Source organism: Halomonas sp. MES3-P3E (assembly GCF_002836035.1).
GTDB lineage: Bacteria > Pseudomonadota > Gammaproteobacteria > Pseudomonadales > Halomonadaceae > Vreelandella > Vreelandella arctica.
Genome location: NZ_PJBT01000020.1, coordinates 171,726 through 287,068, shown reverse-complemented (window position 1 = coordinate 287,068; position 115,343 = coordinate 171,726). Strand labels below are relative to the sequence as shown.

Here is a 115,343-nt window from a genome sequence, read left to right as displayed (position 1 = left end):
AGAGTGACTCGCCACAATAGAGCTGATGGGTTAACGCAATGCGACCTTTCCCACGCTCCTCAAGCTTCTGGGCTAGTTGAGAGGAGCCTTCAGGTTCAGCAGGTGTGCATACTAAACGGTAGTTATCGGTGACCGGTGCTAGAAAGCGTTGGGTGGCCTCAGCAACCACTACATCGCGGGCGATGCCCTGTTCGCGCAGCCATAAGGTGACCCAGCACCAGCCTTGCAGCGTGGTTTGCGCCGAGAGCGCGCCGCCAAAGCCTGTGCCTTTATCGTTTAGGTTGGGCTCAAGTGCCAACTGCCACGTGAGCGAATCGCGGTGGCGCGTCATCTCGCTAATACCTAACGCGCTCACCATGGGAATGGCGTCACTCAGCCACTGCTGGAAAGCGACCAAGTCGTCTGGCTGGCCTTCTGGCAACGGCAAACGTGGGTGAGGGATACCTGGTTGACGGGATACGCTCATGGTTAGTCCCAACGCTCTACAAAGTCAGCAACGTTATGCTGCGCCACGGGCTTATGCCGTCCGCCCAAGGTGCCCAAGTAGATAAAGGCGACGACTTCATCATCTTCATCCAGGCTTAATCCTTTGCGTACCACCGGGTCAAACGCGTACTTGCCACTGCGCCACATGGCGCCAAGACCCAGCGCATGGGCGGCAAGCAGAATACCGTGGGCGGCGCAGCCAGCGGAAATTACTTGCTCCATTTTGGGCACTTTTTCGAGTCCAGGCGTGACCTTGGCAATCACGGCGATAATCATCGGCGCCCGCAGCGGCTTTTTGCGCGCCGAGTTGAGCGTATCGTCGTCGGCGCTAGGATTTTCCTGGAACTCCGCCTCGGCAAATAGTTCGCCCAGGCGCTCACGCCCTTCCCCACTGAACTCTATGAAGCGCCAGGGGCGCAGCTCTTTATGGTCAGGCGCCCGCAAAGCGGCTTGATAGATGTCGCTTAGCTGTTCGCTGCTAGGCGCTGGCTCAATCAGCTTGCCCATCGAGCTGCGTTCGTGAAGTAGCGTGAGTGCGTCCATTAATAACTCCAAATCCAATTGGTGGGCTACTTAGATTCTGTCTGAAAACTGGCTTCGCTCGACCATACGGCGTTAAAAATCGGCTCAAAGTACTCATTTACACCACGTAAACTCCGTCTTTTCGCCGATTTTTGCCTTGTCTGGCCTTCGCTCGCCGACTTTTCAGACAAAACCTAGTACCGCCATTGATGGCATCATCATTTATAACACTGCCGCTTACTGCCTTGCTAGGCGCAGCGGCGTGGGCGGCGCTAGACCAGGCGTTGCGCGCCAGGGGCTTATGTCCAATCCACCGCGACGCACGTAACGCGCTAGCACCAGCAGTTGCGTTGGTTTCGCATGGGTCATTAGGTCGGTGAAGATGTGTTCAACGCAGTGTTCGTGAAAATCCTGATGCTGACGAAACCCAATCAGGTAACGCAGTAACCCTTCGCGATCGATTTTGGGCCCTTGATAGCGAATCAACACACTTCCCCAATCTGGCTGGCCGGTAACGGGGCAGTTAGATTTCAGCAGGTGCGAGTAGAGTGTCTCCTCGACGACCGCTTCCCCTACCGTTAGATGGTCACTGCTGGGTGTGTAATCGCTTACTGCAATATCTAAATCGTCCAAGCATTCGCCCGGTAAGGAGCGTGCTGAAAGCTCAGGCGCATCCACATCAAATAACTCGACACTCACCGCAGCACCTGCCGCAACCGCGAGGTCATTGGCAAGCGTTTCCATCACGTCCTGACGACTATAGAAACGGGTTTGATTGAAGCTATTGAGGTATAGCTTCCAGGATTTAGACTCAATCAGATGGGGCGAGCTTGCGGGTAATCGAAAGCGTGCCACGGCGACAATGGGCTTGCCGCGGCTATTCAGCCAGGAGACTTCAAAGGCGTGCCACTCGTCCTCGCCTTCAAATGGCAGCGCGCCTTCTTCAATCCCCAGTGGCGCCCGGTTGGCTGCGCGAGGGATCGGATATAACAGCCCCGCGTCATACTGCTCAGGGTAAGCAGAATCGCGCCCTAACGGCGCGTGCTCTAACGTGTCTGGGCGATCTGACATGTAATAAAAGCTCTCTTCTCAATCGGATTAATGCGTCTAGCTGCGAATACCTTTGCCGCGCTCCAGCATCGCAAGCGCAATGCTAAACAGCACAATGATAAAGGCAAAAATAGCAGCGAGCGCCCAGCCAACGGGAATATCCGACACGCCTAAGAAGCCGTAACGGAAAACGTTAACCATGTACAAAATCGGATTGAGCATGGAAACGCCCTGCCAGAAATCGGGCAACATCGAGATAGAGTAAAACACCCCACCCAGATAGGTCAGCGGCGTGAGAATAAACGTCGGCACGATAGAAATATCGTCGAATTTATTGGCCAGTAGCGCGTTAATAAAGCCGCCAATAGAGAATAGCGCTGAGGTAAGCACGACAACAAGCACGGTGAGCAGAGGATGCTCCATGGTTAAGCGGGTAAAGAACAGCGAAACGACCGTCACAATCAACCCAACGCCAAGGCCACGCGCCATGCCGCCTAAGATAAAGCCAGCCAGTATCACCCAGTTGGGCATGGGCGATACCATCATCTCTTCAATCGAACGCTGAAACTTGTTCGAGAAGAAACTCGACGCCACGTTGGAGTAACTGTTGGTAATCACCGACATCATGATCAGCCCCGGGACGATGAAATCCATGTAGCTGAAGCCGCCCATGTCACCAATCCGCGAACCGATGAGATTACCGAAGATGATGAAGTACATCGCCATGGTGATCGAAGGTGGCAGCAGCGTTTGCGGCCAAATGCGGGTGAAGCGTTTGATCTCTTTGAGCACCAGCGTCCATAGAGCGATCAATGTTTGCGTAGCGTTCATACGCGCTCCTCCGTCTTCTCGACGCGCGGGCCTATCGCCCCTTGACCACTGCCTTCTACCATCGACACAAACATCTCCTCTAGGCGGTTGGCCCGGTTGCGCATGGATACCACTTCGATGCCCTGCTCACTCAACGCTTTGAACACATCGTTCAAACGCTGACCACGATGGACTAACAGCGAAAGCTGGGTGGGCTCTAGCTGGTGCAACTCAAAACCTTCGATGTTGGGCACTTCTGCGACTGGCTCAGCCAAGTCGATCAGGAAAGTCTCGGTATCAAGCTCGGCCAGTAGCTCCCGCACGCTGGTATTGCGCACAATGTCACCATTATTGATGATCGCGACATTGCGACAGAGGCTCTCGGCCTCTTCCAAGTAGTGCGTCGTCAGAATGATGGTGGTGCCTTCATCCTGGTTAATCCGCCGCATGTACTCCCACATGCTACGCCGCAGCTCGATATCCACGCCTGCGGTTGGTTCATCAAGAATCAGCAGTTTGGGGCGATGCATCAACGCCCGAGCGATCATCAGGCGGCGCTTCATACCACCGGAGAGCATGCGCGCGTTGCCGTTGCGCTTTTCCCATAGGCCAAGGTCGGTCAGCAGCTGTTTAGCGCGAGGCAAGGCTTCGCGACTGGTCATGCCGTAATAGCCCGCTTGGGCCAGCACGATATCGAGCACTTTTTCGAACTGGTTGAAGTTGAACTCTTGCGGCACGACACCCAGCTGGTACTTAGCTTTGGCGAAATCTTTATCGACATCAATGCCAAATATGGTGACCTTTCCCGCCGTCTTTTGCACCAGCGAGCAGACCACACCTAACGTGGTGGATTTACCGGCGCCATTGGGGCCCAACAAAGCAAAAAAATCGCCCTGTTGGACGTCGAGATCAATACCTTTGAGTGCCTGAAAGCCGTTGCCATACACTTTGGTAAGGCCACGGATCGACAATGCCGGTTCGGCCATAAACATGTCCTGTCAGCAAAATAAGAAGCACAAGTAAGTGCGTTAGAGGGAGAGATATCGGGGCAATCATATGTTTTTCAAGCCATCCCACTGCTCCACGTAGCCTGCTATTTGCTAGCGCGCTCTAGATTCAGGGGAATATGTACATTAAATGACACTTTGCCACGCTTTTGATGCAGAAGCACTAATATTAATACTTTAGTATTAGCGTCGTGCTATGTAGGGATGACTTCCGCTTGGCATACAAGGGAACCAAACACATAAGAGAGTTAAACACATAATGAGCGCCACCGTTTCTCACCACTCAAAGGCTTTAATCAGTTTTCCATCGACTGCTTCGCCTAAAGCCATGAAGGGCCTAGCCGCTCTACCCCTGCGACGTCAGCGCCTTATTGGAGTCATCGTACTCTGGTTAATTCTTGCCATCATGATTGTTGTTAATGCATGGCAAAGTCGTGCCTTGCTATATACCGAACGCGAGCAACGCATGGTCACTGCCGTGGATATAGCGGTTTCGACCATGGAACATTTTGACGTACTGGCCCAGCAGGGCGACATTACGCTAGACAAAGCTAAAACCCTCGCTTTTGAAACCATTCGCGACGTGCGATTCGGGGAAGAAGATAACTATCTATTCGCGTTTAGTGACGATCTGAAAATGCTTGCCCACCCTAAACGGGCTCGGGGAGAAGACCTAGCCCAGGTTACCGATCCTGAAGGCACGCGTATTTTCCAAGCCATTCTAGATAACACACGAGGCACGGGAGGCGGCTTTACTGAGTACTACTCTAATTTCGCAAGAGGAAGCGATGCACAACCGCTGGTACGCACCTACGCTGAAGTTTATGCGCCCTGGGATGTCTATATTGCCAGCGGTGTCTTCATGGGAGATGTGAACAGCGCAATCATGAGTCAACTTATCGAAAGTGTAGTAGTAGGTATACTTGCTGGCGTACTGGTCACCCTTGCGTTCTGGAGCATGATTTCATTCATTCTACGCCGCCTTGGCGGTGAGCCTAGTTACGCAGCGAGCGTCGTCGGCCGCATTGCTCAAGGCGACTTATCCGCGACCGTGGCACTCAAACAGAATGACTCCAGCAGCTTATTGCACGATATCCAAGAAATGCGTAATAAGCTGCACGATACAATGCAGGAGATACAAGCCACCAGCAGAGCCGTTGATCATAATGCAGGCGAGATTGCTTCGGGCAACCAAGAGCTCTCATCACGCACCGAGCAACAGGCCGCCGCGCTACAACAGACCTCTTCTAGCATGGAAGAAGTCACCGCCACGGTGCGCCAAAATGCCGACAGCGTAGAACAAGCCAAAGAGTTAGTACGCAGTGCAGGCGAAACATCTCAAGCAGGCCAACAAGCCATTGGCGAAGCTGCGACTTCGATGCAAGCCATTAACGCAGAAGCTGCCAAAATTACCGAGATCGTCACATTGATCGACGGCATTGCATTTCAAACTAATATTCTGGCGCTAAATGCTTCCGTGGAAGCCGCGCGGGCGGGTGAACATGGTAGAGGCTTTGCCGTAGTCGCCGGAGAAGTGCGCCAGCTGGCTAACCGTTCAGCAAGCGCAGCTCAGGAGATTAAAACGCTGATCGACACCTCGAACACACAGGTAAGCCAAGGTGCTTCGCTGGTGGGCACGGCGAAAGAGCGGATGCAAAAAATTGACCAGCAGATCCAACAGGTTAATGATTTATTTACCGATATTACTGCGGCTACCCATGAACAGACCCGAGGCATTGAACAAATTAACGTAGCGATCGCTCAATTAGATCAGGCAACCCAGGATAATGCTTCCATGGTTCAGCAAACGGCATCCTCAGCCAACGATCTTACCAAGCGCTCACAGACATTAAACGATGTCGTAAGCCACTTCACACTCGCCAACTAACTACTTAGGAACATTCTTCTGCGCCCAGCCCAATGTTGAACTTGGGCGTAGATCATTACCGATTTAAGAGCACAAAAAAGCTCGCCCAGGATAGGCGATCAACACTAACGCTTAACGCTAGAATGCATACAGAAGGAATAAAGGCGGGCAAAGAAGAAATATAAGAGTTTACATGGAGCGGGAAAGGAGATTCGAACTCCCGACCCTCGCCTTGGCAAGGCGATGCTCTACCACTGAGCTATTCCCGCAACGCAAACAAAACGACGTATAACGCTTGATGGCGTCCCATAGGGGGTTCGAACCCCTGTTACCGCCGTGAAAGGGCGGTGTCCTAGGCCACTAGACGAATGGGACTTATTGGAGCAGGAAAACAACTTAATCCGGCACCTAAAACTGGAGCGGGAAAGAAGATTCGACCGGGCTGGCGCTCCAGCTCCCGACCTCGCCTGACTAACCACACGCCTAAACTGGAGCGGGAAAGGAGATTCGAACTCCCGACCCTCGCCTTGGCAAGGCGATGCTCTACCACTGAGCTATTCCCGCTTATAGAACACTTGCTTAGCTTTTTACCTAACCTATCGGAAGTGGCGTCCCATAGGGGGTTCGAACCCCTGTTACCGCCGTGAAAGGGCGGTGTCCTAGACCACTAGACGAATGGGACACTATAATTACTTCAACTACTTTGGAGCGGGAAAGTAGATTCGACCGGGCTGGCGTTCCAGCTCCCGACCTCGCCTGACTTACCACACACCTAATTGGAGCGGGAAAGGAGATTCGAACTCCCGACCCTCGCCTTGGCAAGGCGATGCTCTACCACTGAGCTATTCCCGCATTCCGATAACCCTGACGACCGCTTACCCTAAAAACCAAATCTTTAAAAATAAGTGGCGTCCCATAGGGGGTTCGAACCCCTGTTACCGCCGTGAAAGGGCGGTGTCCTAGACCACTAGACGAATGGGACGTTGCTTGCCTCGTCGAGGTGGCGCGTATGTTACTCAGACCTTATTGAGCTGTCAAGCTCTCTACCCTTCACCAACCTAATTGGCCAGCTTTCAATTACCTACAAGCAAAGCATGGGGGTTACATCACAGCCATGCACGTTGAAAGTGCTCAGCGTGATAATTCGGCGTCGGCGCTGCTACGCCGAGGCTACTCTAAAACACTTGCGACCGGGATGATCTGCGCATCCGGCACCTTAGGTCAGATTATTCCGCCTAGCTTGGTGCTAATCCTATTGGCAGAAATTTTGAGTGAATCGGTCGGCACGATGTTCGCCGACGCCATGGTGCCGGGGCTAACGCTAGCGGCGATGTATATTTGGGCCCGCCGGCAGGCTTGGTGTTTGCGGTACTGGGCTCGATTATCGGCGGTATTGCCGCGCCTACCGAGGCTGCCGCGATGGGCGCTGGGGGCGCTGGTATTTGTCGCCTGCTTGGGGCAGTTAACCTTCACCCTACTCAAGGAGGTCGCCAAGGCCACGCTGGTGATTTCGGCGATGGTGTTCTTTATCTTGATCAGTGCGCAGGTATTTGGGCTAGCGTTTCGTGGCCTGGGTGGCGAGCACCTTGTCGCCCGGATGTTTGACTGGGTGCCAGGCGGTGAATTCGGCGCGCTGCTGTTTATGCTATTGCTGATGTTCGTGCTGGGCTTCTTCCTCGAGTGGATTGAGATCAGCTATATTGCCCTGCCACTATTTTTACCGTTCTTCGTTCAGATGGGCGTCGATATGGTATGGCTGGGCATTCTAGTGGGGTTGGTGCTGCAAACCTCGTTTCTTACCCCGCCCTTTGGCTGGTCACTGTTTTTCCTCAAGGGCGTGGCCCCCAAAGAGGTCACCACGCTGGATATCTACAAAGGCGCCCTGCCGTTTATCGGGCTGCAGTTTTTAGCCGTTGCGCTGGTGTTTATTTTTCCCAGCATCGCCACTTGGCTGCCGAACGCCATTGGCTGGTAACCATGATCAATAACAAAGGAATTTAAGATGCTTCACACCCAACGTAGTTACGGCGGCAGCTGCGTCGCCCCACATCACCTGGCGGCTAGCGCCGGGCGAGATGTGTTGAAACAGGGCGGCAACGCGGTGGAAGCCATGGTGGCAGCCGCCGCGGCCATTGCGGTGGTTTATCCGCATATGAATGCCCTGGGTGGCGACGGTTTTTGGTTAATTCATGAGCCCGGCAAAGCCCCCGTTGCCATAGACGCCTGCGGCCCGGCAGCGGGCCTCGCCAATGCGGATTTCTACGCCGGTGAGACGCAGATTCCCGAGCGTGGCCCTAAAGCTGCTCTGACCATGGCGGGCACGATTGGCGGCTGGCATGAAGCGCTGAACGTAGCGTCGAGCTGGGGAAAGCAGCTGCCTCTGACCACGCTGTTGGCCGACGCCATTCATCATGCCGAAGCGGGTATTTCGGTCACCCAAAGCCAGGAAGCCCTCACTGCCAAACACGTTGAACGCCTGTCTCAAAGCCCTGGCTTTAGTGACTCCCTGCTGCTTAACGGCCAGGTGCCCCAGGAGGGTGAGCGCCTGCGCCAGCCACGCTTAGCGGCCACCCTCAAGCGATTAGCGGAAGCCGGATTAGATGATTTCTATCGCGGCGAACTGGCTGCTAGCATGGCGAAAGATTTGGAAGCAGTGGGCAGCCCCCTGCGCTTGGCTGACTTTCACGCCTACCGCGCCCAGCGCGTCACGCCGCTGGAAGTCACCCTCCAGGATGCCATGCTGTACAACCTGCCAGCGCCGACCCAAGGCATGGCGTCGTTAATGATTTTGGCCATTTACGAGCGCTTGAAAGCCGCCGAGCCCAACGGTTTTGATCACCTGCACGGGCTGATTGAAGCGACCAAGCGCGCCTTTATCCTACGTGACCAAAATGTGACTGACCCGGGCCGTGTCCCCACACCACTGCAGGCGTTACTCAGCGAGGCGAATATTGGTCGGGAAGCGGCTCAAATTGACCCACAACGCGCCCTGCCCTGGCCACACGAGCCAGCCCCTGGCGACACCATTTGGATGGGCACCGTCGATAGCGAAGGCCGTGCAGTAAGCTTTATCCAGAGTATCTATTGGGAGTTCGGCAGTGGCGTGGTGCTGCCGGAAAGCGGCGTGTTGTGGCAGAACCGCGGCATCAGCTTTTCGCTTAATCCCGACGACCTGCGCGGCTTAGCCCCTGGCCGCAAACCTTTCCATACGCTCAACCCGGCAATGGCCAAGTTTAACGATGGTCGTACCATGGTCTACGGCACCATGGGCGGTGAAGGCCAGCCGCAAACCCAGGCGGCGGTATTTTCCCGCTATGCGCTGCACGGCATGCCGCTTCAGCAGGCGATAACCGCGCCCCGCTGGCTGCTGGGTCGTACTTGGGGTGAAACCAGCACTAACTTAAAACTCGAAGCGCGTTTTGACGATGCCCTTGTAACCGCCCTAGCGACAGCCGGCCACGATGTGGAAGTGTTGCCTGAAGCCTTCAGCGACACCATGGGTCATGCGGGCGGTATCGTGCACCACCCGCATGGATTGATAGAGAGCGCTCACGATCCGCGCAGTAACGGCGGCGCGGCCAGCGTATAAACACATCTTGGGGAGTTTCATCCATGCTGAACTTGAGCAGGCGACTCACTGTCACTCATGAGAGTGTTAAGCTAGCCTGCTTAATAAGCCTCTGAAGAGTGGCCAACCAGAGGGAGAGGAGAACCCCATGGCGAAAATAGAAAAATCCCCCGACGAGTGGCAAAAGCAGTTAACGCCAGAGCAGTACCGCGTGGCACGCGAGAAAGGCACTGAACGCCCTTTCACCGGGGATTATCAGGTGCGCGATGCTCAGGGTATTTACCACTGTGTGTGCTGTAATGCGCCACTGTTTGAGAACGAGCACAAGTTTGATGCTGGCTGCGGCTGGCCCAGCTTTGACCGGCCGCTGGGTAGCCGCTGCGTTGAAGAGCATACAGATACCACTCACGGCATGCAGCGCACCGAGGTCGTCTGTTCTCACTGTGATGCACACCTGGGCCACGTTTTCCCCGACGGGCCACCCGAGACCACCGGCTTGCGCTACTGCATCAACTCGGTGTCGTTAGAGTTTCACCCCGACGAGTAATCCTTGCTAAAAGGAAGCACAGCAAGGCGGGCGCCATCTGTTAGAATGGTCGCCCGCTTTTTTGTGCCTCTATTTTTTGTACTTTCAGGAGAGACCCATGCTCGGCTGGTTCCCCGGACATATGAACAAGGCCCGCCGCCAGATTAAGGAGGTGCTGCCTGAAATTGACGTAGTGATCGAGGTCCTCGACGCGCGTCTGCCCTACTCCAGCGCCAACCCGATGCTGGCCGAGCTAACCCGCCATAAGCCGGTGCTGAAAATTCTCTCCCGCGCCGATCTCGCCGACCCAGAGCGGACGGCCGAGTGGGTCGAATTTTTCGATGCCCAAGAGAACATGCGTGCCTTAGCCGTTACCACGACCAATACCCGTGAGCTGAAGAAAATCCCCAAGCTGTGTCATGAACTGGCCGGTGCCGTGCGCGCTGACCGCGATGTGCGCGTGATGGTGATGGGTATACCGAATGTCGGGAAATCCACGCTGATTAATGGCTTGGCTGGGCGCAAAATCGCCAAGACCGGTAACGAGCCTGCGGTCACCAAGCGTCAACAGAAGGTGCGTATCGATGGGCGTGTAGCCCTTACCGACACCCCAGGCGTGCTGTGGCCCAAAATCGAAGACCAGGCCAGTGCTTATCGTCTCGCTGCTACCGGCGCCATTCGCGATACCGCCATTGAGTACACCGATGTGGCGATTGTCACCAGCGCGGAGCTTGCCAAGCGCTACCCCGAAGCGCTCACCGAGCGCTATAAGCTCAAAGAGCTGCCGCCTTACACCGCGCCGGACCTCCCCCACGATATTGATGCGGACGGTCCGAAAAAGCCTGATTTTCTCGCTATTGCTGGCTTCGACGGTAACGCCATCTTAAAAGATATCGCTGCCCGCCGTGGCGGCCTGCGCCCCGGCGGCGCGGTTGATCTGCACCGCGGCGCCGAAGTACTGCTTCACGAACTTCGCGACGGCAAGCTGGGCAGGCTAACGCTTGAAACCCCGGCAGATATTCCGCCACCTCCGGTGCAAAACGACGAAGACAATCAAGGCCTTTCCGACGCATAATGAGCCGAGCACTGCTAAGTCACCCTTTGACCTAGTAAACACATAATGACGTTGGATACTTTTGGGCTTCTAGCTACTTTTGGACAAACACCTCATGGATACCCCGCAGTCGCACGAATCACAACCGCTAAAGAAATCTCATAAGCTGCACAATGTCTGCTATGACATTCGCGGCCCGGTACTCGACCACGCCAAGCGCTTGGAAGAGGAAGGCCAACGAATTCTCAAGCTGAATATCGGCAACCCCGCGCCCTTCGGCTTCGAGGCGCCGGAAGAGATTCTCCAGGATGTGATGCGTAACCTGCCCACTGCCCAGGGCTACTGCGACTCCAAGGGGCTCTACTCTGCGCGCAAAGCGATTATGCAGGAGTGCCAGCGCAAGCAGATTCCCGGCGTGGGGATTGAGGATATCTTCATCGGTAACGGCGTCTCTGAGCTGATCGTGATGGCCATGCAGGCGCTGCTCAATGACGGCGACGAAGTGCTGATTCCCGCACCAGACTACCCACTATGGACCGCGGCCGCTCACCTTTCCGGTGGCCATGCGGTGCACTACCTGTGCGACGAGCAGGCCGACTGGACGCCCGACATGGCGGATATTCGCGCCAAAATCACCAGCCACACGCGCGCCATTGTGCTGATCAACCCCAATAACCCGACCGGTGCAGTCTATCCGCCCGCAGTGGTCAAAGAGGTACTGGCGATAGCCAAACAGCACAATCTGGTGGTGTTCTCTGACGAGATCTACGACAAGATTCTGTACGACGGCGTCGAGCACACCGCCACGGGCGCGTTAGCGGACGATGACCAATTAGTCATCACCATGAACGGGCTCTCCAAAAGCTATCGCTGTGCGGGCTTTCGCTCGGGCTGGATGATTATCTCCGGCACCTTGGCCAAATTGAACGCTCAGGACTATATCCAGGGGCTGAATATGCTGGCTTCCATGCGTCTGTGCGCCAACGTGCCCGCCCAGCACGCGATTCAAACCGCGCTGGGGGGCTATCAGTCGATTAACGATTTAATCCTGCCTGGCGGGCGGCTGTTGGCCCAGCGTGACATCACGGTAGAAAAGCTGAACGCGATCCCCGGCGTCTCCTGCGTGAAGCCAAAAGGCGCGCTCTATGCGTTTCCGCGTCTGGACCCAAAAGTTTTCAACATCAAAGACGATCAGCAGATGGTGCTTGATTTGCTGCTGCAGGAAAAAATATTGCTGGTACAAGGGACCGCCTTTAACTGGCCAGAGCCGGATCATGTGCGCATTGTGACCCTGCCCTGGGCAGACCAACTCGGTGATGCATTGGACCGTTTTGCCAACTTCCTATCCCGCTACCGGCAGTGAGCCTAGCTAGGTGAATATGCCGATTAAAACAGCTATTTGACGCAGCGTGACTTGAAACTGCCACGAACAGTACGTATTTAAGCAACTATTCTGTGACCATTTCACTGGCTGTGTATGAACCGGTTTCTAAACGTTGAGGGAGAACCTGCACCATGATGCGAATTCTGCTGTTTTTAGCGACCAATATAGCGGTCTTGCTGGTCGCCAGTATCACCTTGCGCTTGCTCGGTGTAGAGGGCTACCTGCGCGGCCAGGGCATCAACTTCACCAGCCTGCTGATCTTCTGCTTTGTGTTCGGCATGGCGGGTTCCATCATCTCGCTCTTCATTTCCAAATGGATGGCCAAGCGCAGCACCGGCACGGTGATCATCGAAACGCCCTCCAACTCGACCGAACGGTGGTTGCTGGACACGGTCGCGGAGCTCTCCCGTGAAGCGGGTATTAAAACCCCGGAAGTGGGCATCTTTCCGGCACAGCAATCCAACGCCTTTGCTACGGGCTGGAACAAGGACGATGCACTGGTGGCCGTCTCGGCAGGCTTGATGAATCGCATGCGACCGGAAGAAGTGCGGGCGGTACTGGCTCACGAAATTGGCCACGTTGCCAATGGCGACATGGTGACACTGGCGCTGATTCAAGGCGTGGTGAACACCTTCGTGATGTTCTTTGCCCGGGTAGTGGCACACTTGGTCGATAACTTCCTGCGCAGCCGTAGCGATGGTGAAGGCGGGCTCGGTTTTATGGGTTACTTCGCAGTAGTCATGGTCGCTGAGATTGTGTTCGGCATTTTGGCCTCGGCCATCGTCGCTTGGTTCTCGCGCTATCGCGAATACCGCGCCGATGAAGCGGGCGCGCGCTTGGCAGGCACTAACGCTATGGTCAGCGCGCTGGCACGCTTGAAAACCGAAACGGAAATGCCCGATCAAATGCCTGACACGCTGCGCGCCATGGCCATCACCAAAGGCCAAACGCGCTCGCTGGTGGAAAAGCTATTTGCCAGCCACCCGCCGCTGGATGAGCGCATCCGTGCGCTGAAAGAAGCCGCTTATCGTCAGTAAGTCGCTTGGGGCCACCGCAGACCGGTGGCTCTTTCACGTCGTTGCGAACTCCGCTAAGTAGTCTGGAGTCGCTTTTTCTGTCATTGCGAGCGTAGCGAAGCAATCTCGGGGTCGCCTTTTCTGTCATTGCGAGCGCAGCGAAGCAATCTGGGGATGTGCCTCCGCGGGTACAGATTGCCGCGTCGCTTCGCTCCTCGCAATGACAATGCTGGAGCAACTCGTTATGACAAGAGACAAGCGTCTCCAATGACAATAGTCAGAAATCCTCACTATGACTGCAGGGAAACCCCGCCCCACGCAATAAGCCTTCCAGCGCTACCGCCTCCCCTGACAGCTGCACACTGAGCGTGGCGAATTCGCGCCGCAGCGGGTAGTTGGCGCGGCAGTCGTCAAAGCCTTTGTGCATGCAGTGATGCAGCGTTTGGCGCTGGAGAGCATCGTGGTCGCGGCGCACGTCGTACACCGCTCTCATGCAGAGCCTTAGCGCATCTTCTGGCGGTAGCGCGTGCTGCAAATGCAGCGATGCCAGTGCGGGCGGCGGGCAAATATCGGCGAACGTAAATTCACTGGGCTGGCCGCAGTGACGCGCTAGCGCCTGTTGAATCATCCACGTGCCGCGTAGCTTGCCATCCAAACTGTGCCCCGCTATATGCGGTGTTGCTATAGAAACCAGATCACGCAAGCCAGCATCAATATCCGGCTCCGCTTCCCACACATCCAACACCGCCTTAATGTCCCCTTTACCCGACAATCGGCTGCGCAGCGCCAAGCCATCCACACAGTCGCCCCGCCCAGCATTAAGCAGCACACTGCCCGGCGCTAACTCACCGATACGTTGAGCATTGAGTAGTTGATACGTCGCGTGTGGGCCTTCGCGGGTTAGTGGGGTATGCAGGCAGAGCACATCACAGCGCTCGATCAGGGCATCTAACGAGTGAAAGCCTGTCTGGCCCTCCTCGTCGGCTCTGGGCGGATCACAGGCCAGCGTTGCGACGCCCATGGCGGTTAGTCGCGCCTGCAGTCTGCTGCCGACATTGCCCACCCCCACAATCCCCACGGCTCGCTCGCCAAGAGCCCAGCCATCGCGCTCCGCCAGGGTCAGCAAGCTGCTCAATACATAATCAACCACCGCTTCGGCGTTGCAGCCTGGTGCACTGGCGAAGTCGATATTGCGCTGCGCCAGCGCCGCCTGGTCGATATGGTCGGTGCCAATGGTGCACGTACCCACAAAACGTACGGGGCTATCGGCAAGCAGCTTATCGTTGACCTGGGTAATGGAGCGCACGATGAGCGCGTCGGCATCCCGAAGGTGGGCGGCGTTTATCTCCCGCCCTGGCACGCGGGTGAGCGTACCGAAATGGCCGAAGCAGTGCTCGGCAGCGGGGATATTGGCGTCGATGACAAGTTTCATAGGCGTTTGGGTATCCGGGCTTTACAATACCGCCCGCGACGGCTTGATGGGCAGGCGAGTTTAAAGGCTATCTTTTAAAGGCTATCTTTTAAAAGCTAAGTAAGGAGAGTGTTGTGATCGTACGCTGGGAAACCAACCATGACTATGTGTTGGTTCATATTCACCAGGATATGTTTGGTGACTGGATTTTCAGCCGCGCCTGGGGGCAAATCGGCACTCAGTTTGGCGGTCTAAAGCATCAGCTAGCCGACACGCTGGAGCTGGCCCAGATGTGGCTTGAGGACGAAACCACCATCCAGTCCTCGCGGGGTTTTCGCAAGGTACTGGACGTGGCCGATCATACTCCCGAGGGCCAGGAGGCCATGCGCCAACTATCGCTACTGGATACACTTTAGGGCCGCTAGGGGTTAGCCCAGAAAGCGCCGCCCGTCACGCTCATGCGCCCCTTTGGGGGCGGAGGTATCGGGTGGTGCGGTAAACGCTTCCAGGGCCGCTTCATCCAGCCAGCCGCGTTCACGCAACCAATCGCTTAAGCGTTCTAGCTCAAAGCCACGATCCAACTCATTTCCATCGCTATCCACCAGCACCGGTATCCGCACGCCGTAGCGCTCGACAAGCGCATCGTCATCACTGATTTCGATATGGTGCAGCCACACCTTCTGATTGGCGAGTGTCGCCACCAGCCCTTCCAATTGAGTGCATAGGTGGCAACCCAGCGTGGTGTAAAGCGATAGATGAATCATGCAAAGACTCTTTTCATACGATGGCTCTCTTACGCCGCTTTGTGGCGCAGTATAAACACATGGTGAAGATTCGTACGCCGCTGGAAATCGGGGTCGAAGCTACGCCCGGTGATGTCCTCGACCGCATACTGCTGGTAAAGCGCTTCATCGAGTTTAAAACGCCGTTGATTATTCGAAAACACTAACGTGCCACCCGGTGCCAAGCGCGCCATGGCGAGTTCCACCAGTCGCGGATGGTCACGCTGCACATCAAGGGTATCGCGCATTTTCTTGGAGTTGGAAAAGGTCGGCGGATCCATAAAGATCAGGTCGAACTCGGCGTTGGCCGTTTCCAGCCAGCGGAAACAGTCGTCGCGAATCACACGATGCAGCCGTGTATCGAGTTTGTTCAGCGCAAAGTTGTCCTTGGCCCACTCCAGGTAGGTGTTGGACATATCCACGCTCACACTGTCACTGGCTCCACCCAAGGCCGCCTGTACGGTCGCGGTGGCGGTATAACAGAACAGATTTAAAAAGCGCTTACCGCTGGCCATTTCGCCCAGCATGCGCCGAACCGGCCGATGGTCAAGGAACAGCCCGGTATCCAGATAGTCACGCAGGTTGACCCATAGCCGTGCTGCGCCCTCCTGCACCTCAAAGCGTTCACCGCTGGCGGCCCGCTTCTGGTACTGGGCGCTGCCGGTTTGGCGTTCGCGGCGTTTGATATAGATTTTGCTGGCATCAACGTTAAGCGCCTCGGGCATGACTTCCAAGGCATCGTACAAGCGCTTTTGCGCCTGGGCTGGGTTGATCGAGCTAGGTGCCGCGTACTCTTGTACATGTACCCGATCACCGTAACGATCCACCGCCAGGGCGTATTCCGGCATATCGGCATCATAAACGCGATAGCTGGTTTCACCGCTCTGCTTCAGCCATTTCTTCAAGCGCTTCTGATTTTTAATCAGTCGATTGGCGAACATCTGCGCATTGTCTTGATTTTTGTGGGCGGCTTGCTCTTCGCTCACCTTATCACTAGGCGTCGCCACTGCACTACTCTCGCTCTGAACAGGCTTTGTATCGCTCGCGGCAGGCGCATGCTCAGTGCCACCAATCTCCATAAGCAGTAGCTTGGCATCTAGCGCGCCGTTTTTAAGCGCGTACTGCTTGTGCGCACGCATGCCCAGCCGGTGGCCTAGATCCGGGTTACCGGTAAATACCGCCAGGGTCCAGCCGGGGAATAGCGCTTTGGCTTTCTCACCAAGCTGGGCGTATAGACGCACCAGTTCTGGTAATTCACCCAACCGCTCGCCGTAAGGGGGATTGGTGATCAGCAGGCCGCTCTCAGCCGTCAGTGTTTCGGGTCGCGTCAACTGGACAAGGCTTTGACCATGCAGGCTTATCAAGGCTGGAATACCCGCGCGCATGGCATTGGATTTCGCTGCCGTCAGTGCTGCGGGGCTCTGATCAAAGCCGAGTAGCTGGGCTTTACAGCGCTTGCGACCAATCGACGCGCGCGCATCGGCTTCGCGCTTCTGTTCCTGCCAAGCGAGATCATCGTGGCCTGCCCAGCCGTGAAAACCGAACCGCTCACGATTCAGGTTAGGCGCTTGGTCAGCGGCCATCATGGCGGCTTCGATCAGCAGCGTGCCTGCACCGCACAGCGGATCAATCAACGGCTCTCCCGCTTTTAAGCGCTCGGGCCAGCCTGCGCGCACCAGCAGTGCCGCCGCCAGATTCTCTTTTAGCGGTGCATGGCCTACGTCACGGCGATAACCACGGCGGTGGAGACTCTCACCTGAGAGATCCAGCCCAATGGTTAAATTCATCCGGTGCAGGTGGGCATAGACGCGCAAATGTGGGGTTTTGGTATCCACATTGGGGCGTTCCTGCCCGGCCAGTTGAAGCGCATCGACAATGCCGTCTTTAACGGTTTGCGCGCCAAAGCGGGTGTGGCGAATGTGTTCGCTGCGGCCATGGAAATCGACGGCCAGCGTTTTGCCCGGTGCCAGGTGCTGTGGCCAGGCAATGCGGGCGACCACATCGCGCACTTGCTCGGCGGTATCGATCATCGATTCGCGTACCAGGGTCAAAATGACCCGGTTGGCTAACCGAGACCACAGGCAAACACGATAAGCGATCGCTTGGCTGGCAGTGAAATAGACGCCTGCCACGGTGGTTTTACCCGGCGTGGCGCCCAGTGCTATGAGTTCGTCGTGGAGCAGGCCTTCGATGCCTTTGGGGCAAGTGGCGAGCAAGTTCAGGGCAGCGGTTTGGTTCGACTCGGTCATGATAATAGCGGCGCGTAAAGGCGCGATATCCCTGTATATAGCAAATGAGTTTACGTTTTATGACAATTTGATAGTCGACAGATGACCCCATCATGGTCTAACAATAAGAGAGTAGCTACTGAAAAACGCATGCGTTGCTTGTCAGGGTCAGTCTAAGACTTGGCCTATGGCTTGTAAGTGTTCTTTGCTAGAGATGGCCGCTCGGCTCGTTCAGCCCGTGAGCGCCTGACGTCTAGGTTGAAGCGGCATCTCGCTCTTGAAGCAAGTTCTCGGAATAGCGGCTGTTATTGATAAATTTTGTTAATAACATCCTATTTCTTATCAAAGGCTTTCGTGAAAAGAGGTTAGCCAATGAAACGGCAAAAACGTGATCGCTTCCAGCGGGCTTATGTCCACGGCTACAAAGCGGGTGTATCGGGTCGTTCTCGTGACGACTGCCCGAGTCAAGATATTAATTTACGCGAATACTGGATGAGCGGTTGGCGTGAAGGTCGCGGCGACCAGTGGGACGGGATGACCGGCATTTCCGGTATCCATAAAAACCCCATGGTCATGACGTAACGTCTTATACCTTCTGATGTTTACTTATACCTTCTGATGACACAATGAAGGGTAATGTTTAAACGACAGATTTTAACTGAGCCCACTTTCACAGTGGGCTTTTTAGCGCCAAGCGACCCTGCTTAGCGCCAAGTACCCCTGCGGCTAACGTACCGTTTTCTGCCCTTGCAATGCACGAGCGCATTCGCCGACCAACCGCGGTCCTTGATAAATCAATCCCGAATAGAGCTGCACCAAGTCCGCCCCGGCGGCGATTTTTGCCTGGGCGGCCGCCGCGCTATCGATCCCGCCGACACCAATAATGGGCAGTTGGGGAAGATGCTCACGCAATTGACGAATCACCCGGTTGGATGCCTCGAAGACCGGCTTGCCCGAAAGCCCACCTGCCTCTTCCGCTTGCGGTTCGCCTTCCATCCCTGCGCGTGAAACGGTGGTATTGGTCGCAATCACGCCATCAAGGGCATTGCGAGCAATACTTTCCGCCATCAGCGCGACCTCTTCTTCGCTCATGTCTGGGGCAATTTTAATCAGCAACGGGACACTGCGCCCCGACTGGTGATTCAATTCACTGGCCCGCGTTCGAATAGGCCCCAACAGCGCGTCGAGTTGCTCGCCAAATTGTAGGGTACGTAGCCCAGGCGTATTCGGCGAGGAGACATTAACCGCAACGTAATCGGCGTATGGATGCACAGCGTCCAAGCACACCAGATAATCATCCAGCGCCTGCTCTACCGGCGTCGTCAGGTTCTTACCAATATTGATGCCCACAATGCCGTCGTAGTGGCGCTGCTTGACCTGAGCAATCAGATGTTCAACGCCTTTGTTATTAAAACCAAAGCGGTTGATGATCGCCTCATGCTGCGCTAAGCGGAACAGCCTAGGCTTTGGGTTACCGGGTTGAGCTTTGGGCGTCACGGTGCCCACTTCCACAAAGCCAAACCCCAGCGCGCCCAAGGCGTCTAGATGATCGGCATTTTTGTCCAGCCCGGCCGCCAACCCCACTCGATTGGCAAATCGCAGCCCCATCAATTCAATCGGATCATCCACCCGACGGCCAAACAGCCGCGCAACGCCCCCTACCCGATGTAGTACCTCCAACGCACCCAACGCCATACCGTGAGAGGTTTCTGGGTCAACGCGAAAGAACAGCGAGCGGGCGAGGTTGTACATAGTGGGTCTCTTGAAGCGGGGGCTGAAAACGGGCCCTAGTATAACGCAATAAAGCGCGCTCTGGTGGAGAACCAGAGCGCGCTTTAACTAAGCGTTCACGCTTGAGTTTAGTGGACCAGAGCCCTCTAAGCTTCGCTATCGCTTTCCGCCAGATCCACCAGTTCGCGTACTGCTACGGCGAAGAGGGCGAAGCCGCCTTCACTGCCACCGCGCACCTCTTCAATCAAACGGCACCAGCGGCGATGCAGATCGGCGTGCTGATCCAACCATTGTGCCACCCGCTCTTGGGTATCGCGGCTTCCCGCATCGAGCTTCAGCACGCTGGTGGTCAACGCCAACTGCTGGCGTTCGATGTCGTCGCGAAAGGTTTCCCGCGCTTGAGCCTGCCAAGCATCACGCACTTCCAGTTGGGTTACCTGTTGGATCATCCAGGGTAGTTCCAGACGGCTGCCAATTTCGTAGAGCACTTCCGCCACCCGCTGCGGTTTCTCATTGGTCAGGCGCGCGGCCTGGATAATACCCAGCCCCGCATAGAGGCTCGATGACGCCGCCACGGTAGAGGCGAGAGCATCCGGCACACCGGCCTCCAATAGCTCATCACGGCGAGTGTTCCAGGCGCTCAGTTCTTCGCCACTGAGCAGCTCACCAATGCCTTCCTGCAGCTGGGCCAGGCGGGGAGCAAAATACTCAATGGTATCCTGCGTAGAGAGCCCTAAATGCTGACGCACGAACCAGCGCGTGGCACGGCGGATCAAGCGCATCAGATCGAGCATCATCGAATACTGAATGCGGTTGGGCACTTGGTTATCGAGGGCTTCGATTTGCGCCCACAGCCCAGGCAGATTAAAGCTGTCACGGGCCACGATATAGGCGCGGGCGATATCGGCGCGCCCCGCGCCGGTGGAGTCCATCAGGCGGCGTACAAAGACGATACCCATATGATCGACCAGATCGTTAGCCACCTGGGTCGCGACGATTTCACGCTTCAGACGGTGTTCGTACATTTCATCTTTAAAGCGTTCCACCAGCACCGAGGGGAACAGGCGTTCCAGGTGGCGGTGAATATACTGATCGTCAGGTACGTCCGAGGTAATCAAGTCGCCTTTCAAGGTACTTTTGGCGTAGGAGATCAGAACCGACAGCTCAGGCAAGCGCATCCCTTGGTCATTACTGGCGCGCTCTTTTAGCACCTCATCGGTGGGCAGGAACTCCAGCTCACGATCAATCTGCCCGGTGGCTTCCAACTCGCTGATAAAGCGACGGTAGGGACCCATCGATTGGTCGGAGAGGATCGCCGATAGATCCAGCGCCTGGCTTTGGCGGTAATTATCCAGAATCACCAGCTCTGACACTTCATCGGTCATTTCCGCCAGCAGCTGATTACGCTGTTTATCGGTCATGTCACCGCGTTTGACGACTTCATCGATCAATATCTTGATATTGACCTCGTGGTCAGAGCAGTTCACCCCGCCCGCGTTGTCAATGAAGTCCGTATAGACGCGCACGCCTTTGGCGGCGGCTTCCATACGGCCACGCTGGGTCAAACCGAGGTTACCGCCCTCACCCACTACGCGGCAGTTCAGATCGTTGCCATTGATACGCAGGGTGTCATTGGCTTTGTCACCGACATCCGCATCGGTTTCATCGGAGCCTTTCACATAGGTACCGATACCGCCGTTCCAGATCAAATCCACTTTGGATTTGAGCATCGCGCGGATCAATTCGTTAGGCGACAGGCGTGACTCCTGAATGCCAAACACCTGCTGCATTTCCGGGGTGATGGTGATTGACTTAGCACTGCGACTAAAGATGCCGCCGCCTGCAGAGATCAATTCCTGGCTGTAGTCTTCCCAGCTGGAGCGTGGCAGTGCGAACAACCGATTGCGCTCGGCAAACGATGCTTCTGCATCCGGATTAGGATCAACAAAGATGTGCAGGTGGTTGAAGGCGCCGACTAGTTGGATCTTGTCGGAGAGCAGCATGCCGTTACCGAACACATCGCCGGCCATGTCACCAATCCCGACCACGCTGAACAGATCGCGCTGGGTATCCACATCCAGATTCTTGAAGTGGCGCTTAACCGATTCCCAAGCACCGCGGGCGGTGATGCCCATTTTCTTGTGGTCATAGCCGTTGGCACCGCCGGAGGCAAAAGCATCACCCAGCCAGTGGCCATACTCTAGGGAAATCTCGTTGGCGATGTCCGAGAAGGTCGCCGTGCCTTTGTCGGCAGCCACTACCAAATAGGCGTCATCTTCATCGTGGCGAACAACGTTTTCCGGCGGCACCACATCGCTACCCACCAAGTTGTCGGTAACATCCAGCAGCGCGCGGATAAAGATTTGGTAACAGGCGATACCCTCTTTCTGAACGACATCGCGGCTGGCGTTTTCCGGCATGCGCTTGCACACGAAACCGCCTTTTGCCCCCACCGGCACAATAACGGCATTTTTTACTTGTTGCGCTTTTACCAGGCCCAACACTTCGGTGCGGTAATCTTCAAAGCGATCCGACCAGCGCAGACCACCGCGAGCGACTTTGCCGCCACGCAGGTGAACACCTTCCACCCGCGGCGAGCAGACGAAAATCTCGAACATCGGGCGCGGCTTGGGCATGCCGGTCACTTTGGAGGGCTCGAGTTTGTAAGCGATATAGTCTTTAAAGCGCCCGCCCTCGACGAGCTGGTAATAGTTGGTACGCAGCGTAGCGAGAATCAGCTCCATAAAGCGGCGCAGCAGCTGGTCATCGTTAAGACTGGCCACGCCTTCAAGGCGCTCATTCAAGCTGGCGACACATTCATCAGTGGCATGATCCTGCTGCTCAGGATCAAATTGAAGACGGAATAGTTCGACCAGCTCGCGCGTGATGGCCGGGTAGTTGGCCAGCGTCGCGGCAATATAGTCCTGGGACATGCCAAAGCGTATCTGCTTCAAATAGCGCGCATAGCCACGCAGCATGGCGACTTCACGCCAGTCCAGCCCGGCGCCGATAATCAAGCGGTTGAAGGCATCGTTGTCGGCTTCGCCGGACCAGATACGCTTGAACGCCTCTGTAAACACGTCACGCATATCGCCCAGGCTGACATCCGCACCGCTGTGCTCTAGTTCAAAATCGTGAATCCAGTAGCGCTGTTCAGGGGCGTTGATATCGTAAGGGCGCTCGCCAATCACGCGCAGGCCGAGGTTTTCCATCATCGGCAGCACATCAGAGAGCGGAATTTGCGATTCGCGATGGAACAGCTTTAGGTTAACACCCCCGCCCTGCTCTTCCAGCGGGCGATAGAGCGACAGCGATAAATCGTCGCCGTTGTTCAGGGTCAAGAGATGCTGCACATCGAACACGGCGGTGCGTGCCGAGAAGTCTTCACGGTAGCTGGCTGAGAATGCTTCGCGGAAGTGATCCATGAGGCTGTTGGCACGCTCTTCGCCGAACCCTTCCACCATGGCGTTGTGTAGCTCGTCGCGCCAGCTACGCGCCAGCCGCGCCACTTTGCTCTCCAGGCGCTTGAGATCGTATTCACTGGGCGCATCGCCGTTGAAACGCAGAATCAACTGAATGCGCGCCAGTACCGACTCGGATAAGTAGGTATTGAAGTCGCCAAAGTGGGCATCCAGTTCATCGCATAATACGTTCTGAATTCGCTGACGCAGATCCGTCGAGAATACGTCACGCGGTACAAACACCAAGCAGGAGTAGAACTTGCCGCTGATATCGGCGCGGATAAACAGACGCACCTGGCGGCGCTCACGGATATTGAGAATGCCCAGGGAAGTACTGGCCAACGATTCGGTGTCGATTTGGAACAAGTCATCGCGGGGGTAGACTTCCAACACCTGGAGCAGCTGCTTGCCGTTATGGCCCTGGGGGTTGAACCCGGCAATATCCATCACCGCTTTTAGCTTACGGCGCAGCAGCGGAATATTACGCGGAGATTCGTTATACACCGTTGAGGTGAACAGACCAAAGAAGCGTCGTTCGCCGATCACATTGCCGTCGTCATCGTAGCGATCAACGGTGATGTAGTCTGGGTACGTAGGACGATGCACCCGTGAGTGGTGAGCACTCTTGGCAAACGAGAGCAGTTGCGGCACCAGCACATAGTCGTTGTGCTCGTCGACGCCCTCTTCGGTACGGATACGTTCGCAGTAGCGCGGTTGTTCCAGGCGGAAAACGCCCAGAACGCTATCTGCATCGCGCTTCAATTCGCCGCTTTCGAGCAAATACTCGTCGTAACCCAAGAAGGTGAAATTATCTTTCAGCAACCACTCTAGAAAGGCAATTGCCTCTTCGTGGTCATCGGGATCGATCTGCGGCGGGCAGCTCTTTTCCAGTTCTTGAATGGAGGCAGTGATTTGCGAACACATGGCGTCGTAATCACCCACGGCGGTGCGCACATCGCGCAGCACGTCGTTGAGGTTGCTTTCGATTTTTGCAAGCAACGCCTCATCGGTATGTCGGTCGACTTCAATAACAATCAAGGACTCACGTGCGTCAGGCGCGTTCTCATCGCGAGGTGAGGTTTGGGTCTGTAACTGATGGCGGTCATCTCGGGCGACGGCCAGTACCGCGTTTTGAATCGCGTGTACCGTCAAGCCGCGGCGGTTGAGCTCGATACGCACCGAGTCGACCAAAAACGGCATATCTTCATGCAACACGGCGACAAAGGTATGCGTTGACTGCCAGCCATGCTCTTCAAAATCCGGGTTAAAGACGCGCACTTTGGGGCTTTTAGGATCATGGTGCTGCAAAAACTGCCAAATCGAAAGCGTAGCCCCATACAGATCGTCCAGGCGACGATCGACAAGATCTTCCACCGGCACGGTGGCGTAAAAGTGTCGAGCAAAGGCGTCAATGGTCGCAGCTCGAGCAGGCTCCAAGCGCGCATATAATCGCTCTTGCAACTGCTTCAAAAGATCCTGACGACTCTCTTCAATCGCAACGTAGTGCATCCATCACCTCGACTGCCTGGGCCATTGATCGGCCAAAAAACGAAGGACAATAGGCCTTTAGGCCAACATAGCGTCTAGCTTACGCTACCTATCGTCGCGTCCCTAATCACATGACATGTTGTTCATGGCGCATACCGTTTACGCATTAGGGCGTTAGCACATTCAACCTAATTAACTATCTCGCCGCGTTAACAATACCCCGCACTCACAGTGATCGGTAAACGGGAACTGGTCAAATAGCGCAAAGCGCTCAATGCGATGGGTAGTGGTCAGTATGGTCAAGTTTTCAGCCAATGTGGCCGGGTTGCATGAAATATAGACGATCTGAGCGTACTCGCTGAGCTGTTCACAGCTCTGCTCATCTAGCCCAGCGCGGGGCGGGTCGACCAGTACGGTGGAAAAATCGTACTCCTCCAACCCCATTTCTGCCACGCGACGCCCGGCCTTTTCGCCCTTCAGCGCTTGTGAAAACTCTTCTGCTGACATGCGACCAATTTGCGCGTTGGTAACACCATTGGCTTCCAGATTGACGTTGGCACTGGCGACCGATGTGCGGGAAATTTCGGTGGCGAGGACGCGACGGAAATTCTCGGCGAGCGCAATGGTAAAATTGCCGTTTCCGCAATAAAGCTCGACCAAATCTTTCTTTGCATCGTCCTCTGGCTGGCCAACGGTGACTTCACGCGCCCAGCTGAGCATTTTTTGGCAGATATGCGCATTGGGCTGGGTGAAGCTGTTTTCGACCTGCTGATAGTGCAACGCGCGACCATCCACCTCTAGGCGCTCCCAGACGTGATCACGGGTCAGCACGATGCGCTGTTTGCGGGAGCGGCCAATGATCATGATGCCGAGTTCAGCTTCCAGCGCTCGTGCTTCGCGCTCCCATTCATCGCCTAAGGGCCGATGATAAATCAGCGTGACCAGCGCCTCGCCGGAGAGCGTGGTTAAAAACTCCACCTGAAACAGCTTGCGACGCAGCTCGTCAGACGCCAGACAGGCCTCACGCAGCTGTGGCATGAGCTGATTGATTCGCTCACTGGCGACAGCGTACTGATCTAAGCGAATGACGCGCTTATTTTTTGGATTCTCAGGATCGACTTCAAACATGGCATAGAAGAGATCGTTCTCTTCATGCCAAATGCGAAATTCACAGCGCTGGCGATAGTAGCCCGGCGGTGATTCAAACACTTCTAGTGCCGGTGGCTGGAAAGGCGCAAAGGTCGTCTCAAGATAGTCGCGCTTGGCGGCTAGCTGCTCGGCATAACGTTCAGGTTCTACGACGGGGATAGCCAAGGCTGCTCCTCTTGAATAAATTCAGAAATAGGGATTCAAAAATACGGTTTCAATAATTCGGTTTTGAAAATAGGGTTTTGAAAATTGCGCTTTGAAAATAGAGCTTCGAAAACAGTAGCGGGTAAACAGGATGCATTAACTCACGGACAATAGCTGCGGGGCGTTAAATCCATAGCGCGCTAAACCAGCGGTTAAGTTTACCGCGGGTGCCGTGGTCCAACAGCGGCCATCTTGGTGTTCACTGGCGAGCGCATCCACCACCTGAGCCACCCGCCGTGCGATCGCGTCACCAGAATCAATCCAATGCAAAGGCGCTGGAGCAAGCTCGCTTAACCACGGTTTAAGCAACGGAAAATGGGTACAGCCGAGAACCACGGTGTCCAACTTGGGAGACACGGTTGGCGCGGTGACGGCTTGCCATAACGGCGCCAATGCCGACTGCATACGCTCTACGTTGGGCGTGATGCCAGCCAAATAGGCCTCTGCCTCTACCACCAAGGCATCGGCCGCCACGCGGGTAATGACGCAGTCACTGGCAAAGCTATCAATCAAGCGCTGGGTATAGGGCCGCCCCACGGTGGCCTTGGTGGCCAATAAGCCGATGTGACGCGTTTGGCTCAGTGCGGCAGCAGGCTTGATAGCAGGCACGGTGCCTACCACGGGAATCATTAACTGCTGGCGTAGTTGCTCCAACGCCAGCGTACTGGCGGTGTTACAGGCAACCACCAGCACGCTAGGCTGGCAAGCAGCTACCGCGGCTTTACAGACCGACACGATGCGCTCGGTTAGGGCGGAATCTTCGCGCAGCCCATACGGCAGCCAGGCATTATCACAGGCGTAGCACATGGCTACATCGGGGTAGTGTTGGCGCAGCGAATGCGCTACCGACAGACCGCCGACACCGGAATCAAAAATTAATACGGGGCCCTTCATGATTCTCTTCGCATCACTATCCTGCTTCATTCCTCAGCGCCGAGCTGGTCGATGGTTGAACGGTTGCTCACTAAAAACGGGGCTGCCAGTTTAGCATGCCCCGCCTGTTAATTTGTTGCTCGTCGACCCAGGTTAATGCCGTATTGGTGGCTATACCGCAGGTACATCCGCCCCGCGCAGTTCTGCATAGAGTTCAGGGTAGGCTTGTTGCAGGCGTTCTAGCTCCTGTTCGGCGCCAGCAGGAAGCGCTGAACGCAACTCGTCCATATCTTCCTGGCTAAAGTGTTCGTCGATCAGGGGGAACAGGCCCTCGCGTTCGTGACGCAGGTAGGCCCTGTGCGCCTCTAGATAGTCTTTAAGGTCTTCGGCAAAACGATCCATTGGCATGACGTTGTCCATCAGGATCATGTCGATATCGCTGGATAGACGCTGCAAGCGGGGTTTTAACTCACGATACTCACTGGCCATCTTCTCGGTCAGTGCACCGTTGTCGGGCGCTTTAGCCTGTAGTCGCTCAACGCACACCCTTTCCAGCGGGGTAGCAAAACCATCCATGTAGGACAGGATGTAATCGACCACTTCACGCATTAGCTTGAAATTGGGCCGTTCTCCCTGGGCAAGCGTTTTTTGCTTCAGCTGCAGCACATGAAGCATACGGGCCATATTGGCATGATCTAGACGCAGTTGGTTTAGCATGGAGCCGTCTCCTTTATCGTGTCATGCCTGCCGTCACGCTAAGAGCTAACGGCACGCAATCATAGGGGCATAGCAACTAACTAACAGGGGTTATCATTAACAATGCCTCTATGGCGCTATCCTAGCAAGTGCATCTTTCTGTTAGGTTACGCCAAAGGTAGTTCGACAAGCCGCGCTTTACCACAGACACTTGTTGCTAATAAGTAGTTCTACGTGACGAATGACAACGGAAGTTTCCATGGATCTTTTTGATAGCGCCCACGCAGCACCTTCTGAAGACGCCCCACTCGCCTTTCGCATGCGCCCACGCCAGCTGGACGATTACGTAGGCCAGCAGGCGTTAGTGGGGCCAGACAAGCCGCTGCGCCGGATGGCGGAATCAGGCCTCGTGCGTTCGATGATTTTGTGGGGGCCGCCGGGCGTGGGTAAAACCACGCTAGCGGAGCTCTTGGCGCGGGCTTCCGACGCCCATTTAGAGCGCCTTAGCGCGGTGATGGCCGGGGTAAAAGAGATTCGCGCCGTGGTGGAGCGAGCCCAACAAATGTCATCGACGGTGATCCTTTTCCTGGATGAGATTCACCGCCTCAACAAGAGCCAGCAGGATGCCCTGCTTCCCCACGTGGAGTCGGGCCTGCTGACGCTAATTGGCGCCACCACCGAAAACCCCTCGTTCGAGGTCAATTCGGCGCTGCTCTCCCGCGCGCGAGTTTATGTGTTGAAATCACTGACCCAAGAAGAGCTCATCACGGTAATGCGCCAAGCGCTTAACGACGTGGAGCGCGGCCTCGGCAAACGCGATATTGTCGTCGATGATGAAGTGTTGAGCGCGCTAGCCCACGCCAGCGCCGGTGATGCCCGTCGGGCGCTGGGGCTTTTAGAAACGGCATGTGATTTCGCCACCCAGGAAGCGGGCCGCGAAGTGCTCCATAAGGACGTACTGGCGGATGTGATTGGCCACCAGGCCAGTGCCTTCGATAAGCAGGGCGACGCCTACTACGACCTGCTCTCGGCGATTCACAAATCCATTCGTTCATCACGCCCTAATGCCGCGCTGCTGTATATGGCGCGCTTCATGCAGGGTGGCGGCGACCCGCTGGACGTGGTGCGCAGACTGACGGCCATTGCCTCAGAGGATGTCGGCAATGCCGACCCGCGCGCCCTGCCGCTAGTTATTGCCGCCTGGGACGCCTACCTGCGCCTGGGAGATTACGAAGGCCAGCGGGCGATAGCCCATGCAGCCATTCACTTGGCGGTGGCGCCTAAAAGCAACCGCATTGATCGTGCCTGGAGTGAGGCCAAGCAGTATGTAAGCCAGCAACCTCAAGTGGAAGTGCCGACCTATCTGCGCAATGCACCCACCAAGCTGATGGAGCAACTGGGCCATGGTGAAGGATACCGCTATGCCCACAATGAACCCGATGGTTACCCGGCGGGTAGCGCCCACGATTGCTGGCCTGACGAGCTGCCTAAAGCCATTTTCTTTAAGCCGAGCCCTTTCGGTCAAGAGAAACGCTTTAGCGAAATCATGGCATGGCGGGAAAATCGTGACCAAGAAGCAGATCAGGCGCCCTAAGGCGCCTGACGGTTTACTCTCTGGCTTGTGCAGACAACGCTAGCTTGAAGCGCTTTCTTAAAGCTCCTTCTTTCTTAGAGCTCTTCTTAGAGCTCTTCTTAGAGCTCTTCGCGGATCACATCCGTGCCTTCGGGAATTTCGAAGTCAAACATATCCGAGGCGATCTCGCCATTGAGAGTGATATTGCTAAAGGTAATCGCGGTGCGCTGGCCGGTGCTGTCCATCATCCACAGCTCAGTTAGCGTGTCGGCATCGAATACCATACTTAACTCTTCGAACAGCGTATCGGCAGAGATAGGTACCAGGGTAAACACATCTTCCCCCCCGTCCTGCTCGTAAAAGACCTCATAGCTTTCGGTTAAATCGTCCACGCTTCCCGAGAGCAGCAGCGCGGGGGTATGGGTGACGCGATCATCCATTTCCTGAACGGTGACTTGTTCAAGATCAGGGTCATACATGTAGACATCGTCGCCATCGGAAACCACGGTTTGCGAGTACGGCGCTTCGACTTCCCAACGCAGCATACCCGGGCGTGACAACCACATTTCGCCGCGTGCGCTCTGTAGTCGCTCGCCGCTGCCATCGAGAATCTGCTGGTCAAAAGACGCCTGATAACGCTCGAGTGGATCCAGCCGCTCGGTCAAACGCTCGGCTGCATCATCCGCCCATGCGGGGGCACCGAAGGTTAGACCCAAGGCGCTTGCTGCCAATGCCAGGGGTGAAGCACCCAGCGATGAAGTTCGTTTTGATTGCGTATCGCGCATGTGATCTCCCTAGGCAACCGTTGCTAACGAATGATTGCTCAAAACGGTTGCTCAATAATCAAGCAGTGAGGTCGGCGTAACCGTCCATGTGTTGTAAGACGTGAAAAGCGCCGCAGGGTTTCACCAGCGGCGCTATTTTCACGCTTATTGCATAATTGTGGCTTTTTGACCTAGTGGCCCACCGGGGGCGGCGCCAGCACTTCGCGTGCGCCATTAGAGCCCATGGATGTCACCACACCGGCGCCTTCCATGGCTTCTACTAAGCGCGCCGCCCGGTTATAGCCAATTTTAAAGCGCCGCTGAACGGCAGAAATCGACGCTTTACGCGTTTCAGTGACAAACTGGACGGCCTCATCGTAAAGCGCGTCCTGCTCGGCATCGTCGCCATCGCCCCCTTCCGCTTCAAGACCGGTCAAGGCATCCGCGGAGACGCCCCCAGAAAGGATCTCCTCGATATATTCCGGGGCGCCACGGCGCTTCCAGTCATCGACCACCCGGTGTACTTCGTCATCATCCACAAAGGCACCGTGGATGCGGTTAGGCGGCCCGGAACCGGCGGGCAGATAGAGCATATCACCGTGCCCAAGCAGGCTTTCCGCGCCGCCCTGGTCAAGAATGGTGCGCGAATCGATGCGCGATGACACCTGGAAGGCCATTCGCGAAGGAATATTGGCCTTGATCAGACCCGTCACCACATCCACCGAGGGGCGCTGCGTCGCTAGAATCAGATGGATACCGGCGGCACGTGCTTTTTGCGCCAAACGGGCAATCAGCTCTTCGACCTTCTTACCGACGATCATGAACATGTCGGCAAATTCGTCGATCACCACAACGATGTAGGGCAGTTTTTTCAACACGGGGTGCGGTTGATGTACTTCCCAGGGTTGCGGCTCCCAAAGCGGGTCTGCCACTTGCGCACCGGCGCGTTCGGCTTCATCCAAACGGCCATTAAAACCTGCAATATTACGCACCCCCATGGCCGCCATTAGCTTATAGCGGCGCTCCATTTCAGCCACACACCAGCGCAGGCTGTTGGCCGCCTCTTTCATATCGGTGACCACCGGTGCCAGCAAATGGGGAATGCCGTCGTAGACCGACAGCTCCAGCATTTTAGGGTCGACCATGATCAGCTTCAGCTCGCTGGGCTTCGCCTTGAGCAGCATCGAGATCAGCATGGCGTTAACACCCACCGACTTACCCGAACCTGTCGTACCCGCGACCAATAGGTGCGGCATCTTGCCCAGGTTGGCCACCACCGGGCTACCGCCAATATCTTGCCCCAGCGCCATGGTCAGCGGCGAGGTTTCCTGCTGGTAACGGTCAGAGTCGATGACTTCGCGTAGCCGGATCATGGCGCGGTTGGGGTTAGGTATTTCAATGCCTACTGTTGGCCGGCCCGGAATCACCTCGACCACCCGCACGCTCTTGACCATCAAGGAGCGCGCCAAATCTTTGGCAAGGTTGCTGATTTTGGAGACCTTCACGCCCGCCGCGGGCTTGATCTCAAAGCGTGTAATTACCGGCCCAGGCCAGGTATCGACGACTTCCGCCTTAACGCCGTACTCGCGCAGCCGTACTTCGAGCAGCTCCGCCATATCGGCCAGTTGCTCTTCGGTATAGTTCGGCTGATGCGGCTCTGCCGGTGTCAGCAGTTGCAGGCTCGGCACCTCGCCTTCTGGCTCGTCCATGGTTTCAAAGGCAGGCCGTTGACTCTGTAAATGTTCCACGGTCCAAAGCGCTGGGCCTTCATCCGCTTCTGGCGCACTCTCATCGGGGGCGAAGGTAGGCTCACGACGCGCAGTTGGCGTAGGCGTCGTAGGTGATGACTGTCTAGATGATGAATAAGCAGCCCCTGGTACGGTTTCGGCTTGCGGCTCTGCCGGGTACAGCGCTTCGTCGTCCATCTCTTCGTCGTCCCAAACGGGCTCTGGCACGACCTCTGCCACACGCTCAGGTTTACGGGCAGGCTCGGGCTCAAAAACGTGCACGGGGGTCTGCTCCGTAACATCACTACGATGAGTGCTCGTTTCTGCTTTTGCTATTTCATCTGTGTGTGATGGTTCAGCAGAATGCGATGGCTCAGGAGTGTACGCTGGCTCAGCGGTGAGTGATGGCTCACTATGCTGTTTAACAGCGGTTTCATCGTTGACGAAATAGTGCTGGCTGGCGGGCTCGGTCGTCTCTTCCTGGCGCGACGCACGCAATGGGAAAGCACTGGCTTTTTCCTGGGGCGCATCATCAGGCTCAGACGCTACCGCCGACGTGCTTGGTTGTACGAACGCATTTTCCCGCGGCGCAGGCGGCGCTGCGCTTTCAGCCTTTTGTTCCGCTTGATGGGCTGGCGTCACTGGTGATTTGGTCGGCGCTTCTATCGAAGGCTCACCGTCAGGCGCGGGGCTTTTAGCAGGCACATGCTTATTGCTGGAAAACGCGGCCGCTTCCCAAGGAATGGAGGTGTCTGTCGTGTCACGGCTAGGTGCAGAAGCGGCGGCAGCGTCAGTGTCGCCGCTATCCAGCGGCATGGAGAAACCTGGCTCACGCCGTTCACGGCCAGCGGCACTTTTACCGACCGGCTCAGCCGTGGGCTTAACCTCAGCAGGCTGTTTATCTTTCAGTGTTGCGTTTGACTCGGCTGCCTGGTTGGGCTCTGCTTTAGACTTAGGCGTCGGTGCGGGTTTAGCCGCCGCGCGCTGCGCCGCACGCATACGGCGAGCTTGCCGTCGAGCTGATAGCCAACCACCCAAGCGGCAGATCCGCTTACCGAGTTCATCCGCCACCTGTAGCCACGACATACCGCTGAACAGCGGAAAGCCGCTTAAAATGAGCGCAGCCGCTATCAAACCAACCCCGCCACTGCCAACGAGCGGCCTCAATGCGCCGACCAAGCCCTCGCCCAAGATACCGCCAGAGGCGTAGGGCAGCATGCTATCTGGGTGGTAAAAATGCAGCGCCCCGAGCATGGTGGTGCCGAAAATCAGCAACACCAATCCACCTGCGTGTACGGCAATCGCCACCGGATCGAGTTCAAAACGCACCTGGCGAGAGCGAATCAACCACCAGGCGGCAAAACCAAACATGCCCGGCCACCATAAGGCACTGGCACCAAGCAATGAATAAAGAACATCGGCTAACCATGCCCCCACCTGCCCCATCCAGTTGCGCACATCCGTTTCGGCCCCCTGATAAGACCAGCCTGGGTCGGCGGGGTGGTAACTAAACAGTGCTAATAATAAAAATACACACAATGCGAGCAGTATCACCACGACACCTTCGCGCACAGAGCCTTGTAAGCGCAGGCCAAAACGGCGAGCCTTATCTTTTGCAGCGTTAACACGCGCAGAAGAAGCCGATGCTGGTGTTTGACGCGCGCTACGCTGCGTTCGCTTGTTAACTGCTTTATTCACTTTCAAGCGACTCTCCCTTTACACCTAAATGGCGTCTTTAATCCACTTGCGAGTTTGCATGATACCGAGCATCCTTCCGCCGTCACAGAGCCTCTTGCTAAGCATTCAGCAGAAGAACGTTGTAAAGAACACATGTCGTACAAGAATCTATGCCGTACACGAACGTTCGTCGTTCACGACCCTAGCAATAGGAGCACTTAATGCTGCCTTGGCTTTCCTCGCCATACCCTAATTTTCCCGCCATATCGACGGCCCTCGATTCACCCAACGGGCTGCTGGCGGCCGGTGGGCAGCTTTCACCCATTTGGCTAGTAGACGCTTACCGGCAGGGAATATTTCCATGGTTTAGCGATGACGACCCCATTTTGTGGTGGAGCCCAGACCCGCGCATGATACTCCTACCCGAGCAATTTAAGCAGCGCCGGAGCCTCACCAAACGGTTGCGCCATGGTGGCTTCCATATCACCCTGGATCAACACTTCGATCAGGTTATTCACGCCTGTGCCGCTCCGCGAGACGAATTAGGCGGCACCTGGATCACCAACGAGATGCGTGCCGCCTACGGTCAGCTACATGCCCTCGGCATTGCCCATAGTATTGAAGTCCACCAAGGCGGCCAGTTAGTGGGCGGCCTGTACGGCATTGCCATGGGGCCAATGTTTTTTGGCGAATCCATGTTTTCCCGCACACCTGATGCTTCTAAAGTCGCCCTCGCCCATCTAGCGAGAGCCATGCGCGAGCATGACGGTAAGCTGATCGACTGCCAAATGCACACGCCTCACTTGGCCAGCCTGGGCGCTATTACAGTCGCTCGCGAAGCATTCATCAACTATCTTAATAACTGGTTACCCAGTAAGGCGTTTACGTTACCCTCATCACCCGATGAGACGCCGATCGTTCCTCCATCGCCGTGGCTAAAAGCAATTGCCACCGAGGCTAACGTATAAGAGATGAACCCATTATGCTTCACCCAGGAGGCAAGCCGTGAGTAGTAACACTCCGCGTCGCCCGGTGCGGGATTTACGCTTCTTCCTTACCGTTCCTCATGCCTGCAGCTATCTGCCAGGCAAAGAAGCGACAACGCTATTTCTCGACCCGCAGGAGTCACCCGTGCCTGGGGTCTATGACTCACTGGCACTGCTTGGGTTTCGACGTAGCGGGCGCCATCTTTACCGCCCCCACTGCGAAGGCTGCAACGCCTGTCGGTCGGTACGCATTCCGGTTGAAACATTCGAGCCTAATCGCACACAGCGAAAAATTTGGCGGCGTAATGCAGATCTTACCATTCGCGTCATGCCCGCTTACTATGCTTCAAGCCACTATGACTTGTATGCGGATTATATTCGTCAACGTCACGCTGACGGCGATATGTTTCCACCCAGCCGGGAGCAGTACCGTACCTTCCTCACCCTTGATGAGCCCTACGCCCATCTCATGGAGATATATCTCCATGACGAGCTGATCGGTGTCACCGCCTTTGATCAACTGGAGCATGGCCTCTCGGCCATTTACACCTTTTTTGCCGTGAGCGAAGCGCTGGATAAGCGCTCATTAGGCACTTTTGCTATTCTTCAGCTGATTGAGCTCAGCCGAGAAAAAGCGCTCCCACACCTATATTTAGGGTATTGGATCGAAGAGTGCCGTAAGATGCGCTACAAACAGGCTTTTGCACCGCTGGAAATACTCGATGGGCGCCACTGGCGGCAGTTAATCCGCTAAACGAGTAAGCTTTTTTGCCTTGACGGCAGGCTTACGGCACAATATAGCGCTGTTTCTTGAGCGCCTGCCTAACGGCACTCAAATGCTGACTGATTGTAACACTACTAACTCATAAGTGAGGAAATGCCTATATGGCACGCGAAGATCATATTGAAATGGAAGGCGTTATCGTCGATACCCTTCCGAATACCATGTTTCGTGTTGAGCTGGAGAACGGCCACGTTGTAACCGCTCACATCTCTGGCAAGATGCGCAAAAACTACATCCGCATTCTGACCGGCGACAAGGTAAAAGTAGAGCTAACACCTTACGATCTTTCTAAAGGCCGTATCGTTTACCGTTCGCGCTAAGTCGTTACAGCGTTAACGCGTTCGGCTAGCCCCCTCCCGCCAGGCCGTTCAGTGTCAATGGCTGTTCATTAAAAACGACAACGCCCCGTCAATGACAGGGCGCTGCGTTTTAGGCATGACTAGTGCTTGAATGTCAAGCTGTAGCGCTGCTTAGCGCCCTTTTCAGGGCGCATCAGCCATTTCAGTCTCGGTGGAAAGGTGTAATTCGCCCTCCTCCAGGCTTACATGCACAATGCCACCCTGATCCGCCAGCTCGCCAAACAGAATCATCTCGGCTAATGGCTTCTTAAGCTTCTCTTGGATGAGACGCGCCATGGGGCGTGCGCCCATATCCGGATCATAGCCTTTGTCGGCCAGCCAATCCCTCGCCATGTCGTCTACATCCAGCTGCACACGCTTCTCATCCAACTGCGCCTGCAGTTCGATCAAGAACTTGTCGACCACGTTGCGGACAACGGAAACCGGCAGCGCGTGGAACTGTATAATGCCATCCAGGCGGTTGCGGAACTCAGGCGAGAATGTACGCCGGATGACTTCCATCGCATCGGTCGAGTGATCTTGGTGCTGGAAACCAATCGAACGGCGCGACGCCTGCTCAGCCCCGGCGTTGGACGTCATGATGACGATCACATGGCGGAAGTCGGCTTCGCGACCGTTGTTATCCGTCAAGCGGCCGTGATCCATCACCTGCAACAGCAGGTTAAAGACTTCCGGGTGCGCTTTCTCGATCTCATCCAGCAGCAACACGCAGTGAGGCTGTTTGGTAACCGCTTCGGTTAACAAGCCGCCCTGGTCATAGCCGACATAACCGGGAGGCGCACCGATAAGACGCGATACGGTGTGACGCTCCATGTACTCGGACATATCGAAGCGCACCAGCTCGATACCCATGATATGGGCGAGCTGCTTGGCTACTTCGGTTTTACCCACCCCAGTAGGACCAGCAAATAGGAAGCTACCCACCGGTTTGTCAGGCGATTTAAGCCCCGCACGGGACAGTTTGATGGCCGCAGAGAGGCTATCGATCGCTTCATCCTGCCCAAAGACCAGCATTTTCAGGTCACGATCAAGCTTTTCAAGCAGCTTGCGGTCGGAGCTTGAAACGCTCTTCGGCGGGATCCGTGCAATGGAGGCGACGACGGCTTCCACTTGCTCCACGTCGATGGTTTTAGCTCGAACTTCCGGTGGCAGTAGCCGCTGATGCGCCCCCGCCTCGTCAATGACATCAATCGCCTTGTCAGGCAGGAAGCGATCATTGATGTAGCGATCCGCCAGCCGCGCGGCACTTTCTAAGGCACCGTCGGTGTACTTGAGCTCATGGTGCTCTTCAAAGCGTGAACGCAGCCCCTTGAGGATCTTGATGGTGTCATCAACAGAGGGCGCCAGCACGTCGACTTTCTGGAAACGACGCGCCAAGGCACGATCTTTCTCAAAGATGCCCCGGAACTCTTGAAAAGTAGTGGAACCAATGCAGCGCAGCTCACCCGAAGAGAGCAGCGGCTTGAGCAGGTTTGATGCATCCATCACACCACCGGAGGCGGCGCCCGCACCGATGACGGTATGAATTTCATCAATGAAAAGCACGGCGTTAGGCTGTTTACGAAGCTCACCCAGCAAGCCCTTGAGGCGCTTTTCAAAATCCCCGCGGTATTTCGTACCGGCAAGCAGTGCACCCATATCCAGCGAGTAAACCACCGCATCGGCAATCACGTCGGGTACATCTTCTTCCACAATGCGCTTGGCCAAGCCTTCGGCAATCGCGGTTTTACCCACACCCGCCTCACCGACCAAGAGCGGATTGTTTTTGCGACGACGCGCCAGGATTTGTACGACGCGCTCCAACTCGTGATCACGACCGATCAACGGATCGATTTTGCCGAGCCGCGCCTGCTCATTCAGATTGGTGGCGTAGCCAGTAAGCGGGTGTGCAGCGCCTTCGCTACTGCCTTCTTCCGCATCTTCACTTTCTGATGAAGAGGGTGACGGGGACGGCCCGTGGCCAGCTACTTTAGAGATACCATGCGCAATATAATTCACCGCATCAACGCGGGCCACGCTTTGCTGCTTAAGGAAGTAAACCGCTTGGCTCTCCTGCTCGGAGAAAATAGCCACCAGCACGTTCGCGCCGGAAACTTCACTTTTACCAGATGACTGAACGTGGAAAACCGCACGCTGTAAAACGCGTTGAAAACCGAGCGTGGGCTGTGTTTCGCGATCACCCTGACCCTCTGGGATCAGCGGGGTGGTCGAGTTGATAAAATCCTGCAGATCGGACCGCAGCTTATCGAGGTTAGCCCCGCACGCCTTCAGTACGTCTACCGCTGAGGCATTATCCAGCAACGCTAGCAGCAGGTGCTCAACGGTCATGAACTCGTGGCGCTTGGAACGCGCGACGGTAAAGGCCGTGTTCAGGGTCATTTCAAGTTCTTTGCTCAGCATGGCAGTCCCCTTTTCGCTACTACCTAGGGCGTATCGCCACCTAGGGCTTGCGTCGGATCAGTTTAATCGACCGGCTCTCTCAACATCGGGTACAAATGGCACGGTTGCAAGCCTCTCCGCCAATTATTTCTCAACGCTTTTAATTGGCGGCCTCAATATCGCTTATCAACGGATGCTCGCACTCACGGGCGTACTCGTTTACCTGATAGCTTTTGGTTTCCGCTATATCACGGGTAAACACGCCGCAAGTGGCCTTACCCTGGGTATGAACCGCGAGCATCACCTGAACGGCGGTCTCGCTATCCATGTTGAAAAAGCCTTGCAGTACTTCAATGACGAATTCCATCGGCGTGTAGTCGTCGTTATGAAGCACCACCTTATAAAGTGGCGGTTGCGCCAGCGCTGGCTCTGCTGGCTGCACCGCTATATCGCCATCTTCATCGGGCATATTTGGGCGCGTCATTCCCGCATACACGGGAAGATCGACCAAGTATGAGCTCTCTAGGTTGGACATAAGCAGCACGATTATTTGTCTCAAGACTGACCGATAGAAGCATCGCTACGTTTTACTATAGCTAATTCACAGCAATGGCGAATTCACTAGTACATAAGACGCTAACGATCAGCAAGGGTTCATGGAAAAATTAAAATATCACAGGATGCATTAGCGAAGGCAATGCAAAACCCCCGCACGCCAAGCGGACGGGGGTTAGGCTTAATCGAAGACGGAGCGATTAGCCCTTGGCGACGATGGTCAACGTCTCATTGAGGGTTTGGCTGGGACGCATTACTTTGTCTGTCAGCGCGTGGTCAGGATGGTAGTAGCCACCAATATCGGTAGGCTGACCCTGCACACTATTGAGCTCATCGACAATCGTCGCTTCTTTGGCCGTCAGTGCTTCGGTTAAGCGACCGAACAGCTCTTTCATCTCGGTATCGTCATTCTGTTCAGCCAACGCTTCTGCCCAGTATAGCGCTAAATAGAAGTGACTACCGCGATTGTCGAGCTCACCCACTTTGCGCGAAGGCGATTTGTTGCTGTCCAGGAACTTACCGTTAGCCTGGTCGAGCGCTTTGGCTAACATTTTCGCACGTGCGTTATCGAAGGTACTGCCCAGGTGCTCAAGCGAGGCGGCCAAGGCCAGGAATTCACCCAGCGAATCCCAACGCAGGTGGTTCTCTTCCAACAGCTGTTGAACGTGCTTGGGTGCAGAGCCACCCGCGCCGGTCTCGAACAGGCCACCGCCGTTCATTAACGGTACGATCGACAGCATCTTGGCGCTGGTGCCCAGCTCCATGATCGGGAACAGGTCGGTCAGGTAATCGCGCAGTACGTTACCGGTGACGGAGATGGTGTCTTCACCTTTGCGAATCCGCTCAAGCGAGAAGCGCATCGCCTCTTCTGGCGCCATAATACGAATATCCAGGCCAGTGGTATCGTGCTCTTTCAGGTAGCTTTCTACTTTCTTGATCAACTGGGCATCGTGGGCGCGCTGGGCGTCCAGCCAGAAGATAGCGGGAGTGCTGCTTTCGCGGGCACGGTTCACCGCCAGCTTCACCCAGTCGCGAATCGGGGCATCTTTGGTCTGGCACATACGCCAGATGTCGCCCTGCTCAACGCGGTGCTCAAGCACTACTTTGCCGTCGGTGTCGGTGACGCGCACGGTGCCGTCGCTAGGAATCTGGAAGGTCTTGTCGTGAGAGCCGTACTCTTCGGCTTTCTGTGCCATTAAGCCAACGTTGGGTACGCTGCCCATGGTGGTCGGATCAAAAGCGCCGTGCTGCTTGCAGTCTTCGATCACGGTTTGGTAGATGCCGGCGTAGCAACGATCCGGAATCACCGCTTTGACGTCGTGCAGTTGGTCATCGGCGCCCCACATCTTGCCTGAGTCACGAATCATGGCCGGCATGGAAGCATCAATGATCACGTCGCTGGGCACGTGCAGGTTGGTGATACCTTTATGCGAGTTCACCATCGCCAGACGCGGGCGTTCGGCATACAGCGCCTGGATTTCACTTTCAATCTCGCTTTGACGCTGTTCAGGCAGCGACTTAATCGCCGAGTAGAGATCGCCAATACCGTTATTGGGATCAAAACCCGCCTGCTTGAGCTCATCCGCGTGCTTGCTCAGCACGTCCTGATAAAATTCGCTGACCACCATGCCGAACATAATCGGGTCAGAGACCTTCATCATGGTCGCTTTAAGATGTAGCGAGAACAGTACGTCTTTGGCTTTGGCGTCGGCCACTTCTTCCGCCACGAAACGACGTAGCGCATTACGGCTCATCACCGCACCATCAACGACTTCGTTTTCGAGGACTGACGTTTTCTGCTTGAGTACGTTAGTGCTTCCGTCGTTAGCGACCAGTTCAATTTTGAGGTCTGTGGCTTTTTCAATCAGCGCCGACTTCTCACTGTCGTAAAAATCGCCTTCACTCATGTGAGCCACGTGGGACTTGGAGTCACTGCTCCACTCGCCCATGCGGTGCGGGTATTTACGCGCGTAATTTTTGACTGACAGCGGTGCGCGGCGGTCAGAGTTACCTTCACGCAATACCGGGTTAACGGCACTGCCTTTGGTTTTGTCGTAGCGCGCTTGGATGTCTTTCTCTTCGTCAGACTGGGGGGCTTCCGGGTAATCAGGGAGCTTGTAGCCCTGCTGCTGCAGCTCTTTAATCACCGCCTTCAACTGCGGTAGCGAAGCACTGATATTGGGCAACTTGATGATATTAGCTTCTGGGGTCTTGGTCAGTTCGCCAAGCTCGGCCAGGTGATCGCCGATCTGTTGCTCTTCGCTCAGGTAATCAGGAAACTGAGAGATAATCCGAGCGGCCAGCGAAATATCGCGCGTCTCTACCTGAATACCTGCAGAATCGGTAAAGGCATCGATAATCGGCAACAGGGAGTACGTCGCGAGCGCGGGGGCTTCGTCGGTGAGCGTATAGATGATCTTCGGCGTTTTGGTCATTTTTGCGTTAACCTCTCTTGTCACTACGATTGCAAGAAATCTTAGGCGGAGCGCGAATTCACTAATGGCCGGGTCTCTAGCCTGTTTGTCACGATGACGCCCCCAGCGCGCCCCAGCAGCTAGGCCGGAGTATACCAGCGCTGCCCGCCGCGCGCATTGTCGACATGTTCCGTCCCGAGTGTGCAAAGGAAGTAAAAAGAGTAACGAGATGTCATGAGCCACCTCTATTTATTGCATAAGCCGTTTCAAGTATTAAGCCAGTTCAGCGACCGCGAAGGACGCCAAACACTGGCTCAATATATTGATGTCAAAGACATTTACCCCGCTGGGCGGCTTGACTACGACTCTGAAGGCCTGCTGCTGCTCAGCGACGACGGCGAGTTGATTCATCGCATCTCTCATCCACGCCACAAACAGCCCAAAACCTACTGGGCGCAGGTCGAAGGGCAAATAGATGACACGGCCCTCAAGGCGCTGCGTCAGGGCATTACCCTTAAAGATGGGCCGACCCAGCCAGCCAAAGCTCGCCGGATGGAACCTCCCACCACCGCCTTGCGCCAATCACCTATCGACCCCAAGCGCCACCCATCGACTAGCTGGCTGGAGCTAACCATTAGCGAAGGGCGTAATCGCCAAGTCCGCCGCATGACTGCTCACGTAGGCTTTCCCACGCTGCGCTTGATTCGCACCTCCATTGGGCCCTGGACATTGGAAGGATTAGCGCCAGGCGAGTGGCGTAAAGAGACCCTACACGCGCCCCGACCGGCGAAAACAGCTGCAAACAAGCGAACAGCCCAGAAACAAGACCAGCGAGCGCGACCCGCCGCTAAACGCAGGAAGCCATCATGAGCCTTATTCACAGCACGGCGGCCTGTGTTATACAGCGAGGCGAGCATTTCTTAATGGTGGAAGAGCAGCGCGGCGGGCCGCATAGCGTATTCAACCAGCCCGCCGGACATATCGAGCCCGGTGAGGGGCCCATCACAGCCATTCTGCGCGAGGTACAGGAAGAGACCGCCTGGCGCGTGTCGCTTACCGGTTATCTTGGGCTATATATTTTTCATACCGATGACGGGCGAACGTTTCATAGCCACGGTTTTATTGCCGCGCCTCTGCATCAGCTCGACCTCGCCCTGGACCCTGACATTACCGCCACCCATTGGCTAACGCTGGAACAAATACGCGCCTTGGAACAGCAGTCACGCCTTCGCAGCCCACTGGTACTCAAACGTATTGAAGATGCACTCAGCGGGCCGTGTTACCCGCTGGCGGTGATTCGCGAGTGAAGCACTCGAAGCAGTCACTCCCCATCGTGTATAATCCTCGCCCAATTGCGCATTGCATATTTGCACCCTACTTCAACTGAGGATGCCCATGTCATCCACTGACCCAACTACACCAAGCTCATCCACTACTGTGTCATCCGCCACAGCCGTTAATGGAAAAGTGATTGTCGGTATGTCCGGCGGCGTTGACTCGTCCGTTTCTGCCCTTCTTCTCATGCAGCAAGGCTATGAGGTAGAAGGCCTGTTTATGAAGAACTGGGATGAAGACGACGGCACTGAATACTGCACGGCCAAAGAGGATCTCGCCGACGCCGAGGCTGTCTGCGAAAAGCTGGGTATTAAGCTGCATACCGCTAATTTTGCCGCCGAGTACTGGGATAACGTATTTGAGCACTTTTTAGCCGAATACAAAGCGGGCCGCACGCCCAACCCGGATATTCTGTGTAACCGGGAAATCAAGTTTAAGGTGTTTCTTGAGTACGCCGAAATGCTCGGGGCCGACAAAATCGCTACCGGCCACTATGTTCGCCAAGGCGTTCGTGAAGGCAGACCGCGCCTATTGAAAGGGCTCGACGGTAATAAAGACCAAAGCTATTTCCTGCATGCGGTGCCGGAAGCCGCCATTGCCCGCACCCTGTTCCCCGTGGGCGAACTGGAAAAGCCCGCCGTGCGTGCGCTGGCAGAAGAGCATGGACTGATTACCGCCAAGAAAAAAGATTCTACCGGTATCTGCTTTATCGGCGAGCGGCGCTTTCGCGACTTCCTTCAGCAGTATCTACCCGCCCAGCCTGGCACCATTGAAACGCCGGATGGCGATGTCATCGGCAAACATATGGGGCTGATGTACTACACCCTTGGCCAGCGCCAGGGGCTAGGCATTGGTGGGCTTGCCAACTACTCAGAAGAGCCCTGGTACGTGGCGGCGAAAGACTTGGATCGCAACGTACTGATCGCGGTGCAGGGTAAGCACGATCAACTGCTTTACTCCGACACCTTGGCCACCGAGTCGATGGACTGGGTGGCAGGCGAGCCGCCGGTTCAGCAGGGCCGCTTTACCGCCAAAACGCGTTACCGGCAAAGTGACTGCGGCTGTGAAATACGCGTACTGCCCGACGGCGGCGTAGAGGTCACCTTCGATGATCCGCAGTGGGCGGTCACGCCTGGCCAGTCGCTGGTGCTTTACGATGGCGACATTTGCTTGGGCGGCGGCGTTATTCGTGCCACCTGGAAGAAAGCCGCGGAGGCTGCTGCATGAACCCCACTACGCCGATTCATCGCGCGCCTGATTCCCCCGCAGCTCGCCAAGCGCTGGCGCTGGCCGGTGTGTTTCAAGCCGCCAGTCTGGTGGACGAACTCGCCCGCACCGGTCAGGTAGACCCGCGCGCCTGGGAAACGTTGATTGAAGCCACCGTGGATACCAATCCGGCAAGCTTCGAAGCCATCTATGGCGGCCACCCCAACAACTTGCGCCGCGGCCTGGACACGCTGGAAGCTCTGGTAGGTCGCAAGCAGGCGAACCCGGTGGTACTGCGTTACGGTTTTTCACTGCTCATGCTGATGAATAAGCTGCGCACCAATACCGGCATGATGGACTCCCTGGGCCAAAAGCTTACCCGTATCCAGGGTCAGGCCGAGCACTTCGGTCCCACCCATGAAAACGTGGTCGCCAGCCTAGGGGAGGCGTACCAAGAGACGATCTCCACCTTTAAAACCCGCATTGTGGTGCAAGGCGACCCATCCCTGCTGCAAAGCCGCATGATGCCTGAACGCGTTCGCGCCTGCTTAATGGCCGGCATTCGCTTTGGACTACTGTGGCACCAGCAAGGCGGTCGGCGCTGGAAGCTCGTGTTTCAGCGCAAAGCGCTACGCCGTGCACTGGACAGCCTCAACTAGTCCGCCGATCTATTTGACCGACTTGTTCTCGATTAATCTGCTCTCGACTAATTTTTTTTCGAACTTCCTGGAAACCATGCCATGCAACTCTCAGCTTTGACCGCCCTCTCCCCCGTTGACGGCCGCTACGCCTCTAAAGCCGCCGCCCTGCGCGAACACTTCAGCGAATTCGGCCTGATCCGCGCCCGTGTGATTGTGGAAGTTCGCTGGTTGCAGCGCTTGGCCGAGCACACGAAAATCGTTGAAGTGCCGCCCCTCTCCGCTGAAGCGACGGCGTTTCTTGAGCAGTTGATTCGTGAGTTTTCGATTGCCGATGCCGAGCGGATCAAAGAGATTGAGCGCACCACCAATCACGACGTCAAAGCGGTTGAGTACTTCCTGAAAGAGAAGATCGCCGGTCAGGCCGAGCTCCACGCAGTCACCGAGTTCATTCACTTTGCCTGCACCAGCGAAGATATCAACAACCTCTCTTACGGTGTGATGCTCAGCGACGGCTTAAAAGCCATGCTGCCCACCATGCACGAAGTGGCTGACGAAATCGCCAAGCTGGCAATTGCCCATGCCGCCCAGCCAATGCTGTCGCGTACTCATGGTCAAACCGCCACCCCGACCACGTTAGGCAAAGAGATGGCCAACGTCGCCTACCGCCTTAAGCGCCAGCTTAAGCAAATTGAAGCGGTGGAAGTGCTTGGCAAAATCAATGGCGCCGTGGGCAACTACAATGCCCACCTGACGACTTACCCAGAGATCGACTGGGAAGCCAATGCGCGCACCTTCGTGGAAGGTTTGGGGCTAACGTTCAACCCCTACACCACTCAGATTGAGCCCCACGACTATATCGCCGAACTGTTTGATGCCATTTGCCGCTTCAATACGATCCTGATCGACTTCGATCGCGACGTATGGGGTTACATCTCACTGGGCTACTTTAAGCAGCGCACGGTCGAGGGCGAAATTGGCTCATCCACCATGCCGCATAAAGTTAACCCGATCGATTTTGAGAACTCCGAGGGCAACCTGGGCCTAGCCAATGCGGTGCTTAGCCACCTAGCGCAAAAGCTGCCGATCTCCCGCTGGCAGCGCGACCTGACTGACTCCACCGTGTTACGTAACCTTGGCGTAGGCTTGGCGTATGGGCTGATTGCTTACCACGCCAGCCTAAAAGGCATCAGCAAGCTTGAAGCCAACCCTGAGCGTTTAGACGCTGATCTGGATAACAGTTGGGAAGTGCTTGCCGAGCCCATCCAAACGGTAATGCGCCGCTACGGCATTGAGAAGCCCTACGAAAAACTCAAGCAGCTGACCCGTGGCAAACGTATTGACCAAGCAGGCTTTGCGGCGTTTATTGATACCCTTGAACTACCCAGCGACGTCAAAACCGAATTGAAGGCGCTTTCACCGGCCAACTATATTGGTAATGCCCAGGCACAAGCCGAAGCACTGACACATCAGCTAAACTCGCTGTAACCCATTTGCTGTAACCCATTTGTTGTGACCAACTTGCTGTGACCAACGTTGCTGCGACCACTACACCAGGACACGCCATGAACCATCACGATAAGCCGCTAACACTGCTGGGCGATCTTACCGCCGCAGACTTTCTGGCCAATTATTGGCAGCAAAAGCCGCTGCTGATTCGTGGCGCAATGCCCGATTTCATTAGCCCGATTGAAGCCGATGAGCTGGCGGGACTCGCCTGCGAGCCTGGCGTAGAGGCACGCCTGGTAGAAGAAGAAGGCCCCGATGGGCCTTGGCAGGTCTCCCACGGCCCCTTTGACGAAGCCACCTTTGAACGGCTGCCAGAGAACAACTGGAGCCTTCTCGTGCAGGCCGTTGACCATTACGTGCCTGCGGTCGCCGCGCTAATGGACGAGTTTGACTTCCTGCCACGCTGGCGGCTCGATGACGTGATGATCAGCTACGCGCCTCCTGGCGGCAATGTGGGCGCGCATATCGATCAATACGATGTCTTTTTACTCCAAGCCAGCGGCCACCGCCGCTGGCAGCTGGGCGGCAAGCTCACGGAAGATGCGCCGATCATCCAAGGCATTGATCTTCGCATTTTGAAAGAATTCACCGTAGAACCAGATTCGGATTGGGTGCTTGACCCCGGCGACATGCTCTATCTACCCCCTGGCTGGGCACATCACGGTGTGAGCCAAAGCGATGATTGCATGACGATCTCGATTGGCTTCCGCGCGCCCTCCGCCGATGAGGCAATTACCTCCTATGCGGATTATTTGGGCGAGCAGCTTCCTGCCTCACAGCGTTATAGTGATGCGGGCATGGCGCCTGCCGAGCAGGTCGGTGAGCTGGACGACGCCGCCGTTGAACGTATGCGCCAGTTGATCATGTCAACGCTCGACAACCCCACTCAGATTGCCCAGTGGTTTGGCCGGGTAATGACCCAGCCCAAGTATGTGGATCAAGTAGTGCCGCTTGAAACGCCGCTAACCGAAGCGGCGCTTGTTGCTCAACTACAAGAGGGCGAGCCGCTCTACCATATGCCCGGCTCACGCTTTGCCTGGCGCCGCGATGCCAGCGGTACCACGCTATTTGTGGATGGTGACGGCCACGCCTGTTCAACTGAATTAGCCAAACGCCTAGCCGATACCACCCCACTCTACGCCGAAGACCTTGAGCTTGACGGTGCCGCAGCGCTTATTACCCAGTTGGTCAACACCGGCAGCTTGGGCTTTATGAGCGATGAGGGTGAGGACGACGAGGCGTATTAATGGCCATTACCCACATTAGTACTGGTGACTGGGAGACACTTGGCCCGGCAGCTAGCGAGATCCGCCGCAAGGTGTTTATCGATGAGCAGAACGTGCCTCAGGAAGAGGAGTGGGATGGACTGGACCCCGCGTGCCAGCACTTTCTCGCTATGCTTGACGGCCAGCCAGTGGGCACCGCACGCTTGCTACCCGATGCGCACATTGGCCGTGTCGCGGTACTCGCTAATGCCCGCGGCACCGGCATTGGCGTACTGCTGATGCAGGCTGCGATTGAGGCGGCACGTCATGCGGGCCACCTCCAGGTGGTCCTCAGCGCTCAGGTCCATGCTCTAGCGTTTTATGAGCGGCTGGGCTTCGTCGCTCATGGCGATGAATTTCTGGATGCGGGCATTCCCCATCGAGAAATGACACTTTCGCTTGATTAATAAGCTCTCTTGATTGATCTCTAGCACTGCCTCGGCAGTGCTTTTTTGTGCGCTCTTGCCGCCATCTTGACGAAAAACGACTACACAAACCCTCCCTTCCTCTACCCCGTTGTCGTCGGGCTACAACCCCCTGTGCCCCGAAGTGTCAATTGTTGAGTGAGCCATCCTCGTGGATAGTTATTGCATTGCAGCGTTAAGCCGATTTGATCAAGCCATCAAGCCCGCGCTCAACGCTGTAGCTGAAGTCTCTAGCGCTGCTGCTTCTAGCTTTCAAGACGTTTGCATGAGAGACGATTGGCTGAGAGACGATTGACCTAGAGACACAATCACGAAATTCAATAATGCTAAATACAACTTCGCAGGTGCAGCATAAGCAAAAGCTGATTTGCGAAACACTATCCAGCCCGAAGAGGATAAGCTCATGACAGGACTGCTCGACGATATCAAAGCAATGGCCCAGTTACGCGAAGCGCAAGGCGGCAAATGGGACGCCATCAAACCGGAATACGCCGCCCGTATGCGTGCACAAAACCGCTTCCACACAGGCCTGGACATCGCTCGATACACCGCCAAAATCATGCGCGAGGATATGGCTGCCTATGACGCTGATACCTCAAAGTACACCCAGTCGTTGGGTTGCTGGCACGGCTTTATTGGTCAGCAGAAGCTGATCTCGATCAAAAAGCACTTTGGCACCACCAAGCGTAGCTACCTCTACCTTTCCGGCTGGATGGTTGCCGCGCTGCGCTCTGAGTTTGGCCCGCTTCCCGACCAGTCAATGCACGAAAAGACCTCTGTCGCGAATCTCATCGAAGAGCTCTACACCTTCCTGAAACAAGCCGATGCGTGGGAGCTTAACCACCTGTTCCGCGCCCTGGATGAAGCCAAAGAGGCTGGTGACAGCGGCAAAGAACAGGAACTAATCAGCAAAATCGATAACTACGAAACCCATATCGTTCCGATCATTGCGGATATCGACGCGGGCTTTGGTAATGCAGAAGCCACCTACCTGCTCGCCAAGAAGTTTATTCAAGCGGGCGCCTGCTGCATTCAGCTGGAAAACCAGGTTTCCGATGAGAAGCAGTGCGGTCACCAGGACGGTAAAGTCACCGTGCCCCACGAAGACTTCCTGGCTAAAATTAACGCCGTGCGTTACGCCTTCCTCGAACTCGGTATTGAAGATGGCGTGATCGTGGCACGTACCGACTCACTCGGCGCAGGCTTGACGCAAAAAATTGCCGTCACCAATGAGCCAGGCGATCTCGGCGATCAGTACAACAGCTTCCTCGACGGGGATGTGATCGAAAACGCCGCCGACATCAATAACGGCGACGTTGTCATCAAGCAAAACGGTAAGCTGGTTAAGCCCAAGCGCCTCGCCTCTGGCCTTTACCAGTTCAAGGCAGGCACTGGCGAAGACCGCGTCATTCTGGACTGCATCACCAGCCTGCAAAACGGCGCCGACCTGCTTTGGATCGAAACCGAAAAGCCCCACGTGGGCCAGATCGCCAGCATGGTAAACCGGATTCGCGATGTCGTGCCGGATGCCAAACTGGTCTACAACAACTCGCCGTCGTTCAACTGGACGCTCAACTTCCGTCAGCAAGTGTTCGATGCGTGGCAGGAAGAAGGTAAGGATGTTTCTGCCTACCAGCGTGACAAGTTAATGAGCGCCGAGTACGACGACACCGAACTGGGTCAGCTGGCCGATGAGTGGACACGTAATTTCCAGCGTGACTCGTCTCGCGAAGCAGGCATCTTCCACCACTTAATTACGCTGCCGACTTACCACACGGCCGCCCTCTCCACCGACAACCTGGCGAAAGGCTACTTTGGCGATGAAGGTATGCTGGCTTACGTGAAAGGCGTACAGCGCCAGGAAATTCGTCAGGGCATCGCCACGGTTCGCCACCAGGATATGGCAGGCTCCAATATCGGTGATGATCATAAAGAATTCTTCCACGGTGATGCCGCGCTCAAAGCCGGTGGCAAAGACAACACCATGAATCAATTTGGGTAATAATCACCACGTTACTTTTTGATCCCTGCACAGGAGGCCTAACGGCCTCCTGTTTTGGTTCATTCTGGGTATTTGCACACTGTTTTCTTAATACGCTGTTACACTTTCCGCTATGATCGCCGTTATGATGTTTCGTGACTACTGTGCTGTCAGCTTTGACCTTTTCCATCGATTGCTGGTCAAAACGGTTTACATCAGCTACCTTTAACGAACACCGTTTTATAACTACGATTGCTCTTCACTTTGCCGTTTAAAGATGGCGGTGTAGGCGACAGTTAATTCAATTGACACTCTGGAGGTTTTAATGAAACGTCTTCTTCTACCGGCTGTAGCTTTAAGTATTCTCACGTTGGCTGGATGTGCCAACACCTCGGGATACTCGGGTGATGTTTATCGCGGCAACCAAGCAAAAACCGGCCAAAGCGTTACCTACGGCACTATCGTGGCGGTTCGCCCTGTACAGATTCAAGCCGACAGCCGCGCTGGAGGCCTTTTAGGCAGCGGTGGTGGCGCCATTATCGGCGGCCTTCTGGGCAACCAAGTGGGCGGTGGTTCAGGCCGTCAATTGGCAACCGTGGCAGGCGCACTCGGCGGTGCCGTCGCGGGTACGGCAGCTGAAGACGCGACTAACCGCGTTGACGCCCTTGAAATGGAAATTCGTCGTGACGACGGTACCGATATTGTTGTCGTTCAGCGTGCAGACCGCCAGTTCCAAGCTGGTCAGCGTGTACGCTTAATCGGTAGCGGCGCTAGCATGAGCGTTGCGCCTTATTAATTGACTGCTGTTGATCAATAGTAGTTGGTTATCAAAAAAGCCCGGCCACCTAATAAGATGGCCGGGCTTTTTTATGGCAACGTTATGGCAACTGCCTTTTTCTGGCAGCTAACTTAATGATGGGTCTTGTTACTTGCCCAGTTAGCCAGTGCCATAATGGCCCAGCCAATCAAGGCTAGCAGAATGACCACTAACAGCATATCTACTGGTTGGATCAGCGTAGTGGCACCCAGCACTGCCAGCGAAATCACCCATAAATAGCGATTGTTACCATGGCTCTTCAACACACGGGGCAACATCTTATCCAGCCCTTGGCTAACGCCCTTGTTCCAGCGGTCATTGACAAAATAAGCAATCAGGCAAAAGGCGACAAGCCAAATAATCAAGATCGTCATTGCATGCTCCAAAAGTGATAGGGCAAAGAAAAAAGCGATGGCCGTAGGGTATCCCTGGTCACCCTGACGCGCAATACCGCCGAAAGTGGTGGGCAGGAAAAAGCGCTCTACCCCCTGACAAGTCAGCCTACACGCGTTACCATATTGGAACATGCACTCACCGAAAGGTTATTCCATGCAAATTGCGCAAAACTCGGTTGTCGCGTTCCACTACACCCTGACTAACGATGCAGGTGAAGTGCTAGACAGTTCTGAAGGCCGTGAGCCGCTTACCTACCTCCATGGCGCCGGTAACATTATTCCGGGCCTTGAGAAAGAGCTGGAAGGTCGTGCTGCTGGCGAAAAGCTGAACGTTAGCGTTTCTCCTGAAGAAGGTTACGGCGAGCTGCAAGAGCAGCTAATGCAGGAAGTACCGCGCGATGCGTTTCAGGGCGTTGAAAGCATTGAGCCGGGCATGCAGTTCCAAGCCCAGACTCAAGGTGGCCCGTTGATGGTTACTGTTAAGAAAGTTGAAGGTGATACGGTCGTTGTTGATGGCAACCACCCGCTGGCCGGCCAGCAGCTCAACTTTGACGTTGAGATTGCTGAAGTACGCGAAGCCAGCGCTGAAGAAGTCGAGCACGGCCACGTGCACGGCGAAGGCGGCGTTGAGCACTAAGACGCTCCCGCTACCGATAAGAAAAGGTGACCTCCGGGTCACCTTTTTTTTGGCTACCGGGAAGCGGGCTTATTCATCGGGTATCAGCACTAGCTGGCCGTGGCGCACGCTTCGCGACGAGGTAACTTCAGCGGCGAACTGCTTAAGCGCACGCCCCTGACCTTTGAGCAGAGCTACTTCCAGGCAACTGTCATGATTGATATGCACGTGCAGGGTCGAAAGCGTGAGTTCATGATGGTCATGGGAATGACGGGTCAAGCGCTTAGATAGCTCGCGAGCGGCATGGTCGTAAACATACACCAGCGCGCCCATGCAGGGCGAATCCGGTGCAGCCTCTTCTCTCACTTGTTTTAAGCCACTGCGGGTTAAATCACGAATCGCTTCTGAGCGGTTTTGGTAGCCGCGCTCGTGCATCAACGCATCTACTTCTGCCACCAGTTCCTCATCAAGCGTTACCGTTACACGCTGCATTCACGCCTCCTCTTATAAGGCCTGCTTTCCATGTGCTGCCGCCACCGTTAGTATGATGTTATTGTAAAAACATCATACCAAATAGCGTAAAGGATAAAGCGATGGCTCCACCAACTCGGCCTATCTTACTGGGTATTGCGCTAAGTTGTTTAGCTGCCATCAGCACCGCCGAGGCAAAAGAGCAGTTAATTCTGGCCATTGGTGGCGAACCCGAACAGGGCTTCGATCCACTTTTGGGCTGGGGGCAGTACGGTACTCCACTGTTTCAGTCGACGCTGCTTTCACGAGGCAGAGACCTTTCACCCCAGCCAGAATTAGCCACCGAGTGGTCGCTCTCTGAAGATCGCCTCACCTGGACGCTAACGCTACGTGAAGACGCCCGCTTTGCCGACGGCACCTCGTTGACCGCCGAAGACGTGGCCTACACCTTTAATACCGCGGCAGAGGCAGGTGGGCGGGCAGACTTAAGCGCGCTCGAAGAGGCCAATGCCGTCGATGATCAGACCGTTACCCTTCGCCTTCACACACCTCGAATTACCTTTATAGACCAACTGATGACGCTGGGCATTGTGCCCCACGCCAAGCGGGATAATGGCTATAGCGAGCAATACGGCCGACATCCCTTGGGCTCTGGCCCCTATCAACTGGTGGAGTGGCAGGAAGGCGAACAGCTGATAGTTGAACGCAATCCCTATTTTTACGGCCCTGCCCCCGCCTTTGATCGCCTGATATTTCTGTTTACCAATGAAGATGCCACGCTCAGTGCGGCCCATGCAGGCCAGGTCGATATCGCATCAATTCCACCGGCATTGGCAGCCAATGTGCCTGGGCATATGCAACGGGTCACCATGGAGAGCGTCGATAATCGCGGCATTCTGTTCCCCATGCAGCCAGCCACCGGCGAGCATGCCGCTTCCGGCGCACCGATTGGCAACGACGTGACCGCGGATCTTGCGATTCGTCAGGCGATTAACCTCGCCGCGGACAGACCGACATTGGTAGAGGTAGCGTTGCATGGCTACGGCCGCCCCGCCTACGGCCCAGCCGATGGGCTCCCTTGGAGCAGTGAAGAAGAGCGAATTGAAGCACCAGATATTACCCGCGCTGAGGAGCTTCTCGACGCAGCAGGCTGGCAGCTAGGCGACGATGGCCTGCGCTATAAAGATGGCCTACCCGCTCGCTTTCGGCTTACCTACTCTGCTGGCGATACCACCCGACAACTGCTTGCAGAAGTGAGTGCCGAGATGGTTCGCCCATTGGGCATCGAGATGCAGCCAACAGGCCGCCACTGGGATGAAATCCAGCGTGAAGCAATTCATCAGGATGCCATCCTATTCGGTTTTGGCAGTCACAGCCCCCAGGAGGTCTACTACCTTTTTCACAGTCAGCATGCCGGTAACGGGTTTTATAACAGCGGCTTCTACGCCAACGCTGAAGTGGATACACACTTAGATGCCGCCCAGGCCTCGGATAGTGTCGAAACAGCTAACCAGTACTGGCGCGCTGCCCAATGGGACGGCACCACTGGCTATGGCGTACGCGGCGATAGCAGCTGGGCGTGGCTGGTTAACCTTGAACACGTGTACTTCGCCAACACCTGTTTAGACGTTGGCGAGCTTGGCGTTGCTCCCCATGGTCACGGCTGGCCCATCACCGCTAATCTGCTTGAGTGGCGCTGGACATGCAATTAATCCCGCGTATCGCAAGGCGTCTTGGCCGCCTGACGCTAGTGCTGCTGTGCGTAGCCCTGGTGTCATTTGGTCTGATGATGGTCTCGCCCGTCGACCCCGTGGATGCCTACCTTGGGCCACAGATGGCCCAAGTCAGCCCGGAACAGCGTGCCCTGATTGCCGAACGCTGGGGATTCGATGCGCCACCCGCCGTTCCATTTGGGCATTGGTTGCGCCAGTTGGTAAGCGGTGATTTAGGCTGGAGTCATGTTTATAACCAGCCAGTCAGCGAGGTTATCGGCCAGCGATTTCAACGCTCAATCATGCTGCTGGGCAGCGCATGGCTACTCGCAGCGCTGCTGGGGTTTAGTCTCGGCGTTGCGGCAGGCGCTAAAGAGGGCTCCACGCTGGATAACCTCATTAGTAGCTACGCCTATATTACCGCCTCCACGCCTGCTTTTTGGCTGGCAATAGTCGCCGTGCTGCTATTTTCGGTGACCCTGGGTTGGACACCCCCCTGCTGCGCAGGCCCCACTGGAGTTTTGAATCAAGATGTCACCCTTGCCTCCCGATTGCATCATCTGCTGCTGCCGGCCATCACGCTGGCACTGCTGGGCATCGCCAATATTACCCTGCATACCCGCACACGCATGCTGGAGTTAATGCGCTCTGAGGTAGCGACCCACGCCTTCGCCCAGGGCGCTAGCCGGTTTGATATCGCTTGGCGGCACGGCGTCCGTCACGCCAGCTTACCGGCGATTACGCTTGCATTTGCTTCGCTGGGGGAGCTCTTTGGAGGCTCGATTCTAATCGAGCAAGTCTTTGCTTACCCCGGTTTAGGGCAAGCCACCGTAGCAGCGGGCTTGCGTAGCGACGTTCCCCTACTGCTGGGTATTGCGCTCTTTACCGCGCTATTTGTTAGTGTCGGTAATATGATCGCCGATAGCCTGTATAGCGCTATCGACCCGCGCATGACGTCAGGTGGCCTATGAACTCAGGCCAACCACCCAGCTATCCACCACCCAATCTCTATTCACAGCCACGACTTCGTGCCGCACTCAGCCTGGTCGTTACCACCCTGCTGGTGTTGGGGTTAATCGCTAGCCAGTGGCTGCTGGGCGATTCGCCGCAGCAGATGCAGTTTGATGCTCGACTAGCGCCGCCCAGCGTTGATCACTGGCTCGGCACTGACGCGTTGGGCCGGGAGCTCTGGGCGCGCACGCTGGCGGGGCTGGCACTTAGCTTTTGGGTGGGCTGCCTGGCCGCTCTACTGAGTACGCTGATTGCGCTGAGCTTGGCCGCCCTAGCCACGCTTTCGTCTCGGCTGGATACACTGGTAAGTTTGCTGATTGATACGCTGCTTAGCGTACCGCATCTCATTTTATTAATACTAATTGCCTTTGCGCTGGGCGGCGGCACCCAGGCGGTGATTATTGCCGTGGCGGTGACCCACTGGCCAAGCCTTGCCCGAGTGCTGCGCGCGGAGCTTTGGCAATTGCGCCAGGCCCCCTATGTGCGAATCTCCCGGGCGCTAGGTAAATCACGCTGGTTTGTGCTCCACGGCCACCTGTTACCCCACCTGATTCCCCACTGTTTGGTCGGCGCCCTGCTGCTGTTCCCTCATGCCATTCTCCACGAAGCGGCATTGACCTTTTTGGGCTTTGGCTTGAGCCCCAGCCAGCCCGCTATTGGCGTACTGCTGGCCGATGCCATGCGCTATTTAAGCGGCGGTTACTGGTGGCTGGGGGTATTTCCGGGCCTGGGGCTGCTGTTGATGGTGCTGGGATTCGAGCGTCTTTCCACTCATCTACGCCACTCCCTTTAGCGCTTTTAAGGAGATTTCTGATGGAGACTTACCGTGTTAACGATTGATCGGCTGTCGCTACAGCTACCGTTATATGTCTCCTGGTGGAAGCGTGAATGGGCCACCTGCCTGAATGAATTTTCGCTAACGTTTTCCCCTGGCGAGGTACATGCCGTGGTGGGCGCCTCCGGCGCCGGAAAAAGTCTGTTGGCCTATGCGATTATGGGCCTACTACCCTCATCTGCGCGCTTGAATGGGCAGCTTGCCTACCAAGGAACACCACTTGATGAAGCTCGCCAACGCCAGCTTCGCGGTCGGGAGCTGGCGCTTATTCCTCAGTCGCTTAATGCACTAGACCCACTGGCGCGCACCAAACGCCAAGTGGCCTGGGCGGCCCAGCGCGCCGGACAATCTTCACGTCATGCCCTGCAATCCGCCCAACGAGCCCTAGACCACTACCAGCTAGATGCTCGCGCCCAGCAGGCCTACGCCCACGAGCTTTCCGGCGGCATGGCCCGCCGCGTGTTGACGGCCATGGCCCATGTCAGCCATGCCCGACTGGTGATTGCCGATGAGCCCACCGTGGGCCTTGACCCTCTTCAGCGCCAGCGTGTTTTGGATGCGCTGCGCGGACTGGCCGACCAAGGAAAAACGGTGATATTAATTACCCACGACCTGCGACACGCCCTGCCGATTGCTGATCGCGTTACCATTATGCGTAACGGCCAGCAGGTCGAAACAGCCTCCGCCTGCGCCTTTCAAGGCAGCGGCGCTTCGCTTGCCAGTGCTTATGCCCGGGCATTGTGGTTAGCACTGCCCGACAATGGCTTTTTGAGCCACGCGGTTAGCCAAGCTCAACCGACGGAACAGGAGATCACCGTTGCTTGAAGCGCGCCAGCTCAGCTTTCATTTCTCACCCGATGCGCCTTTGTTTGATTCCATCTCACTCACGCTGAACGCGGGCCAGTGGGTAGGATTGAGCGGTGACTCGGGGGCAGGCAAATCGACGTTGGGCAAACTACTGGCAGGCTACTTAGCTCCGTTTGAAGGAGAGGTAAGCTTAGATGGTAAGGCTCTGCCGAAAAGCGGTATACAGCCCGTTCAATGGCTGCCGCAATCGCCGGAGCTGGCGGTAAACCCCCGATGGCGAGTCGGCAAGATTTTACGCGAAGCGTGGACGCCTACTGAAACCCAGTGCCAGGCGTTTGGCGTGCAGCCAAGCTGGCTATCTCGCTTTCCACAATCGTTATCAGGGGGAGAGCTACAGCGGGTATGTGTATTGCGCGCCCTTGCACCAGAGGTACGCTTTCTAATCGCCGATGAAATCTCAACGATGCTCGACCCCATCACTCAACTTGAACTGTGGCAGGCGCTAAAACAGGAAGCGGAACAACGCCAGCTTGGCGTGCTGGTGATTAGCCACGACAGCGCACTACTGGAACGGCTTTGCCCACAGCGCTTGCACCTAAGCGGTGGTCAATTGAACCCATGGTAGTTGATGACAGTTAGCTAACCGCTTGGCGACGTTCAAAGCGCCAGAGGCCGAAAGCGATCATTAGCGTAATGCTTAGCAGTAGCCACGAACCAATACTCACCCCAGCCCAGCCGGCCCAGCGCCAGAACGGCTCCAGCCAGAAGCCACCCAAACTGGCCCCCACGTAGTAGAACACCAGATAGAGCGCCGAGGCGCTGCCCCGAGCGCCCTGGGCATAACGCCCTACCCAACTGGAAGCCAATGAGTGCGTTAGGAAAAAGCCGAAGGCATTGACGGTTAAGCCGACAATAATCAACACTAGCGACTCTGATAAGGTGATGGCCGTGCCCAGCATTAAAATCAGCACCCCCATCATCATGCATGCCGCTGGCGACAAACGCCCTGCTAACCGCCCGGAAATCATCGAGCCAAAAGTACCGCCTAGATAGGTTAAGAAAATCAGCCCCAAACCGCTGGCCGCCAGTTGATAGGGGGCCGCCGCTAACCGGAAAGTGATGTAACTGTATTGGTTGATAAAGATCAGGAAATTAATGCCACCCAAGCAGTACGCGGCAAGCAGCACCGGGTTGCGCAGATGACTGACTAAATCGCTTGCCGCTTTACGCAGCTCAAAGCGCTGGGGAGTAAAGGCGCGACTATTGGGCAACAATCGCCAAAAGACGATGCAGCCGATTAGCGTCATGATACCTACCGCTAAAAATGCCGCGGTGGGGCCTCCTATTTCGGCAGCGGCCCCACCGACAATACGCCCACTGATCCCGCCGAGCGAATTCGCGCCAATATAGAGCCCTACTGCACTTAATAGCGCTGGCTTCTCAAACTCATCGCCCATCCAGGCGATCGCCACTGCTGGCAACCCACCCAACACGAAGCCCTGCACCAGTCGAAGCAGTAACAAGCTTTCAAAGGTGGGCGCGAAGGCCAAAGCAATGGAGCAGCCCCCTGCCAGCAGCAAGGTTATACGCATGATACCTTCGCGACCGATGGCATCCGAAAGGGGACCGAATACCAGCAGTGCCAAGGCGAGAGAGAGGGTCGATACGGACATGAGCAGGCTGACGCCCAGGGTCGAGACATCGTACGTCTCCTTTAACCCTGGCAGCAGCGGCTGCGGTGCATACAGATTGATAAAAACAAGAAAAGAGCCGAGGCAAAGCGCCAAGGTGGCGCGCCACCAGGCGCGCGTTTTGGCTTCAATCATGCCGTTCCTAACTAAAAAATGAGAGGCCTGACGGCTAGAAAACACTTCCGCTTAGCTGGGCCAAATGCGTTGGCTCCAGGGCACGACGCGCCTGCCAGTAGTAACGTCGCCAGTAACTATTATCCAAGCTGGAAATAATCACCCCTTTCGAGGTCGAGGCATGCAGAAAATAGCCATTACCTACATAAATGCCGACGTGGTTATATCGACCTGGGGGGCTGAAGAACACCAGATCGCCCGCCTGCAGCTCTTGGCGGTCGATCGGGCGTCCCTCGTGTATTTGCCCCCCAGTGGAGCGTGGTAACTCTAAATTAAAGGTGTCACGGTAAACATTGCGAACCAGGGCCGAGCAGTCAATCCCTCTTTCTGTCGTGCCGCCAATCCGGTAAGGCGTTCCTGCCCAGCGCTGATGCTGGGCCAGCAGCGCCTCGCGCACCACTGTTGGCGGCGGGACTTGCATACTGCGCAATTGCGCATCAATGGGATCAACCGGTGACATTTGCGGGTTAGCGCCCATTCCCGGCAGCGTCATCGAAAAGTAGTTCTCTGGGGCCTGCATATTGCTCTGTCGTGTCGAGCCTGCGCAGCCAGCCACCAATGTCACTATAAAACAAACACTTACAACACGTACTGCGGTCACAGCGGGGCGTGGCAACGCAACCATGCGATTAACCTCGACACATAGAATAAAGGGATGGTATGACAAAACTCATTTTTTCCTCGCACGACTATAAGCTAGTTATCCTATGCTTGGCGAGCCTCAATGTAAGGTGCGCTGATCACCAGGCAATGTATCTATGTGCAGCGGCGCAAAATGGCGCGGTTTATTGCCGGGAAAATCCAGGCTCACCCATGGCCCAGCTAGCACCGGCGCACCGCATACCCAGGCCACCAACGCCTGACGAAAACCGGCTAAAAAGCTCTCTCGCTCTGGGGTTTCGCCCATAAAGAACGAGAAGCCAGCGTACATGCCCATGGCATACTCTTGCCACCCGGCATAGTGATCCGCCGCCAGCTCATAAGCGCGATCCAATACGCTGGCAAACGCAGTGCTATCAAGCCAGCCAAGCTGCCGTGCAGCAATCGCCAGATCGACCAGTTGGGCAATATCCCAGGCCGCCATATCGACTTCATTACAGCCATCTTCGTTATCACGTACCCGACGTAAACGAAGCAGATGGTGGCGCTCATCTTCAGCACAGTCGCCAGATTCAAGAATGGCGATTTCAGCGCTTAAACGTTCGGTATTGAGGGTGTAAGGAGCGTAGTTAATCTGATACTCCTGGCGATCCCCCGCCTCGAGCATATAGGTCAAAAACTCCTGCATATCCCCCGCGCTGCTCAAGTGGTAATGGCTCTCTACCCACTCGCGGATTTCAGCGCACTCGCGGGCGCTTTCGAGCTGCGGTTCACTCCATACGGCACTGTTTAAAGGCCCGACCAGGGACATGGCGGTGAAGTGATTCAAGGTGGGACGGCTGCCCGGCTCACACCAGGCGTCGTGGCGCCAATCGAGCCAGTGGAACAGGCTACCGGGGTCTTCGATATGCCAAATAATTTCGTTAATTAGCGATGCATGCTCGGGCTCAGGCAGGCAACTCTCCCACGCAAACCAGGCGTCTAACAAGCGCTTGGCATTGGGATAAAATCGGCATAGGCAGCTGCGCAGCGCGCTGGCGTACTCCATTAATGGCCCGCGATCCAATAAGCCGCTATCAAGGGACATATGCAGATAGAAGGCGAACTTCTCGGCCATATGGATAGTGGCCGCGTGACGGCTCACACCCTTGACGGCATTACGCTGCTTAAGCTCTTCCGGGGTCGGCTGGCCGAACCAACTTTGCGAGGGTGGAAAAACGCCATGCACCGCGTCGGCTGCCAGTTGATTAAGATGATGCGCCTGAGCGGGTAGCCAGTAGCGCGCCAGTGCGTGAGCACCTTCATCGGCGTGCAGGCCCAACGACTCCTGCAAATAGAGCGCCGCATCGGCACGCTGCTCTTCTGGAAGCGCAGCTGACGGGTCTATTTGACGCAGCATTACATCCGGTTCACGCACGCTGGCCAGCGCCAGCAGCCAGTGGTGGGGTGTATTACGCCATTGACGAATGCGCGCTTGAGAGGCCTTCCGCGTGGGCTCATCCAATAGCTCCCCCGGTGAACGTTTCCAGGGGCTATAAGCGCTGTGCAGCAGTAGCTGATGCCGCTCGCTGGGTGTTTTCCCGCGCCGATCAATGCCATCAAACAGGCTTTGCCCCCGCCCGTAGGCGTTAAGGACAGCGTACCAGTCATGGTAGCGGCGGCTGATCAAATCAGCAGCGTGCCCTGCCAAGTCATCGGCTTCCTCTTGGCTAAGCCAGCCACAGCAGGCTCCTGCCCAGGCGAGCTCGACAAGCCGTAGCCAATCCCAGGCAGCCCACTCCAGCGGCTCACCCTGGCTAACAAATTTATTCAACACAGGCGCATAGGGCGACTCCTCCACCACGCTGCGCTGCCACTCCATACGCTGAGCGCCGTCCATACTCAATAGTTCGCGGGCTTCTATATCCCAGCGCTGGCGCTCGCCTTGGGCGCCTAGCCACAACATTACCCCCAGCAGCGCATCGCGGTCATGGACATCCCACACGTGGGCCAGCCACTCAGCGGCGTCGGGCCAGTCGGTTTGGCTTGCAGGATAGACGATGATCGGCCGAAACAGCGCGCATAGTCGCCAGCTCTGAGCCGCTGGCTGTTGCGGCCATAGAGAAGCAGGGGCAGGCAGTTTCGTCAGGGCATGTTCAAGTGTTTCCCAAGTAACACCTTCGCCATCGGTTTCGAGATTGGCCAGCGCCTGGCAGGCATCGATAAAGCGGTCATCAGCGCCACCTTCCCAACCTCTTACGCCCAGGGCGCGACGCAGATCGGCGAGCCATGCGCGCAGATCGCTGTAATCGCGGGTAATACGCCGCGTTAAATGGTGCGCCCAGGCGCGTGACTGATCTGCTTCTAACCAGCCCGCCGCGCCAGCAAGCGCAGCCCACTCGAGCGCGCCCAATAGCCGATCGGCACGACCTGCAGGGGCACCCAGGCCGTGGAACAGTTGCTCGGCCAGCTCCCCCCGATCGGTAATTCCCAGTTGCAGCAAACGCTGCTCAGCAGCACCTGCATCGACCGCCAGCGGATGAGGAGTAAACGCCCAATCACACAGCACAAGCTGTTGGGCCCACCAGGCATTTAACGCGTCGATCAAGAGGCACCTCGAAAAAGCATAGTATCACCACCAACTAACACAGGGTCGCTACCAGCAAAGCGCCGGAATAAAGCCGCCTAGTGTAACGGAAAGTGGCCCGAACACCGATAGCATCTGTATAAACGACACCGCCCGGCACAAGGCCGGGCGGTCGTCAAACGGGTCACAGCTAAACAGCTACGCTTTTTTGACCTTACTAATCACCCACAAGAGCACCACGGCCCCTACCGTTGCAGTGACCAGCGAACCGATAAAACCACCGGAAGAGAGGCCTAAAAGGCTGAACAAGAAACCACCCACAAGCGCACCAACGATGCCCACACCAATATTACCCAGGATGCCGAAACCGCCACCGCGCATGATGTTGCCAGCAATCCAACCAGCCAGGCCACCAATGATTAACCATGCAATAAAGCCCATATAGTCTCCTTACTATTTCATTTACGGGATTTCATTTACGGGTTTTAGCTACGTACATTAGTTACGTATGTTAGTACGCGTTTTACCTATCAGTCGTGCTTGTTCTACCATAGCACACAGCGTTACTGTTCGGCGTCTATCGGTGTAGATGCTTGGCAACTCTTAAAGGAAAATTCATGATCCCCGACTCGCTCAAACAACTGCTTAAAAGCACAGATGGTCAGCAAACGGCCAACTGGGAAGGCCGCGACGTAGTGCTTTTCAACATGCCTTGGGGAGAGTTAGCGATTAGCCTACAGGGTGCTCAGGTGCTGCATTTCTGCCCACAGGGCGACACCGATTGGCTATGGCTGACACCGACCCCACAAGCGCTGCCAGGGGCTATCCGCGGCGGTATTCCGCTCTGCTGGCCGTGGTTTGCTGACGAGCGCTATGCCGATGAGAGCCCCAATCGCGACGGCCCGTTTCATGGCCTCGCCCGTCACGCGGCCTGGCGTCTGGATGCTGTCGATGAGCATGCCGAAGGCATTGAAGTCCATCTCTCTCCCGAGCAGCGCCTGCATACTCAGCTCACGGCACGTTTGGTGGTGCAAGCCAATGCACAGCGGCTTAACGTTGAGTTGATCAGCGAAAACATCGGCGAGACGCCCGTTAAAACCAGCGGCGCACTGCACACCTACCTCGCCGTTGCCGATATTCATCAGTGCCGCCTGGAAGGTCTTTCCGGCGCCCGCTATCTCGACAAACTGCGCGACTTTGCCGAAAGTGAACAGCAAGGTACGCTGGCCGTTCAAGGTGCCATTGACCGCATTTACCATACCAATGAAGCCGTGCTGCTCAACGATGGCGAGCGCAGCCTGCGCATCGGCAAGCAGTCCAGCGACTCCACCGTGGTGTGGCACCCCAACAACGACCTTCCTGGCGATACACCCGCTGACGCGGCACGCCATTTTATCTGCGTTGAAGCTGCCAATACGCGCCTAGACCCGGTTTGGTTGGTACCCGGTGCGCAACACTTATTAGGTACTACCCTAAGCCGCGGTTAACCTTCGGTTCATCAATATTTTGCTATCATGCGCTCACTTTCATTTGAGCTAGGGAGATCCGATGGATCCGCAGCAATGGCTTGAGGCCGCTACGCTAGCCTTTAATTTAATCGGCATGGTGGTGTGTTTAGTGGGTCTTACCTTGGCGCAAAAAATGACTCGCCGCTGGCCGGGCTACACGCTGGCGGGGGTCGGCTTTTTGATTGCCACCCTACCGATGCTTTCACAGCTACTATTAATGTTTCGCCAGTAATGGTCATGCAGTCCGGCTTGTTTTAAAGAGAGCCGGGATAGCGTTAAGTTGGCAAGAGCCATAAAGGGATCGAAAGGATGCGTCAGCCGTTAAGTCGCGAACTGAGCAATTTGTTAGAGCGAGGCCGGGATCGCCAGTTGCGCTTAGCGGTAACGGGCCTCTCGCAAGCAGGCAAAACCGCTTTTTTGACCTCGCTGGTCAATCAACTGCGCCATGCCGGCGTAGAAGCGCGTCTCGATTTACTGCCCGCTGCCCGTGAAGGCCGCCTGCTGGGTGCCCAGCGGCTCAACCAGCCCGATTTGGGCGTCCCACGCTTTCCTTACGACCCGGGCATGGCTGCCCTACGCGATACACCGCCCCGCTGGCCGGAGCCCACACGCGGGATCAGTGAACTGCGCTTGCAACTGCGTTACCGCCCTGCCCGCAGCGGCTGGCTAACCCCTGAAATTGCCCACCTTACCCTGGATCTATTCGACTACCCCGGCGAGTGGTTGCTCGATTTACCGCTGTTGCAGCATGACTTTTACAGCTGGAGCCAGGCTCAGGCGCTATACGCAGGCGAACAGCGCCGAGGCCTTTTCAGTGAGTGGCTGGCAGCGGTCGAACAGCTCGACCCGGCAAGCGAGGCGGATGAGGCTCAGCTTGCCGCTCTGGCCGAAGAGTACGCCCAGGGCCTGCGCCGTGCCAAAAAGGCCGGTTTCTCCGACCTGCAGCCAGGGCGTTTTTTGCTGCCGGGTGAGCTGCAAGGGGCGCCTGTACTGCAGTTTTTCCCGCTACCGCAGCTTAATTCAACTCAACTCAATACCTCCAGAGAAGCGCTGGAAGCACTGCCCGCCAACAGCCTTTACGCTACCCTGGCGGCGCGCTTTCGCTACTACCAGCAGCAGGTGGTGAAACCCTTTTATCGCGATCACTTCCGCCGCTTTGACCGCCAGATCGTACTGGTGGATGTGCTTGGCGCGCTCAATGCCGGGCCTGAACGGTTTGAAGATCTTTCCCGCGCCCTGCGCCAGTTAATGCACAGCTTCGACTACGGCAAGCGCAGCCTGCTCACGCGCCTGTTCGCGCCTAAAATTGACCGGCTGGCGATTGCGGCCACCAAGGCCGACCATGTCACTCCCGACCAACACGGCCATGTGGTACAGCTGCTAGAGGCCTTGCTGGCGGAACCATTGAAAGACCTGCGCTTTGCCAATGTCCCGGTCAAAGCGTTTTCTCTGGCCTCCATTCGCGCCACCGAGGCCCGCGAAGTCACCCACGAAGGTAAGCGCTCACCAGCTCTACGCGGCACGACCCTGGAGGGGGAGGACGTACTGGTTTACCCCGGCGATGTGCCCGCCCGGCTTCCCACTGCCGATTTTTGGCAGCAGCAGGGCTTCGACTTTCCCGGCTTTCGCCCGATGCAAAACACCTCGGAAGCGCTGGATCATATTCGCATGGACGCCGCCATTGACTGGCTGATTGGAGACAAACTGACATGACCACCCCACAGCCACGGCGTCACTTTACGCTGGATGACATGCCAGAAGAGGCTGCCGAAGCGGCTTCGAGTTTGCGCCAGCGTGAAGCCTTTGCTGGCACCAGCGAGCACCATCCCTTGGCGCCCCTTCCAGAAGATAAAGCCTTACCTGCAGCCAGTTTAGGTGCGCCGCGCAAACGCCGCTGGGGACTGCTATTCGCTCTAGTGGGTGGTGCCGGGCTAGGTACTGCAGAGCTGGTTACCGGTATCCCCGACGCCCTGGCTCAATCCCAGTGGCTCGCCATCGCTTGGCAACTGTTCGGCATCAGCTTGATTGGATTAGGCGCGATGTCTCTGCTCAAAGAGCTGGGCCGTTTACGGCGCCTTAAGCGCCACGACAAACTGCGCGTTGATTTAGCCGAGCTGCCGCTGCGCTCACCCAAACAGGCGCGGGCCATGGCCGAGCAGTTGAGACGTCAGCTTAAACTTGCCGATGACGATCCGCATTGGCTGGCGTTTCAACGCGCCAGTCAGCCGCACCATAGCGGGGAAGAGATCCAAACGCTGCTGCGCTACCACCTGCTGGCACCACGCGACCGTGAAGCCCAGCGCCTGATTACCCGAATGTCCGGGGAAACCGCGATTATGGTGGCCATCAGCCCGCTAACGCTGGTGGATATGGCGCTGGTGGCCTGGCGGAGTTTGGCGATGGTAGACAGGCTCTGCCGCCTGTATGGCCTTGAGCTGGGCTACGCCAGCCGCCTGCGGCTATTTCGTAACGTGCTGCACAACATGGCCTTTGCTGGGGCTAGCGAACTGGCCACCGACGCCAGCATGGATATGCTCTCGCTGGATTTAGCCAGCCGCCTTTCCGCTCGCGCCGGTCAGGGCCTGGCCACCGGGCTTCTAAGCGCAAGGCTGGGATTGCGTGCCCAGCGCCTCTGCCGCCCTGTGCCTTTCACCCCCGATGAGCAACCCAAGATCGCCGACCTTCGCCAAGACCTTTGGCGGCAGATCAAACGGCTGGATAAAGAAACGGTTCCGCAGAGCAGCCAATGAAGTAACCACAACACCCATGTTTTTGGCCACAAAATGGGAATCAACGCTATTTATCCTCATGATGGATGTTTAACATAGCATCCTCCAATGAGGAGACGTAGTTCATGAACAATCCCAACAATCCTGAGTCGCCTTCAGAAGCGAGCGACATGCAAACCGACTATGTCGTCGGGCAGGATAATATAAAGGGGCAGCTTGGCCCCATCGGTTTCGACATCCACAACCGCGTGTTTGTGGTATCCGCGATTGCTTCGGCCATTTTCATCGTCCTCACCCTGCTGTTTCCAGAGCGTGCGGAAAGCGTCTTCCAGTCCATTGTCGCCTTCTCTACGGGAACGCTGGACTGGTATTTCATGATCCTGGTCGATTTCTTCATTCTGTTCTGCTTAGCACTGGTTGTTCTGCCTTATGGCTCCGTCAGGCTGGGCGGGGCCGATGCCCGACCAGATCACAGCTACCTCTCCTGGTTCGCCATGCTGTTCACCGCAGGCATCGGCATCGGCCTGCTGTTCTTCGGCGTACTCGAGCCGGTTTACCACGCCAATGTCTCGCTGCCCTTGGGCGTCGAGTCCCCGTTTGGTGCTGATGGTGAGCTAAACCCAGCGGCGATTGCTGACGCCAGTGCCTTAGGGCTTGCCGGCACCTATCTCCACTGGGGTATCCATGGCTGGGCGGTGTATATCGTCATGGCGCTAGCGCTTGGCCTGTTTACCTATAACAAGGGCCTACCGTTCTCGATTCGCTCGGCGTTCTTTCCTATCCTCGGTGAGCGTGTCTGGGGCTGGTGGGGCCATGTGATCGATATCCTGGCGGTGTTTTCCACCCTCTTCGGGCTGGCAACGTCCCTCGGGCTCGGCGCCCAGCAGGCCAATGCGGGGATGAACTTTGTCTTCGGTCTGGAAGTCAGCACCTTAACCCAGGTCATCGTCATCATTCTGGTAACGGCGGTGGCGCTGGTGTCGGTTTGGCGCGGCCTTGAGGGTGGTTTGAAGAAGCTCTCCGAGATCAACATGATCCTGGCCGTTCTGTTCTTCTTTTTCGTGCTCTTCGCTGGCCCCACGCTTTTGGCACTAAGCGGCTTCTGGTCGGGGCTTACTACCTATGTGACGGACTTTATTCCCCTCTCCGCGCCCTTCGGTCGTGAAGACGATGCCTACCGCCAGTCCTGGACGATTTTCTACTGGGCGTGGTGGATTAGCTGGGCACCTTTCGTGGGGATGTTTATTGCTCGTGTTTCCCGGGGGCGCACGGTGCGTGAGTTTATCCTCTGCGTTTTGCTCGTTCCCAGTATGTTTATCTTTATCTGGATGGGCGTCTTTGGCTCGACCGCCCTTGAACAGCTCTACGCTGACCCGGCGGGCAGCCTGGTGAAAGAGTATGTCATCGACAACTACAGACCCGAGCTTTCGCTGTTCGGCATGCTGAACGAGCTACCGTTGACGGGCCTAATGTCGACCCTGGGTATCGTCCTGGCGCTGATCTTCTTTGTCACCTCCTCGGATTCCGGCTCCCTGGTTATCGATACCATCACCGCCGGTGGTAAAATCGACGCTCCGCGGCCACAGCGTATGTTCTGGGCAGTCATCGAAGGCCTCATCGCGATTGTGCTGCTTATCGGTGGTGGTCTGACCGCGCTTCAGGCAGGGGTCACCGCCACCGCTATTCCGTTCTCGATTGTGATGTTGCTATTGTGCTACTCGATCATCAAGGCGCTCAATGGCGAGTTGCGGCTTATCCGAAAGTGATAACTGCAGCTAAAACCTTTAGGCAACTGTAAAAAAGGCCCTCTGCTGGTTACAGCAGAGGGCCTTACTATTTCACAACAGGTTCGAACCACGTCGTTTACGCAATACGCTGCTCGGTCTCGGCATCAAATAGAATCGCCCGCCCCATATCGACACGCAGCGACAAGCGCTCCCCGGCGGCTACCGCACATTTAGGCCCAACACGAGCCGTCACTTCCTGCTCGCCCAGCGGTAAACGCAGCAGGATATCTGCCCCGGTAGGCTCTACCACCGCCACATTGGCACTCAATAGTGTTCCCTCAGCTTGGGACGTTAACCGCTCGTCCTCTTCGCTGAAGTGCTCCGGCCGCAGGCCCAGGATGACCGGCTCATTAAGCCGTTCAGCCATGTCTGCGCCGATACGCGCTTCCGGCCATGGCAGAACCAACTCCGCCTCCCCCGGTGTGGCAATGCGCAGTTGATAGCCACCGTTGCCATCCTCCAGCGTGGCGCGGATGAAGTTCATCGACGGCGAGCCCATAAAGCCCGCCACGAACATATCCACCGGGTTGTTGTAGACCTCGTCCGGCGTGCCGAGCTGCAGGATATGCCCGTCGCGCATCACCGCAATGCAGTCCGCCAGGGTCATGGCTTCGACCTGGTCATGGGTGACGTAAACAATGGTGGTGCCCAGGCGCTGGTGGAGCTTTTTGATCTCGGTGCGCATATCCACGCGCAGCTTGGCATCCAGATTAGAGAGCGGCTCGTCAAACAGGTAGACCTTGGGCTCCCGGGCCAGGGCTCGCCCCATTGCCACCCGCTGACGCTGCCCGCCAGAGAGCTGTGCAGGCTTGCGATCCAGCAGATGGGTGATCTGCAGTAGATCGGCCACCCGCTCCACGGCGGCTTCCCGCTCAGGTTTGGGCACCTTGCGCATTTCCAGCCCGAAGCTGATGTTCTGGCGTACGGTCATGCTGGGGTAAAGCGCGTAGGACTGAAACACCATGGCGATGTCCCGATCCGCGGGGGTGCGCCAGGTGACGTCTTCGCCATCGATATAGATATTGCCGGACGTCACCGGCTCTAGCCCCGCAATGGCGTTCATCAGCGTGGACTTGCCGCAGCCCGAGGGGCCAACCAGAATCAGGAACTCGCCAGAATCGATCGAAATGCTGACATCTTTGAGCACCCGCTCGCTGCCGAACTCTTTGCGTACATTGTGGATTTCTAACGCTGCCATAATGAAAATCCTATTGTAAAGCGACTGACAAACTCTATTCATCTGGGTTGGTCAGAAGCAGCCCTACGCGGGGGCGCTGTGAACCCATCCCTGGGCGCTACTTTCGCCATCCCTGGCGAAAGACCCCCGCTACGGGCTGCTTCTGACCTTCTAGATATGTTTGCCACTCACCTAGTTGTTATTAGCCTTTAACGGAACCGGCTGTCAGCCCGCGCACGAAGTATTTTCCCGCCAGCACGTACACCACCAGGGTGGGCAATGCGGCAATCATGGCCGCTGCCATATCCACGTTGTACTCGCGCACGCCGGTGGAGGTATTCACCAGATTGTTTAGCGCCACGGTAACGGGCTGGGTGTTGTGGGCTGAAAACGCCACGCCAAACAGGAAGTCATTCCAGATTTGGGTGAACTGCCAGATCACCGACACCACGATAATCGGTGCAGAAACCGGCAGTAGAATGCGCCAGAAGATGCGGAAAAAGCCCGCGCCATCCAACTTCGCCGCCGATACCAGCTCGTTAGGGATACCCACGTAGAAATTGCGGAAAAACAGCGTGGTGAAGGCGATGCCAAATACCACGTGAACCAGAATCAAACCGGCGCGGGAGCTGGAGATACCCAGCCAGCCGAGGGTTTGTGCCATGGGTAACAGCACCACCTGGAAGGGAATAAAACAGCCAAACAGCATTAGCGCGAAGACTAATTCAGAGCCTTTGAAGCGCCACTTAGTTAGCGCGTAGCCGTTGAGAGCGCCAATGGTGGTTGAGATCAGCACCGCTGGAATCACAATCGCAAAGGAGTTCCAGAAGTAGCCGCCGACGCCATCACAGCGCATGCCGGTACAGGCTTCGCCCCAGGCTTTCGTCCATGGCGCCAGGGTCGGATTTTGCGGAAACGAGAGCAGCGACCCGGCGGTGATTTCGCTCAGCGGCTTCACCGAGGTCATCAGCATGACTACCAGTGGCAAGATATAGAACAGCGCGGCGAGTATCAGCACGCCGTAAAGCAGACCACGGGCCAGCCGCGCAGCGGGCGTCTGACGACGAATCACATTAGCCATGCTTGCGACTCCTTAATTCGGAGTAGAGATAAGGAATCAAAATCGCCAACACACCGCCCAACATCAGCATGGCGCTGGCAGAGCCCAAACCTATCTGTGCCCGGGTAAAGGCGTGGGCGTACATAAAGGTGGCGGGTAAGTCGGTTGCGTAGCCAGGCCCGCCGCCGGTCAGCGCGACGACCAGGTCAAAACTCTTGATAGCAATATGGGCCAGTATCATCACTGCGCTGAACACCACGGGGCGCAGGCAAGGCATCACTACGCGCCAATAAATCCTCGGCAGGCTGGCACCGTCCAACTGGGCTGCTTTCACAATACTGTCGTCGATGCCCCGCAGCCCGGCTAAAAAGAGCGCCATCACAAAGCCTGACGCCTGCCATACGGCAGCAATCACCAGGGTATAAATCGCCATATCCGGGTCAGTGATCCAATCAAAGCGAAACGATTCAAAACCCCAACTCTGGACCATGGCCTGGATACCCAACTGCGGGTTGAGTAACCACTTCCACACCACCCCGGTCACGATAAACGACAGCGCCATGGGATAGAGGTAGATCGTGCGCAGCGCACCCTCTTGGCGAATTTTCTGGTCGAGCAGAATGGCCAGCAGCGAACCAATCACCAGGCATATCACCACGAACAGCACGCCAAAAATCATTAGATTGGTCGAGGCGACCCACCAGCGCTCATTGGCCATCAGGCGCGAATACTGGCCAAAGCCGACAAAGTCGTAGCTGGGCAGCATGCGCGAGCTGGTTAGCGAGAGCACGAACGTCCACAGCATGAAGCCGTAAACAAAGAACAGCGAAATCGCCACCGACGGTGCCAGCACCAAGCGCGGCAGCCACGCCTGCAAACCACCGGAGGGCGTCGACCGCTTAGCGCCAGCCCCTAAAGGCGTCGCAGAGGTATTTTTCATGGGGAGGGAATCTCTCATCGGAGAAGTGTCCTTGCCAAGCAGAATAGACGCCGCCGTTGCGGCGGCGTCTGGAGAACGCAAGCGCTAGAAAATCTAGAAAGAGGCCGCTTCGGCGGCGCTCACCATACGTTCTGCTGCTTCTTCAGCGGGCATATCGGCGTCGTTGAAGTAGTTAGTGACCACATCGAAAATGGCGCCCTGTACATCCGCACGCACGGCCATGCCGTGAGCCATGCTGGGCACTAGGCCACCCTCTTCGGCGGTGCGCTGAAAATCAGCCAACGACTGCTGGGCACAGCTATCGAATTCGCTCATGTCCAGGTCAGGCCGCGCCGGAATCGAGCCCTTGGCAAGGTTAAACGCTTCCTGGAAAGTAGGTTCAAGCACCAAGCGGGCAAGCGCCTGTTGTGCTTCCAGCTCTTCGTCGTCGGTGACCCGGAACATGGCCAGGCTGTCGATATTGAAGGTGAACGCATCTTCGGTGCCCGGTGCTGCTGCACACAGGTAATCTTCCCCGGCGGTCAGCCCTGCCGCGGTGAATTCGCCTTTCGCCCAATCGCCCATCAGCTGAAAGCCTGCCACTCCATCGATCACCATGGCCGTGGCAATGTTCCAGTCGCGCCCTGGCATGCCCTCATCCATCAGCTCGCGGGTACGCTTGAAGTCTTCAAGGGCATCGATCATCTGTTCGCCGCCCAAGGCTTCTGGGTCTAGCTCTACCAATGCCTGCTGATAAAACTCGCTGCCCTGGCCACCTAGCAATACGCTTTCGAATACCGTTGCGTCCTGCCAAGCCTGGCCGCCATGAGCCAGCGGTACGAAGCCCGCTTCACGAATCGCTTCGCCTGCCTCGAACAACTCATCCAGCGTGGTGGGCATCTCCACCCCTGCCGCTTCCAGCACTTCTGGGTTGGCCCACAGCCAGTTGACCCGGTGCACGTTGACGGGCACCGCCACGTATTGGCCGTCGTAACGCATGATGTCGGCCACAACTTCCGGCAGCAGTTCATCCCAGCCTTCGGCGTCGGCAACGCCGTTCAAGTCACCCAGCAGGCCCAACTCGCCCCACTCCTGAATCTCGGGGCCTTTAATTTGGGCCGCTGAAGGCGGGTTGCCCGACATGGCGCGGGACTTGAGCACCGTCATGGCGGTTTCACCACCGCCACCGGCCACGGCAAAGTCCTGCCAACCGTAGCCTTCGGCTTCCATTAACTCTTTAAGCACATTGGCGGCGCGAGCTTCACCACCGGAAGTCCACCAGTGCAGCACTTCGACTTCATTCGCTTGAGCGGTGGTGACGAGCGTAGCACCTGCCAGAGCAAGCGCGAGGGTCGTCTTCTGAAACGTCGACATGGAGTCACTCCTTATATTGTTATTGTCCTCTCGGACATGCGACCTCCATGAGATTACGCCAAGGGCTGCGTCAACGGGAGTTACCGAGTACTGCAAAGTATTGGCGGTTTATTACAAACCTGTAATAGTTTTCTGGCGGGGTAGCGTGAGCGTTACCACCAGCCCACCCTCGGCATGGTTAGCAAGGGTGATATCGCCGCCGTGGGCGCGGGCAATGTGCCTAGCGATTCCTAGCCCCAGGCCACTTCCGCCAGTATGTCGGCTGCGCGAGGGTTCCAGGCGCACAAAGGGCGAAAACACCCGCCCCAACTGCTCTTCTGGGATGCCGGGGCCGTGATCGCGAATGTGCAGATTGACAACGTTACCGTGATCAACCAGTTCTACCTCGGCCTGCTTACCATAGAACACGGCATTCTCAAGCAGATTCGCTAGGCAGCGCTTAAGCGCCAACGGCTTGGCAATCAGCGGTGCAATAGGGTGGCCGCTTTTAATCTCGATTGTGACCTTACCGCCCTGCAGGCTAAGCTCTTCGGCTAGCTCTTCGACCATGTGCGTAAGATCAACCGATGCGGGCTCTTCGTGCAGGTCCAAGCCTTTTACCGAGGCCAAAGCGCCTTTAACGAGGCTATCCAGCTCATCCAATGAAGCGCAAAAGCGCTCTCGCTGGTAATCATCCTCGAGCATTTCGGCGCGCAGGCGCATCCGGGTTAACGGCGTTTTTAAATCATGGGAAATCGCCGAGAAGAGCCGCTCACGCTCCTCAATCTGCTCGCGGATGCGCCGCTGCATCCGGTTGAACGCCACGGCGGTGGCAGCGACTTCTTTGGGGCCGCTCTCTTTGAGCGGCGGCATATCCAAATCATCCCCCAACTGATTGGCTGCCCGCGAAAGTCGCGCAAGGGGGCGGGTCACGCTGGTGATGCCCAATAGCGAGAGCGCCAGCACACTCAGTAGTACCAGTAGCCCGACCAGCAAACGCTCTTTAGAGAGCCAGCGATAGCCGCTGAAAATATCTGGCACCCCAAGCAGCGTGGCGACATACAGCCAGGTGTCCGGGGCAAGCTCCAATTGAACGACCAGAATCGGCGGCGAGAGTGGTTCCATCAGCAGGCTGTGCTGCCCCCAGCGCGGCGGCAGATCATAGAGCAGCACTTCATTATTCAGCACCCGCAGGTTTTCCGGGCGGGAGAACTCGACAATCACATCATCGATATTGAGCTGCTGGGTGAGCACCGAGCGCACGTTGTTCACCACTACCTCTTTCTCCGGGCCGGAACCGATATCGTCGATGGTGAGCCTGCGCTCGTTAACGCTAACAAAAAAACGCGTGCCGCCCATATTACGCAGTTGATCGAGCACGATATGGCGGTAGTCCACGGGCAGCGAGCGGAAAAACTTCATGGTGGAGGCGATGCTAAACGCCATGTTGGTGGACAGTTCATCCAACTGTGCCAAATGGCTGGAGCGCACCTGGGAAGTCCAGATCGCGTAGCTGGCCCCTTGGGCGGCCAGCACGCCGGCGATCATGATGATCACAAAGCGCCCGCGCAGCGACGCCGGCAGCCAGCGGGCCACTCGTCTGGATAAACGCCGCCTAGTCTCGGCCCACCCCACTTGTTTCACGTTAATGCGTCTACCTGGGCAGTTAACACATAGCCCGCGCCACGCACCGTGCGAATCAACTGCGAGTGCTGAGCATCTTCACCCAGCCGTTGGCGCAGGCGACAAACGTGAACATCAATAGAGCGGTCTAGCGGCGGCGCATCCCGCCCCCGGGTAAGCGCATAGAGATCATCCCGTGTCAGCACCTTGGCCGGGTGCTCTAAAAACACCTGCAGTAGTTGAAAATCAGCCCCTGAAAGCGCGGCGCGCTCGCCCTGCAGATCAATCAGCTCGCGGGTCATACGGTCGAGCTGCCAACTGCCAAAACTGACCCAGCGCGCCTGCCCTGCTGGCAACGCTGGCGGAACGCTGCGAGTGCGGCGCAGTACCGCTTTGATGCGCGCCAGCAATTCGCGAGGGTTAAATGGCTTGCCCAAATAGTCATCCGCGCCCAGTTCCAGACCAAGAATACGGTCGGTCTCATCGGCACTGGCGGTCAGCATGATAATCGGCACATCGCTGTGCTTTCGAACGTCCCGGCAGATAGTAAAGCCATCATCACCGGGGAGCATTAGATCAACAATCAGCAAGTCAGGGACGTGTTCAGCGCGCAGCGAATGCAGCGCTTGGGCACCGTCCGCCGTAAATACCCGGTAACCGTGCCGCCCCAGGTAGTCCGCGAGCAGTTCACAAATTTCCGGGTCATCGTCGACCACAATCAAAGTAGCAGGGGTTGTCGTCATATCGCAGCGGGTTCAGCCCTACGTTGTTGTCATTATATCGGGGCCTGATGATGGTCGAGGGGGTACGCAGTAGCAATACCGTTACGACCAAGGTTGCATTAGTGTTTACCAGTATCAGTTAAAGCTCAAAGCGCTTTTTTAACCATTCGGCAACAGCCGCTTCACCATGGTGGCCGATACGCTCGGCGCCTTCTATACGGCCAAAGAGATCAAGGTGGGCGTTGGCCATTACCTGGGCTTCCCCGGCTAACACAAGCATTTCGGTGTCGTTGAGGTTGTCACCAAACGCCATACATTCGGCTGGAGTTAATGCTAAGCGTTCAAGCAGTGAGGCTAACGCAACGCCTTTGTTAACGCCGCCCGCCATGATTTCCAGGGAATCAATCGTCGAGTAGGTGATATGAAGTGAATCTCCATGGGCTTCATGAGCCTGCTCTTCCAGCTGTTTCAGCGCCTCCGGGTCGCCTAGATAGAGCACTTTACCCACGCCGTTAATGTCCATCTGATCAGTCGGCACGACCTCATAACCAAACCCGGTAGAGGCGTGAAGAGATAATAGATGTGGGGCTTCGGCATCAATATGCCAGCCGCTTTCACGGTAGAGGTTCAAACGCACCTGAGGCGGACGCGGGAGATTAATCAACGTTTGTGCATGCTCAGGGTCGACATGGGTAGCGGCCAGCAAGGTGCCTTGTGGGTCGTGCACATAGGCGCCGTTGGTACTGATCAAGTGCGCTGGTATATCCAACTGATCGCGAAATACCTTCATATCGTGATAGTGGCGCCCCGAAGCAAGCGCGACATGGTGGCCTTGCTTCACCAGCGCCCGCAGCACTTCAACGGTGCTTTCGTGCAGGGTGTGGTCGCTTCCTAAAAGGGTTCCATCCAGGTCAGAAACAATCAGGCGGGGTGTCATAACGCGCTCCATCGGCATGGGCATTTAGCTTAACCGATTCTTTTGAGCGCATGTAAGCCTTTGACGCGCCGTCACCCAAGCGAACATCCGGGCCGACTTCACTCGGCGGCAATTGGCGTGGCAAGCGGGAATCCGTATAGTGGCACCCTAACTCTCGCCAACTGATTGAGCTCATGCTTCAGAATAACGCCATGCTTGCCCAGCTCAAGCAACAGATTCGTCAAACCACCCCCCGTGCTGAAGGGGTGATCAAAGCCACCGACAAAGGTTTCGGTTTTCTCGAAACCGACGACGGTGAATCCTATTTCGTGCCGCCACCCGCCATGAAGCAAGTGCTGCACGGTGACCGTGTGGAAGCGGTTATCCACGAGAACGGTGACAAAAAATCCGTTGAACCCGAAAAGCTGATTGAAGCTGGGCTGGATCGGTTTGTGGCCCGCGTGCAGAAGCGCGAAGGCCGCCTGGCCGTGGTTCCCGACCATCCGTCGATTAAAAATGTTATCAAGGCGCGGATTAAGAACAACCTTGATGAAGAGAGCATTGCTGACGGCGATTGGGTCGTTGCCCGCTTGGTGCGTCATCCGCTAAAAACCGATGACCGCGCTTTCTTTGCCCAGATTGATGAGCTGGTCGCCAAAAGCGATGATCCGGCAGTGCCGTGGCGCGTCACACTTGCCCGCCATGCGCTGGAGCAAGAGTGCCCCGATGCAGGTACCGATTGGCCGCTGATGGATGAAGGCCTGACGCGCGAAGACTTAACCGCCACGCCCTTCTTCACCATCGATGGTGAGAAGACCCGCGATATGGATGATGCGCTGCACATCGCACCTCGCGCTGAAGGCGGCTGGCAGTTGAGTGTCGCGATTGCCGACCCCACCGCCTATGTGGAAGAGGGCCATGCGGCTGATTTAGAAGCCCGCACCCGCGCTTTCACCGTTTACCTGCCCGGCCAGAACGTCACGATGCTGCCAGAGCAGCTAGCGGATGACCTCTGCTCATTGTGGGAAGATAAAGAGCGCCCCGCGCTGGCCTGCACGCTGGATATCAATGCCGACGGCAGCCTGGGCGAGTACCGCTTTTTTGCGGCGAACGTTAAGTCTCACGCCAAGCTCGTTTACGACAACGTCTCCGACTGGATCGAAGGCCAAGGCGATTGGGCCCCGGCGGATGATATTGCCGAGCAGCTCACCGCGCTGCGTGATTTGACCGAGGCACGTACCGCTTGGCGCAACGAACACGCGCTGGTGTTTAAAGACCGCCCCGACTACGTGTTTGATCTCGATCCTGCTGGCAACGTATTGGCCGTGCGCACCGAAGAGCGCCGCATTGCCAACCGCATGATCGAAGAGTCGATGATTGTGGCTAACGCCTGCTGCGCGGACTTCCTGGCCCAGCATATCGGCCACGGTATCTTTAACGTGCACCGTGCGTTCGAACCCGAGAAAGCCGAGGCCGCTCAGGAATTCCTGGCAGGGCAAGAGATCGTGGTCGAACGCGAAGCGCTGACTGAGCTTGCCCGCTACACTGAGCTGAAGCGTGCACTGGAAAGTCGCGACGACGCTTGGCTGGATGCGCGCCTGCGCCGCTTCCAGGGCTTCACCATGATGTCCGCACAGCCCGGCCCGCACTTTGGCCTCGGCCTGGCCGCCTACGCGACCTGGACCTCGCCGATTCGTAAGTATGGCGATATGGTCAACCACCGCCTGATCAAGCGCGTGCTGAAAGGTGAGCAGGCGCCCGCCGAAGCTACCCAGCAGCTCACCGAGCAGTTGACGGAGCGTCGCCGCCTGAACCGTATGGCCGAGCGCGACGTGAAAGACTGGCTCTACGTGCGCTACCTAACGCCTGCCGCACAGAACCAGATTACGTTTGAGGCCGAAATCATGGCCATCAACCGTGGCGGTATGCGCGTTCGCCTGCTGGAAAATGGCGCGACTGCCTTTGTTCCAGCCCCTTTAATGCACAGTGACCGCAGCAAAGTGGTGATTGATGATAAAGAGGGACGTATCCAGATCGAAGGCGAAGAGCGCTACAAGCTTGGCGACCCGCTTCGCGTCATCTTGACCGAAGCCCGCGAAGAGACCCGCTCGTTGGTAGCTAAACCCGCTGCATAAACCGTATTTGTTTACTCTCAATAACCGACAACGGCGCCCTAGGGCGCCGTTGTTGTTTCGATCGTTCTGGCAGTATTTTGAATAGCTTGTAGATTTACTTCCCACAGGAATACGCAAACGCATTAGCTTATTAAAACGCTGCCTGTGTGGCTCTCGAAGGTAAAGCCATGGCAGGCGTGCGTGCTGATAGTTTGTTCAGCTTCGCATCGTCAATTTGAAACGCCGCTACTAGCTCGCGAAGCCGCCCAGCCTGTTCCTCCAGAGAAAATGCTGCTGTCGTCGACTGTTGGACCAGCGCACTATTTTGCTGAGTCGTTGAGTCCATTTCAGTGATCGCTGTATTAATCTGCTCGATACCACTACTTTGCTCACGCGTAGCAGAGGACACCTCAGCCATCAGCAGGGCAAGACGCTGGATCATCGTTTCCGTTTCTCCTATAGTCGTTGCTCCTCGCTCCGCTTGATCAGAACACAGCTTTATTTTGTTGCGTGTATCATCCAGCATGCCGCGAATTTCGCTGGCTGACGCGGCACTGCGGCTTGCCAGCGAACGAACTTCGGTAGCCACTACCGCAAACCCACGGCCTTTCTCACCAGCACGCGCCGCTTCCACGGAGGCGTTCAGGGCCAGAATATTGGTTTGAAAGGCAATCGCATCGATGGCTTCGACGATCTTGTTCATACTGAGTGAGGCCGCCGTCACTTCACGCATCAACTCCACGCTGCGTGTCACTTCTTCACCGCCATTGTGCATCTGCTGTGACGAAGCATGGGCCAGCGTATCAGCCTCTTTGGTTGAATCGCTGTTCTGGCGAACCGTTGCCGTCATTTCTTCCATGCTAGAAGCCGTTTCCTGCAAGGCTGCGGCTTGCTGCTCAGTACGAGATGCAAGCTCCTGCCCGCCTTGGGCAATCTCATTGGCACCGTGCAAGACATTTTCGCTGGAGTCACGTAGTGAGGCGACAAGCGACGTAAGCTCTTTGCTCATGTGAGCCATCGAGCTCAATAGCTGTGCTGTTTCATCACGTCCGGTAAATACAATATCGTGGCGTAAGTCTCCTTCTGCTACACGCTGGGCAACCTCAACGGCCCGCCGCAAAGGCAGTACGATGCTGCGCGTAATAGCAATGGCCAGCGCCAGCGCCATCAATAACGCCGCCCCCGCGAAGATACAAAGCTGCCAAATAGCTAAACGATACTCGGCATCTATTGCCTCATTAGCAACCTTTACTCCCGCGTCAGCCACTAGGCTAATTTCATCAGCCAATTCCTCAAGCTGGTAGATACTATCTTTATGCTCACCGAAAGCTAGATTGGCTTGAGAGGTTTCGGTAATAGCGCTCTGTTCAATTTGACGATAGACCGTCATAAACCCTTCTTCATACCCCTGGAGGGCGCTTTCTGCCTGCTGGTACAGCACATTGAGGCTATCTTTATCGGCAATTTGGCTTCCCGCTTGGAAGGCAGCCTGAATTTTCTCGATGGTCGCCACCCAACGCTGCTGATAGTTCGCTACCCGCTCGGGACTGTTGATGTTGATAAAGATATCTTTTTCAAAGCGTCGCGCTTGCAGCGAAAGGCGCTGAATTTCCGCTGCATTGCTTGCTAGCGCGACATCCGTGTCCAAGGTTTTTTGGGCAGTATCCTTGGTAAAGGTGATACCCATAACTCCCGCTATTAAAGTGCCCAAAAGAAATAGCGATACCAGGCCAAAAGCCAGTGCGAGCCGTGTACCGATCTTGAACCGTGAAAGCATGGAAACTTCCTAATTAGAAAGAGAAGAATAATTGTCGGCATAAAGACCTTAAACTTTAGTTCTATATATACAAATATCACTAATATATATTTAACTAGCTTGTGCTAATTTCCAGGACGACTCTCATACAGCGTTAGGACTTACGATAGGCCGAGCATAGCTTCTGCTCCTGCTTTCCCTTTCTAAGAGCCAGCCTGCTGATGCTGAAAGAAGAAACGCAGCATTTCCTTGGTAGCATCGGGGCCTTTCGGGTCGGTATAGCTGCCTTGGGTGCTGCCTCCTGACCAGGCGTGGCCAGCTCCATGAATGCGCCATTGTTCCATGTGTGGCTCGCCCTTCGCATTGTGGTGTGTGGTACGCGTATAGGCATGACCATTAGCCACTTTCCCCTGCTCCACCGTCGCCCCCGCTTGGCGCGATGTGTCGTACTGGGCGGCCACGCGATCCGCATTGCTGGGGTGCACGGTAGTGTCACGATCGCCATGGAAGATAATCGCGGGCACTTCCGATGCCCAACCGGCCCCTTTCGCTTTACCACCGCCAAGAGGCCCCGTGCCACCCTGCATTGCGCCCAAGGCATCGGGAAGACTCTGAGCCACACCGTGGGGTAACCCGGAGTGCACGCCCACCGCCGCAAACAGATCCGGGTAGGTCATCGCCAGGGTGGTTGCCATGGCGGCACCTGCTGAAAGGCCTGCGACATAGACGCGGGAACCATCAAGGCCATGGGTCTCAATGATCTGGCGCGTCATGCCCGCAATAATCGCGGGTTCACCGCCCTCGCGCTGCTGGTCTTCGGCTTTAAACCAGTTCCAGCATTTCGAGCTATTGGCGGTCATCGGCTGAGCCGGATAGAGCACGCAACACAGCTGCTCTTCGGCCAGCCGGTTCATCTCGGTTCCGGCAGCGAAGTCATCAGGGTTCTGCGTACAGCCATGCAGCATCACCACCAGCGGCAGTGCCTGACCGGTATAGCCGCTGGGGATATACAGTTTGTAATCACGCGAGCCCACGTGGCTGGTATAACGACCGGCAGTGAACGTCCCAGGCTGTGGCTCCTCGCTCCGTGCATACTCAGGCGAGGCTTGCTCGGGTTGTGCCATGCCAGCACGAAACTTCATCCACTTGTCGCGCCATGCAGCAGGCACCTTAATATCGCCGGGCGTAAATGCGTCGGCTGGCGACTCAGTAGGCTCTGGCTTAGATTCAGTGGCTTCTTCGTCGATGACCTCGCAGGTCCCGTCGAAGGTATTGCCTTCCCGGTAAGAGGTATTCGGCGTTTCAGCGCCTCTCGATTCGGGTGCACTGCCCTGGAGAATAGCCATCGCCTCTTGCAGTTTTCCCGCACGGGTTAGCCGCGTCGCTTCTTCCATTCGCTTCGTCATCGTGGCATCGATCATTTTCAATATCCTTATTCAATGATTGCTTAGTCAGTGTTTATTGAGTGAGCCTGAGCTCTTCAGTGGATGCGATCTGCCAGAGCAGCCTTAACCGCTTTACTGGCGTTCAAGGCGCCCAGGACCACGACGGATTCAATGGTGGCGAGGGCAAGCTCAGGCGTTACGTCGTCGGCAATGCTGGCCATGCCCAGCACCTGGATCTGGAGTTTCTCCCCGGCTCCCTGCAGGGCCTCTAAATCCGCACGGCTGTAATGCTCAAGACCCAATACAAACGCCTTACGGGTCACGGTTTCCTTAACGACCTCGGCATGGGTCAACAACTGGTTACGGATAGCGGTGCGAATCAGATCGGTCCGGTTGGAGTAAAAACCTTCCTGAACCAACAGATCGATCTGCCCCAGGTCGACCACCCCAAGGTTGATAGTGATTTTCTCACTTGAATCACCGCCCTTGCGGCGCATTTCATGCACGCTCATGTGTCGTTCCTCGTTGTGCTTAGTAGCCAGACACCTTTCGCTTGGCTTAAAACATCTATATAACACTCAAACAACATCCAAATGGATTCCATTCACCATCCATATGGATGGTATATTAGTCTAGCCCTGCTAAGAGTCAACAAATAATCCAAATAAAACGATTCCTCATTACCAAGCCATCAGATGGAATAGGTGTGATGGCAAGAGGCGTTGAAAGGGATTAACAGGAAATAAAAGCCTCGGCTCAACTGTCGCTGAACTGACTTATTTCTCCTTTATGGTGAAACGATGACAATCTTTATGGTTGGAGGTTAGCTTGCACATTGCCGATGTGACGATGTTCCATGCACCCGCCAGCGGTGGTGTGCGTACCTATTTACAGGCCAAACACCGTGTTTTTTCGCGCATCCCCCAACTGCGCACCAGCCTGCTGGTGCCGGGCGCGGAGCGCGATAGTTTGGGCGATCACCACACCTTACCAGCGCTACACCTGCCTTTAGGCCAGGGCTATCGTTTTCCATTACGCTCCTCCCCCTGGCGGGATGCCCTGGTTGATCTAAAGCCTGACCTCATCGAGGCTGGCGACCCGTACGTAACGGCATGGGCGGCGTTAGCCGCGGGGCAGCGACTCGGCGTGCCGGTGGTGGGCTTCTATCACTCTGATCTGCCACGTTTGATGGGTGATCGCTTGGGGCGCTACGTTGAGCAGCGCTTAACCCGCTATGTAGCGGACCTTTATAGTCGGTTCGATAGCGTATTGGCGCCCTGTAACGCGATGGCAGATCGGCTGCGCGACTGGGGCGTCGATAATGTTCGCGTTCAGCCGTTGGGGGTCGATTTAGCGCAATTTAATCCCCAGCAGCGTGACCCCACCTTCCGACAGACCATGGGCATACCCAGCGATAAAAAGCTGCTGATCTTTGTGGGACGTAACTCACGCGAGAAAAATATTGATGTACTGCTTTCAACGATGCGTCAGCTAGGCAGCGATTACCATTTGCTGCTGATGGGTCCAGGCATGCCGCATCACGTACCCAGCAACGTCACCATTGTGGATCGCTGTTGTGGTGCCCACGAGGTAGCCAAAGCACTGGCCAGTAGTGATGCTCTGCTGCACGCAGGCACCCGCGAAACTTTCGGCTTAGTTGCTCAGGAAGCCATGGCCTGCGGCATTCCAGTGGTGGCAGCCAGGGCCGGGGCGCTGGCCGAAAACGTGCCGCTGGGTGCGGGTATTTTATGCAAGCCGCTCGACCCCACTGCCATGGCTGAGGCCTGTCTAGCGCTGTTTAGTAATGATGTCGCTGCTAGCGGGCGCTATGCGCGTCGCCATGTCGAGCGTCATTTCAACTGGGATGGCGTTATGCACTCTCTGCTTGAGCACTATCAGCAGCTTTGCCACGGCAGCCAACCCTATGCACTCCACCAACACCACTAGCCGTCGCCAGCTACTGAAGTGGCGGCCTATCCACGGCGTGATGATTGCCTTGGCGCTGATTGCGCCACTGGTGCTCACCGCCTGGCTGGGTGGAGCCGAGGCGCTTCAGCGCGTCAAACACTTTCCGCTTGGGTTGCTGCTACTGATGCTGGTAATGGCCTTTCTGTGCTGGAACCTAAATGCAGCAAGGCTTCGACTGATGCTGGGCGGCCGTGCCGGCAGGCTCGGCCAGCGCGGTGCGCTAGGGATTGAATTGGCGTCTAAGTTTGCGCTGTGCGCCACACCAGGTGGCAGCGGTGGCCCGGCGACCCTGCTGTTGTTGCTTGCACGGCGCGGCTTTCCACCGGCCAAAGGCGCGGCAGTGTTTCTGATTGATCAAGGCTGTGACTTACTGTTCTTCCTGGCCATGTTGAGCGGCCTGGTGCTCTTTTCGGTGTTCAGCGACGCCCAGTGGCCACACCAATCGCTCGTTCAGTGGGCGCTGGTGGGGTTAGCGTTCATGGCGACGCTGGTGAGTGTGGTCATGCGCTATCTACCAAGCCTACTGCGCTCCCCTAGCGTGAATACACCGTGGCCAAGCCAGTATCAGCGACGCTGGCTTGCACGGCGCCTACTGCGCTGTCGACATGCGCTCAAGGTGACGCTAGAGCTGCCGCGTACGACGCTTCTCGCTATGATGCTGTTGACCACCGCCCATTGGCTAATGCGCTATAGCTTGCTTTATCTGGCGGTACTGGGAGTAGGCGGTCATGCAGATTGGATTTGGACCTTCCTGACTCAAATGCTGGCGATGGCCGCGAGTCAACTTAGCTTTCTACCTGGCGGGGCGGGTGCTGCGGAGGTGGGTGTGGGTGGTCTGTTGCTGCCGCTAATGGAACGCGAACAGGCCGCCGCAGCGGTATTGGTGTGGCGGCTGGTCAGCTACCATCTTTACTTGGCGGCAGGCGCACCGCTGTTTGTGCTGTATAGCTATCGCATGCTGCGTCGCTCACCGACACCCTAGCAGTATTATTAAATAGCACGCAGAAATAAATAAGGGCGCCCCTCGGGGCGCCCTTATAGCGTGCAGCTAAACGTTCATGGCTTACCAGCCAGTCACTTCTTTTAGCGCATCACCGATTTCAGCCAAAGAGCGTACGGTTTTAACACCGGCGTCTTCTAGCGCAGCAAACTTCTCGTCAGCGGTGCCTTTACCGCCAGAGATGATTGCGCCCGCGTGGCCCATACGCTTGCCAGGAGGTGCAGTCACACCGGCAATGTAGGAAACCACTGGCTTGGAAACGTTGGCTTTGATGTAAGCCGCGGCTTCTTCTTCCGCCGTGCCGCCGATTTCACCGATCATAACGATGGCTTCGGTTTTCGGGTCTTTCTCGAACATCTCAAGGATGTCGATGAAGTTAGAGCCCGGAATCGGGTCGCCGCCGATACCCACACAGGTAGACTGACCAAAACCGTGATCAGTAGTCTGCTTAACGGCTTCATAGGTCAAGGTACCAGAACGAGATACGATACCGACGCGGCCCGGCTGGTGAATGTGACCCGGCATGATGCCGATTTTGCATTCGCCTGGGGTGATAACACCGGGGCAGTTCGGACCGATCAGGCGTACGCCCAGCTCGTCACACTTCACTTTCGCTTCGAGCATGTCGAGCGTAGCGATGCCTTCAGTGATGCACACAATCAGCTTGATACCGGAGTTGGCCGCTTCAAGGATTGAGTCTTTACAGAACGGCGCCGGTACGTAGATGACGCTGGCTTCCGCGCCGGTTTTCGCTACCGCTTCTTTCACGGTATTGAAAACGGGCAGACCGAGGTGCTCTTGGCCGCCTTTGCCCGGCGTAACACCACCGACCATCTTCGTGCCATAGGCAATCGCCTGCTCGGAGTGGAACGTGCCCTGGCCACCGGTAAAGCCCTGGCAGATGACCTTGGTGTTCTTATCGATCAGGATGCTCATTACTTGCCCTCCGCCGCTTTAACGACCTGCTGAGCCGCGTCGGTCAGACTAGTAGCCGCGATAATGTTCAGACCGCTAGATGCCAGTTTTTCAGCACCCAGTTCGGCGTTGTTACCTTCCAGACGTACGACTACCGGTACATTGACACCCACTTGCTCAACGGCACCGATAATGCCTTCAGCAATCATGTCGCAACGTACGATACCGCCGAAAATGTTAACCAGTACGGCTTTAACATTGTCATCCGACAGGATGATTTTGAACGCTTCTGCCACGCGCTCCTTGGTGGCGCCGCCGCCAACGTCCAAGAAGTTAGCGGGCTTGCCGCCGCTCAGGTTGACGATGTCCATGGTACCCATGGCCAAACCTGCGCCGTTAACCATGCAGCCGATGTTGCCATCAAGCGCGACATAGTTAAGTTCCCACTTCGCCGCATCGGCTTCACGCTGATCTTCTTGCGAAGGATCACGCATGGCCTGCAGGTCAGGGTGACGGTATAGCGCGTTGCTATCCAGACCCAGTTTGGCGTCGAGGCAGTGCAGATTGCCTTCTTCAGTGACGACCAGCGGGTTAATTTCCAGCAGGGCCAGGTCTTTGTCGTGGAACAACTGAGACAGACCTAAGAAAATCTTGGTGAACTGTTTGATCTGGTCGCCTTTCAGGCCCAGCGCAAAGGCTAGCTCACGCGCTTGGTACGGCTGTGCGCCGACCAGCGGATCGATTTCAGCTTTGAGAATCTTTTCCGGCGTCTCTTCTGCAACCGTCTCGATCTCTACACCACCTTCGGTAGAGGCCATGAAGACCACACGACGGGTAGTACGGTCGACAACGGCACCGAGATAGAGCTCATCGGCGATGTCAGTGCAGGTTTCAACCAAAATCTTGGCAACCGGCTGACCTTTTTCGTCAGTCTGGAAGGTCACCAGGTTTTTGCCTAGCCACTTTTCAGCAAATGCTTTGGCTTCAGCAGGATCTTTGATCAGCTTAACGCCACCCGCTTTACCACGGCCACCGGCGTGCACCTGGGCTTTAACCACCCACATGTCACCACCGATTTTTTTGCAAGCCTCTTCCGCTTCTTCGGGAGTGTCGACTGCAAAGCCTTTAGACACTGGTAGACCATAATCGGCAAACAGCTGTTTACCTTGATACTCGTGAAGATTCATCGATTCATGCCATTGGTTGCATGTGACTCGAACGATGACCCGTTTCCTTTTAAGAGCAGCCTTACAAGAACGGTCTTAAAAGAACGGGCCATCCCCGTTCTTTCGATCTTTGCAAATTAAGACAAAGCCGAAAGTGTTGCGCCACCTAGAGGTGGCGCTTCGTTGTTGCTTACTGAATTACTTACGCTTCTTGCGATTGGCCATATGAATCGCGTGGCCTTCCACCGCAAGCGCTGCTTCGTGAACAGCTTCCGACATGGTCGGGTGCGCGTAGCAGGTCAGGGCCAGATCTTCGGCGCTAGAACCGAATTCCATGGCAATCACGCCTTGGGCGATCATTTCTCCAGCGTGTTGACCTACGATATGCATACCGAGAATACGGTCAGTTTCCGCATCGGCGATAATTTTGGCACTACCTTCGGTGGCGTTGTTAGCCATCGCACGGCCGCTTGCCGCGAACGGGAAGGTACCAGTTTTGACTTCGATGCCTTTCGCTTTAGCGTCTTGCTCAGTCATACCGACCCAAGCCACTTCAGGGTAGGTATAAATGACGCTGGGAATCGTGTCGTAGTTCATCTCGGCTTTATGGCCAGCGATGATATCCGCCACCATGATGCCCTCTTCAGAGGCTTTGTGCGCCAGCATCGGGCCGCGTACACAGTCACCGATGGCGTAAACGCCCGGGACGTTGGTACGGCACTGGTCGTCAACAAAGATAAAGCCACGCTCATCCAGCTCAACGCTAACACCGTCGGCAATCACGCCTTTGGTGTATGGGCGACGGCCGACACAAACGATGAGTTTATCAAACGTCATCTCTTGTTCGCCGTTGGCATCGCTGTACTTCACAACGACTTCTTCGCCTTTGACCTCAGAACCGGTCACGCGAGCGCCCAGTTTGATATCCAGCCCCTGCTTCTTGAGCAGCTTCTGCGTCTCTTTGGCAACGGTGGCATCCACCATCGGCAGGAAAGAGTCCATGGCTTCAAGCACAGTGACTTCAGAGCCGAGGCGGTTCCATACGCTGCCAAGCTCAAGACCGATGATACCGGCACCGATGACACCCAAACGCTTGGGCGTTTCGGTGAATTCCAGCGCGCCGGTTGAATCAACGATCAGACCTTCGGTCAGCGGCGTCGGCGGAATTTCTACCGGTACGGAGCCCGCTGCGATAACAATATTATCGGCATCGTAAGTGGTGGTCTTGCCATCAGTATCAGTGACTTCAACCTGCTTACCGGAAACCACTTTACCGGTACCTTCGATCGCCGTTACGCCGTTGGCTTTGAACAAGCCAGAGATGCCGCCGGTCAAGTTCTTAACGATCTTGTCCTTGCGCGCCATCATTTTGGTAACGTCCATCGAAACGTCGCCAGCCTGAATACCCATGTCATCGAAATCGTGCTTGGCTTCGACGAACTTGTGTGACGCTTCAAGCAATGCTTTAGACGGGATACAGCCTACGTTCAAGCAGGTGCCGCCGTGAACAACGTTGCCTTCTTTACCAATCCATTTTTCAACACAGGCCGCTTTCAGGCCCATCTGTGCGGCACGAATGGCGGCAACGTAACCGCCAGGGCCGGCACCAATAACGATCACATCAAACTTATCAGCCATGTTGGCTCCTTTAGCTTGCTGGCCTCCCCCCATTTTAACGTGAACCGGGTGGGAGGCTGTGTGCGAGTGCAGTTAAATCCTGGTTAAGCAGTAGCGTACTCAATCATTATTTCAATAACGATGACGCTTATACTTTAGACATCCAGCAGCAGACGTGCCGGGTCTTCCAGCAATTCTTTCAAGGTAACCAAGAACTGAACGGCGTCTTTGCCGTCGATCATGCGGTGGTCATAAGAGAGCGCCAGATACATCATCGGACGAATCTCGACCTTGCCGTTGACTGCCATCGGACGATCTTGGATCTTGTGCATGCCCAAAATGGCGGTTTGCGGCGGGTTGATGATCGGAGTCGACATCAGCGAGCCAAAGGTGCCGCCATTGGTGATCGTGAAGGTACCGCCGATCATGTCGTCCATGCCCAGCTTGCCGTCACGGCCACGCTTGCCGAAATCGACAATTTTACGCTCGACGTCAGCAATTTTCATGCTGTCGGTGTCACGCAGTACCGGCACGACCAAACCACGGTCGGTGGATACCGCTACGCCGATATCTTGGTAACCGTGATAGACGATGTCGGTGCCGTCGATCGAGGCGTTAACGTCCGGGAACCGCTTGAGCGCTTCAGAAGCGGCTTTTACAAAGAAGCCCATAAAGCCCAGCTTAATATCGTGCGCTTTTAAGAACGTCTCTTTGTACTGCGCACGTAGGGCCATGATCTCAGTCATGTCCACTTCGTTATACGTGGTCAGCATCGCCGCGGTTTGCTGCGCTTGAACCAAGCGCTTGGCGATAGTTTGACGCAAACGGCTCATCGGCACGCGCTTCTCGATGCGCTCGCCTTCGGCCGCCGGTGCAGCGGCTGATTTGGCCGGTGCCGACGATTTCGCTGCTTTCTTGGCAGAACCGTCTTTGACCGCTTTCTGAACGTCTTCTTTCAGAATGCGACCACCTTTGCCGGTGCCTTCGATCTTGGCAACGTCCAGATCATGCTCGGCAACCATTTTACGCGCGGCCGGAGCGAGGATTTTGTCACCGACTTTCTCATCGGCGCCATCGTCATCGCTGCTGTCTGCTTTCGCGGAGGCTGAATCGCCACCGCTATCGCCGCCACTGCTGTCACCGCCAGCGCCTTCAGTGAAGGTCGCAAGAATCGCTTCGGACTCTACCTGGCTACCCTCTTCAGCTTTGATTTCAGCCAGGGCGCCATCGGCCGGTGCCACGACTTCCAGCACAACTTTGTCGGTTTCGATATCGGCCAGCACTTCATCACGTTTGACCGCTTCACCAACCTTTTTGTGCCAAGTGGCCACGGTGCCTTCCTGAATCGACTCAGGGAAGCTGGGGGCTTTGACGTCATGTTGCTTGCCGCCACCGGCAGGCTTTTCTTGCTTCTCTTCAGACGGTTTTGCGTCAGCTTTCTCTTCGGTTTTTTCAGCGCTGTCATCGCTAGAAGATTTCTCTTCTTTGCTGCCTGACGCACTGCCTTCACCGATTTTGCCCAGCACCTGCTCTGACTCGACGGTATCGCCCTCTTCGGCCATAACGTCGGTCAGGGTACCCGCTTCCGGTGCGACGACTTCAAGCACCACTTTGTCGGTTTCAATCTCAACAATCAGCTCGTCACGCTCAACGCTGTCACCCGGCTTTTTATGCCACGCCGCCACTGTGCCTTCGGCAACGGATTCCGGAAAGGTTGGCGCTTTGATCTCAGTAGCCATGTCGTTTCCCTTATGTGTTCTCTAAATCCGGTGGCCGCTTATAAATTAAAAGCGTCTTCCACCAGCTGGCGCTGCTGTTCAGTATGGACGGACATATAGCCAGCTGCTGGTGCAGCAGAGGCAGGACGTCCTGCAAATTTCAACTCGCGTCCGAAGCCATCTTTCAGCATATCGGCCACTGCACGCATATTGTGCTGACTGGAGTACCAAGCGCCCTGATTAAGCGGCTCTTCCTGGCACCACACAATGTCTTCTACGTTGGTATAGCCTTGCAGCGCTTCCAGAAGTTCTTCTTTCGGGAAGGGATAAAGCTGTTCAAGACGTAAGATTGCCGTGTCATGACGCTCATTCTCGGCGCGCCAAGCGGCTAAGTCGTAGTAGACCTTGCCAGCACAAAGCACAACGCGGGTCACCTTCTCAGGCGCAAGATCGGCTTGATCAGCGAGCACCATATGGAACTTGCCGTGGGCCAGATCTTCAAGGCTCGACGTCGCTTCTTTATGACGCAGCAGTGATTTAGGCGTCATTACGATGAGCGGCTTACGCAGCGGACGAATCACCTGACGACGCAGTAGATGATAAATCTGTGCGGGGGTCGTCGGTACGCACACCTGCATATTGTGCTCAGCACACATTTGCAGGAAGCGCTCCAAGCGCGCCGAAGAGTGCTCCGGGCCCTGGCCTTCATACCCGTGGGGTAACAGCATGGTTAGACCACACACCCGGCCCCACTTCGTTTCACCTGAAGATATGAACTGGTCAACGACCACCTGGGCGCCGTTGAAGAAGTCACCAAACTGGGCTTCCCAGATCACCAAATCATTCGGCGCTGTGGTGGAGTAGCCATACTCAAATGCCAGTACCGCTTCTTCCGAAAGGAAGGAGTCATGAATGGTGAAACGCGGCTGACCATCGGCCATGTTCTGCAGCGGCACATAGGTGGAACCGTCTTTCTGGTTATGCACCACCGCATGACGGTGGGAGAACGTACCGCGCCCGACGTCTTGCCCGGTAATCCGAATCGGATGCCCCTGATCGAGCAGCGTGGCGTAGGCCAGCGTTTCAGCAAAGCCCCAGTTAAGCCCCAGCCCACCGGCCTGCATTTTACGGCGGTCTTCATAAATCTTGGCCACTTGACGCTGCACGTCGACGCCATCCGGCACCTCGCACATACGGGCAGCCAACTGCTGCAGACGCTTCATATCAATCGTTGTGTCTGCATCGCCGGTCCACTCGTGGCCCAGGTAAGGCGCCCAGTCAACGAATAGAGAGGCATTGGGCTCTTGCACCAACGCATTGGCTACGTGGTTGCCCGCCACCAGGTCATCACGATAGGTTTCAACCATCGCTTTGGCAGACTCTTCAGAGAGCACACCCTGATCAACCAGGCGCTTGGCATAAAGCGAGCGCGCAGAGGGGTGATCTTTGATCTTGGCATACATCATCGGCTGCGTGCCTGACGGCTCGTCAGCTTCGTTGTGGCCACGACGACGGTAGCAAACAAGATCAATCACCACGTCTTTCTTGAACTGCTGGCGATAGTCAAGAGCAACTTGGGTAGCGTGCAGCACTGCATCAGGATCATCGCCATTGACATGAAAAATAGGCGCTTGAACCATCTTGGCAATATCAGTGCAGTATTCGGTAGAGCGAGCATCCAGTGGGTGTGATGTGGTGAAGCCCACCTGGTTGTTGATCACAATATGAATCGTGCCACCGGTTTTATAAGCACGGGTCTGGGACATCTGGAATGTCTCCATCACCACGCCTTGACCGGCAAACGCCGCATCGCCGTGGACGTTGATCGGCAGCACTTTGCTACCCTCTTCGTCGTTACGACGGTCCTGACGTGCACGTACCGAACCTTCCACTACGGGTGCGACGATTTCCAGGTGCGATGGGTTAAACGACATCGCCAAATGGACTTCGCCGCCCGGGGACATGACGTTCGAACTGAAGCCCTGGTGGTACTTCACATCACCTGAGCCACGCTCAATAACTTTCTTGCCATCAAACTCATCGATCAAGTCAGCTGGGTTTTTACCCAAAATATTGACCAACAGATTGAGTCGCCCACGGTGTGCCATGCCGATAACCACTTCCTTGGTGCCATAACCGCCGGCACGCTGGATGAGTTCATCCATCATTGGCACAAACGTTTCACCGCCTTCAAGACCAAAGCGCTTGGTACCTGGATATTTGGATGCCAGGTAATTCTCCAAACCTTCAGCGGCCGTCAAACGCTCCAGTACGTGCTTACGCACATCAGCACTGAAATCAGGCGCACTGCGTACCGACTCGAAACGTCGCTGTAACCAACGTTTCTCTTCCGTATCGACGATATGCATGATCTCGCAGCCGATGGAGCGGCAATACGTGCGCTCCAACGCATCAACGATGTCACGCAATGGCGCTTTGTCGATACCTAAAAAGAAAGAACCGGTTTGGAACTCGGTGTCCAAATCAGCTTTTGAGAGCTGATGAAAGGACAGATCGAGATCGGGGACGGGGGTGGGATTACGCAGTCCTAGCGGGTCGATATTGGCCTTTTGATGACCACGGAAGCGGTAAGCGTTAATCAGCTGCAGGACTTTTACCTGCTTTTTGTTTTCACCGCTATCGGCAGCGGCGACTACACGGCCCGGACGACTTTCGCGCCCCAGCTGGTAGAACTGATCACGGACTGGGCTTAGTGGAACATCGTGGGAGGCACTGCCCTCGGGACGCGGCAACTCATCAAAATAGCTGCGCCATTCGTCAGGGACAGACTCAGGATCGGCGAGGTACTGCTCGTAAAGCGCTTCCACGTAGTGAACATTGCCGCCACTAACGTGAGAGGAACGCCACATCAACTCCATTATGCCTTGTTGCATCTCTCGGTCACCCTGCACTGATGGGGTGGTATCGGTATCGTCGCAAACGTGCGGCGACATCGCTATTGCCCTGCCGGCGGGGCGGGACATTTGCCGGCGGCGCCGGCCAACGGCCGGAAACCCTGTTCATCTAGCTATACATCATCAAGCTATTCATCATCTAACGCGTCATACGGTGTTTCGTCTTCAGTTCATGCTCGAAAGCCGGTACCCAAGGCACCGGCTTTCAAACTTGTCTGACCAGCGGTGCGACGTGACGCCGCACCACGTGACAAACCCTATGATAACAAGCGAAGCGCCATGATTTAAGTGGCATTATTACCCAACTTAAGTGGCACACGCTTTTTTACTCAAATGTCATAGACTTAGGTAGCATCTGCAAGAAGCATTTCGCGGATTTTACCGATCGCCCGAGTGGGATTAAGGCCTTTTGGGCAAACCGCCACACAGTTCATGATGCCACGGCAACGGAACACCGAGAATGGATCTTCCAGATTGCTCAACCGCTCGCTGGTAGCCGTATCACGCGAATCGGCCAGGAAACGGTAAGATTGCAGCAAACCGGCTGGGCCAACGAACTTCTCTGGGTTCCACCAAAATGACGGGCAAGCCGTTGAGCAGCAGGCGCATAGAATACACTCATACAAGCCATCTAGCTTGTCGCGCTCTTCCGGCGACTGCAGGCGCTCAATGGCAGGCGGCGGCGTGTCGTTTTGCAGATACGGCTGAATACGCTCGTACTGCTTATAGAACAAGCCCATATCGACGACCATATCGCGAATAACCGGCAAGCCTGGCAGCGGACGCAGCACCAGCTTGTTGTTCTTCACAACGTCTGACAAAGGCGTAATACACGCCAAGCCATTTTTGCCGTTCATGTTCATGCCGTCAGAACCGCACACACCTTCGCGGCAGCTGCGGCGAAACGCCAAACCGCTGTCTTGTTCTTTCATGATATGAAGAACATCCAGCACCATCACATCGCGGCCTTTGGTATCGACCTGAAACTCCTGCATGTAAGGTGCGGAGTCGGTTTCCGGATTGTAGCGGTATACGGATACCTGAAGATTGGACATAGTGACTCCCTCTCGTCTATGCGGCGTTTAGTAGGTACGAACCTTAGGCTCGAACGTATCAACGGTTTTCGGCTTGAAGTTAACGTCGCGTTTTTTCAGCTCTTTCGTCGCTGGGAAGAAGAGCGAATGCTTCAGCCAGTTGACGTCATCACGGTCTGGATAGTCGTAGCGCGAGTGGGCGCCGCGGCTCTCTTTACGCTCAAGGGCAGCGATCGCCGTCGCTTCTGCCACTTCCATCAAGTTATCAAGCTCTAACGCTTCGACACGCGCGGTGTTAAAAGCGTTGGACTTGTCAGGCAGGTGGGCATTAGCAATACGCCCACGCAGTTGCGCTAGCTTATCGACGCCTTCCAGCATGTTTTTCTCTTCGCGGAATACGCCGAAGGAAGTCTGCATGATGTCCTGAAGCTCAGCTTTCAGCTCAGGAATGCTTTCGCCGCCTTCAGACTCGTTCCAGCGCGTGATCCGCTTCATGGCGAATTCAATATCAGACTCGGAAGCGTCCAGGTACTCAATGCCTGCGTTCAGCGCGCCTTCGATAAACATGCCAGCGGCACGGCCGAAGACCACGAGATCCAGCAGTGAGTTACCGCCCAAGCGGTTAGCACCGTGAACAGATACACACGCCGCTTCACCACAGGCAAACAGACCGTTAACGATATGATCGTTACCGCTCTCATCCTGGGTAATCGCCTGACCATGAATATTGGTCGGAATACCGCCCATCATATAGTGGCAAGTCGGCACGACCGGGATCGGGTCTTTGGCCGGATCGACGTGAGCAAAGGTCTTAGAAAGCTCAACGATACCGGGTAGGCGCTTGCCAAGTACTTCTTCACCCAGATGATCGAGCTTCAAGAAGACGTGATCACCCTTCTCGCCGCAGCCACGACCTTCGAGGATTTCCATAACCATCGAACGAGCCACAACGTCACGACCGGCCAAATCTTTGGCGTTCGGCGCGTAGCGCTCCATGAACCGCTCGCCGTCTTTATTGATCAGGTAGCCACCTTCACCACGGCAACCTTCTGTGACCAGCGTGCCCGCACCGTAAATACCGGTCGGGTGGAACTGCCACATTTCCATGTCCTGCATCGGGAAGCCAGCACGCAGCGCCATGCCGATACCGTCACCGGTATTGATCAAGGCGTTAGTAGTAGAAGCATAAATACGGCCTGCACCACCGGTCGCGAGTACCGTGGCCTTGGATTTAACGTGAACCACTTCACCCGTCTCGATGCACATGGCGATACAGCCAACCACATCACCGCTGGCGTTCTTGACCAGATCCACCGCGTACCACTCGTTGAGGAACACGGTGTCGTTCTTCAAGTTATTCTGATAAAGCGTGTGCAACAGTGCGTGGCCGGTACGGTCGGCGGCTGCACAGGTACGTGCCGCCTGACCGCCTTCACCAAAGTTCTTCGACTGACCACCGAACGGACGCTGATAAATACGACCGTTATCTAAACGCGAGAACGGCAACCCCATGTGCTCGAGCTCAAATACCGCTTTCGGGCCTTCAGAACACATGTACTCGGCCGCGTCCTGGTCAGCGATATAATCGCCGCCTTTAACGGTGTCGTACATGTGCCAGCGCCAGTCATCATTCGGGTCATCGGACGCGATCGCACAGGTAATGCCACCCTGGGCAGATACGGTGTGAGAGCGGGTCGGGAAAACTTTCGATAACACGGCCGTCTTTTTACCAGACTTCGCCAGTTCCAAAGCGGCTCGCAGGCCAGAGCCACCACCACCAATGATAATGGCGTCAAACGTCAGGCTACGCAGATTAGACATGTAATCAAGCTCCCCACAGAATTTGAATGCCCCACACCAAGTACACGAAAATGCCCAGGATGATGACAGCTTGGACACCCACGCGCAGGCGAGTGGACTTGAGATAGTCGGTGGTGACGGTCCACAGGCCGATCCAGGCGTGTGCAGCTAAGGCGACAAAGGCCAATAGCGAGAAAATCCGCATCCACGTTTGGTTGAACAGGCCGCTCCACGCGTAGTAATCGAGATCGGGATTAAACAGCAGAAAGGCAACGATAAAGACCGTGTAGACGGCCAGAATCACCGCAGAAACGCGCTGCATCAGCCAGTCAGAAAGCCCACTACGGCCAAAACTTGTGATGTTAGTTACCATACCCAAACTCCTGCCAGAATAATCAGAACGGCACTGACCACGACGGTGATCTGCGCTTTTTGTACGCCACCTTCAAGGGTCACACCAATGTCGACATCCATCAGCAGGTGCTTAATGCCTGCGACAAAGTGGAATGCCAGGGCGGACAACAGCCCCCAAGCAATGAACTTAGCCAAGAAATTATTGGCCAGTACATCGCTAACGGCGTCAAAACCCGCCGGAGATGACAAGGATTTACCCAGCGCCCAAAAAGCGAAAATCAGGCCAACGAACAGGATGACACCCGTAATACGGTGTGCGATCGACGTCAGGGCCGGCAGTGGGAAATGGATCGTAGTAAGGTCTAGGTTTACGGGTCGTTTGCTATTCACGGCTTTGTACACACTCTCTTGGCCCGCTCTGCGACAGGTCGGGCATGGCCCGAGCGGGCGGTGGTTGCTGGAAGGGGCTCGGCCGTTGCCAAGTCGGGCACGACCACCTACCTGCCGGTCGCGCGCCGTGGATTATAAGAACCTTCGCCCTCGCTTACAAACCGAACTCAAGCTTAACTCGACTATGGTGCAAGAAAATTGCCATCATTCGGATTCGATTTTGCGCTGCAGCATCGCTATAGTGACGATAGAGTAGCAATTTGATAAGCCTGTTAACATCTCATGTTAAACTATTGTTAAAATATCGTCGGACTTTTAACGCTTTGTCATATTGTAGACTTTTAATTCTTATACAAACCTCATCATAATAACAATTTTCGTACAATACGCAGCTAGCGCTTAGGCTAATTGACAAAATGTCGCACACTTCTATAGTGGGCAGGCCTTTTCGCCGGCGCGGTATGCGCAGCAATGACTTTACGTCCCAACCCGAATTCGAAAGGAGGCCAGCATGGCTGACAGGAAAGCGACATTGACGGTAGACGGTCTTGATAAACCGATCGAGCTACCCATGTATTCCGGCACACTTGGCCCCGACGTCATCGACGTACGCGGTTTAGGCGCTGAAGGCCTGTTCACCTACGATCCCGGCTTCATGGCCACCTCTTCCTGCCAGTCTGCCATCACCTATATTGATGGCGGCAAGGGCGTACTGCTTCACCGCGGCTACCCCATCGACCAGCTGGCCAAAGAGTCTAATTTCGTAGAAGTGTGCTACACCCTGCTGTTTGGTGAGCTACCTAACGATGAGCAGTACGCTGATTTTGAATCGCGCATTCGTAACCACACCATGGTTCACGATCAGATCAACAACTTCTTTAAAGGGTTCCGCCGCGACGCGCACCCGATGTCTATCCTTTGTGGCGTAGTTGGTGGCCTAGCCGCTTTCTATCATGACCATATGGACATCACTCAAGAAGAAGACCGTATCATCAGCGCTATCCGTCTGATTGCTAAAATGCCGACGCTGGCGGCCATGTCGCACAAGTATAATGTGGGTCAGCCGTTCAACTATCCGCGCAACGACCTGAGCTATGCAGAGAACTTCCTCTACATGATGTTCAGCAACCCGTGCGAAGAGTACAAAATCAACCCGGTATACGCGAAAGCCATGGACCGCATCTTTATGCTGCATGCGGACCACGAGCAGAACGCTTCTACTTCTACGGTACGCCTGGCAGGTTCCACGGGCGCTAACCCGTTCGCCTGTATCAGCGCAGGTATTGCGGCACTTTGGGGCCCCGCTCACGGCGGTGCTAACGAAGCCGTACTGGCCATGCTTGACGAAATCGGCGAAGACTCCGAAGAGAACATCCAGCGCTTTGTTGATAAAGCCAAGGATAAAGACGACTCGTTCAAGCTAATGGGCTTCGGCCACCGTGTTTATCGCAACTTTGATCCGCGCGCCAAGGTAATGAAAGAGACCTGCGACGAAGTACTCGCAGAGCTCGGCATGGCCGACGACCCGCAGCTCAAAATTGCCAAGCGTCTTGAGCAGATCGCCCTTGAAGATGAATACTTCATCGAGCGTAAGCTGTATCCGAACGTTGATTTCTATTCAGGCATCATTTTGAAAGCAATGGGCATCCCCACCAATATGTTCACCGTGATTTTTGCAGTATCGCGTACCATTGGCTGGATTTCCCATTGGAACGAAATGCTCAGCGAAAGCTACAAAATCGGCCGTCCGCGTCAGCTCTACATTGGCCACGACCAGCGCGACTACCCGAAAAAATAAATCAGCACCCCGCTTGATCAAAGGCCACCTTCGGGTGGCCTTTTGCGTATGACCCCTTCCACGCTGGCATTACATCAAGCTATCTACCAGCGACGTGAGCCAACAACGTCTTCTACACGGTTTATAGCTTGCGCCGCTACACCAACGAGCATGAGCAAGATCATCGCCTGACGACCTACTATGATGCCCGCGGTAATCACCACCAGTGGACTTCGCTGGATACCATCATAAATTAGTCAATTTTGAATCAGTCATTGCGCTAAATCACCACCATTAAAACGCCTGAGCGCCTCCTAATATCGCTTGACTTTTTTACTTTCCGGCCTTGCTCAGGGTTTTCCACACTATCTGTGGATAACCCTGTTCACAACCACTTCAAAACGTCCCGCAATCGCCATGGTCAGTGGGCCAGCCTTAAATTGGTCATTTTTTGATCTAATATAAGTTGTTGTTTTTAAAAGATTTAAGTTCTGTTAAAGATTTTTTGCGTCAACAACAAGGGGTTGTGCACAACCTTAAAATCAGAATCGCAAAAGTGGACAAGTCAAGCATAAAATCGCTCAAAAAGTGGCGATTTGTAGCTTTTTTTGTGAACGGCGGGAACGCAAAAATCCAGCAGATGAGAGGACTCATTGCCAGGAAAATAACAGTAGAGAGGAGGTGGTAAGTAGTGGCGTCCCATAGGGGGTTCGAACCCCTGTTACCGCCGTGAAAGGGCGGTGTCCTAGACCACTAGACGAATGGGACGTATAACACAAACACATAACGCTAAAAGCGTGCCTTCCCGAGCAACTATTCACATGCTACGGAATTGGTGGAGCCTAGCGGGATCGAACCGCTGACCTCAACACTGCCAGTGTTGCGCTCTCCCAGCTGAGCTAAGGCCCCACATGTCGCGAAGACGGAGCGTATAATACTGATTATGCGGGTCTTCGTCAACAGCAAAAACGCCAATTCCCAAGGATAAGAAATTGGCGCTAATGCTATATCAATCGCGGTTAAGCGATTTCACGGAACTCCTTCTCAAAACGCTTGGCCTGTTTCTTGGAAACGCCGCCCAATACCTCTATCGCACTGCGCAGGCGAGCCCGGGTAACATCGGAGCCAAGAATCGCCATGGCATCCATCACCGAGGTGCTGGAGGTGCTGCCGGTAATCGCAATAAACACTGGCGCCAGAAACGCTTTCATTTTCAAATCAAAATGCTCAGACAGGAGCTTAACTTCGCTCAGCAGTGCCTCTTTATTCCAAGCTGAGACGCCTTCAAACCGCCAAACAAGGAACTGGAGTAGTTTTACCAACTCTTCTTCCTCAAGCTTCACACTCTCAAAGGACTCTTTACTCAGTGCCGGTAAGCCCGAGAAGAAGTGCCCTGCCAATGGCATGACTTGGGAGAGCGTCTCAACCCGTGGCCGCACCTGCGGCAATATCTGTTTTACGTAGGCTTCGTTGAACGCCCAATCACGCAGTGCGCTCAACAGAGCATCGTCATCTAAGTCTTCACGGATGTATACGCCGTTCAACCAAGTGAGCTTCTCAAGGTCAAATACTGGCCCGCCTAACGAAACACGCTGCACATCAAATTCTGCCATCATTTCCTGGAGGCTAAATTTTTCGCGCTCATCAGGCATTGACCAGCCCATACGCCCCAAATAGTTGGTAACAGCCTGGGGTAAAAAGCCCATTCGACGGTAATAGTTGATCGAGGTCGGGTTTTTACGCTTGGAGAGTTTCGATTTATCCGGGTTGCGTAGCAGCGGCATGTGACAAAGTTGCGGCATTTGCCAACCAAAATACTCATACAGCAGTTGATGTTTTGGTGCGGAGTTAATCCACTCTTCCCCACGCAATACATGGGTAATTTCCATCAAGTGGTCATCAACAACGTTCGCTAAGTGGTACGTCGGCATGCCGTCCGATTTAAGCAGAATTTGCGCATCCACCTGCGCCCACTCCACCTCAATCGAGCCGCGCAGCATGTCCTTAACAACGCATACGCCTTCGGCGGGCACGTTCATGCGCACCACATAAGGCCAGCCCTCTTGCTCACGGCGGGCTTGCTCTTGTGCATCCAGCGCTAAATCCGCGGGCTTTAAGGCCAGCTGCAAACCGGCGGCTTTGCGCGTCTCACGCAGCTCGTCTAGCTCTTCGCTAGTGCGGTAACACTTAAACGCATGGCCGGCATCCAAAAGTTGTTGAGCGTGTTGGGCATAAATGTCGCCACGCTCGCTTTGCCGATAAGGGCCATGGGGCCCACCCACATCAGGGCCTTCATCCCACTCAAGACCCAGCCAGCTCAACGAATCGAGAATCATTTGCTCTGATTCAGGCGTAGAACGCACCCGATCAGTGTCTTCAATACGAAGGATAAATTGGCCGCCATGCTGGCGCGCGAAACACAGATTAAAAAGCGCAATGTAAGCCGTACCAACGTGGGGGTCCCCGGTCGGAGAAGGCGCGATGCGAGTACGTACGGTCATGAAAACGTCCTATTGGCAAAAATGCATGGCGATATTATACGCACCTTAGGCGCAACCAACAGCGGTACGCAGGGAACAACTAGCGTGCGAAAGCGTCAGAGAAATTAACTCAACGTTATTTGTCCACTAATGCGCGCTAAAGCACAATCGCTTAGTATGGCACTGCAGCAACACCTTGAGCACATACCTCAAGACTGAAGCAGCGCAATAACGTATGTTAGTAGCGCCACTATTTATATTGAAAAAGTCGACTATAGTGGAAAACATTCACGAGCTTTTTTGGCTCATCTACAGGAAAACGAAATGGAATCGCTAGGCTCACGGATCAAGCAACTGCGGCTTAGGGCCAAGCTCAACAAAGCTGCCCTTGCACGCAAAGTTGGCGTGTCAGATGTCACCATTTCTTATTGGGAATCCGGGGCGATCAAACAGATCGGTCACGAGCGTTTAGTTGCGCTCGCTGACGCCCTCGACTGTTCCCTGGCAACACTATTGGAAGGTGATAGCGCACCCGAGCTATTAACGTTGACCCATACTGGCCCCCTCCCCTGGGAACAGGTACAGGCAACGACCATTAAAGTGCCCAATCACTTGCCGCTGAATATCGATTGGAAAGCGCCTTGTGTGATGGCAACACCCGGCCAAGGCACAGATTTTTCGCCCGTTAACGCTGGTGATTTACTGCTGCTCGGGCCTACCCATGTGTTTCATAAAGCGGGCCACTACGTAGTGCAACGCGACGATCGTTTCGTCATTGAGCACTTCGCCAAAGCCCCCAGCGACACATCGATTCATGCAGTACTATTAGCCCATTGGCATCCTGCCTAAAGCGTCTACCTCCCCGGACTCTCTAGCACCTCCACCTGGTCACGCGTTTGCCTTGGCTCACTCCCCACCAAGAAACGCTGTGAGTAGGTGGCCACCTGGCCCAGCCCGTGGCGGGATTGGCTGACAAGCTCTCCCGCCAGGTGCTGGCCCTCGTGGCCAATACGCGCCTGCACGGCGACTGGCTGCACGCTGCCTTCCGAAACTTCTACGCGGACATCGTAGCCTCCATCGGGCAGCCCACTGCCAGAGCCAAACGGGCCGGCTGCAAACTGGCCATTTTCGATTTGCGTTCTTGCCTGCCAACGCACCCGGCTGATCTCACGCTCGACTACAATGCGTACTTGGGTGCCATCCGGTAAGTTGCTTTTGCCTTCCACCATTAAGCGCCGATCGTTACGTAAGGCGACCTGCGTCGATATCTCGACAACAAGCGGCTCTACTTCTACCTCAGCAATTTCCGACTCCGTCACCGGGGCTTCAGGGGTGGCCTCAGGTTGCGCGGAGGAAACTGTGTCAGTTGACGGCTCCTCCATGTCGCTACAGCCTGCCAATAGCGCAACTACCACTACCAAAATGCCAACATTGCCTATTACCTTGCGCATACGAACTCCGAAACATTACTTGTCCTGCAGCTTACCACTGCATCGCCGCTACCACAGTCGAATACTCGACTTTGGCCCCGCTACAGGCGCCGCTTCCGGTACAATGTGCTTATCGTGCTAACAAGACACTTTTAGGAGCAGCGGACTTGGACATCATCTGGTGGTTGGCATATGTAGCACTCGGCGGCTTTGTTGGCTTGATGGCAGGCTTATTAGGGATTGGCGGCGGTGGCATTATGGTGCCGATTTTAACGTCGCTATTTGTACTTCAAGGTGTGCCCCATGAACATCTCGCCCACTTGGCGTTAGGCACTGCCATGGCGTCTATTATTCCTGCGTCTACCGCCAGTCTGCTTTCCCACCATCGGCACAAGGCGGTGCGCTGGGACATCGTGCGGTTTATTACCCCCGGCATTTTAGTCGGCACGTTTTTAGCCACCTTTATCGCCGCGCTGATCCCCACCCGTAGCCTAGCCATCTTTTTCGCCTGTTTTATGGTGCTAATGTCACTCCAGATGCTGGCAAACATCAAGCCCAAACCGAACCGCGGCCTACCTAGCCCGATGGGAGTAAGCGGTGTGGGCCTGGGCATCGGTGGCATTTCAGCGCTCGTGGCGATTGGTGGCGGCTCACTCACGGTGCCCTTCCTCACCTGGTGCAACGTCAAACTCCCCCGCGCGATTGGCACCTCGGCAGCCGTGGGGCTGCCCATCGCCGTTGCCGGGGCGCTGGGTTACATCATTAATGGTTGGAGTACAGCCGGGCTGCCTAGTGCCGCGCTAGGCTATGTTTATCTTCCCGCGTTTCTACTAATGGCGCCGTTCAGCATTCTCACCGCTCCGATTGGTGCCAAACTCGCCCACAAGCTGCCCGTCGCCCTACTCAAGCGCGTATTCGCGTTTATGTTGATGGGGCTAGCGCTGCAGATGGTGTATGCGGTGTTTACGGCGTGAGGAAGAGCGGATAGCGCTAATACAAGCGCGCCCTTTGGCGGTGCGTGCGCAGCGCAGCCAAAAAAATGCCCCGACCATCTTTTATGGCCGGGGCATTTTGCATCTATCGAGCGCTAACCTGAAACAGTGCCTGCGATCAGACGATTACAGGCGTTGATCAAGCCACTTTTTCACGTCCAACTGCTCGCGTGTATCACTCGGCAATTCATCACGGATCATCTCTTCACCCTTGTGAAGCGCCGTGATGGGAGCGGAAGCGGACAGCACCGTGTTCAGCATATAAAGCACTTCGTAACCCTGCTGGCGGTTAAATAGCGTGCTGTCAGGCTCACCCGTGACGCGTGGATCATCGCTAGGCGCTGCGTCCCAAGTGTAATGATCCAGGCTCATGTTCGTTTGAGTAAAATTAGCCATTTAGCACCTCGTTCATCCAATGAAATCGCCCCTAAAACCTGGGGCCGTAGCCGCTTCCTTCATGGCGACACCCCCAGCGTAGCAAAGAATTTCATTTATGCTCGCCCAATCACGGCGCTGTGGCATATACCCTGCTATGTGCTGCGCGCCCTTTCTTACGTACAATGGCGCGCATACATCACACTACCTCTGAAAAAGTTCTCAAGGTGTACCAGGTTTTTTAGGCATCAGCTGTTAAAACTGCTTGGTACAATTTGGTACATCAGGTGCGTGAATTACGGTTTTAAGAGGCAATGACTGCACTCAGTGCAGCAACAGTGTTACTAAATGACTAATTTACTTAAAGAAAATAGTGCAGATCGGGGTCGGCTTTTTTCGGTTGCGCCCATGATGGACTGGACTACAAGGGACTACAGAGCTTTCGCCCGCACCTTAACCAAGCGAACGCTGCTGTATACCGAGATGGTGACGACCGGTGCGATTTTGCACGGGACGCCCCGTGAGCGCTTTTTGGGCTATAACGAGGTGGAGCATCCGCTGGCGCTGCAGTTGGGCGGCAGCGATGCCGGTGAGCTGGCGGAGTGTGCGGCGATTGCTGAGGCGTGGGGCTATGATGAAGTCAACCTGAACGTGGGTTGCCCGAGCGACCGCGTGCAGAACAATATGATTGGCGCGTGCCTGATGGGTTACCCCGAAAAGGTGGCCGATGCTGTGCGGGCGATGCAGGCAGCAGTGTCTATTCCAGTCACGGTGAAGTGCCGTATTGGTATCGATGACCAGGATGAGGACGCCGACCTTGAGCGGTTTATCGCTATCGTCGCGGACGCAGGCTGCGAGGTGTTTACCGTTCACGCCCGTAAGGCATGGCTGCAGGGTTTGTCGCCCAAGCAGAACCGCGATGTCCCGCCGCTTAACTATCCCCGCGTTCACCGGTTAAAGCAGAGCCGACCTGAATTGCATATCGGCATTAATGGCGGCATTAAAACCCTAGCCGAGTGCCAAGAACAGCTTACCCATGTGGATAGCGTAATGGTGGGGCGTGAGGCGTATCAAAACCCTTGGCTGCTGGCAGGCGTCGATGAGCAGCTGTTTGGTGAAAAAGGCCCGGCGGCAAGCCGCTTGGATGCTGCGAACGCATTCCGGCCTTATATTCAGCAGCGCTTGGATGAAGGCGCGAAGCTGAACCACATTACCCGTCACCTACTGGGCCTGTTTCAGGGTTGCCCCGGCGGCCGGCGTTTTCGGCGTCATTTGTCAGAACACGCCCATAAAGAAGGCGCAGGGTTGCGCCTATTTGATGACGCGCTTAGCTTGGTGAACGAACCAGAGCTCGTTGTATAAGTGCACCGTATAAAAAACCCGCTACGCAAGCGTAGCGGGTTCGTCTTCCTAGTCGCGTAGGCTTACTAGCCGTTTTCGCGGCGGTTCGCCATTACGCCCTGCTCGACACGCTCGCCGATCGTTTGGTCGACGTTTTTCCAGTACTCAAATACTCGTGACAGTACCGGCTCTTCAACACCGTCGGAAACGTGACCCACAATGTTGTTGACCAATCGGTCGCGGGCAGCATCATCCATTACCTTATTGACCAGGTCATTGGCTTGGTTGAAGTCGCCATCACCCGAGCGCAGCGTGTAGGCAGCGCGAACCAGCTCGCCGTCCGTCTCCCATACCGCCTCTTCCGGGTACCTTTCCGGGTTGGCGTGCGCGCCCCCTTTGCTATTAGGTGCGTACACCGGGTCGGTGGAGTGGTTAATACGCATCTGACCACCCTGGCTGTAGCTGTTAACCGGGACCTTGGGCGCGTTAACGGGGATATGTTGGTAGTTCACCCCTAAACGCGCGCGGTGCGCATCAGCGTAGGAGATTACCCGCGCCAACAGCATTTTATCCGGTGAGAAACCGGTGCCCGGTACCGAGTTGCTGGGCTGGAACGCTGCCTGTTCGATTTGGCTGTGGAAATCGACGGGGTTGCGATCCAACGTCATCTTACCGACTTCATGCAGCGGGTAGTCGCCGTGCGGCCATACCTTGGTCAAATCGAAGGGGTTGATGTGGTAGGTCTTGGCATCTTCGAACGGCATGATCTGAACTTGTAGCGTCCAGGTTGGATAATCTCCACGTTTGATAGCATCGAACAGGTCGCGGCGATGGTAGTCGGCATCCGCGCCCGCCATCTTATCAGCCTGTTCCTGGGTCATGCACTTAATGCCCTGATCAGTCTTGAAGTGGTACTTCACCCAGAAGCGCTCGCCTGCAGCGTTGACCCACATATAGGTATGGCTTGAATAGCCATTCATGTGGCGCCAACTGGCAGGGATGCCACGATCGCCCATTAGCCAGGTTACCTGGTGGGCAGATTGCGGAGAAAGCGTCCAGAAGTCCCACTGCATATCGTGATCACGCAAGCCGTTATCCGCTCGACGCTTTTGTGAGTGGATAAAGTGCTGGAATTTGAGCGGATCGCGCACAAAGAACACGGGGGTATTGTTACCCACCATGTCGAAGTTGCCCTCTTCGGTGTAGAACTTCAGCGAGAAGCCACGCGGGTCGCGCCAAGTGTCCGGGCTACCCGACTCACCGGCCACCGTCGAAAAGCGCGCCAACATCTCGGTTTTTTTACCCGGCTGGAGGAAATCCGCCTTGGTATATTGGCTAACGTCGTGCGTTACTTGGAAGTGACCAAAGGCGCCGCTGCCTTTTGCATGGGGCTGACGATCCGGAATCATTTCCCGGTTAAAGGCCGCCATCTGCTCCATCAAGTAGTGATCATGTAGAACGATCGGCCCATCGGGGCCTACTGAAAGGGAGTGCTCATCACTGGTGACCGGTATGCCCGCATCCGTTGTAGTGTGTTTCGTATTATCGCTCGTCATCGCTTTTCCTCCATGTCACGGTAGACGTGGCGTGTTGCCGCCACTCGTTCTAGTACGATGAAAGCTTGGCTGTTTATCTTTTGTTATCATTTTAGTAGCCGCTTACAAAGCCCATCATAGTTATAGTCAACGAGGCGCTAACTTGCCATTCGAGAAGGCTATCACTTACCTATTGAATCGATAGTTTTTACTTATGGATGCGGTTTAGTAGAACGAATCAGGCGGCGGCACCAAACTGGAGTTAAAACTTTCGACGGCTGTTTCGGCCTCTTCAATTTCGTCAAAGCGGGCAATATGAAACAGCGCCTCGCCTTCGTTGGCCAACGGTAAACGGCTCATCCCAATCACGATACCGTCGGCGACGGCACGCACTTCGCCCTCGTCGTTGCCAAAAGGGTCGGCCACTTTGCCCAGCACCTCGCCTTTGGCTACCCTCGCGCCCAGGCGCACTTTGGGACGTAAAATACCGTCGATCGGCGCACGCGCCCAGCTTGAACCATTGGCCAGTTCGGCCGGGGCTGGTGTGCGGCGGCGCTGCTCGCCGGTGAGCATGCCTAGGCGCCGCATGACGCGTAGAACGCCACGAACGCCGGGGGCAATGGCCCACTCATCGAAGCGCAGCGCTTCGCCTGCTTCATAGGTCAATACCGGAATCCCGCGGGTCTGGGCGTAATGGCGAAGGCTGCCTTCACGCAACTCAGCATTGAGTACCACGGGCGCTCCAAACGCATCGGCCATGCGCTCGGTTTCACTGCCGGGGCGCAGCTGGGCACGGATTTGCGGCAGATTGGTGCGATGAATGGCGCCGGTGTGTAAGTCGATAATGTGGGTGGCGTAATCGACAATTTGCTCACGGAACAGCGCGGCAATCCGCCCACCTAGCGAGCCGGATTCGCTGCCTGGAAAGCAGCGATTGAGATCGCGCCGATCGGGTAAGTAGCGCGTTTGCTGTAAGAAGCCAAAGACATTGACCACCGGTACGGCGATCAGGGTGCCGCGAATGCTGTTGATCGCTTTCGCGCGCAGCACACGGCGAACAATTTCCACCCCGTTGATCTCATCGCCGTGAATGCCACCACACACCAGCATCACCGGGCCATCTTTACGGCCATGCACCACTTCGACTGGAATATGCAGCGGCGTGTGGGTGTATAAGCGCGCCACGGGCACATCCACTTGTAAGCGTTGGCCGGGCATAATGGTATGTTCGCCCAGTTGAAAGGGAGCTCGCGCCATGGGTTATGTCCTGTATTTTAATCGGTTATTTCCGCGACGTTAGTGCGATCTATGCTTAGTGTCATTGCCTGTTTATACGCTGTCACTCTCCAAATGACGAATTTGTTAATGCACGTTATGGGCTTCGTCTCTTATCCATACAGTTTTGAATGTAAATAATCTTTCGCTTAGGTTAAAATGTGACCATACAGAGTCGATTATGAGGTTGCGTTTCCATGGCAAGAAAGACCAAAGCTGAAGCGGCTGCTACTCGCGAAGCGCTGCTTGAAGCTGCAGAAGAGGTATTTTTTGCCAAAGGCGTGGCACGCACATCGCTTGAGCAAATTGCTCGCCATGCGGGCCTCACCCGCGGTGCCGTCTACTGGCATTTCAAGAATAAAGGCGATCTGTTCATGGCCCTGGTCGAACAGGTGCGCATGCCCTTTCAATCCTTGATGGATGAAGTGGATAAAGTGGACGCCGAGCTATCGCCGCTAGAGTCGATTCGGCTTGCCTGTCATGCAGGCTTGGTGCGCCTTGAACAACCCTCTTACCAGCGCATATTGTCGATCTTGCTACACCGCTGCGAGTTCTTCAGCGACATTAACCCGCTGGATATGCAGGAAGAGATTGGCAATGAGTGTTTCCAGGAAATGCTGGCCGTATTTGTATTGGCGAAAGAGCAGCAACTGCTGCGCGATGACTTAAGCCCGGAAGTCGCCACTCGGTTAATGCAATCCATGCTGGGGGGGCTTTTCCACGATTGGCTGCGTAACCCAGAGGCCTTTTCGATCCGTGAGCGCGGTGGTGAATTGATCGATACGTCTATTCGCATGATGCAGCGTTAAACCTCCCACCCACTCTCGCTGCAACGCAGCAAATATGCTACTACTGAGGCTATCGCTAGCCAAGTAGAGCACGCTATGGATGCCCTGGAGTTTGTCCGCGTACGCGAATTAGAAGTCGCCGTTCGTATCTGGAACCCTTCCGCCACTCGCACGCTTGTCGCCTGGCACGGGCTTGCCCGCCACGGCGGTGACTTTGATGCGTTAGCCCGTGAGCTTGGCAGTGAATGGCGCATTCTTGCCCCCGACACACCGGGGCGCGGGTTATCGAGCTGGTCGCTATTTCCTGCGCACGACTACCTCTATAGCCACTATGTCACGGTTGCCATCGCGCTTCTGGACCACTTCAATCTCGAGCGGGTGGATTGGCTGGGCACCTCAATGGGTGGCCTGCTGGGCATGTTGATCGCGGCCGACCCTCAGCATAGCGGGCGCATTTCACGGCTCATCCTGAACGATGTTGGGCCAGAACTGAACCAGCAGGGGCTAATTGCCCTTTCCAGCTACTTTGGCGTTACCCACCACTTCTCGACGTTTAGCGAACTCCAGCAAGAGCTCACTCACCACTACGCGGGCTTTGGTATTACCAAGGCGTCCGACTGGCGTGAATTAGCGCTCAACAGTGCCCGTCGGCTGCCCGACGGGCGTTGGACGTATCACTTCGACCCACGCATCGGCGAGCAATTCGTACATGACACGCCGCGGGACACCTGGGCCGACTGGGCGAGCATACGCTGCCCTATAATGGTCATCCGCGGCGAAACGTCAACACTGTTAGATGCCGAAACATTGCCGCGCATGGCCGAAGCACAGCCAACGCTGGTCACCCTAACCGTGCCTCATTGCGGCCACGCACCAATGCTCGATAAACCTGCCCAGGTGGACCCTATTCGCCATTTTTTAAAGCGTTCTGCACCACCCCCGGACATGGCTGGTGGCACAGCGCAAACCGCCACTGGCGGGCAGCACATGGGGAAAAGCATGTTGCAATGGCTAGCCCAGCTGTGGCGGCGATGGTGGAAGTAGCCCTTAGTGAGAGGTTGAGTAGTGGTTGGAATGGCGTTTTTTCTGGCTTAAGCGTAGTTTATTCAAACGAACTCGCGTCTCAAGGTACTCTTGTTCGCTGACACTGCGATAAGCCCCTTCTTCAGGTAGGTACTTCACCAGCACCCGACGCTCGCCCTGCACCGGCAATGCATCACGCTTACTGAGCAGTTTTACGCTGCTGTTCGGCTCATTATCGATCATCGCGAAGGCCTGTTCGCCCTGCCCTTGGCTCTCTCTCACTACCACCGTTTGCCCCAGCAAACACCGCCGTGTAAAAGGACGATAACGGTGCAGCCCACGATGTAGTGCATGGCAAAGCGCTGCCGCCACGGGCGAAGCAATGACCAAGCTGCCCCATAGCACCAGCCCCCCCACCGGGATGCGTATCAAGCCAAGTGGCAACCAACGCAGCACGAGCATTTCAATGGCCAGTGCCAGTACCGCGGCAATGGCCAAGATCACCGTTAAGGCCAGCGTCGTCGGCACCCCTGCGAAGCCAAGAGAGACCAGCGTGCTTGCTAAATGGTCCTCTTTCAAACTGTCGCGCTCGAACAGCTCCAAAGGCGCCAAACGAATGATGACCAATAGCCAGTAGAGCGCTAAAAGACCGAGTAAAAACGTAAACACAATGCTCGGAAATAACGTGGCGGCGTGCAGTAGTTCATTCATGGCGTCCTCCTCACCCGGTACTTAGCCGGCAATGTATTATATTTGTCAGCTTAGTCTAGGTTAGCTTTAGGGCGCCAGTGCTGTATTGCCCCGGTCATGGGGATAAAAAAACGGGTACCTCCCAAAGGAGATACCCGTCTGTTGTCACTCTTTATTATCGCTAACGATTAGTGCTGATCCTGCTCTAGCGCCGGTTGCGAGGAGTGTCGCTTATCCCCTTTCATCTTACGCCCCAGCCAGTCAGAGGCCGTTGCAATCATGGCGTAGAAGCTGGGTATAAACAGGCTCCCCAAGGTCGCTACCGAGAACATCCCCATGGCGACTGTCGTACCGATGTGATGGCTGCTCACATCGCTGGCGCCGGTCGCCAGGGCCAACGGTAACGTACCAAAGATAAAGGCCAGCGAAGTCATGACGATGGGGCGAAAACGCAGTTCAGCAGCAATAATAGCCGCTTCACGTATCGACTTACCCTGCTCTTTACGCTGAAGCTCGGCGAATTCGACAATCAGGATAGCGTTCTTCGCAGCCAGCCCAACCACCACCAACATACCGATTTGCACATACACACTGGTGTCCAGCCCACGCAGCACGATCCCACCAATACCGCCCAGGAAGGCAAAGGGCGTCGCGGTCAGAACCGCCAGCGGTAACGACCAACTTTCATACTGAGCCGCTAGAATCAGGAATACCATCAACATCCCAAAGACGATGGCAAGGGTCGCGGCATTACCCAGGTTTGCTTCTTGATAAGCCGTACCGGTCCAGCCCATTCCCCAGTTAGTTCCTAGTGTTTCTTGGACCACCTGCTCCATCGCTTCAATAGCCTGAGCGGAACTATAGCCCTCAGCCGGGTTACCCTGGAACTGTGCACCGGCATAAACACCGAAGCGCGATACCACGGCTGGTCCCGTTTGACGCTCAAGCTCGACAAACTCCGAAAGCGGAATACGCTCGCCATTACCGCCGCGAACATAAACGCGGCTCACGTCCTCCGGCGTTTTACGGAATTCATCCTCGTTTTGCAGGTACACCTGGAAGTTACGATTTTGATAGCTAAAGTAGTTCACAAAGCCGTTACCAAACGTATTGGCCAGGGCTGAGTTAATGTTTTCAAGCCCAACGCCGTAACTCAGCGCTTTCTGCTGGTCGATGTTAGCCCGGTAAGAGGGTACATTGACATTGAAGGTGGTGAAAACCCGACTTAACGCAGGGTGCTGGTTAGCCTGCTGCATAATTTGCAGCGACGCTTCGTACAGCTCCCGCGGCGTTGCCCCTTCAAAAGACTGCAAATAACCGGTAAAACCGCCCGTCGTCGAAAGCCCCATAATGGGCGGCACGTTAAAGGCCATTGCGGAGCCACCATCAATACTCGCGCCCAAACCCATAATTTGGCCTACGAGATCGCTAGCCGTCAGATCACGCTCTGCCCAGGGATGCATATTGACGAACATAATCCCGCGCGCAGTATTAACAGCGCCTGAGAGAATATCGTAACCGGCAATAGCCGAGGAGTATTCCACACCGGGAATTGCTTCAACCTCAGCACTGAGTTTTTCCATATAGCGCTGGGTACGGTCAAGTGAGGCCGCATCCGGCAGCGAAACGCTCACTAACACGATGCCCTGATCAGTCTCGGGTACCAGCGTTGAAGGCGTATTGGCATATAACCAGAAAGAGCCCGCCCCTGTAGCTATCGTTAACGCTAACGCTAACACCCAAAAACGCACTAAGCCCTTTACTACCCACATATAGGCCGCAGTAATACCTGCAAACATGCGGTCAAACAGGCGTAGCGGGGTATGCAAGGCACGCTTGAACTTAGACTGTCCGGCGCCGGCAATTTTATGCTTGATAAAAATCGCTGACAGAGCAGGCGTAAAGGTCAACGCCATTACCGCCGAGAGGGCTACCGATATCGCCACGGTAATCGCAAACTGCTGATAAATCTGCCCCGTGAAGCCACCCAAGAAAGCCACTGGAACAAACACCGCCGCCATAATCAGTGAGGTCGCAATAACCGGCCCACCGACTTCTTTCATCGCTCGGATGGTGGCATCCATTACGCTGATGTCATCCTCTTCACTCAGCACGCGTTCGACGTTTTCCACCACTAGTATGGCATCATCGACCACTATCCCTATCGAGAGCACCAAGGCAAACAGCGTTAGCAGGTTGATCGAAAACCCAAACAGGTAAAAGCCGGCAAACGTCCCCACCACCGCAACGGGCACGACCGACATGGCGATCACCGTAAAGCGCCAGTTCTGCAGGAAGATAAACAGAATGACGATAACGATCAGGAAGGCTTCAATAAACGTCTTAATCACCGTCTCTACCGAAGCATCAATAAACAGCGTGGTGTCGTAAGGGGAGACATATTCAAGCCCTGGAGGGAAGCGGCTTTCCAGATCATCCATCGTCGCGCGCACAGCATTAGCCGTTGCTAAGGCATTAGCCCCAGGCTGTTGATTGATAATAATCGGCGTCATGGTGGAACCGTTCAACCGCGCGTCGATACCGTAAAAAGATGCCCCCAGTTCGATACGTGCAACGTCTTCCAAACGTAGTGATGAACCGTCGCTATTGGTACGTAAGTAAATCTCACGGAAGTCATCGACATCATTCAGTCGACCGCCTGCGGTCATGGTATAGGTGTAGGCGCGCGGTTCACTCTGAGGCGTAGAAGCAAGGCTACCCGCCGGAATCTCGGTATTTTGCGCCCTGATCGCACTGGCCACTTCGCTGGGCGTCAGGTCGTACTGTGCCAACTTATCCGGATCCATCCAGATACGCATGGCAAACTCGCCGCCGCCTAGTACTTCGGCGTTACCTACCCCGGGCACTTGGCGCAGTGCGTCAAGCACGTTCAGGGTGGCGTAGTTCTGCATATAGACGTTGTTGTAGTCGCCGTCCGGTGAGGTCAACGCTAATAACATCAAAATAGAGTCAGAACGTAGCGAAACAGTAACACCTTGGGACTGGACGGCTTCAGGCAACTGCGACAGCGCCCCTTGCACCCGGTTGTTGACGTTGATGGTATTGATATCGCCATCGGTACCGATATTGAAAGCAACACTCAGGCTCATACTGCCGTTATCAGCGCTGTTAGAGGTCATGTACAGCATATCCTCAACGCCGTTGATGGCCTCCGCGATTGGGGCCGCCACCGTTTGTGCGACGGTTTCCGCATCCGCTCCAGGGAACGTCGCCTGAACCGACACGGTGGGCGGCACTACGCTGGGATACTGCTCAATAGGCAGAATGCGCATCGACATCACGCCCACTAGCGTCACGATAATCGCCAACACTGTGGCAAATATCGGGCGGCTGATGAAAAAATTAGAGAAGTTCATTATGGTGCACCCTCTTCTCCTTCAGCGGGCTGGCCATCGGCAGCCCCCTCTTCCATTGCTTGAGCCGCCTCGGCCTGTTCTTCCGCCTCTTCTTGCTCGACACCTTCGTTAACAGCCTCCGCGTTGCCATCAAACGACTGTGGATCAATCGTCATGCCTGGCTCTAAACCGGCTGGATCACCGACAATTACCCGGTCACCCGGCTCCAGGCCGTCACGAATGATCTGCCACGGCCCCGCTATCTCACCCAGTGAGATAGTTTTCTCACGAGCCTTATTCTCTTCATCCAGGACAAACACCTGGGGGCCCATTAGGCCTTGCGTCACCGCTATCTCTGGCACCGCCATTACGTCAAAACGCTTCAAGCCGTCAAGACGTACGCGCACAAATTGGCCCGGCAGTACGGTAGCGTCAGGGTTTTCAAACGTCGCAGCGGCTTGCACGGTGCTGGTGTCTCGATCAACGCTAGAGCCCAGAAAGTCTAAGTACCCTTCTAGCTCAGAATCGCCACCTCCGCTGACACCAGGTATGCTCAAACGAGCACGAATATCCGATGGTTCAGTGCCATTGCTCAGTTGGCGACGCAGCTCAAAGGCATCGCGCTGAGGCAGTTGAAAACGCACCTCTAACGGATCTAGTGGTGTAATCGTGGCCAGCTCGGTACCGGAAGTGACCAAATTTTCCACATTAATTTGGCTTAAACCGATCATTCCAGAGACAGGTGCAGTAACTTGTGAATACCCCAAGTCCAGGTTAGCGCTAGTTAATGCCGCCTCTGCCTGCGCTACGCTTGCCTGGGCGACGCGCTGGTCAGCCAGCGCTTGGTCGTACTGCTGGCGGCTCACCGAGTTTTGGCTGAGTAGTTGCTCGAAACGTTGCGCATCACGCTGGGCGCGGGAAAGCTCAGCCCGTGCGCTTTGCAGGTCAGCTTCACGCTGGTTAACGGTTGCTTGGTAAAGATCCGGTTCGATGGTATAGAGGCGATCGCCCTCTTCGACCATTTGGCCGGGCTCGAAGTGGCGCTCTTCCAGAAAGCCATTCACACGCGCCACCAAGGTGACTTCATCATCACTGCGCAGCAAGGAGGGGTACGATTTATCCAGCGGTATATCCTGACGTGCCATTTCAGTCACTTCGACCTTATGGGGCGGGGGTTCTTGCTCGGAGCCCGGCTGAGGCGCTTCGGCCTGTTCTTGACCACACGCCGCGAGTGCCAGCGCGGCTACCAGCGTCACCAGACTCGCTCGGCGTGAGTGAATCATCTTCTTCATACGTTAAGTTCCCATGTATCTTTTTAAGAGTCGACTAGTAGCACTTGCTGCACCTGTGTCATTTCCAATCGGCGTTAATTACATGCCCGGCTGGGGCTGTGGTGGCGCTCCGATGTCAAGCGCGCTCTCATAGCGGTCGTTGCCGTCATTCTCGGGTAAGATAAAGTTCACCTCATCACCGGTTAGCCACGCGTTGACTTCCTCAATGGCTTCGACGTCCAAACGCCCGGCCTGCTGACGCAGCGAGAGCAAATTCACCACATAGTCGTAGCGCGCTTCGGCGTAGTTGGCGATCGCGTTGTAGAGGTTTTGCTCCGCGTTCAACACGTCCACGATGTTACGGGTGCCTACCTCATACCCTGCACGGGTGGCTTCTAAAGCGCTGCGATTGGAGACGATGGCCTGCTGGCGCGCCTCGACGGTTTCCACATCGTTGCTCACCTGGGTGTACAGCGAACGAACCTGCTGGATGGAGGAGCGACGCTGGGACTCGAAATCATACTGGCTACTTTCCAGTTGATAGGTCCCTTGGCGGATGCTTGCGCTGGTGCGGCCACCGGTGTAAATGGGCAGGTTAGCGCTCAAGCCCACCTGGCTCGAGGAGTATTCACCGGCGGTGTTATCGATATCACTGTCGCCGTATTGATAATTACCAAAGGCTTGCAGGGTCGGCAAACCGCCTGCACGGGCGATTTCCACACCGGTGCGCGCTACTTCGATACCAGCTTGCTGAGCCAATACCTGAGGATTGAGTTCTAGGGCCTGTTCCACCCAGTAGTCACGGCTACTTGGATTGGGAAGGCCAACGGGCATGCTGTCACCGAGGGCTTCAATGCTGGCATAGCGTTGGCCGGTCAGTTGCTCCAATGCTTCGAAAGCCACCTGAAGGTTGCTCTCTGCGGCAATGCGATCAGCTCGTGATTGGTCGAAGGTCGCGCGCGCTTCCTCGACTTCTGTAATCGCAATCAAGCCGACCTCAAACTGCTCGCCCGCTTGTTCGAGCTGGCGCCCAATCGCCCGCTCTTGAGCAAGACGGGCCTCTAGGATTTCGTGAGCGCGCAGAATATCGAAATAAGCGCTGGCAGTGTCGATCAGCAGTTGCTGTTCGGTGGCCGCAAGCAGATACACCTGCTGGTCAATTTGGCGTTCGGTTTGAGTGACCTCCCGACGCGTTACTTCATCGTAGAGCGCTTGAGTGGCTTCTAAAGAGAGCGATACGGTGTTGTAGCGGTCATCGCTTGCGCTACTAAAATCTCCGTTAACCCTTCCTGCACCAGTGCCCACTCGCGAGGATGTCTGACTTTCGTACTGCTGGTTGTGGGCAACATTACCGGTGGCGTTGATTTGGGGAAGCAACCCACTGCGTGCCACATCTCGGCTAGCCTCAACGCTTAAATACTCAGCGCGTGCCGACGCTAACGCCGCGTTATTGTCTAATGCGTCACGGGTAATCGTGAGGAGGTCAGCCGCTTGAGCAGGCAACACAAATGAAGCTGTGAATACCGCTATCAGTAAGGGTCGTAAAGGGGCATTGACTGCCCAGTGTGCCAGTCGCATGGGATTGCCTCTAGGTATCAGCGTCAGGATGGCGAACGAACTAAGCTTCTCTGTCGACTAAGTCGATCAACTTACAAAGTCTCTCAGCTTACAAAGTCTCTCAGCTTACAAAGACACTTGGTGCATTGAGCCACTCAGAAAGATGAGCATTATAGTTACATTCATGTATGTATGCTAGCCTTGAACAATCTAAAAATGTGTGTACAACCTATTGTCAAGCCGCTTCCAGCTTACCTTAGTCCAATGTAGGGAGGGACGACTATCCACACGGCTTACTTTTACGAAATTCCCGTGGCTCAATCCCCCACTTTGTTAGCCGTGACGCTAACGTCGTTGGTTTGATACCCAGTAGCTCCGCGGCGCCGCCCGCCCCCGACACTTTGCCGCCCGCCTGGGAGAGCGCGGCTAGCGTACTTTCTCGTTGGCGCTGGCTAAGCGCATGCTCGGTCAGCAGCGTGGTTTCATGATGTTGCCCGAGGTCACGACCCGCCGTGGGCTCGTTGCTTGTGCGGCTTAACGAGCGGGGCGGCTCCCCCAACAGGAGATCATCGAATACCAGACGCCGATCCTGGGTGACGATTACCTGACGTTCAATGACGTTTTCAAGCTCACGGATATTGCCGGGCCAGGGGTAACGCTGGAGGATTTCTAATTGCGCGGGAGGGATACGCACTCCGGGCTTATTGAATTTGAGGCAGGCTCGGTGCAAAAAATGCCGCGCCAGCAGTGGCACATCCTCAATCCGTTTGCGCAAGGGCACCGAATCGATGGGGAAAACGTTAAGGCGAAAATAGAGGTCTTCACGAAAATGCCCCACCTCAATCATGTCGCGCAGTTCACGGTTGGTCGCGGCAATGACCCGCACGTCGACTTCCCGTGTGCGGTTGTCGCCCACCCGTTCGAACTGTTGATCCTGCAATA

Annotated in this window: 95 protein-coding genes and 8 tRNA genes (2 of these 103 cut by a window edge); 42 read left to right on the top strand and 61 right to left on the bottom strand. The window is 55.8% G+C overall.

Translation table 11 applies throughout. From position 1 onward, the window contains the following. The 5 genes from CXF87_RS07170 to CXF87_RS07150 form a co-directional block, all read right to left on the bottom strand. Positions 1–466, bottom strand: the 5' portion of a protein-coding gene (locus tag CXF87_RS07170; protein WP_101146124.1) for a YiiD C-terminal domain-containing protein. 41 nt of this gene lie to the left of the window's left edge; the window shows 466 of its 507 coding nt (coding positions 1–466); the start codon lies at positions 464–466; the stop codon falls past the left edge of the window. Positions 467–468: 2 nt separating this feature from the next. Beyond that, positions 469–1,029 carry a nitroreductase family protein gene (locus tag CXF87_RS07165; protein ID WP_101146123.1) on the bottom strand — a complete coding sequence of 187 codons (561 nt, stop codon included), beginning with the start codon at positions 1,027–1,029 and terminating at the stop codon, positions 469–471. Positions 1,030–1,245: 216 nt separating this feature from the next. Next, positions 1,246–2,079 (bottom strand): NADPH-dependent 7-cyano-7-deazaguanine reductase QueF, encoded by an 834-nt coding sequence (gene queF, locus CXF87_RS07160; protein ID WP_101146122.1) that lies wholly within the window; start codon positions 2,077–2,079, stop codon positions 1,246–1,248. Positions 2,080–2,115: 36 nt separating this feature from the next. Next, a complete protein-coding gene (locus CXF87_RS07155) occupies positions 2,116–2,889 on the bottom strand; it encodes an ABC transporter permease (RefSeq protein ID WP_008958511.1) in 774 nt (257 codons plus the stop codon). Next, positions 2,886–3,854: an ABC transporter ATP-binding protein gene (locus CXF87_RS07150; protein WP_101146121.1), complete on the bottom strand. Its 969-nt coding sequence runs from the start codon at positions 3,852–3,854 to the stop codon at positions 2,886–2,888. Before CXF87_RS07150 ends, CXF87_RS07155 begins: the two co-directional genes overlap by 4 nt. 280 nt (positions 3,855–4,134) lie before the next feature. On the opposite strand from CXF87_RS07150, the gene CXF87_RS07145 reads away from it, so the two are divergent. After that, positions 4,135–5,763, top strand: a complete 1,629-nt coding sequence (locus tag CXF87_RS07145) for a methyl-accepting chemotaxis protein (RefSeq protein ID WP_101146120.1) — start codon at positions 4,135–4,137, stop codon at positions 5,761–5,763. 173 nt (positions 5,764–5,936) lie between these two features. On the opposite strand, the gene CXF87_RS07140 is transcribed toward CXF87_RS07145, so the two are convergent. From CXF87_RS07140 to CXF87_RS07115, 6 genes are all read right to left on the bottom strand, one after another. Continuing rightward, positions 5,937–6,011: transfer RNA gene (locus CXF87_RS07140), tRNA-Gly, on the bottom strand. 30 nt (positions 6,012–6,041) lie between these two features. After that, positions 6,042–6,117 (bottom strand) — tRNA-Glu (locus CXF87_RS07135). A gap of 114 nt (positions 6,118–6,231) precedes the next feature. After that, positions 6,232–6,306, bottom strand: a tRNA-Gly gene (locus CXF87_RS07130). A gap of 42 nt (positions 6,307–6,348) precedes the next feature. Beyond that, positions 6,349–6,424, bottom strand: a tRNA-Glu gene (locus CXF87_RS07125). Between the two features lie 95 nt (positions 6,425–6,519). Next, a tRNA-Gly gene (locus CXF87_RS07120) sits at positions 6,520–6,594 on the bottom strand. Positions 6,595–6,648: 54 nt separating this feature from the next. Then, positions 6,649–6,724 (bottom strand) — tRNA-Glu (locus CXF87_RS07115). Between the two features lie 132 nt (positions 6,725–6,856). On the opposite strand from CXF87_RS07115, the gene CXF87_RS07110 reads away from it, so the two are divergent. The 6 genes from CXF87_RS07110 (at position 6,857) to htpX (ending at position 13,311) form a co-directional block, all read left to right on the top strand. Continuing rightward, a complete protein-coding gene (locus tag CXF87_RS07110; RefSeq protein WP_232774745.1) occupies positions 6,857–7,717 on the top strand; it encodes a TRAP transporter large permease subunit in 861 nt (286 codons plus the stop codon). A gap of 27 nt (positions 7,718–7,744) precedes the next feature. Next, complete coding sequence (locus CXF87_RS07105) at positions 7,745–9,331, top strand: gamma-glutamyltransferase family protein (RefSeq protein WP_101146119.1); 1,587 nt, start codon at positions 7,745–7,747, stop codon at positions 9,329–9,331. A gap of 127 nt (positions 9,332–9,458) precedes the next feature. Next, complete coding sequence (gene msrB / locus CXF87_RS07100; protein WP_101146118.1) at positions 9,459–9,857, top strand: peptide-methionine (R)-S-oxide reductase MsrB; 399 nt, start codon at positions 9,459–9,461, stop codon at positions 9,855–9,857. Between the two features lie 97 nt (positions 9,858–9,954). Further along, positions 9,955–10,911, top strand: coding sequence for a ribosome biogenesis GTPase YlqF (gene ylqF, locus CXF87_RS07095; RefSeq protein ID WP_101146117.1), 957 nt, complete (start codon positions 9,955–9,957; stop codon positions 10,909–10,911). A gap of 94 nt (positions 10,912–11,005) precedes the next feature. Next, positions 11,006–12,253 carry a pyridoxal phosphate-dependent aminotransferase gene (locus tag CXF87_RS07090; protein ID WP_008958415.1) on the top strand — a complete coding sequence of 416 codons (1,248 nt, stop codon included), beginning with the start codon at positions 11,006–11,008 and terminating at the stop codon, positions 12,251–12,253. A 152-nt stretch (positions 12,254–12,405) separates the two neighbouring features. Further along, positions 12,406–13,311: a protease HtpX gene (gene htpX, locus CXF87_RS07085; protein WP_008958416.1), complete on the top strand. Its 906-nt coding sequence runs from the start codon at positions 12,406–12,408 to the stop codon at positions 13,309–13,311. Positions 13,312–13,567: 256 nt separating this feature from the next. Here the strand turns inward: htpX and pdxB are convergent, their stop codons facing one another. Further along, a complete protein-coding gene (pdxB, locus tag CXF87_RS07080; protein WP_101146116.1) occupies positions 13,568–14,722 on the bottom strand; it encodes a 4-phosphoerythronate dehydrogenase PdxB in 1,155 nt (384 codons plus the stop codon). Between the two features lie 113 nt (positions 14,723–14,835). On the opposite strand from pdxB, the gene CXF87_RS07075 reads away from it, so the two are divergent. Continuing rightward, positions 14,836–15,117, top strand: a complete 282-nt coding sequence (locus CXF87_RS07075) for a hypothetical protein (RefSeq protein WP_101146115.1) — start codon at positions 14,836–14,838, stop codon at positions 15,115–15,117. A 12-nt stretch (positions 15,118–15,129) separates the two neighbouring features. Here the strand turns inward: CXF87_RS07075 and CXF87_RS07070 are convergent, their stop codons facing one another. After that, a complete protein-coding gene (locus tag CXF87_RS07070) occupies positions 15,130–15,465 on the bottom strand; it encodes a glutaredoxin family protein (RefSeq protein WP_008958420.1) in 336 nt (111 codons plus the stop codon). Between the two features lie 29 nt (positions 15,466–15,494). Then, complete coding sequence (gene rlmKL / locus CXF87_RS07065; RefSeq protein WP_101146114.1) at positions 15,495–17,732, bottom strand: bifunctional 23S rRNA (guanine(2069)-N(7))-methyltransferase RlmK/23S rRNA (guanine(2445)-N(2))-methyltransferase RlmL; 2,238 nt, start codon at positions 17,730–17,732, stop codon at positions 15,495–15,497. 351 nt (positions 17,733–18,083) lie between these two features. Between rlmKL and rmf the strand changes: the two genes are divergently transcribed. Continuing rightward, positions 18,084–18,293, top strand: coding sequence for a ribosome modulation factor (gene rmf, locus CXF87_RS07060; protein ID WP_035577708.1), 210 nt, complete (start codon positions 18,084–18,086; stop codon positions 18,291–18,293). 144 nt (positions 18,294–18,437) lie between these two features. Here rmf and CXF87_RS07055 read toward each other — a convergent pair whose 3' ends face one another. The 5 genes from CXF87_RS07055 to CXF87_RS07035 all read right to left on the bottom strand — a co-directional run bounded on the left by CXF87_RS07055 (position 18,438) and on the right by CXF87_RS07035 (position 27,334). Next, a complete protein-coding gene (locus CXF87_RS07055; protein ID WP_101146113.1) occupies positions 18,438–19,463 on the bottom strand; it encodes a quinone-dependent dihydroorotate dehydrogenase in 1,026 nt (341 codons plus the stop codon). 125 nt (positions 19,464–19,588) lie between these two features. Next, complete coding sequence (locus CXF87_RS07050) at positions 19,589–24,412, bottom strand: NAD-glutamate dehydrogenase (protein WP_101146112.1); 4,824 nt, start codon at positions 24,410–24,412, stop codon at positions 19,589–19,591. A 171-nt stretch (positions 24,413–24,583) separates the two neighbouring features. Further along, positions 24,584–25,705, bottom strand: a complete 1,122-nt coding sequence (gene trmA / locus CXF87_RS07045) for a tRNA (uridine(54)-C5)-methyltransferase TrmA (RefSeq protein WP_101146111.1) — start codon at positions 25,703–25,705, stop codon at positions 24,584–24,586. 135 nt (positions 25,706–25,840) lie between these two features. Continuing rightward, positions 25,841–26,638: a glutamate racemase gene (gene murI / locus CXF87_RS07040; RefSeq protein ID WP_101146110.1), complete on the bottom strand. Its 798-nt coding sequence runs from the start codon at positions 26,636–26,638 to the stop codon at positions 25,841–25,843. A gap of 150 nt (positions 26,639–26,788) precedes the next feature. Next, a complete protein-coding gene (locus tag CXF87_RS07035) occupies positions 26,789–27,334 on the bottom strand; it encodes a hemerythrin domain-containing protein (protein WP_101146109.1) in 546 nt (181 codons plus the stop codon). A 238-nt stretch (positions 27,335–27,572) separates the two neighbouring features. On the opposite strand from CXF87_RS07035, the gene CXF87_RS07030 reads away from it, so the two are divergent. Next, positions 27,573–28,907 (top strand): replication-associated recombination protein A, encoded by a 1,335-nt coding sequence (locus CXF87_RS07030; protein WP_101146108.1) that lies wholly within the window; start codon positions 27,573–27,575, stop codon positions 28,905–28,907. Positions 28,908–29,005: 98 nt separating this feature from the next. Here the strand turns inward: CXF87_RS07030 and lolA are convergent, their stop codons facing one another. Both lolA and CXF87_RS07020 read right to left on the bottom strand, forming a co-directional pair. After that, on the bottom strand, positions 29,006–29,671 hold the full coding sequence (gene lolA / locus CXF87_RS07025) for an outer membrane lipoprotein chaperone LolA (RefSeq protein ID WP_101146107.1): 666 nt from the start codon (positions 29,669–29,671) through the stop codon (positions 29,006–29,008). Between the two features lie 170 nt (positions 29,672–29,841). After that, on the bottom strand, positions 29,842–33,081 hold the full coding sequence (locus CXF87_RS07020; protein WP_101146106.1) for a DNA translocase FtsK: 3,240 nt from the start codon (positions 33,079–33,081) through the stop codon (positions 29,842–29,844). 194 nt (positions 33,082–33,275) lie between these two features. Between CXF87_RS07020 and aat the strand changes: the two genes are divergently transcribed. The 3 genes from aat to infA all read left to right on the top strand — a co-directional run bounded on the left by aat (position 33,276) and on the right by infA (position 35,144). Beyond that, positions 33,276–34,022, top strand: coding sequence for a leucyl/phenylalanyl-tRNA--protein transferase (gene aat / locus CXF87_RS07015; RefSeq protein WP_101146105.1), 747 nt, complete (start codon positions 33,276–33,278; stop codon positions 34,020–34,022). Between the two features lie 37 nt (positions 34,023–34,059). After that, a complete protein-coding gene (locus CXF87_RS07010) occupies positions 34,060–34,794 on the top strand; it encodes an arginyltransferase (RefSeq protein ID WP_101146104.1) in 735 nt (244 codons plus the stop codon). Positions 34,795–34,925: 131 nt separating this feature from the next. Beyond that, positions 34,926–35,144, top strand: coding sequence for a translation initiation factor IF-1 (gene infA, locus CXF87_RS07005; protein ID WP_007111068.1), 219 nt, complete (start codon positions 34,926–34,928; stop codon positions 35,142–35,144). A gap of 162 nt (positions 35,145–35,306) precedes the next feature. On the opposite strand, the gene clpA is transcribed toward infA, so the two are convergent. From clpA to CXF87_RS06990, 3 genes are all read right to left on the bottom strand, one after another. After that, positions 35,307–37,583 (bottom strand): ATP-dependent Clp protease ATP-binding subunit ClpA, encoded by a 2,277-nt coding sequence (clpA, locus tag CXF87_RS07000; protein WP_101146103.1) that lies wholly within the window; start codon positions 37,581–37,583, stop codon positions 35,307–35,309. 139 nt (positions 37,584–37,722) lie between these two features. After that, positions 37,723–38,031, bottom strand: coding sequence for an ATP-dependent Clp protease adapter ClpS (gene clpS / locus CXF87_RS06995; protein WP_008958433.1), 309 nt, complete (start codon positions 38,029–38,031; stop codon positions 37,723–37,725). 286 nt (positions 38,032–38,317) lie between these two features. Continuing rightward, positions 38,318–40,552, bottom strand: coding sequence for an NADP-dependent isocitrate dehydrogenase (locus CXF87_RS06990; RefSeq protein WP_101146102.1), 2,235 nt, complete (start codon positions 40,550–40,552; stop codon positions 38,318–38,320). Between the two features lie 213 nt (positions 40,553–40,765). Between CXF87_RS06990 and CXF87_RS06985 the strand changes: the two genes are divergently transcribed. The 9 genes from CXF87_RS06985 (at position 40,766) to CXF87_RS06945 (ending at position 49,686) form a co-directional block, all read left to right on the top strand. Continuing rightward, complete coding sequence (locus CXF87_RS06985; protein ID WP_101146101.1) at positions 40,766–41,401, top strand: pseudouridine synthase; 636 nt, start codon at positions 40,766–40,768, stop codon at positions 41,399–41,401. Beyond that, positions 41,398–41,838, top strand: a complete 441-nt coding sequence (locus tag CXF87_RS06980; RefSeq protein ID WP_101146100.1) for an NUDIX domain-containing protein — start codon at positions 41,398–41,400, stop codon at positions 41,836–41,838. Before CXF87_RS06985 ends, CXF87_RS06980 begins: the two co-directional genes overlap by 4 nt. An 88-nt stretch (positions 41,839–41,926) precedes the next feature. Continuing rightward, positions 41,927–43,093: a tRNA 2-thiouridine(34) synthase MnmA gene (gene mnmA / locus CXF87_RS06975; protein ID WP_431313178.1), complete on the top strand. Its 1,167-nt coding sequence runs from the start codon at positions 41,927–41,929 to the stop codon at positions 43,091–43,093. Beyond that, the gene (gene hflD, locus CXF87_RS06970) at positions 43,090–43,731 is read left to right on the top strand and encodes a high frequency lysogenization protein HflD (RefSeq protein WP_008958438.1); all 642 of its coding nucleotides are present in this window, start codon (positions 43,090–43,092) and stop codon (positions 43,729–43,731) included. Before mnmA ends, hflD begins: the two co-directional genes overlap by 4 nt. 81 nt (positions 43,732–43,812) lie before the next feature. After that, positions 43,813–45,198, top strand: a complete 1,386-nt coding sequence (gene purB / locus CXF87_RS06965) for an adenylosuccinate lyase (RefSeq protein ID WP_101146098.1) — start codon at positions 43,813–43,815, stop codon at positions 45,196–45,198. Between the two features lie 77 nt (positions 45,199–45,275). Then, a complete protein-coding gene (locus CXF87_RS06960; protein ID WP_101146097.1) occupies positions 45,276–46,466 on the top strand; it encodes a cupin domain-containing protein in 1,191 nt (396 codons plus the stop codon). Beyond that, positions 46,466–46,891 carry a GNAT family N-acetyltransferase gene (locus CXF87_RS06955; RefSeq protein WP_101146096.1) on the top strand — a complete coding sequence of 142 codons (426 nt, stop codon included), beginning with the start codon at positions 46,466–46,468 and terminating at the stop codon, positions 46,889–46,891. Before CXF87_RS06960 ends, CXF87_RS06955 begins: the two co-directional genes overlap by 1 nt. A gap of 421 nt (positions 46,892–47,312) precedes the next feature. Beyond that, complete coding sequence (locus tag CXF87_RS06950) at positions 47,313–48,911, top strand: isocitrate lyase (protein ID WP_101146095.1); 1,599 nt, start codon at positions 47,313–47,315, stop codon at positions 48,909–48,911. A 304-nt stretch (positions 48,912–49,215) separates the two neighbouring features. Next, positions 49,216–49,686, top strand: a complete 471-nt coding sequence (locus tag CXF87_RS06945) for a glycine zipper 2TM domain-containing protein (RefSeq protein ID WP_101146094.1) — start codon at positions 49,216–49,218, stop codon at positions 49,684–49,686. A gap of 113 nt (positions 49,687–49,799) precedes the next feature. Here the strand turns inward: CXF87_RS06945 and CXF87_RS06940 are convergent, their stop codons facing one another. Further along, the gene (locus CXF87_RS06940) at positions 49,800–50,081 is read right to left on the bottom strand and encodes a hypothetical protein (RefSeq protein ID WP_101146093.1); all 282 of its coding nucleotides are present in this window, start codon (positions 50,079–50,081) and stop codon (positions 49,800–49,802) included. Between the two features lie 175 nt (positions 50,082–50,256). Between CXF87_RS06940 and CXF87_RS06935 the strand changes: the two genes are divergently transcribed. Beyond that, entirely contained in the window at positions 50,257–50,739 is a 483-nt protein-coding gene (locus CXF87_RS06935; protein ID WP_071695751.1) for an FKBP-type peptidyl-prolyl cis-trans isomerase, read from the top strand. Positions 50,740–50,808: 69 nt separating this feature from the next. Here the strand turns inward: CXF87_RS06935 and nikR are convergent, their stop codons facing one another. Further along, complete coding sequence (gene nikR, locus CXF87_RS06930) at positions 50,809–51,210, bottom strand: nickel-responsive transcriptional regulator NikR (RefSeq protein WP_101146092.1); 402 nt, start codon at positions 51,208–51,210, stop codon at positions 50,809–50,811. A gap of 101 nt (positions 51,211–51,311) precedes the next feature. On the opposite strand from nikR, the gene CXF87_RS06925 reads away from it, so the two are divergent. From CXF87_RS06925 to CXF87_RS06905, 5 genes are read left to right on the top strand one after another with little or no spacing between them, the layout of a single operon-like run. Next, a complete protein-coding gene (locus tag CXF87_RS06925; RefSeq protein ID WP_101146091.1) occupies positions 51,312–52,901 on the top strand; it encodes an ABC transporter substrate-binding protein in 1,590 nt (529 codons plus the stop codon). Further along, the gene (locus CXF87_RS06920; RefSeq protein ID WP_101146090.1) at positions 52,892–53,872 is read left to right on the top strand and encodes an ABC transporter permease; all 981 of its coding nucleotides are present in this window, start codon (positions 52,892–52,894) and stop codon (positions 53,870–53,872) included. Before CXF87_RS06925 ends, CXF87_RS06920 begins: the two co-directional genes overlap by 10 nt. Next, positions 53,869–54,705 carry an ABC transporter permease gene (locus tag CXF87_RS06915; protein WP_101146089.1) on the top strand — a complete coding sequence of 279 codons (837 nt, stop codon included), beginning with the start codon at positions 53,869–53,871 and terminating at the stop codon, positions 54,703–54,705. The genes CXF87_RS06920 and CXF87_RS06915 overlap by 4 nt, the downstream gene beginning before the upstream one ends. Before the next feature lie 33 nt (positions 54,706–54,738). After that, on the top strand, positions 54,739–55,572 hold the full coding sequence (locus CXF87_RS06910; protein ID WP_101146088.1) for an ATP-binding cassette domain-containing protein: 834 nt from the start codon (positions 54,739–54,741) through the stop codon (positions 55,570–55,572). Continuing rightward, positions 55,565–56,179 (top strand): ABC transporter ATP-binding protein, encoded by a 615-nt coding sequence (locus CXF87_RS06905; protein WP_101146087.1) that lies wholly within the window; start codon positions 55,565–55,567, stop codon positions 56,177–56,179. Before CXF87_RS06910 ends, CXF87_RS06905 begins: the two co-directional genes overlap by 8 nt. Before the next feature lie 10 nt (positions 56,180–56,189). On the opposite strand, the gene CXF87_RS06900 is transcribed toward CXF87_RS06905, so the two are convergent. From CXF87_RS06900 to CXF87_RS06885, 4 genes are all read right to left on the bottom strand, one after another. Continuing rightward, a complete protein-coding gene (locus CXF87_RS06900; RefSeq protein ID WP_008958533.1) occupies positions 56,190–57,380 on the bottom strand; it encodes an MFS transporter in 1,191 nt (396 codons plus the stop codon). A gap of 34 nt (positions 57,381–57,414) precedes the next feature. Further along, positions 57,415–58,044 (bottom strand): C40 family peptidase, encoded by a 630-nt coding sequence (locus CXF87_RS06895; RefSeq protein WP_232774735.1) that lies wholly within the window; start codon positions 58,042–58,044, stop codon positions 57,415–57,417. 96 nt (positions 58,045–58,140) lie between these two features. Continuing rightward, positions 58,141–60,606: a DUF1266 domain-containing protein gene (locus CXF87_RS06890; RefSeq protein ID WP_101146085.1), complete on the bottom strand. Its 2,466-nt coding sequence runs from the start codon at positions 60,604–60,606 to the stop codon at positions 58,141–58,143. A 177-nt stretch (positions 60,607–60,783) separates the two neighbouring features. Then, complete coding sequence (locus CXF87_RS06885; RefSeq protein WP_101146084.1) at positions 60,784–61,026, bottom strand: GlsB/YeaQ/YmgE family stress response membrane protein; 243 nt, start codon at positions 61,024–61,026, stop codon at positions 60,784–60,786. A 176-nt stretch (positions 61,027–61,202) separates the two neighbouring features. Here CXF87_RS06885 and CXF87_RS06880 point away from each other — a divergent pair, with 176 nt between their 5' ends. From CXF87_RS06880 to CXF87_RS06860, 5 genes are all read left to right on the top strand, one after another. Further along, entirely contained in the window at positions 61,203–62,072 is an 870-nt protein-coding gene (locus CXF87_RS06880) for a D-hexose-6-phosphate mutarotase (RefSeq protein ID WP_101146083.1), read from the top strand. A 61-nt stretch (positions 62,073–62,133) separates the two neighbouring features. Next, positions 62,134–62,325 (top strand): hypothetical protein, encoded by a 192-nt coding sequence (locus CXF87_RS06875; protein WP_008958538.1) that lies wholly within the window; start codon positions 62,134–62,136, stop codon positions 62,323–62,325. A 77-nt stretch (positions 62,326–62,402) separates the two neighbouring features. Beyond that, on the top strand, positions 62,403–63,806 hold the full coding sequence (locus CXF87_RS06870) for a YcjX family protein (protein WP_101146082.1): 1,404 nt from the start codon (positions 62,403–62,405) through the stop codon (positions 63,804–63,806). Beyond that, complete coding sequence (locus tag CXF87_RS06865) at positions 63,803–64,843, top strand: YcjF family protein (RefSeq protein WP_101146081.1); 1,041 nt, start codon at positions 63,803–63,805, stop codon at positions 64,841–64,843. Before CXF87_RS06870 ends, CXF87_RS06865 begins: the two co-directional genes overlap by 4 nt. A gap of 104 nt (positions 64,844–64,947) precedes the next feature. Continuing rightward, complete coding sequence (locus tag CXF87_RS06860) at positions 64,948–66,588, top strand: BCCT family transporter (RefSeq protein ID WP_101146080.1); 1,641 nt, start codon at positions 64,948–64,950, stop codon at positions 66,586–66,588. Positions 66,589–66,685: 97 nt separating this feature from the next. On the opposite strand, the gene CXF87_RS06855 is transcribed toward CXF87_RS06860, so the two are convergent. From CXF87_RS06855 to CXF87_RS06825, 7 genes are all read right to left on the bottom strand, one after another. After that, complete coding sequence (locus tag CXF87_RS06855) at positions 66,686–67,807, bottom strand: ABC transporter ATP-binding protein (protein ID WP_101146079.1); 1,122 nt, start codon at positions 67,805–67,807, stop codon at positions 66,686–66,688. 181 nt (positions 67,808–67,988) lie between these two features. Beyond that, positions 67,989–68,867, bottom strand: a complete 879-nt coding sequence (locus CXF87_RS06850) for a carbohydrate ABC transporter permease (protein ID WP_101146078.1) — start codon at positions 68,865–68,867, stop codon at positions 67,989–67,991. Beyond that, positions 68,860–69,786 carry a carbohydrate ABC transporter permease gene (locus CXF87_RS06845; RefSeq protein WP_101146077.1) on the bottom strand — a complete coding sequence of 309 codons (927 nt, stop codon included), beginning with the start codon at positions 69,784–69,786 and terminating at the stop codon, positions 68,860–68,862. Before CXF87_RS06845 ends, CXF87_RS06850 begins: the two co-directional genes overlap by 8 nt. A 93-nt stretch (positions 69,787–69,879) precedes the next feature. Further along, entirely contained in the window at positions 69,880–71,139 is a 1,260-nt protein-coding gene (locus tag CXF87_RS06840; protein WP_101146076.1) for an ABC transporter substrate-binding protein, read from the bottom strand. Positions 71,140–71,250: 111 nt separating this feature from the next. After that, the gene (locus CXF87_RS06835) at positions 71,251–72,762 is read right to left on the bottom strand and encodes an ATP-binding protein (protein WP_101146075.1); all 1,512 of its coding nucleotides are present in this window, start codon (positions 72,760–72,762) and stop codon (positions 71,251–71,253) included. Continuing rightward, positions 72,759–73,484 (bottom strand): response regulator, encoded by a 726-nt coding sequence (locus CXF87_RS06830; RefSeq protein ID WP_101146074.1) that lies wholly within the window; start codon positions 73,482–73,484, stop codon positions 72,759–72,761. Before CXF87_RS06830 ends, CXF87_RS06835 begins: the two co-directional genes overlap by 4 nt. A gap of 118 nt (positions 73,485–73,602) precedes the next feature. After that, the gene (locus tag CXF87_RS06825; RefSeq protein WP_101146073.1) at positions 73,603–74,400 is read right to left on the bottom strand and encodes an HAD family hydrolase; all 798 of its coding nucleotides are present in this window, start codon (positions 74,398–74,400) and stop codon (positions 73,603–73,605) included. Positions 74,401–74,573: 173 nt separating this feature from the next. Between CXF87_RS06825 and CXF87_RS06820 the strand changes: the two genes are divergently transcribed. Next, positions 74,574–76,514 carry an exoribonuclease II gene (locus tag CXF87_RS06820; RefSeq protein ID WP_101146072.1) on the top strand — a complete coding sequence of 647 codons (1,941 nt, stop codon included), beginning with the start codon at positions 74,574–74,576 and terminating at the stop codon, positions 76,512–76,514. A 130-nt stretch (positions 76,515–76,644) separates the two neighbouring features. Here CXF87_RS06820 and CXF87_RS06815 read toward each other — a convergent pair whose 3' ends face one another. The 3 genes from CXF87_RS06815 to CXF87_RS06805 form a co-directional block, all read right to left on the bottom strand. Beyond that, positions 76,645–78,270, bottom strand: a complete 1,626-nt coding sequence (locus tag CXF87_RS06815; RefSeq protein ID WP_101146071.1) for a methyl-accepting chemotaxis protein — start codon at positions 78,268–78,270, stop codon at positions 76,645–76,647. A gap of 182 nt (positions 78,271–78,452) precedes the next feature. Beyond that, the gene (locus CXF87_RS06810) at positions 78,453–79,670 is read right to left on the bottom strand and encodes an extracellular catalytic domain type 1 short-chain-length polyhydroxyalkanoate depolymerase (RefSeq protein WP_101146070.1); all 1,218 of its coding nucleotides are present in this window, start codon (positions 79,668–79,670) and stop codon (positions 78,453–78,455) included. A gap of 59 nt (positions 79,671–79,729) precedes the next feature. Then, on the bottom strand, positions 79,730–80,146 hold the full coding sequence (locus CXF87_RS06805) for a CopG family transcriptional regulator (protein ID WP_101146069.1): 417 nt from the start codon (positions 80,144–80,146) through the stop codon (positions 79,730–79,732). 316 nt (positions 80,147–80,462) lie between these two features. On the opposite strand from CXF87_RS06805, the gene CXF87_RS06800 reads away from it, so the two are divergent. Together CXF87_RS06800 and CXF87_RS06795 are read left to right on the top strand one after the other, a co-directional pair. Next, on the top strand, positions 80,463–81,581 hold the full coding sequence (locus tag CXF87_RS06800; RefSeq protein WP_101146068.1) for a glycosyltransferase family 4 protein: 1,119 nt from the start codon (positions 80,463–80,465) through the stop codon (positions 81,579–81,581). Next, complete coding sequence (locus CXF87_RS06795) at positions 81,559–82,584, top strand: lysylphosphatidylglycerol synthase transmembrane domain-containing protein (protein ID WP_101146067.1); 1,026 nt, start codon at positions 81,559–81,561, stop codon at positions 82,582–82,584. Before CXF87_RS06800 ends, CXF87_RS06795 begins: the two co-directional genes overlap by 23 nt. Before the next feature lie 81 nt (positions 82,585–82,665). On the opposite strand, the gene sucD is transcribed toward CXF87_RS06795, so the two are convergent. From sucD to sdhC, 9 genes are all read right to left on the bottom strand, one after another. Next, positions 82,666–83,538, bottom strand: coding sequence for a succinate--CoA ligase subunit alpha (sucD, locus tag CXF87_RS06790; RefSeq protein ID WP_008958559.1), 873 nt, complete (start codon positions 83,536–83,538; stop codon positions 82,666–82,668). Further along, complete coding sequence (sucC, locus tag CXF87_RS06785) at positions 83,538–84,704, bottom strand: ADP-forming succinate--CoA ligase subunit beta (protein ID WP_008958560.1); 1,167 nt, start codon at positions 84,702–84,704, stop codon at positions 83,538–83,540. The genes sucD and sucC overlap by 1 nt, the downstream gene beginning before the upstream one ends. Positions 84,705–84,881: 177 nt before the next feature. Then, on the bottom strand, positions 84,882–86,321 hold the full coding sequence (lpdA, locus tag CXF87_RS06780; RefSeq protein WP_101146066.1) for a dihydrolipoyl dehydrogenase: 1,440 nt from the start codon (positions 86,319–86,321) through the stop codon (positions 84,882–84,884). 134 nt (positions 86,322–86,455) lie between these two features. Then, entirely contained in the window at positions 86,456–88,039 is a 1,584-nt protein-coding gene (gene odhB, locus CXF87_RS06775; protein WP_101146065.1) for a 2-oxoglutarate dehydrogenase complex dihydrolipoyllysine-residue succinyltransferase, read from the bottom strand. A gap of 38 nt (positions 88,040–88,077) precedes the next feature. Then, complete coding sequence (locus tag CXF87_RS06770) at positions 88,078–90,912, bottom strand: 2-oxoglutarate dehydrogenase E1 component (RefSeq protein WP_101146128.1); 2,835 nt, start codon at positions 90,910–90,912, stop codon at positions 88,078–88,080. A gap of 365 nt (positions 90,913–91,277) precedes the next feature. Next, a complete protein-coding gene (locus tag CXF87_RS06765; RefSeq protein ID WP_101146064.1) occupies positions 91,278–91,988 on the bottom strand; it encodes a succinate dehydrogenase iron-sulfur subunit in 711 nt (236 codons plus the stop codon). A 27-nt stretch (positions 91,989–92,015) separates the two neighbouring features. Continuing rightward, positions 92,016–93,788 (bottom strand): succinate dehydrogenase flavoprotein subunit, encoded by a 1,773-nt coding sequence (gene sdhA, locus CXF87_RS06760; RefSeq protein ID WP_101146063.1) that lies wholly within the window; start codon positions 93,786–93,788, stop codon positions 92,016–92,018. A 4-nt stretch (positions 93,789–93,792) separates the two neighbouring features. After that, positions 93,793–94,140 carry a succinate dehydrogenase, hydrophobic membrane anchor protein gene (gene sdhD, locus CXF87_RS06755; protein ID WP_008958566.1) on the bottom strand — a complete coding sequence of 116 codons (348 nt, stop codon included), beginning with the start codon at positions 94,138–94,140 and terminating at the stop codon, positions 93,793–93,795. Continuing rightward, positions 94,134–94,511 (bottom strand): succinate dehydrogenase, cytochrome b556 subunit, encoded by a 378-nt coding sequence (gene sdhC, locus CXF87_RS06750; RefSeq protein ID WP_176303741.1) that lies wholly within the window; start codon positions 94,509–94,511, stop codon positions 94,134–94,136. Before sdhC ends, sdhD begins: the two co-directional genes overlap by 7 nt. Positions 94,512–95,022: 511 nt before the next feature. Here sdhC and gltA point away from each other — a divergent pair. Further along, positions 95,023–96,309 (top strand): citrate synthase, encoded by a 1,287-nt coding sequence (gene gltA / locus CXF87_RS06745; protein ID WP_101146061.1) that lies wholly within the window; start codon positions 95,023–95,025, stop codon positions 96,307–96,309. 671 nt (positions 96,310–96,980) lie between these two features. Here gltA and CXF87_RS06740 read toward each other — a convergent pair. From CXF87_RS06740 to gltX, 3 genes are all read right to left on the bottom strand, one after another. Then, positions 96,981–97,056: transfer RNA gene (locus CXF87_RS06740), tRNA-Glu, on the bottom strand. A 65-nt stretch (positions 97,057–97,121) separates the two neighbouring features. After that, positions 97,122–97,197: transfer RNA gene (locus tag CXF87_RS06735), tRNA-Ala, on the bottom strand. 110 nt (positions 97,198–97,307) lie between these two features. Continuing rightward, positions 97,308–98,789 (bottom strand): glutamate--tRNA ligase, encoded by a 1,482-nt coding sequence (gene gltX / locus CXF87_RS06730; RefSeq protein WP_101146060.1) that lies wholly within the window; start codon positions 98,787–98,789, stop codon positions 97,308–97,310. Between the two features lie 303 nt (positions 98,790–99,092). Between gltX and CXF87_RS06725 the strand changes: the two genes are divergently transcribed. Next, the gene (locus tag CXF87_RS06725) at positions 99,093–99,617 is read left to right on the top strand and encodes a helix-turn-helix domain-containing protein (protein WP_101146059.1); all 525 of its coding nucleotides are present in this window, start codon (positions 99,093–99,095) and stop codon (positions 99,615–99,617) included. A gap of 5 nt (positions 99,618–99,622) precedes the next feature. On the opposite strand, the gene CXF87_RS06720 is transcribed toward CXF87_RS06725, so the two are convergent. Next, positions 99,623–100,219, bottom strand: coding sequence for a hypothetical protein (locus CXF87_RS06720; RefSeq protein WP_101146058.1), 597 nt, complete (start codon positions 100,217–100,219; stop codon positions 99,623–99,625). 146 nt (positions 100,220–100,365) lie between these two features. Here CXF87_RS06720 and CXF87_RS06715 point away from each other — a divergent pair, with 146 nt between their 5' ends. Continuing rightward, entirely contained in the window at positions 100,366–101,172 is an 807-nt protein-coding gene (locus CXF87_RS06715) for a sulfite exporter TauE/SafE family protein (RefSeq protein WP_101146057.1), read from the top strand. Between the two features lie 144 nt (positions 101,173–101,316). On the opposite strand, the gene CXF87_RS06710 is transcribed toward CXF87_RS06715, so the two are convergent. Then, entirely contained in the window at positions 101,317–101,586 is a 270-nt protein-coding gene (locus tag CXF87_RS06710; RefSeq protein WP_008958573.1) for a hypothetical protein, read from the bottom strand. Positions 101,587–101,913: 327 nt separating this feature from the next. Between CXF87_RS06710 and dusA the strand changes: the two genes are divergently transcribed. After that, a complete protein-coding gene (dusA, locus tag CXF87_RS06705; RefSeq protein WP_101146056.1) occupies positions 101,914–102,927 on the top strand; it encodes a tRNA dihydrouridine(20/20a) synthase DusA in 1,014 nt (337 codons plus the stop codon). Positions 102,928–102,992: 65 nt separating this feature from the next. Here dusA and CXF87_RS06700 read toward each other — a convergent pair whose 3' ends face one another. After that, positions 102,993–104,462: a catalase gene (locus tag CXF87_RS06700; protein WP_101146055.1), complete on the bottom strand. Its 1,470-nt coding sequence runs from the start codon at positions 104,460–104,462 to the stop codon at positions 102,993–102,995. Between the two features lie 204 nt (positions 104,463–104,666). After that, a complete protein-coding gene (locus CXF87_RS06695; RefSeq protein ID WP_101146054.1) occupies positions 104,667–105,698 on the bottom strand; it encodes a succinylglutamate desuccinylase/aspartoacylase family protein in 1,032 nt (343 codons plus the stop codon). 215 nt (positions 105,699–105,913) lie between these two features. Here CXF87_RS06695 and CXF87_RS06690 point away from each other — a divergent pair, with 215 nt between their 5' ends. After that, positions 105,914–106,525: a TetR family transcriptional regulator gene (locus CXF87_RS06690; RefSeq protein WP_101146053.1), complete on the top strand. Its 612-nt coding sequence runs from the start codon at positions 105,914–105,916 to the stop codon at positions 106,523–106,525. A gap of 75 nt (positions 106,526–106,600) precedes the next feature. Continuing rightward, on the top strand, positions 106,601–107,548 hold the full coding sequence (locus tag CXF87_RS06685; protein WP_101146052.1) for an alpha/beta fold hydrolase: 948 nt from the start codon (positions 106,601–106,603) through the stop codon (positions 107,546–107,548). Positions 107,549–107,551: 3 nt separating this feature from the next. Here CXF87_RS06685 and CXF87_RS06680 read toward each other — a convergent pair whose 3' ends face one another. The 5 genes from CXF87_RS06680 to CXF87_RS06660 form a co-directional block, all read right to left on the bottom strand. Next, on the bottom strand, positions 107,552–108,238 hold the full coding sequence (locus CXF87_RS06680) for a hypothetical protein (protein ID WP_101146051.1): 687 nt from the start codon (positions 108,236–108,238) through the stop codon (positions 107,552–107,554). A gap of 167 nt (positions 108,239–108,405) precedes the next feature. Further along, complete coding sequence (locus CXF87_RS06675) at positions 108,406–111,594, bottom strand: efflux RND transporter permease subunit (RefSeq protein ID WP_101146050.1); 3,189 nt, start codon at positions 111,592–111,594, stop codon at positions 108,406–108,408. Continuing rightward, positions 111,594–112,865, bottom strand: a complete 1,272-nt coding sequence (locus CXF87_RS06670) for an efflux RND transporter periplasmic adaptor subunit (RefSeq protein WP_101146049.1) — start codon at positions 112,863–112,865, stop codon at positions 111,594–111,596. The genes CXF87_RS06675 and CXF87_RS06670 overlap by 1 nt, the downstream gene beginning before the upstream one ends. A gap of 78 nt (positions 112,866–112,943) precedes the next feature. Beyond that, positions 112,944–114,422, bottom strand: a complete 1,479-nt coding sequence (locus CXF87_RS06665; protein WP_101146048.1) for a TolC family outer membrane protein — start codon at positions 114,420–114,422, stop codon at positions 112,944–112,946. Positions 114,423–114,681: 259 nt separating this feature from the next. Beyond that, a protein-coding gene (locus CXF87_RS06660; RefSeq protein ID WP_101146047.1) for a sigma-54 interaction domain-containing protein crosses the window boundary here: on the bottom strand, positions 114,682–115,343 show its final stretch. Its footprint extends 1,369 nt past the window's final position; 662 of the gene's 2,031 nt are visible here — the last part of the coding sequence; the start codon falls outside the window, past its right edge; the stop codon is at positions 114,682–114,684.

What these genes read in the sequence shown, in the direction of transcription:
- CXF87_RS07165 (WP_101146123.1), bottom strand. Translation starts at nt 1,029, where the DNA reads ATGGACGCACTCACGCTACTTCACGAACGCAGCTCGATGGGCAAGCTG.
- queF (WP_101146122.1), bottom strand. Translation starts at nt 2,079, where the DNA reads ATGTCAGATCGCCCAGACACGTTAGAGCACGCGCCGTTAGGGCGCGAT.
- CXF87_RS07155 (WP_008958511.1), bottom strand. Translation starts at nt 2,889, where the DNA reads ATGAACGCTACGCAAACATTGATCGCTCTATGGACGCTGGTGCTCAAA.
- CXF87_RS07150 (WP_101146121.1), bottom strand. Translation starts at nt 3,854, where the DNA reads ATGGCCGAACCGGCATTGTCGATCCGTGGCCTTACCAAAGTGTATGGC.
- CXF87_RS07145 (WP_101146120.1), top strand. Translation starts at nt 4,135, where the DNA reads ATGAGCGCCACCGTTTCTCACCACTCAAAGGCTTTAATCAGTTTTCCA.
- CXF87_RS07110 (WP_232774745.1), top strand. Translation starts at nt 6,857, where the DNA reads ATGCACGTTGAAAGTGCTCAGCGTGATAATTCGGCGTCGGCGCTGCTA.
- CXF87_RS07105 (WP_101146119.1), top strand. Translation starts at nt 7,745, where the DNA reads ATGCTTCACACCCAACGTAGTTACGGCGGCAGCTGCGTCGCCCCACAT.
- msrB (WP_101146118.1), top strand. Translation starts at nt 9,459, where the DNA reads ATGGCGAAAATAGAAAAATCCCCCGACGAGTGGCAAAAGCAGTTAACG.
- ylqF (WP_101146117.1), top strand. Translation starts at nt 9,955, where the DNA reads ATGCTCGGCTGGTTCCCCGGACATATGAACAAGGCCCGCCGCCAGATT.
- CXF87_RS07090 (WP_008958415.1), top strand. Translation starts at nt 11,006, where the DNA reads ATGGATACCCCGCAGTCGCACGAATCACAACCGCTAAAGAAATCTCAT.
- htpX (WP_008958416.1), top strand. Translation starts at nt 12,406, where the DNA reads ATGATGCGAATTCTGCTGTTTTTAGCGACCAATATAGCGGTCTTGCTG.
- pdxB (WP_101146116.1), bottom strand. Translation starts at nt 14,722, where the DNA reads ATGAAACTTGTCATCGACGCCAATATCCCCGCTGCCGAGCACTGCTTC.
- CXF87_RS07070 (WP_008958420.1), bottom strand. Translation starts at nt 15,465, where the DNA reads ATGATTCATCTATCGCTTTACACCACGCTGGGTTGCCACCTATGCACT.
- rlmKL (WP_101146114.1), bottom strand. Translation starts at nt 17,732, where the DNA reads ATGACCGAGTCGAACCAAACCGCTGCCCTGAACTTGCTCGCCACTTGC.
- rmf (WP_035577708.1), top strand. Translation starts at nt 18,084, where the DNA reads ATGAAACGGCAAAAACGTGATCGCTTCCAGCGGGCTTATGTCCACGGC.
- CXF87_RS07055 (WP_101146113.1), bottom strand. Translation starts at nt 19,463, where the DNA reads ATGTACAACCTCGCCCGCTCGCTGTTCTTTCGCGTTGACCCAGAAACC.
- CXF87_RS07050 (WP_101146112.1), bottom strand. Translation starts at nt 24,412, where the DNA reads ATGCACTACGTTGCGATTGAAGAGAGTCGTCAGGATCTTTTGAAGCAG.
- murI (WP_101146110.1), bottom strand. Translation starts at nt 26,638, where the DNA reads ATGAAGGGCCCCGTATTAATTTTTGATTCCGGTGTCGGCGGTCTGTCG.
- CXF87_RS07035 (WP_101146109.1), bottom strand. Translation starts at nt 27,334, where the DNA reads ATGCTAAACCAACTGCGTCTAGATCATGCCAATATGGCCCGTATGCTT.
- CXF87_RS07030 (WP_101146108.1), top strand. Translation starts at nt 27,573, where the DNA reads ATGGATCTTTTTGATAGCGCCCACGCAGCACCTTCTGAAGACGCCCCA.
- lolA (WP_101146107.1), bottom strand. Translation starts at nt 29,671, where the DNA reads ATGCGCGATACGCAATCAAAACGAACTTCATCGCTGGGTGCTTCACCC.
- aat (WP_101146105.1), top strand. Translation starts at nt 33,276, where the DNA reads ATGCTGCCTTGGCTTTCCTCGCCATACCCTAATTTTCCCGCCATATCG.
- infA (WP_007111068.1), top strand. Translation starts at nt 34,926, where the DNA reads ATGGCACGCGAAGATCATATTGAAATGGAAGGCGTTATCGTCGATACC.
- clpA (WP_101146103.1), bottom strand. Translation starts at nt 37,583, where the DNA reads ATGCTGAGCAAAGAACTTGAAATGACCCTGAACACGGCCTTTACCGTC.
- clpS (WP_008958433.1), bottom strand. Translation starts at nt 38,031, where the DNA reads ATGCCCGATGAAGATGGCGATATAGCGGTGCAGCCAGCAGAGCCAGCG.
- CXF87_RS06990 (WP_101146102.1), bottom strand. Translation starts at nt 40,552, where the DNA reads ATGACCAAAACGCCGAAGATCATCTATACGCTCACCGACGAAGCCCCC.
- CXF87_RS06985 (WP_101146101.1), top strand. Translation starts at nt 40,766, where the DNA reads ATGAGCCACCTCTATTTATTGCATAAGCCGTTTCAAGTATTAAGCCAG.
- CXF87_RS06980 (WP_101146100.1), top strand. Translation starts at nt 41,398, where the DNA reads ATGAGCCTTATTCACAGCACGGCGGCCTGTGTTATACAGCGAGGCGAG.
- mnmA (WP_431313178.1), top strand. Translation starts at nt 41,927, where the DNA reads ATGTCATCCACTGACCCAACTACACCAAGCTCATCCACTACTGTGTCA.
- hflD (WP_008958438.1), top strand. Translation starts at nt 43,090, where the DNA reads ATGAACCCCACTACGCCGATTCATCGCGCGCCTGATTCCCCCGCAGCT.
- purB (WP_101146098.1), top strand. Translation starts at nt 43,813, where the DNA reads ATGCAACTCTCAGCTTTGACCGCCCTCTCCCCCGTTGACGGCCGCTAC.
- CXF87_RS06960 (WP_101146097.1), top strand. Translation starts at nt 45,276, where the DNA reads ATGAACCATCACGATAAGCCGCTAACACTGCTGGGCGATCTTACCGCC.
- CXF87_RS06955 (WP_101146096.1), top strand. Translation starts at nt 46,466, where the DNA reads ATGGCCATTACCCACATTAGTACTGGTGACTGGGAGACACTTGGCCCG.
- CXF87_RS06950 (WP_101146095.1), top strand. Translation starts at nt 47,313, where the DNA reads ATGACAGGACTGCTCGACGATATCAAAGCAATGGCCCAGTTACGCGAA.
- CXF87_RS06945 (WP_101146094.1), top strand. Translation starts at nt 49,216, where the DNA reads ATGAAACGTCTTCTTCTACCGGCTGTAGCTTTAAGTATTCTCACGTTG.
- CXF87_RS06940 (WP_101146093.1), bottom strand. Translation starts at nt 50,081, where the DNA reads ATGACGATCTTGATTATTTGGCTTGTCGCCTTTTGCCTGATTGCTTAT.
- CXF87_RS06935 (WP_071695751.1), top strand. Translation starts at nt 50,257, where the DNA reads ATGCAAATTGCGCAAAACTCGGTTGTCGCGTTCCACTACACCCTGACT.
- nikR (WP_101146092.1), bottom strand. Translation starts at nt 51,210, where the DNA reads ATGCAGCGTGTAACGGTAACGCTTGATGAGGAACTGGTGGCAGAAGTA.
- CXF87_RS06925 (WP_101146091.1), top strand. Translation starts at nt 51,312, where the DNA reads ATGGCTCCACCAACTCGGCCTATCTTACTGGGTATTGCGCTAAGTTGT.
- CXF87_RS06920 (WP_101146090.1), top strand. Translation starts at nt 52,892, where the DNA reads ATGCAATTAATCCCGCGTATCGCAAGGCGTCTTGGCCGCCTGACGCTA.
- CXF87_RS06915 (WP_101146089.1), top strand. Translation starts at nt 53,869, where the DNA reads ATGAACTCAGGCCAACCACCCAGCTATCCACCACCCAATCTCTATTCA.
- CXF87_RS06900 (WP_008958533.1), bottom strand. Translation starts at nt 57,380, where the DNA reads ATGATTGAAGCCAAAACGCGCGCCTGGTGGCGCGCCACCTTGGCGCTT.
- CXF87_RS06895 (WP_232774735.1), bottom strand. Translation starts at nt 58,044, where the DNA reads ATGGTTGCGTTGCCACGCCCCGCTGTGACCGCAGTACGTGTTGTAAGT.
- CXF87_RS06885 (WP_101146084.1), bottom strand. Translation starts at nt 61,026, where the DNA reads ATGGGCTTTATTGCATGGTTAATCATTGGTGGCCTGGCTGGTTGGATT.
- CXF87_RS06880 (WP_101146083.1), top strand. Translation starts at nt 61,203, where the DNA reads ATGATCCCCGACTCGCTCAAACAACTGCTTAAAAGCACAGATGGTCAG.
- CXF87_RS06875 (WP_008958538.1), top strand. Translation starts at nt 62,134, where the DNA reads ATGGATCCGCAGCAATGGCTTGAGGCCGCTACGCTAGCCTTTAATTTA.
- CXF87_RS06870 (WP_101146082.1), top strand. Translation starts at nt 62,403, where the DNA reads ATGCGTCAGCCGTTAAGTCGCGAACTGAGCAATTTGTTAGAGCGAGGC.
- CXF87_RS06865 (WP_101146081.1), top strand. Translation starts at nt 63,803, where the DNA reads ATGACCACCCCACAGCCACGGCGTCACTTTACGCTGGATGACATGCCA.
- CXF87_RS06860 (WP_101146080.1), top strand. Translation starts at nt 64,948, where the DNA reads ATGAACAATCCCAACAATCCTGAGTCGCCTTCAGAAGCGAGCGACATG.
- CXF87_RS06855 (WP_101146079.1), bottom strand. Translation starts at nt 67,807, where the DNA reads ATGGCAGCGTTAGAAATCCACAATGTACGCAAAGAGTTCGGCAGCGAG.
- CXF87_RS06850 (WP_101146078.1), bottom strand. Translation starts at nt 68,867, where the DNA reads ATGGCTAATGTGATTCGTCGTCAGACGCCCGCTGCGCGGCTGGCCCGT.
- CXF87_RS06845 (WP_101146077.1), bottom strand. Translation starts at nt 69,786, where the DNA reads ATGAAAAATACCTCTGCGACGCCTTTAGGGGCTGGCGCTAAGCGGTCG.
- CXF87_RS06840 (WP_101146076.1), bottom strand. Translation starts at nt 71,139, where the DNA reads ATGTCGACGTTTCAGAAGACGACCCTCGCGCTTGCTCTGGCAGGTGCT.
- CXF87_RS06830 (WP_101146074.1), bottom strand. Translation starts at nt 73,484, where the DNA reads ATGACGACAACCCCTGCTACTTTGATTGTGGTCGACGATGACCCGGAA.
- CXF87_RS06825 (WP_101146073.1), bottom strand. Translation starts at nt 74,400, where the DNA reads ATGACACCCCGCCTGATTGTTTCTGACCTGGATGGAACCCTTTTAGGA.
- CXF87_RS06820 (WP_101146072.1), top strand. Translation starts at nt 74,574, where the DNA reads ATGCTTCAGAATAACGCCATGCTTGCCCAGCTCAAGCAACAGATTCGT.
- CXF87_RS06815 (WP_101146071.1), bottom strand. Translation starts at nt 78,270, where the DNA reads ATGCTTTCACGGTTCAAGATCGGTACACGGCTCGCACTGGCTTTTGGC.
- CXF87_RS06810 (WP_101146070.1), bottom strand. Translation starts at nt 79,670, where the DNA reads ATGATCGATGCCACGATGACGAAGCGAATGGAAGAAGCGACGCGGCTA.
- CXF87_RS06805 (WP_101146069.1), bottom strand. Translation starts at nt 80,146, where the DNA reads ATGAGCGTGCATGAAATGCGCCGCAAGGGCGGTGATTCAAGTGAGAAA.
- CXF87_RS06795 (WP_101146067.1), top strand. Translation starts at nt 81,559, where the DNA reads ATGCACTCCACCAACACCACTAGCCGTCGCCAGCTACTGAAGTGGCGG.
- sucD (WP_008958559.1), bottom strand. Translation starts at nt 83,538, where the DNA reads ATGAGCATCCTGATCGATAAGAACACCAAGGTCATCTGCCAGGGCTTT.
- sucC (WP_008958560.1), bottom strand. Translation starts at nt 84,704, where the DNA reads ATGAATCTTCACGAGTATCAAGGTAAACAGCTGTTTGCCGATTATGGT.
- lpdA (WP_101146066.1), bottom strand. Translation starts at nt 86,321, where the DNA reads ATGGCTGATAAGTTTGATGTGATCGTTATTGGTGCCGGCCCTGGCGGT.
- odhB (WP_101146065.1), bottom strand. Translation starts at nt 88,039, where the DNA reads ATGGCTACTGAGATCAAAGCGCCAACCTTTCCGGAATCCGTTGCCGAA.
- CXF87_RS06770 (WP_101146128.1), bottom strand. Translation starts at nt 90,912, where the DNA reads ATGCAACAAGGCATAATGGAGTTGATGTGGCGTTCCTCTCACGTTAGT.
- CXF87_RS06765 (WP_101146064.1), bottom strand. Translation starts at nt 91,988, where the DNA reads ATGTCCAATCTTCAGGTATCCGTATACCGCTACAATCCGGAAACCGAC.
- sdhA (WP_101146063.1), bottom strand. Translation starts at nt 93,788, where the DNA reads ATGTCTAATCTGCGTAGCCTGACGTTTGACGCCATTATCATTGGTGGT.
- sdhD (WP_008958566.1), bottom strand. Translation starts at nt 94,140, where the DNA reads ATGGTAACTAACATCACAAGTTTTGGCCGTAGTGGGCTTTCTGACTGG.
- gltA (WP_101146061.1), top strand. Translation starts at nt 95,023, where the DNA reads ATGGCTGACAGGAAAGCGACATTGACGGTAGACGGTCTTGATAAACCG.
- gltX (WP_101146060.1), bottom strand. Translation starts at nt 98,789, where the DNA reads ATGACCGTACGTACTCGCATCGCGCCTTCTCCGACCGGGGACCCCCAC.
- CXF87_RS06725 (WP_101146059.1), top strand. Translation starts at nt 99,093, where the DNA reads ATGGAATCGCTAGGCTCACGGATCAAGCAACTGCGGCTTAGGGCCAAG.
- CXF87_RS06720 (WP_101146058.1), bottom strand. Translation starts at nt 100,219, where the DNA reads ATGCGCAAGGTAATAGGCAATGTTGGCATTTTGGTAGTGGTAGTTGCG.
- CXF87_RS06710 (WP_008958573.1), bottom strand. Translation starts at nt 101,586, where the DNA reads ATGGCTAATTTTACTCAAACGAACATGAGCCTGGATCATTACACTTGG.
- dusA (WP_101146056.1), top strand. Translation starts at nt 101,914, where the DNA reads ATGACTAATTTACTTAAAGAAAATAGTGCAGATCGGGGTCGGCTTTTT.
- CXF87_RS06700 (WP_101146055.1), bottom strand. Translation starts at nt 104,462, where the DNA reads ATGACGAGCGATAATACGAAACACACTACAACGGATGCGGGCATACCG.
- CXF87_RS06695 (WP_101146054.1), bottom strand. Translation starts at nt 105,698, where the DNA reads ATGGCGCGAGCTCCCTTTCAACTGGGCGAACATACCATTATGCCCGGC.
- CXF87_RS06690 (WP_101146053.1), top strand. Translation starts at nt 105,914, where the DNA reads ATGGCAAGAAAGACCAAAGCTGAAGCGGCTGCTACTCGCGAAGCGCTG.
- CXF87_RS06685 (WP_101146052.1), top strand. Translation starts at nt 106,601, where the DNA reads ATGGATGCCCTGGAGTTTGTCCGCGTACGCGAATTAGAAGTCGCCGTT.
- CXF87_RS06680 (WP_101146051.1), bottom strand. Translation starts at nt 108,238, where the DNA reads ATGAATGAACTACTGCACGCCGCCACGTTATTTCCGAGCATTGTGTTT.
- CXF87_RS06675 (WP_101146050.1), bottom strand. Translation starts at nt 111,594, where the DNA reads ATGAACTTCTCTAATTTTTTCATCAGCCGCCCGATATTTGCCACAGTG.
- CXF87_RS06670 (WP_101146049.1), bottom strand. Translation starts at nt 112,865, where the DNA reads ATGAAGAAGATGATTCACTCACGCCGAGCGAGTCTGGTGACGCTGGTA.
- CXF87_RS06665 (WP_101146048.1), bottom strand. Translation starts at nt 114,422, where the DNA reads ATGCGACTGGCACACTGGGCAGTCAATGCCCCTTTACGACCCTTACTG.